General features: G+C 70.6%; 98 protein-coding genes and 6 pseudogenes (2 of these 104 running past the window's edge). 40 read left to right on the forward strand and 64 right to left on the reverse strand.

Annotated features, from left to right (window positions below; genetic code table 11):
- The 7 genes from AB0I51_RS23695 to AB0I51_RS23725 form a co-directional block, all read right to left on the reverse strand.
- Positions 1-738, reverse strand: partial view of an ABC transporter ATP-binding protein gene (locus AB0I51_RS23695; protein ID WP_362978141.1) — the beginning only. Its footprint begins 993 nt before the window's first position; only the first 738 of its 1,731 coding nucleotides appear in the window; it begins with the start codon at positions 736-738; the stop codon falls past the left edge of the window.
- Complete coding sequence (locus AB0I51_RS23700) at positions 738-1,625, reverse strand: ABC transporter permease (protein ID WP_362978143.1); 888 nt, start codon at positions 1,623-1,625, stop codon at positions 738-740. Before AB0I51_RS23700 ends, AB0I51_RS23695 begins: the two co-directional genes overlap by 1 nt.
- Positions 1,622-2,578 (reverse strand): ABC transporter permease, encoded by a 957-nt coding sequence (locus AB0I51_RS23705; protein WP_362978145.1) that lies wholly within the window; start codon positions 2,576-2,578, stop codon positions 1,622-1,624. The genes AB0I51_RS23700 and AB0I51_RS23705 overlap by 4 nt, the downstream gene beginning before the upstream one ends.
- Before the next feature lie 2 nt (positions 2,579-2,580).
- Complete coding sequence (locus AB0I51_RS23710; protein WP_362978147.1) at positions 2,581-4,164, reverse strand: ABC transporter substrate-binding protein; 1,584 nt, start codon at positions 4,162-4,164, stop codon at positions 2,581-2,583.
- A 163-nt stretch (positions 4,165-4,327) separates the two neighbouring features.
- Entirely contained in the window at positions 4,328-5,044 is a 717-nt protein-coding gene (locus AB0I51_RS23715) for an ABC transporter permease (RefSeq protein WP_362978149.1), read from the reverse strand.
- A 200-nt stretch (positions 5,045-5,244) separates the two neighbouring features.
- Positions 5,245-6,045: a methyltransferase domain-containing protein gene (locus tag AB0I51_RS23720; protein ID WP_362978348.1), complete on the reverse strand. Its 801-nt coding sequence runs from the start codon at positions 6,043-6,045 to the stop codon at positions 5,245-5,247.
- A 5-nt stretch (positions 6,046-6,050) separates the two neighbouring features.
- On the reverse strand, positions 6,051-7,085 hold the full coding sequence (locus AB0I51_RS23725) for an ABC transporter substrate-binding protein (protein ID WP_362978151.1): 1,035 nt from the start codon (positions 7,083-7,085) through the stop codon (positions 6,051-6,053).
- A 157-nt stretch (positions 7,086-7,242) separates the two neighbouring features.
- On the opposite strand from AB0I51_RS23725, the gene AB0I51_RS23730 reads away from it, so the two are divergent.
- The gene (locus AB0I51_RS23730; RefSeq protein WP_362978153.1) at positions 7,243-8,001 is read left to right on the forward strand and encodes an ABC transporter ATP-binding protein; all 759 of its coding nucleotides are present in this window, start codon (positions 7,243-7,245) and stop codon (positions 7,999-8,001) included.
- Positions 8,002-8,192: 191 nt separating this feature from the next.
- Positions 8,193-10,721 carry a beta-L-arabinofuranosidase domain-containing protein gene (locus AB0I51_RS23735; protein WP_362978155.1) on the forward strand — a complete coding sequence of 843 codons (2,529 nt, stop codon included), beginning with the start codon at positions 8,193-8,195 and terminating at the stop codon, positions 10,719-10,721.
- A 5-nt stretch (positions 10,722-10,726) separates the two neighbouring features.
- On the opposite strand, the gene AB0I51_RS23740 is transcribed toward AB0I51_RS23735, so the two are convergent.
- Complete coding sequence (locus AB0I51_RS23740; protein ID WP_362978157.1) at positions 10,727-11,209, reverse strand: VOC family protein; 483 nt, start codon at positions 11,207-11,209, stop codon at positions 10,727-10,729.
- A 133-nt stretch (positions 11,210-11,342) separates the two neighbouring features.
- On the opposite strand from AB0I51_RS23740, the gene AB0I51_RS23745 reads away from it, so the two are divergent.
- The 3 genes from AB0I51_RS23745 (at position 11,343) to AB0I51_RS23755 (ending at position 13,932) form a co-directional block, all read left to right on the forward strand.
- Positions 11,343-12,551 carry an epoxide hydrolase family protein gene (locus AB0I51_RS23745; protein WP_362978159.1) on the forward strand — a complete coding sequence of 403 codons (1,209 nt, stop codon included), beginning with the start codon at positions 11,343-11,345 and terminating at the stop codon, positions 12,549-12,551.
- A gap of 123 nt (positions 12,552-12,674) precedes the next feature.
- On the forward strand, positions 12,675-13,328 hold the full coding sequence (locus AB0I51_RS23750) for an ATP-dependent Clp protease proteolytic subunit (RefSeq protein ID WP_362978161.1): 654 nt from the start codon (positions 12,675-12,677) through the stop codon (positions 13,326-13,328).
- A gap of 1 nt (position 13,329) precedes the next feature.
- Positions 13,330-13,932, forward strand: coding sequence for an ATP-dependent Clp protease proteolytic subunit (locus AB0I51_RS23755; protein ID WP_362978163.1), 603 nt, complete (start codon positions 13,330-13,332; stop codon positions 13,930-13,932).
- 10 nt (positions 13,933-13,942) lie between these two features.
- Here the strand turns inward: AB0I51_RS23755 and AB0I51_RS23760 are convergent, their stop codons facing one another.
- Positions 13,943-14,332, reverse strand: coding sequence for a helix-turn-helix transcriptional regulator (locus AB0I51_RS23760; RefSeq protein ID WP_362978165.1), 390 nt, complete (start codon positions 14,330-14,332; stop codon positions 13,943-13,945).
- An 87-nt stretch (positions 14,333-14,419) separates the two neighbouring features.
- Between AB0I51_RS23760 and AB0I51_RS23765 the strand changes: the two genes are divergently transcribed.
- Positions 14,420-15,193, forward strand: coding sequence for a class I SAM-dependent methyltransferase (locus AB0I51_RS23765; RefSeq protein ID WP_362978167.1), 774 nt, complete (start codon positions 14,420-14,422; stop codon positions 15,191-15,193).
- Between the two features lie 129 nt (positions 15,194-15,322).
- Here the strand turns inward: AB0I51_RS23765 and AB0I51_RS23770 are convergent, their stop codons facing one another.
- Both AB0I51_RS23770 and AB0I51_RS23775 read right to left on the reverse strand, forming a co-directional pair.
- Positions 15,323-15,784, reverse strand: coding sequence for an ATP-binding protein (locus AB0I51_RS23770; RefSeq protein WP_362978169.1), 462 nt, complete (start codon positions 15,782-15,784; stop codon positions 15,323-15,325).
- Positions 15,785-15,864: 80 nt separating this feature from the next.
- A complete protein-coding gene (locus AB0I51_RS23775; protein ID WP_362978171.1) occupies positions 15,865-17,118 on the reverse strand; it encodes a DUF6777 domain-containing protein in 1,254 nt (417 codons plus the stop codon).
- Positions 17,119-17,280: 162 nt separating this feature from the next.
- On the opposite strand from AB0I51_RS23775, the gene AB0I51_RS23780 reads away from it, so the two are divergent.
- Positions 17,281-18,570, forward strand: coding sequence for a streptophobe family protein (locus tag AB0I51_RS23780; RefSeq protein WP_362978173.1), 1,290 nt, complete (start codon positions 17,281-17,283; stop codon positions 18,568-18,570).
- 31 nt (positions 18,571-18,601) lie between these two features.
- Positions 18,602-19,021 carry a nuclear transport factor 2 family protein gene (locus tag AB0I51_RS23785; RefSeq protein ID WP_362978175.1) on the forward strand — a complete coding sequence of 140 codons (420 nt, stop codon included), beginning with the start codon at positions 18,602-18,604 and terminating at the stop codon, positions 19,019-19,021.
- A 60-nt stretch (positions 19,022-19,081) separates the two neighbouring features.
- Here the strand turns inward: AB0I51_RS23785 and AB0I51_RS23790 are convergent, their stop codons facing one another.
- The 4 genes from AB0I51_RS23790 to AB0I51_RS23805 form a co-directional block, all read right to left on the reverse strand.
- A complete protein-coding gene (locus tag AB0I51_RS23790; protein WP_362978177.1) occupies positions 19,082-20,032 on the reverse strand; it encodes a serine/threonine-protein kinase in 951 nt (316 codons plus the stop codon).
- A complete protein-coding gene (locus tag AB0I51_RS23795) occupies positions 20,022-20,570 on the reverse strand; it encodes a hypothetical protein (RefSeq protein WP_362978179.1) in 549 nt (182 codons plus the stop codon). Before AB0I51_RS23795 ends, AB0I51_RS23790 begins: the two co-directional genes overlap by 11 nt.
- A 10-nt stretch (positions 20,571-20,580) precedes the next feature.
- Positions 20,581-22,920: an FHA domain-containing protein gene (locus AB0I51_RS23800; protein ID WP_362978181.1), complete on the reverse strand. Its 2,340-nt coding sequence runs from the start codon at positions 22,918-22,920 to the stop codon at positions 20,581-20,583.
- A 72-nt stretch (positions 22,921-22,992) separates the two neighbouring features.
- A complete protein-coding gene (locus AB0I51_RS23805; RefSeq protein ID WP_362978183.1) occupies positions 22,993-23,403 on the reverse strand; it encodes a hypothetical protein in 411 nt (136 codons plus the stop codon).
- A 370-nt stretch (positions 23,404-23,773) separates the two neighbouring features.
- On the opposite strand from AB0I51_RS23805, the gene AB0I51_RS23810 reads away from it, so the two are divergent.
- Positions 23,774-24,157, forward strand: a complete 384-nt coding sequence (locus AB0I51_RS23810; protein WP_362978185.1) for a nuclear transport factor 2 family protein — start codon at positions 23,774-23,776, stop codon at positions 24,155-24,157.
- 75 nt (positions 24,158-24,232) lie between these two features.
- Positions 24,233-24,571, forward strand: a pseudogene (locus AB0I51_RS23815) (DUF1905 domain-containing protein).
- Here the strand turns inward: AB0I51_RS23815 and AB0I51_RS23820 are convergent.
- Entirely contained in the window at positions 24,510-25,439 is a 930-nt protein-coding gene (locus tag AB0I51_RS23820) for an AraC family transcriptional regulator (RefSeq protein ID WP_362978187.1), read from the reverse strand. The pseudogene AB0I51_RS23815 and the gene AB0I51_RS23820 overlap by 62 nt on opposite strands.
- A 104-nt stretch (positions 25,440-25,543) precedes the next feature.
- On the opposite strand from AB0I51_RS23820, the gene AB0I51_RS23825 reads away from it, so the two are divergent.
- On the forward strand, positions 25,544-26,530 hold the full coding sequence (locus AB0I51_RS23825; RefSeq protein WP_362978189.1) for an oxidoreductase: 987 nt from the start codon (positions 25,544-25,546) through the stop codon (positions 26,528-26,530).
- On the opposite strand, the gene mgrA is transcribed toward AB0I51_RS23825, so the two are convergent.
- Positions 26,520-27,512 (reverse strand): L-glyceraldehyde 3-phosphate reductase, encoded by a 993-nt coding sequence (gene mgrA / locus AB0I51_RS23830; RefSeq protein ID WP_362978191.1) that lies wholly within the window; start codon positions 27,510-27,512, stop codon positions 26,520-26,522. The genes AB0I51_RS23825 and mgrA overlap by 11 nt on opposite strands.
- 125 nt (positions 27,513-27,637) lie before the next feature.
- Here mgrA and AB0I51_RS23835 point away from each other — a divergent pair, with 125 nt between their 5' ends.
- Positions 27,638-28,528 (forward strand): LysR substrate-binding domain-containing protein, encoded by an 891-nt coding sequence (locus AB0I51_RS23835; protein ID WP_362978193.1) that lies wholly within the window; start codon positions 27,638-27,640, stop codon positions 28,526-28,528.
- Between the two features lie 27 nt (positions 28,529-28,555).
- On the forward strand, positions 28,556-29,071 hold the full coding sequence (locus AB0I51_RS23840; protein WP_362978195.1) for a DUF664 domain-containing protein: 516 nt from the start codon (positions 28,556-28,558) through the stop codon (positions 29,069-29,071).
- On the opposite strand, the gene AB0I51_RS23845 is transcribed toward AB0I51_RS23840, so the two are convergent.
- From AB0I51_RS23845 to AB0I51_RS23860, 4 genes are all read right to left on the reverse strand, one after another.
- Positions 29,053-30,123 (reverse strand): adenosine deaminase, encoded by a 1,071-nt coding sequence (locus AB0I51_RS23845; RefSeq protein ID WP_362978197.1) that lies wholly within the window; start codon positions 30,121-30,123, stop codon positions 29,053-29,055. The two genes, AB0I51_RS23840 and AB0I51_RS23845, sit on opposite strands and share 19 nt — an antisense overlap.
- Positions 30,124-30,174: 51 nt before the next feature.
- The gene (locus AB0I51_RS23850; protein WP_362978199.1) at positions 30,175-30,570 is read right to left on the reverse strand and encodes a VOC family protein; all 396 of its coding nucleotides are present in this window, start codon (positions 30,568-30,570) and stop codon (positions 30,175-30,177) included.
- 103 nt (positions 30,571-30,673) lie between these two features.
- Positions 30,674-31,606 (reverse strand): M48 family metalloprotease, encoded by a 933-nt coding sequence (locus tag AB0I51_RS23855; protein ID WP_362978201.1) that lies wholly within the window; start codon positions 31,604-31,606, stop codon positions 30,674-30,676.
- A gap of 50 nt (positions 31,607-31,656) precedes the next feature.
- Positions 31,657-32,028, reverse strand: coding sequence for a BlaI/MecI/CopY family transcriptional regulator (locus AB0I51_RS23860; protein ID WP_093630913.1), 372 nt, complete (start codon positions 32,026-32,028; stop codon positions 31,657-31,659).
- A gap of 223 nt (positions 32,029-32,251) precedes the next feature.
- Between AB0I51_RS23860 and AB0I51_RS23865 the strand changes: the two are divergent.
- Both AB0I51_RS23865 and AB0I51_RS23870 read left to right on the forward strand, forming a co-directional pair.
- A pseudogene (locus tag AB0I51_RS23865) lies at positions 32,252-32,961 on the forward strand (dienelactone hydrolase family protein).
- A gap of 122 nt (positions 32,962-33,083) precedes the next feature.
- Positions 33,084-33,545 carry a pyridoxamine 5'-phosphate oxidase family protein gene (locus tag AB0I51_RS23870; RefSeq protein WP_362978202.1) on the forward strand — a complete coding sequence of 154 codons (462 nt, stop codon included), beginning with the start codon at positions 33,084-33,086 and terminating at the stop codon, positions 33,543-33,545.
- Between the two features lie 16 nt (positions 33,546-33,561).
- Here AB0I51_RS23870 and AB0I51_RS23875 read toward each other — a convergent pair whose 3' ends face one another.
- The 9 genes from AB0I51_RS23875 to AB0I51_RS23915 all read right to left on the reverse strand — a co-directional run bounded on the left by AB0I51_RS23875 (position 33,562) and on the right by AB0I51_RS23915 (position 41,768).
- Positions 33,562-34,467: an aldo/keto reductase gene (locus tag AB0I51_RS23875; RefSeq protein WP_362978204.1), complete on the reverse strand. Its 906-nt coding sequence runs from the start codon at positions 34,465-34,467 to the stop codon at positions 33,562-33,564.
- A gap of 42 nt (positions 34,468-34,509) precedes the next feature.
- Positions 34,510-35,874 carry an RICIN domain-containing protein gene (locus tag AB0I51_RS23880; RefSeq protein ID WP_362978206.1) on the reverse strand — a complete coding sequence of 455 codons (1,365 nt, stop codon included), beginning with the start codon at positions 35,872-35,874 and terminating at the stop codon, positions 34,510-34,512.
- A 135-nt stretch (positions 35,875-36,009) separates the two neighbouring features.
- Complete coding sequence (locus AB0I51_RS23885; RefSeq protein ID WP_362978208.1) at positions 36,010-37,065, reverse strand: NAD-dependent epimerase/dehydratase family protein; 1,056 nt, start codon at positions 37,063-37,065, stop codon at positions 36,010-36,012.
- 84 nt (positions 37,066-37,149) lie between these two features.
- Positions 37,150-37,782 (reverse strand): SRPBCC family protein, encoded by a 633-nt coding sequence (locus tag AB0I51_RS23890; RefSeq protein ID WP_362978210.1) that lies wholly within the window; start codon positions 37,780-37,782, stop codon positions 37,150-37,152.
- Positions 37,779-38,153, reverse strand: coding sequence for a metalloregulator ArsR/SmtB family transcription factor (locus AB0I51_RS23895; protein WP_362978212.1), 375 nt, complete (start codon positions 38,151-38,153; stop codon positions 37,779-37,781). The genes AB0I51_RS23890 and AB0I51_RS23895 overlap by 4 nt, the downstream gene beginning before the upstream one ends.
- Before the next feature lie 55 nt (positions 38,154-38,208).
- Positions 38,209-39,588: an aldehyde dehydrogenase family protein gene (locus tag AB0I51_RS23900; protein ID WP_362978214.1), complete on the reverse strand. Its 1,380-nt coding sequence runs from the start codon at positions 39,586-39,588 to the stop codon at positions 38,209-38,211.
- A 37-nt stretch (positions 39,589-39,625) separates the two neighbouring features.
- Positions 39,626-40,843: a sigma-70 family RNA polymerase sigma factor gene (locus AB0I51_RS23905; RefSeq protein ID WP_362978216.1), complete on the reverse strand. Its 1,218-nt coding sequence runs from the start codon at positions 40,841-40,843 to the stop codon at positions 39,626-39,628.
- The gene (locus AB0I51_RS23910) at positions 40,843-41,199 is read right to left on the reverse strand and encodes a YciI family protein (RefSeq protein ID WP_362978218.1); all 357 of its coding nucleotides are present in this window, start codon (positions 41,197-41,199) and stop codon (positions 40,843-40,845) included. Before AB0I51_RS23910 ends, AB0I51_RS23905 begins: the two co-directional genes overlap by 1 nt.
- Before the next feature lie 92 nt (positions 41,200-41,291).
- Positions 41,292-41,768 (reverse strand): MarR family transcriptional regulator, encoded by a 477-nt coding sequence (locus tag AB0I51_RS23915; protein WP_362978220.1) that lies wholly within the window; start codon positions 41,766-41,768, stop codon positions 41,292-41,294.
- Positions 41,769-41,879: 111 nt separating this feature from the next.
- Here AB0I51_RS23915 and AB0I51_RS23920 point away from each other — a divergent pair, with 111 nt between their 5' ends.
- From AB0I51_RS23920 to AB0I51_RS23935, 4 genes and pseudogenes are all read left to right on the forward strand, one after another.
- Positions 41,880-42,962 (forward strand): substrate-binding domain-containing protein, encoded by a 1,083-nt coding sequence (locus AB0I51_RS23920; RefSeq protein WP_362978222.1) that lies wholly within the window; start codon positions 41,880-41,882, stop codon positions 42,960-42,962.
- 213 nt (positions 42,963-43,175) lie between these two features.
- Positions 43,176-44,873 carry a hypothetical protein gene (locus AB0I51_RS23925; protein ID WP_362978224.1) on the forward strand — a complete coding sequence of 566 codons (1,698 nt, stop codon included), beginning with the start codon at positions 43,176-43,178 and terminating at the stop codon, positions 44,871-44,873.
- A 91-nt stretch (positions 44,874-44,964) separates the two neighbouring features.
- Positions 44,965-45,994: pseudogene (locus tag AB0I51_RS23930) on the forward strand (acyl-CoA dehydrogenase family protein).
- An 88-nt stretch (positions 45,995-46,082) separates the two neighbouring features.
- Positions 46,083-47,303: a GNAT family N-acetyltransferase gene (locus tag AB0I51_RS23935; protein ID WP_362978226.1), complete on the forward strand. Its 1,221-nt coding sequence runs from the start codon at positions 46,083-46,085 to the stop codon at positions 47,301-47,303.
- Positions 47,304-47,310: 7 nt separating this feature from the next.
- Here the strand turns inward: AB0I51_RS23935 and AB0I51_RS23940 are convergent, their stop codons facing one another.
- The 5 genes from AB0I51_RS23940 to AB0I51_RS23960 form a co-directional block, all read right to left on the reverse strand.
- Positions 47,311-48,453 (reverse strand): LLM class flavin-dependent oxidoreductase, encoded by a 1,143-nt coding sequence (locus AB0I51_RS23940; protein WP_362978228.1) that lies wholly within the window; start codon positions 48,451-48,453, stop codon positions 47,311-47,313.
- Between the two features lie 35 nt (positions 48,454-48,488).
- Positions 48,489-49,697 (reverse strand): SfnB family sulfur acquisition oxidoreductase, encoded by a 1,209-nt coding sequence (locus AB0I51_RS23945; RefSeq protein ID WP_362978230.1) that lies wholly within the window; start codon positions 49,695-49,697, stop codon positions 48,489-48,491.
- Positions 49,698-49,702: 5 nt separating this feature from the next.
- On the reverse strand, positions 49,703-50,257 hold the full coding sequence (gene ssuE / locus AB0I51_RS23950; RefSeq protein WP_362978232.1) for an NADPH-dependent FMN reductase: 555 nt from the start codon (positions 50,255-50,257) through the stop codon (positions 49,703-49,705).
- Between the two features lie 31 nt (positions 50,258-50,288).
- The gene (gene sfnG, locus AB0I51_RS23955; protein ID WP_362978234.1) at positions 50,289-51,410 is read right to left on the reverse strand and encodes a dimethylsulfone monooxygenase SfnG; all 1,122 of its coding nucleotides are present in this window, start codon (positions 51,408-51,410) and stop codon (positions 50,289-50,291) included.
- Positions 51,411-51,528: 118 nt separating this feature from the next.
- Positions 51,529-51,612 carry a putative leader peptide gene (locus AB0I51_RS23960; protein WP_350966533.1) on the reverse strand — a complete coding sequence of 28 codons (84 nt, stop codon included), beginning with the start codon at positions 51,610-51,612 and terminating at the stop codon, positions 51,529-51,531.
- A 137-nt stretch (positions 51,613-51,749) separates the two neighbouring features.
- Between AB0I51_RS23960 and AB0I51_RS23965 the strand changes: the two genes are divergently transcribed.
- Positions 51,750-52,661, forward strand: coding sequence for a LysR family transcriptional regulator (locus tag AB0I51_RS23965; RefSeq protein ID WP_362978236.1), 912 nt, complete (start codon positions 51,750-51,752; stop codon positions 52,659-52,661).
- Positions 52,662-52,679: 18 nt separating this feature from the next.
- Here AB0I51_RS23965 and AB0I51_RS23970 read toward each other — a convergent pair whose 3' ends face one another.
- Positions 52,680-52,868, reverse strand: a complete 189-nt coding sequence (locus AB0I51_RS23970) for a hypothetical protein (RefSeq protein ID WP_362978238.1) — start codon at positions 52,866-52,868, stop codon at positions 52,680-52,682.
- Positions 52,869-53,123: 255 nt separating this feature from the next.
- Between AB0I51_RS23970 and AB0I51_RS23975 the strand changes: the two genes are divergently transcribed.
- Positions 53,124-54,653: an SDR family oxidoreductase gene (locus AB0I51_RS23975; protein ID WP_362978240.1), complete on the forward strand. Its 1,530-nt coding sequence runs from the start codon at positions 53,124-53,126 to the stop codon at positions 54,651-54,653.
- Positions 54,654-54,727: 74 nt separating this feature from the next.
- Positions 54,728-56,101: a deoxyribodipyrimidine photo-lyase gene (locus AB0I51_RS23980; RefSeq protein WP_362978242.1), complete on the forward strand. Its 1,374-nt coding sequence runs from the start codon at positions 54,728-54,730 to the stop codon at positions 56,099-56,101.
- Between the two features lie 24 nt (positions 56,102-56,125).
- Here the strand turns inward: AB0I51_RS23980 and AB0I51_RS23985 are convergent, their stop codons facing one another.
- Positions 56,126-57,103, reverse strand: coding sequence for a MerR family transcriptional regulator (locus tag AB0I51_RS23985; RefSeq protein WP_362978350.1), 978 nt, complete (start codon positions 57,101-57,103; stop codon positions 56,126-56,128).
- A gap of 239 nt (positions 57,104-57,342) precedes the next feature.
- On the opposite strand from AB0I51_RS23985, the gene AB0I51_RS23990 reads away from it, so the two are divergent.
- Both AB0I51_RS23990 and AB0I51_RS23995 read left to right on the forward strand, forming a co-directional pair.
- The gene (locus AB0I51_RS23990; RefSeq protein WP_362978244.1) at positions 57,343-57,909 is read left to right on the forward strand and encodes a sigma-70 family RNA polymerase sigma factor; all 567 of its coding nucleotides are present in this window, start codon (positions 57,343-57,345) and stop codon (positions 57,907-57,909) included.
- A gap of 181 nt (positions 57,910-58,090) precedes the next feature.
- Positions 58,091-58,531, forward strand: a complete 441-nt coding sequence (locus tag AB0I51_RS23995; protein ID WP_362978246.1) for an SPW repeat protein — start codon at positions 58,091-58,093, stop codon at positions 58,529-58,531.
- 42 nt (positions 58,532-58,573) lie between these two features.
- On the opposite strand, the gene AB0I51_RS24000 is transcribed toward AB0I51_RS23995, so the two are convergent.
- Entirely contained in the window at positions 58,574-59,344 is a 771-nt protein-coding gene (locus AB0I51_RS24000) for a metalloregulator ArsR/SmtB family transcription factor (RefSeq protein ID WP_362978248.1), read from the reverse strand.
- 93 nt (positions 59,345-59,437) lie between these two features.
- Positions 59,438-60,250, reverse strand: coding sequence for a phosphotransferase (locus tag AB0I51_RS24005; RefSeq protein WP_362978250.1), 813 nt, complete (start codon positions 60,248-60,250; stop codon positions 59,438-59,440).
- Between AB0I51_RS24005 and AB0I51_RS24010 the strand changes: the two are divergent.
- Positions 60,225-60,765 (forward strand): annotated as a pseudogene (locus tag AB0I51_RS24010) (hypothetical protein). The gene AB0I51_RS24005 and the pseudogene AB0I51_RS24010 overlap by 26 nt on opposite strands.
- On the opposite strand, the gene AB0I51_RS24015 reads toward AB0I51_RS24010, so the two are convergent.
- Positions 60,762-62,210: an APC family permease gene (locus tag AB0I51_RS24015; protein WP_362978252.1), complete on the reverse strand. Its 1,449-nt coding sequence runs from the start codon at positions 62,208-62,210 to the stop codon at positions 60,762-60,764. The pseudogene AB0I51_RS24010 and the gene AB0I51_RS24015 overlap by 4 nt on opposite strands.
- Before the next feature lie 141 nt (positions 62,211-62,351).
- Here AB0I51_RS24015 and AB0I51_RS24020 point away from each other — a divergent pair, with 141 nt between their 5' ends.
- Entirely contained in the window at positions 62,352-63,536 is a 1,185-nt protein-coding gene (locus AB0I51_RS24020) for an ROK family protein (RefSeq protein ID WP_362978352.1), read from the forward strand.
- A 136-nt stretch (positions 63,537-63,672) separates the two neighbouring features.
- On the forward strand, positions 63,673-66,393 hold the full coding sequence (locus tag AB0I51_RS24025; protein WP_362978354.1) for a sugar-binding domain-containing protein: 2,721 nt from the start codon (positions 63,673-63,675) through the stop codon (positions 66,391-66,393).
- A 51-nt stretch (positions 66,394-66,444) separates the two neighbouring features.
- On the opposite strand, the gene AB0I51_RS24030 is transcribed toward AB0I51_RS24025, so the two are convergent.
- Positions 66,445-67,866: a hydrolase gene (locus AB0I51_RS24030; RefSeq protein ID WP_362978254.1), complete on the reverse strand. Its 1,422-nt coding sequence runs from the start codon at positions 67,864-67,866 to the stop codon at positions 66,445-66,447.
- Positions 67,867-68,095: 229 nt separating this feature from the next.
- Between AB0I51_RS24030 and AB0I51_RS24035 the strand changes: the two genes are divergently transcribed.
- Positions 68,096-68,359, forward strand: coding sequence for a GlsB/YeaQ/YmgE family stress response membrane protein (locus tag AB0I51_RS24035; RefSeq protein ID WP_262060379.1), 264 nt, complete (start codon positions 68,096-68,098; stop codon positions 68,357-68,359).
- A 101-nt stretch (positions 68,360-68,460) separates the two neighbouring features.
- Positions 68,461-69,342 carry a GNAT family N-acetyltransferase gene (locus AB0I51_RS24040; RefSeq protein WP_362978256.1) on the forward strand — a complete coding sequence of 294 codons (882 nt, stop codon included), beginning with the start codon at positions 68,461-68,463 and terminating at the stop codon, positions 69,340-69,342.
- Between the two features lie 22 nt (positions 69,343-69,364).
- On the opposite strand, the gene AB0I51_RS24045 is transcribed toward AB0I51_RS24040, so the two are convergent.
- The 3 genes from AB0I51_RS24045 to AB0I51_RS24055 all read right to left on the reverse strand — a co-directional run bounded on the left by AB0I51_RS24045 (position 69,365) and on the right by AB0I51_RS24055 (position 72,112).
- Positions 69,365-70,294, reverse strand: coding sequence for an NAD(P)-dependent oxidoreductase (locus AB0I51_RS24045; RefSeq protein WP_362978258.1), 930 nt, complete (start codon positions 70,292-70,294; stop codon positions 69,365-69,367).
- Between the two features lie 57 nt (positions 70,295-70,351).
- The gene (locus AB0I51_RS24050; protein ID WP_362978260.1) at positions 70,352-71,128 is read right to left on the reverse strand and encodes a GNAT family N-acetyltransferase; all 777 of its coding nucleotides are present in this window, start codon (positions 71,126-71,128) and stop codon (positions 70,352-70,354) included.
- Positions 71,129-71,212: 84 nt separating this feature from the next.
- A complete protein-coding gene (locus tag AB0I51_RS24055) occupies positions 71,213-72,112 on the reverse strand; it encodes an SDR family oxidoreductase (protein WP_362978262.1) in 900 nt (299 codons plus the stop codon).
- 177 nt (positions 72,113-72,289) lie between these two features.
- Here AB0I51_RS24055 and AB0I51_RS24060 point away from each other — a divergent pair, with 177 nt between their 5' ends.
- Both AB0I51_RS24060 and AB0I51_RS24065 read left to right on the forward strand, forming a co-directional pair.
- Positions 72,290-73,219, forward strand: coding sequence for a LysR family transcriptional regulator (locus AB0I51_RS24060; RefSeq protein ID WP_362978264.1), 930 nt, complete (start codon positions 72,290-72,292; stop codon positions 73,217-73,219).
- Between the two features lie 25 nt (positions 73,220-73,244).
- Positions 73,245-73,763 carry a GNAT family protein gene (locus tag AB0I51_RS24065; protein ID WP_362978266.1) on the forward strand — a complete coding sequence of 173 codons (519 nt, stop codon included), beginning with the start codon at positions 73,245-73,247 and terminating at the stop codon, positions 73,761-73,763.
- An 81-nt stretch (positions 73,764-73,844) separates the two neighbouring features.
- Here AB0I51_RS24065 and AB0I51_RS24070 read toward each other — a convergent pair whose 3' ends face one another.
- On the reverse strand, positions 73,845-74,495 hold the full coding sequence (locus tag AB0I51_RS24070) for a chaplin (RefSeq protein ID WP_362978268.1): 651 nt from the start codon (positions 74,493-74,495) through the stop codon (positions 73,845-73,847).
- A 332-nt stretch (positions 74,496-74,827) separates the two neighbouring features.
- Between AB0I51_RS24070 and AB0I51_RS24075 the strand changes: the two genes are divergently transcribed.
- Positions 74,828-76,435 carry an alpha/beta hydrolase gene (locus AB0I51_RS24075; protein WP_362978270.1) on the forward strand — a complete coding sequence of 536 codons (1,608 nt, stop codon included), beginning with the start codon at positions 74,828-74,830 and terminating at the stop codon, positions 76,433-76,435.
- Here AB0I51_RS24075 and AB0I51_RS24080 read toward each other — a convergent pair.
- The 3 genes and pseudogenes from AB0I51_RS24080 to AB0I51_RS24090 form a co-directional block, all read right to left on the reverse strand.
- Positions 76,424-77,029, reverse strand: a pseudogene (locus AB0I51_RS24080) (asparagine synthase C-terminal domain-containing protein); the annotation flags it as partial. The gene AB0I51_RS24075 and the pseudogene AB0I51_RS24080 sit on opposite strands and share 12 nt — an antisense overlap.
- Before the next feature lie 92 nt (positions 77,030-77,121).
- Positions 77,122-78,384, reverse strand: coding sequence for an arginine deiminase (locus AB0I51_RS24085; RefSeq protein WP_362978272.1), 1,263 nt, complete (start codon positions 78,382-78,384; stop codon positions 77,122-77,124).
- A 34-nt stretch (positions 78,385-78,418) separates the two neighbouring features.
- Positions 78,419-79,846 carry a basic amino acid/polyamine antiporter gene (locus AB0I51_RS24090; protein WP_362978274.1) on the reverse strand — a complete coding sequence of 476 codons (1,428 nt, stop codon included), beginning with the start codon at positions 79,844-79,846 and terminating at the stop codon, positions 78,419-78,421.
- 87 nt (positions 79,847-79,933) lie between these two features.
- On the opposite strand from AB0I51_RS24090, the gene AB0I51_RS24095 reads away from it, so the two are divergent.
- Positions 79,934-81,034: a chemotaxis protein gene (locus AB0I51_RS24095; RefSeq protein WP_362978276.1), complete on the forward strand. Its 1,101-nt coding sequence runs from the start codon at positions 79,934-79,936 to the stop codon at positions 81,032-81,034.
- Positions 81,035-81,115: 81 nt separating this feature from the next.
- Positions 81,116-82,141: a Gfo/Idh/MocA family oxidoreductase gene (locus AB0I51_RS24100; protein ID WP_362978278.1), complete on the forward strand. Its 1,026-nt coding sequence runs from the start codon at positions 81,116-81,118 to the stop codon at positions 82,139-82,141.
- On the opposite strand, the gene AB0I51_RS24105 is transcribed toward AB0I51_RS24100, so the two are convergent.
- From AB0I51_RS24105 to AB0I51_RS24115, 3 genes are all read right to left on the reverse strand, one after another.
- Positions 82,131-84,155: a phosphocholine-specific phospholipase C gene (locus tag AB0I51_RS24105; RefSeq protein ID WP_362978280.1), complete on the reverse strand. Its 2,025-nt coding sequence runs from the start codon at positions 84,153-84,155 to the stop codon at positions 82,131-82,133. The genes AB0I51_RS24100 and AB0I51_RS24105 overlap by 11 nt on opposite strands.
- A 139-nt stretch (positions 84,156-84,294) precedes the next feature.
- Positions 84,295-84,708, reverse strand: a complete 414-nt coding sequence (locus tag AB0I51_RS24110; RefSeq protein ID WP_362978282.1) for an SsgA family sporulation/cell division regulator — start codon at positions 84,706-84,708, stop codon at positions 84,295-84,297.
- A gap of 110 nt (positions 84,709-84,818) precedes the next feature.
- Positions 84,819-85,769, reverse strand: coding sequence for a LysR family transcriptional regulator (locus tag AB0I51_RS24115; RefSeq protein WP_362978284.1), 951 nt, complete (start codon positions 85,767-85,769; stop codon positions 84,819-84,821).
- Positions 85,770-85,841: 72 nt separating this feature from the next.
- Between AB0I51_RS24115 and AB0I51_RS24120 the strand changes: the two genes are divergently transcribed.
- The gene (locus tag AB0I51_RS24120; RefSeq protein ID WP_362978286.1) at positions 85,842-86,729 is read left to right on the forward strand and encodes an SDR family NAD(P)-dependent oxidoreductase; all 888 of its coding nucleotides are present in this window, start codon (positions 85,842-85,844) and stop codon (positions 86,727-86,729) included.
- 292 nt (positions 86,730-87,021) lie between these two features.
- On the opposite strand, the gene AB0I51_RS24125 is transcribed toward AB0I51_RS24120, so the two are convergent.
- Entirely contained in the window at positions 87,022-89,301 is a 2,280-nt protein-coding gene (locus AB0I51_RS24125; RefSeq protein ID WP_362978288.1) for a M4 family metallopeptidase, read from the reverse strand.
- 538 nt (positions 89,302-89,839) lie between these two features.
- Between AB0I51_RS24125 and AB0I51_RS24130 the strand changes: the two genes are divergently transcribed.
- On the forward strand, positions 89,840-91,267 hold the full coding sequence (locus tag AB0I51_RS24130; RefSeq protein WP_362978290.1) for a SpoIIE family protein phosphatase: 1,428 nt from the start codon (positions 89,840-89,842) through the stop codon (positions 91,265-91,267).
- 14 nt (positions 91,268-91,281) lie between these two features.
- On the opposite strand, the gene AB0I51_RS24135 is transcribed toward AB0I51_RS24130, so the two are convergent.
- Positions 91,282-92,790, reverse strand: coding sequence for a hypothetical protein (locus AB0I51_RS24135; RefSeq protein ID WP_362978292.1), 1,509 nt, complete (start codon positions 92,788-92,790; stop codon positions 91,282-91,284).
- Positions 92,791-93,033: 243 nt separating this feature from the next.
- On the opposite strand from AB0I51_RS24135, the gene AB0I51_RS24140 reads away from it, so the two are divergent.
- Together AB0I51_RS24140 and AB0I51_RS24145 are read left to right on the forward strand one after the other, a co-directional pair.
- Complete coding sequence (locus tag AB0I51_RS24140) at positions 93,034-94,176, forward strand: aminoglycoside phosphotransferase family protein (protein WP_362978294.1); 1,143 nt, start codon at positions 93,034-93,036, stop codon at positions 94,174-94,176.
- Between the two features lie 278 nt (positions 94,177-94,454).
- Positions 94,455-96,425 carry a peptidoglycan recognition family protein gene (locus AB0I51_RS24145; protein WP_362978296.1) on the forward strand — a complete coding sequence of 657 codons (1,971 nt, stop codon included), beginning with the start codon at positions 94,455-94,457 and terminating at the stop codon, positions 96,423-96,425.
- Positions 96,426-96,432: 7 nt separating this feature from the next.
- Here AB0I51_RS24145 and AB0I51_RS24150 read toward each other — a convergent pair whose 3' ends face one another.
- The 8 genes and pseudogenes from AB0I51_RS24150 to AB0I51_RS24185 form a co-directional block, all read right to left on the reverse strand.
- Positions 96,433-96,930: a hypothetical protein gene (locus AB0I51_RS24150; RefSeq protein ID WP_362978298.1), complete on the reverse strand. Its 498-nt coding sequence runs from the start codon at positions 96,928-96,930 to the stop codon at positions 96,433-96,435.
- 128 nt (positions 96,931-97,058) lie between these two features.
- A complete protein-coding gene (locus tag AB0I51_RS24155; RefSeq protein WP_362978300.1) occupies positions 97,059-99,971 on the reverse strand; it encodes an AAA family ATPase in 2,913 nt (970 codons plus the stop codon).
- Positions 99,972-100,126: 155 nt separating this feature from the next.
- Positions 100,127-101,043: pseudogene (locus AB0I51_RS24160) on the reverse strand (universal stress protein).
- Between the two features lie 137 nt (positions 101,044-101,180).
- Positions 101,181-101,423 carry a DUF397 domain-containing protein gene (locus AB0I51_RS24165; protein ID WP_019069076.1) on the reverse strand — a complete coding sequence of 81 codons (243 nt, stop codon included), beginning with the start codon at positions 101,421-101,423 and terminating at the stop codon, positions 101,181-101,183.
- Between the two features lie 82 nt (positions 101,424-101,505).
- Positions 101,506-102,672, reverse strand: coding sequence for a thiolase domain-containing protein (locus AB0I51_RS24170; RefSeq protein WP_362978302.1), 1,167 nt, complete (start codon positions 102,670-102,672; stop codon positions 101,506-101,508).
- A complete protein-coding gene (locus AB0I51_RS24175; RefSeq protein WP_362978304.1) occupies positions 102,669-103,715 on the reverse strand; it encodes a thiolase domain-containing protein in 1,047 nt (348 codons plus the stop codon). The genes AB0I51_RS24170 and AB0I51_RS24175 overlap by 4 nt, the downstream gene beginning before the upstream one ends.
- 17 nt (positions 103,716-103,732) lie before the next feature.
- Entirely contained in the window at positions 103,733-104,677 is a 945-nt protein-coding gene (locus AB0I51_RS24180) for an OB-fold domain-containing protein (protein WP_362978306.1), read from the reverse strand.
- 139 nt (positions 104,678-104,816) lie between these two features.
- Positions 104,817-105,617 (reverse strand): crotonase/enoyl-CoA hydratase family protein, encoded by an 801-nt coding sequence (locus AB0I51_RS24185; RefSeq protein WP_362978308.1) that lies wholly within the window; start codon positions 105,615-105,617, stop codon positions 104,817-104,819.
- A gap of 167 nt (positions 105,618-105,784) precedes the next feature.
- Here AB0I51_RS24185 and AB0I51_RS24190 point away from each other — a divergent pair, with 167 nt between their 5' ends.
- Positions 105,785-107,404, forward strand: a complete 1,620-nt coding sequence (locus AB0I51_RS24190; RefSeq protein WP_362978310.1) for an acyl-CoA synthetase — start codon at positions 105,785-105,787, stop codon at positions 107,402-107,404.
- A 95-nt stretch (positions 107,405-107,499) separates the two neighbouring features.
- The gene (locus AB0I51_RS24195) at positions 107,500-109,470 is read left to right on the forward strand and encodes a sulfatase (protein ID WP_362978356.1); all 1,971 of its coding nucleotides are present in this window, start codon (positions 107,500-107,502) and stop codon (positions 109,468-109,470) included.
- Here AB0I51_RS24195 and AB0I51_RS24200 read toward each other — a convergent pair.
- The 3 genes from AB0I51_RS24200 to AB0I51_RS24210 form a co-directional block, all read right to left on the reverse strand.
- On the reverse strand, positions 109,448-111,142 hold the full coding sequence (locus tag AB0I51_RS24200; protein WP_362978312.1) for an alpha/beta hydrolase: 1,695 nt from the start codon (positions 111,140-111,142) through the stop codon (positions 109,448-109,450). The two genes, AB0I51_RS24195 and AB0I51_RS24200, sit on opposite strands and share 23 nt — an antisense overlap.
- Positions 111,143-111,188: 46 nt before the next feature.
- Positions 111,189-112,685 (reverse strand): acyl-CoA synthetase, encoded by a 1,497-nt coding sequence (locus AB0I51_RS24205; RefSeq protein ID WP_362978314.1) that lies wholly within the window; start codon positions 112,683-112,685, stop codon positions 111,189-111,191.
- A gap of 91 nt (positions 112,686-112,776) precedes the next feature.
- Positions 112,777-114,055, reverse strand: partial view of an acyl-CoA synthetase gene (locus AB0I51_RS24210; protein ID WP_362978316.1) — the 3' portion only. Its footprint extends 287 nt past the window's final position; only the last 1,279 of its 1,566 coding nucleotides appear in the window; its start codon lies off the right edge, out of view; its stop codon occupies positions 112,777-112,779.

Consider the following 114,055-nt stretch of genomic DNA (forward strand, 5'->3'; position numbering starts at 1 on the left):
CGCCAACAGGCGGCGGGTGTACGGGTCTTGAGGCTGGGCGAAGAGCTGTCGCGTGGGTGCCGATTCGACCACCCGGCCCGAGCACAGGACGGTCACCTCGTCGGCCATGTGGGCGACGACGCCGAGGTCGTGACTCACCAGCACGGCGGCCAGGCCGAGTTCGTCGCTCAGGGCGGAGATCAGGTCGAGGACGCTGCGCTGGGTGACGACGTCCAGGCCGGTCGTCGGTTCGTCGAGGACCAGGACCTTGGGGCGGGCCGCGATGGCCATGGCGATGGCGACGCGCTGCTGCTGGCCGCCGGAGAGTTCGTGCGGATAGCGCCGGGCCAGGTCGGCGGGGTTCGGCAGCCGGACCTGTTCGAGCAGTTCCACGACGGGGACCTCGCCGCCGGCCTCCGCGATCTGGCGTCCGATGCGCATGGAGGGCGTGAGGGCATGGCCGGCGTTCTGGCCGACCATCGCGACCGTGCCGCCACGCAGCCGCCGCAACTCCCGTGCGGGCAGGGCGAATACGTCGGCGCCGGACACCTGGACCGACCCGCCGGTGATCCGCGACCCGTGGCGCAGATGGCCGAGCAGGGTCGCGGCGACGGTCGACTTGCCACTGCCGGACTCGCCGACGAGAGCGTGGGTCTGCCCCTCGGCGACGTCCAGCGACACCTCGTGCACCACGGGCACGTCCCGGCCGCCCGAACGGTAGGCCACGGACAGGGAGTTGACGGAAACGATCGGGGTCATCAGGAGCCCTCCCTGATCCGGTCGACGCCCCACGCCTTGGACAGGCCGTCGGCCGCGAGGTTGAGCCCGACCACGAGCGTGGCCAGGGCGATGATGGGCGCGATGGTCGCCATGGGGACGACGGTGATGGCGGTGCGGTTCTCGGCGACCATCAGTCCCCAGTCGGGAGTCGGCGGGTCGGCGCCGAAGCCGAGGAAGGACAGCGAGGAGATCAGCAGTACGACCCAGGAGGCCCGCATCGCGAACTCCACGCACACCACGTCCGTGATGTTCGGCAGGATCTCGCGGCGCAGAATCGACCAGGTGCTCTCGCCTCGGGAGCGGGCCGCGGTCACGTAGTCGGTGGGGACCACCGCGAGGGTGGCGCCACGGACGACGCGGACGACCTGCGGGACGTAGACGACCGCGACGGCGAGGACGATGACCGCGGGGCCGGTGCCGAGGGCGGTCACGACGACGAGCAGGGCCAGGACGGCGGGTATGGACAGGATCGCGTCCAGGACCCGGCCCAGTACGTCGTCGAACCAGCCGCCGCGCAGTGCGGCCGCGCAGCCGATGACCGTACCGAGGGCGACGGTCAGCAGGGTGGCGGCGATGGAGACGCCCAGGGCGTACCGGCCGCCGTGGAGGACGCGGGCGAGGACGTCGCGGCCGTACTGGTCGGTACCGGCCCAGTGGCTCCAACTGGAGCCGAGCAGGGCGCGGCCGGCGTCGTTGGCGATGGGGTCGTAGGAGGTGAGGAGGGGTGCCAGCAGGGCGATCAGGACGTGTACGGCGACGATCGCGAGGCCGATGAGCGCCGTTCGGGAACTGGTCAGGGTGCGCCAGGCGCGGACGGTGCGGGCGCCGCGGACGGTGGTCGGCGGGACGGTGTCGAGCGTGGTCATCGGGTCCTCCCTCGGGTGCGGAGCCTGGGGTTGAGGGCCATGGTGGCCAGGTCGGCCGCGAGGTTGCAGACGACGTAGACGACCGCGCTGATCAGGGCGATGGCCTGGATGGTGGGCAGGTCGCGGTTCTGCACCGAGGAGAGCATCAGCTTGCCGATGCCCGGGTAGTTGAAGACGTTCTCCACGACCGCTACCCCGCCGACCAGCCAGGCCACGTTGAGCGCGATGACGTGCAGGGTGGGCAGCAGGGCGCTGGGCAGGGCGTGCCGGGTGACGACCCGCCAGGTTGAGAGGCCCTTGAGGCGGGCGGTGGTGACGTACTCGGTGGCCATCACGTCGATGACCGAGGTGCGGGCCATGCGGACGATGTACGCGGCCATCACCACGGCGAGCGCGAGGGCCGGAAGCCATACGGCGGGCAGGAGTTGGCCGACCGTGGCGTCGGGGCCGTAGAGGACGACCGCCGGGAACCACGGGAGTGCGACCGAGAAGCACAGGACGAGGACGGTCGCGACGACGAACTCGGGGACGCTCATGCCGACGAGGCTGACCGTGGAGATGAGGTGGTCGGGCCAGCGGTCGCGGTACAGGCCCGCGAGGATGCCGAGGACGATCGAGCCGGTGACCGCGAAGAGGACCGTGACGAGGGCGATCAGGGCGGAGTTGGCGAGGTAGGTGCTCACCTCGCTGCCCACGGCCTTGCCGGAGACGAGGGAGGTGCCGAAGTCGCCGTGCAGGGCGCCGCGCACCCAGTCGAAGTACCGCTCCCAGGCGGGCTGGTCGAGCTTGAGCCTGGTGTGCAGGGCGGCCACCGCGTCCGGGGTCGCGTCCTTGCCGAGGATCTGCGTCGCGACGTCGCCGGGAAGGGCCTGGACGGCGAGGAAGACGAGGACCGAGGAGAGGAAGAGGGTGCCGACTGCCGCCGCGATACGGCGGGTCATGAAGGAGAGCATGGTCAGGCTCCCTTCAGGCCGATGCCCAGGTAGTCGAACTCGAAGCCGTGCTCGGCGTATCCGCGTACCTTGCGGGAGATGCCGACGAGCCGGTCGGCGAACATCGGGGTCATGGCCCCGCCCTTCTCGATCACCAACGTCTGTGCCTCGCCGTACAGTTCGCGCCGTTTGGTGTCGTCGAGCTCGGCGCGGGCCCGGTCGAGGACCACGTCGAAGCCCTTGTCGGACCAGGCGGTCTCGTTGTAGGAGGAGCCGCTGCGGAAGATCTGGGTGAAGAGCTGGTCGACGGGGCGGCCCGTGAACCAGTAGGTCGCCATCAGCGGCTTCTTCATCCAGATCTGCGTGTAGTAGGAGTCCGCGGAGGCCGTCTTGACCTTGATGCGGATGCCGGCCCGCTTCGCGGAGTCCTGGTAGGCGAGGGCCATCGGCGTGAACAACGGGTCGTAGGAGGAGGTGTAGAGGTCCATCGCCAGGCCCTCGTGGCCCGCCCGCTTGAGCAGGTACTTCGCCCGCTCCGGGTCGTGCTTGGGGTGTGCGGAGATGTGGGCCGGGTCGCTGGGCGGCACCGGGTTGTCCCAGCCCGCCGTGCCCGCGCCCTGGAGGGCGACCTGCACGACGTGCTCGGGGTCGTAGGCGAGCTTCATCGCCTGGCGGACGCGGATGTCGGTGAAGGGCTTCTCGGTGGTGAGCATCGGGAGGACGTACCACTGGGCGTTCTTCACGCGGGCGATGGTGGCGCGGTCCGAGGCGGCGACCACGCGGGCGGTCGCGAAGTCGAGGTTGGTCTGGGAGAGCAGGTCCACCTGCCCTGCCAGCAAGGCGTTCGAGCGGGCCGACATGTCGGCGACCGAGTAGAAGGCGATCGCGTCGAGGACGGGGCGGCCCGCCCAGTGGTCCGTGTACGCGGTGACGCGGCCGGGGCCCGCCGGGGCGAACGACTCCAGCTTGAAGGGGCCGGTGCCGATGCCGGTGCGGCCGATGGACTTCGCGCTGCCGTCGGGGACGACGTAGCAGTTGTAGTGCGTCAGCAGGCTGGGGAACTCGGCGTTCGGGGTCTTGAGGGGGACGACGAGGGTGTGGGCGTCGGGCGTGCCCAGCTTCGCCGGGTCGATGAGCGGGGCGAGGACCGCGGCCTGCGGGGACGCCGTCGCCTTGTCGAGGATGTGGCGGAGTGTGTAGGCGGCGTCGGCGGAGGTGAAGGCGCGGCCGTTGTGGAAGGCGACGCCCTTGCGGAGGCGGAAGGTCCAGGTGCGGGCCTTGGCGTCGGGTTCCCAGGACTCGGCGAGGTCGGGGGCGAGCTCGCCGTTCGTGCCGATGCGGACGAGCCGGTTGTAGAGGGCGCCCAGGTATTCGTACGCGGACAGTGAGCTGGCGGGGTCGAGGGTCTCGGCGTCGGAGGCGGGCGGCCGGGCGATGCGCAGGGTGCCGCCGCGGTCGGGGGCGCCCTTCGCGGCGGCGGCCGGCAGGACGGGGGCGGCCTCCGCCCCGGCACAGCCGGTCAGCAGCCAGGACCCGCCGAGTGCCGCCGCCGAGGCGAGGCCCGCGGTGAGCACCGAGCGGCGGCCCGGGTGGTGGATGTCGGACATGTACCGACCGTCCTTGTCGCTATTCGTTCAACTATTCGTTCAGTCGAACGATTGAGTGAAGTGCGTGAACGATAACGAGGGGATGGTTTTCCGCCAACCCTTCGGGCCCGAAAGTTAACGTCCGAAACGCACTGGTTACCGGGAGGCGTCGCGCGGAGGTCGCTCAGCCGGTGATCTCGCGGGCCCAGGGCAGCAGTGCCCGCTCCGCGAGGACGACGGCGTAGAAGAGCAGCACGCTCATGGTGCTGAGCAGGGCCATCGCCGCGAATGCGAGGGGTGTGTCCGCGTTGCCGCCGGACGCCACGATGACGTAGCCGAGGCCCTGGTCGCCGCCCGCGAACTCGCCGACGACCGCGCCGACGACGGCCAGGGTCACACCGAGGCGCAGACCGGTGAAGACCTGGGGCAGGGCCCAGGGGATACGGAGCTTGCGGTAGGTCTGCCAGCGGGACGCGGTGAGGGAGCGGGCCAGCTCGGTCAGCTCCAGCGGGACCGAGGTCAGCCCGGCCATGGTCGAGACGACCACCGGGAACCAGGCGAGCAGGGCCACCATGAACACCTTCGGGGCCGTGCCGAAGCCGAGCCAGACCACGAGGAGCGGTGCCACCGCGATCTTCGGTACGGCGTTGACGGCGACCAGCAACGGCATGACGGCGCGCTCCACGCCCCGGGACGCGGTGAGCAGTACGGCGGTCACGAGTCCCGCGCCGACGGCCAGGCCGAAGCCGACGGCCGTCTCGGTGAACGTCTGCCAGGTCTGGCGGAGCAGGTAACCGGGCAGTCGGCCGAAGGCGTCGACGACGTCGGGGGGTGCGGGCAGCAGGAACGGCCGGATGTCGAAGACGACGGTCACCAGCCACCAGCCGGCGAGCGCGCACAAGGCCGCGAGGATCGGCGGACCCGCCGACAGGAGGCGCCTCGCGCCGGGGATCTGCGCTCGCAGGACGCGTCCCGCACCGGGGGGTTGCGCTGCCGGAACGCGTCCCGCACCAGGGGCCTGCCCCACAACCCGTTTCGCGCCGGAGGCCCGCGCCGCCAGGGCGCGCCTCAGGCCGAAGGCCCGTGCTGCCGGAACGCGTTTCACGCCGAGGGCCTGCGGCCGATGGTCGAGTAGGTGAAGTGGCCGCGCACCAGCAGCCTGGGGTCGGTGACCAGCCGGTCCAGTTCGGCGAGTTGGGCCTCCGTCATGCCGGCCGCGAGGAAGTCCTCGCGTGCCTGCGCGATGTTCGCGGCGATCAGCAGCGCGCCCGCGGTGCCGCCCGGCCAGGAGCGGGAGTGGATCACGGTGTCCACGTCGGTCAGGCCCGCCTCCAGCATGGCGGCGGGCACCCGTCCGGCCCAGGTGGGGTCGTTGCCGTGGGCGGGCAGGACGCGTTCGACCAGCAACTCGTGGTAGAGGTCGACCAGTTGTGCGGCCCGCGGAGTGGGGGCCGCGAGGACCAGCTTGCGGAAGGTCGTCTCGAAGTCCTCCAGCACCAGCGCGCCACCGGGGGCGAGGGCAGCCGCGAGCCTCCGGAGCACGGCCTCCCGCCCGGGCAGGTGGAGCAGCACCAGCCGGGCGTGGATCACGTCCCAGGGCCCGTCCGGCACCGGGTCCTTCTCCAGGTCGTGCACCAGCACGTCATACGGCGGACTCGCGGGCAGATGGCGGGTGTTGACGTCGGTGGCCAGCACTCGTCCCGTCGGTCCGGTCGCGCGGGTGAGCCAGTCGGCGATGCTGCCGCCCCCGGCGCCGGTCTCCAGACAGCGCAGGCCGGTCAGGTCACCGAGGGTGGAGAGTCGCGCGGCCGTGAAATCGTCCAGGATGGCAGGGAGTTGGCCGTGCCGGTCGGCGGCCTCGGGATGGTCGTTGTCGAAGACGTACGAGAGCGGGGTCTCCACGGCCGTCAACTCGACTTCATGGCGGCGAAGTCGACGACGTCCTGCGGTGTCATCCCAGGTTGGATGACACCGGCCTTCTCCAGGCTGGTGAGGGCGCCCTGCATCCGCGCCTCGGTGATCACGCCGATGTTCGCGGTGCCCTCGGCCGTCACGGCCGGCGTCATCAGCTTGATCTCCTGGGTGGCCGCCGCGGCGTCCGTCTCCGGGTGCTTGGCGTGCAGCAACTTCCCGGCCTCGTCGGGGTGTTGGATCGTGTACTTCAGTCCCTTGAGCAGCGCGGTGCGGAAGCGCTTGACCAGGTCCGGCTGCTTCGCGGCGATGGAGGCCGTGGTGACCGTCGCGTTGCCGAACAGGTCGGGCAGATAGGTGCTGTAGGGGAACACGACGACGTGCTTGGACCTGGCCTGCACGGTGGCCTTCTCGATGGTGGGGCGGCCGATCAGGAACGTGCTGAGCGCGTCGGCCTTTCCGCTCGCGAGGGCCGGGCCCAACTGGACGGGCTGGACGGCGATCCAGCGGATTCCGGCCGTGTCGATGCCGGCCAGCTTGGCATAGCCGGGGAACAGCAGCTGGTTCACGGAATTGGCGGCGGCGGCGATCTTTTTGCCCGTGAGGTCTTTCGGGGTGCTGATGCCCGAGCCCTGCATCGCCATGATGGAGACAAGGGTGCGCTGGTGGATGGCGAGCACGGCTCGGAAGTCGCGATAGGCCGTGGAGTTCTTGGCTCCGGCGGAAATCATCGCGCCCGTCAGGTCGAGGCTGGTGAACTGGGCCTTTCCTGAGGCGAGGGCCTTGAGGTTCTCTCCTGCGGCCTTTCCGAGTTCGATCTTCACATCGATTCCGGCCTGCCGGAAATAGCCCTTCTGCTCGGCCACCCACGCGAAGGCGTCCCGTCCCGCCGCACCGAATGCGGTGACATACGTGAGCTGATCCTTGGCCGAACTCGTGCTCTTGGAGGGCGAGTTGGAGCCACAGGCAGCGGCGGCCAGCACTGTGGCCACCGCACAGAAAACCGTCGCCGTACGGTGTGAACGGATCATGCGACCTCCCCTGAGCGGGAATGGGTGGGGGGGGACGGCGGAAGTCGGTGGGGGGTTATCGCCGGGGTCGCGATCCGGCAAATCGTACGCGTGCATGTCACAATCCAGCAGAGCGATTTTCGGTATTCCGCGCACGGCGGCCGACGGGAGTCGACGCGTGATCGAACTACGGGGTGTGTCCAAGGAGTTCGCACATCGGCGCGGCCGTGTCGAAGCGCTTCAGGGCATCGATCTGGAGGCCGGTGACGGCGAGTTCGTGGCGGTCGTCGGGCGTTCCGGCTGCGGGAAGTCGACGCTGCTGCGGCTGATCGCCGGGCTGGCGGTGCCGACCCGGGGCGAGGTCCTCATGGGCGGCCGTGCCGTCACCGGGCCGCGCGGCGACTGCGCCGTCCTCTTCCAGCGGCCGGCCCTGCTGCCGTGGCGGTCGGTGCTCGACAATGTGCTGCTGCCTGCGGAGATCTCGGGCGACCGGCGCGACGGCTCACGGAAGCGGGCGCTGGGGCTGATCGAGGCGATGGGGCTCGACGGCTTCCAGCGGCGCCTGCCGCACGAGCTGTCCGGCGGAATGCAGCAGCGGGTGGCGCTGTGCCGGTCGTTGATGCAGCGCCCTCGGGTACTGCTGATGGACGAGCCGTTCTCCGCGCTCGACGCGCTCACCCGGGACGAGTTGTGCGCCGAGTTGCAGCGCACGCACCGCGAGCATCCGTCCACCGTCGTCCTCGTCACCCACTCCGTCGACGAGGCGGTCATGCTGGCCGACCGGGTGGTGGTGCTCACGCCCCGCCCCGGCCGGATCCGTACGGTCCTCGACATCACGCTCCCCCGGCCGCGCACCCGCGCCAGGGCCGAGCAGGCGGAGCAACTGGCCTGGCGAGCAGCCGAGTTGCACGCACTGCTACTGAACAGCGACACCTGACACCCGGCCCCCTTGCCGTCCCCACCATCAACTACCGTCCCTCCACGCCCTGTTGACATCACACAGCGGGCGCCTAGCGTGTCCAGCGCACAGCATGTCGCACGACATCCGGGATTTCGAACCGGAGTGGAGCGGTGGAGGGACACCGCCGCCCCGACTCCCAACTCCTCGACATGCGAAGGACATTGGTGATGACCCCACCCCTGGGCAGACGTCAGTTGCTCGCGGCCGCAGGTGCCACCTCGGCCGCCTTCACCCTCACCGGCACGGACGGCACGGCGCACGCCGCCACCGACCGCGCCGCCGCCGAACCCACCGCGGTCCGCCCCTTCCCGCTCACCGCCGTGACCCTGCTGGACAGCCCCTTCCGGGACAACCAGCGCCGCAACTCGGCCTATCTGCGCTTCGTCGACCTCGACCGGTTGCTGCACACCTTCCGTACCAACGTCCGCCTGCCCAGCACCGCCCAGCCCTGCGGCGGCTGGGAGGGGCCCGACGTGGAACTGCGCGGCCACTCCACCGGCCATCTGCTCTCCGGACTCGCGCTCGCGTACGCCAACACCGGTGACACCGACCTGCGCGACAAGGGCCGGACTCTGGTCGCCGAGCTGGCGAAGTGTCAGGCGGCCTCGCCCACCGCGGGTTTCCGCACCGGCTATCTGTCCGCGTTCCCGGAGAGCTTCTTCGACCGGCTGGAGGCCGGGACCGGGGTGTGGGCGCCGTACTACACGATCCACAAGATCATGGCGGGACTGGTCGAGCAGTACCGGCTGACCGGGAACGAGCAGGCCCTCGACGTGGTGCTCCGGCAGGCGCGCTGGGTCGACGCGCGCACCGCGGGACTGTCGTACGAGCGGATGCAGCGGGTGCTGGAGACCGAGTTCGGCGGGATGAACGACGTGCTCGCCGATCTGCACGCCCTCACCGGCAACGCCACCTGGCTCGATGTCGCCGAACGCTTCACGCACGCCAGGGTCTTCGATCCGCTGGCCCAGGGCGAGGACCGGCTCGCCGGGCTGCACGCCAACACGCAGATCCCGAAGATGGTCGGCGCCCTGCGGCTGTGGGAGGAGGGGCTGCCCGAGCGGTTCCGGACGATCGCCGCGAACTTCTGGGAGATCGTCACCGGCCACCACTCGTACGTCATCGGCGGCAACAGCAACGGCGAGGCCTTCCACGAACCGGACGTGGTGGCAGGGCAGTTGTCGGACAACACCTGCGAGAACTGCAACAGCTACAACATGCTGAAACTGACCCGGCTGCTGCACTTCCACACCCCGGACCGCGTCGACCTGCTCGACTTCTACGAACGGGCCCTGTTCAACCAGCTGTTGGGCGAGCAGGACCCGGACTCCGAGCACGGCTTCAACATCTACTACACCGGCCTGGCGCCGGGGTCGTTCAAGCGCCAGCCGTCCTTCATGGGCGCGGATCCGAACGTGTACTCCACGGACTACGACAACTTCTCCTGCGACCACGGCACCGGCATGGAGACACAGGCCAAGTTCGCCGACACGATCTACACGCACGACGACCGCGGTCTGCTGGTCAACCTGTTCGTGCCGTCCCAGGTCGTCTGGCGCGAGCGGGGCATCACCTGGCGGCAGACCACCGGCTTCCCCGACGGCTCCACCACCACGCTGACGGTCACCGCCGGCCGGTCCGCACACCTGCTGCGCGTCCGCATCCCGTCCTGGGCCTCCGGCGCCCGCGTCGCCCTCAACGGCCGTGCCCTGCCCGACCGTCCGAAGCCCGGCACCTGGCTCACCCTGCAGCGGACCTGGCGCGCAGGCGACAGGGTCGAGGTGTCCCTGCCGATGCGTACGGTCGTGGAGCCGACCCCCGACGACCCCGATGTGCAGGCCGTGCTGCACGGTCCGGTGGTGCTGGCCGGAGCGTTCGGCGACCGGGCCGATCCCTGGCTGTCACGCCTGGACGTCGACTCCGTAAGGCAGGAGTCCTCCGACCCGCTGCGTTTCACCGCCCGCGCGGACGACACGGACGTGACCCTGCTGCCGATCGCCCGTGTCCACCACCAGCACTACTCGGTGTACTGGCTGACCGGCGAACCCCCGCCCCCGCCCCCGGAGTTCGCCGCCTGGCACCGCTTCGACGAGACCTCGGGCACGGCAGCGGCCGACGCGACGGGCAACGGCCGTACGGCCCAACTGGTCGGCGGAGCCGCGTGGTCGGCGGACGGCCGGCTCGGTGGCGCGGTGGCCCTCGACGGCGTCGACGGTCATGTCGCGCTCGCCGAGGACCTGTTGGCGGGTGCATCGGCGTACTCGCTCGCCGCATGGGTCCGGCTGGACGGTCGGCCGGGCACCTGGAGCCGGATTTTCGACCTCGGCACCGGCGTCACCGCCAACATGTTCCTGACCCCGCTCAGCGGTGACGGCACCCTGCGGTACGCGATCACCGCGGGCGGGGCGGGCGCCGAGCAGCGCATCGACGCCGAGCCGCTGCCTACGGACCGCTGGGTTCATGTGGCGGTGGCCTACGGCGACGGGACCGCCGTCCTGTATGTGGACGGCGCGGAAGCCGGCCGGAACACCGCCGTCACCGTGGAGCCGCGCCGCTTCGGCAACCACGTCCGGGCCGGATACGTAGGCCGGTCGCAGTACGCCGACCCGTACCTGAAGGGCTCGGTCGACGACTTCCGGGTCTACGGCAGGGCGCTGGGCGCCGCCGAGGTGGCGGCGCTGGCGCAGCCTGCATAGCCGGGTCACTCCCCCGCGAAGGCCTTCTCCAGGGCGGCGAGGTCGAACTTGCTCATCGCCATGAAGGACTCCGTCGCACGGGCGACCTTCGCGGGGTCCGGGTCGGTGATCATGTCGATCAGCCGGGTGGGGACGACCTGCCAGGACAGACCGTACTTGTCCTTGAGCCAGCCGCAGGGCCCGGGCTCGCCGCCGCCCTCGGTGAGCTTGGCCCAGTAGTAGTCGATGTCCTCCTGGTTCTCGCAGGGGATCTGGAAGGAGACCGCCTCGGTGAACTTGAACATCGGGCCGCCGTTCAGCGCGACGAACTTCTGGCCGAAGGCCGTGAACTCGACGGTGAGCACCGAGCCCGCCGGCTGCGGGGCGCCCTCGCCGTAGTGGCTGATGCGGCCGATGCTCGAGTTCTTGAAGATCGACACGTAGAGGTGGGCGGCTTCCTCGGCCTGGCCGTCGAACCAGAGACACGTGGTGAATCCGTCGGTGGTCATGCGTTCCTCCATGGGCTCCTGGGGCATCGAACACGGTCATCTGTATCGACCGGAGCCCTACGCGAAACTCATCGGTCGGGGCGCCGGACAATTCAGGTGGCCGATCCGCCGCCCGGAACTAGGCTCGGACTCCATGACGTCCTCGCAGGCAGACAGCATCCGCCCGTTCCGCATCGACATCCCCCAGGCCGACCTCGACGACCTGTACGCCCGCCTCGACCGCACCCGCTGGCCCGACGAGCTGCCCGGCACCGGCTGGGCGTACGGCGTGCCGGCCGATTACCTGCGGGAGCTGGTGCGCTACTGGCGGCACGAGTACGACTGGCGGTCGGCCGAGGCCGAGCTGAACGCGTGGCCGCAGTTCACGACCACCATCGACGGGTCGAACGTCCACTTCGCGCACATCCGCTCCCCGCAGCCGGACGCCACCCCGCTGATCATCACGCACGGCTGGCCGGGCTCGATCGTCGAATTCGTCGACATCGTGGGCCTGTTGACCGATCCTGCGGCCCACGGCGGCGACCCGGCCGACGCCTTCCACGTGGTCGTGCCCGGCATCCCGGGCTTCGGCCTCTCCGGGCCCCCTGCCGACACCGGCTGGGAGGCGGGCCGCATCGCCGACGTCTGGGCCGAGCTGATGCGCCGCCTCGGCTACGAGCGGTTCGGCGCGCAGGGCGGCGACTGGGGCGCGGCAATCTCCCGCGAGCTGGGCCGTGCCCACCCCGACCGGGTCATCGGCGTCCACCTCAACCTGCTGCCGGGTGCGCAGGCCCTCACCGAGCCCACCCCCGAGGAGCTGGACGCGCTCGGCCCCGAGGAGCGGGCGGACGCCCTGGAGTCCTGGCGCCGCTGGGTCGAGTGGTCGCGCGAGGGCACGGGGTACGCCGTCCTCCACGCCACCCGCCCGCAGACCCTGGCGTACGCCCTCACGGACTCGCCGGTCGGTCAACTCGCCTGGATCGTCGAGAAGTTCAGGGAGTGGACCGACTCGCAGGAACTGCCCGAGGAGGCCGTGGACCGGGACCGGCTGCTCACCGACGTCATGCTGTACTGGCTGACGGGAACCGCCGGTTCGGCCGCCCGGATCTACTACGAGCGGGCCCACGCCACCGGTGCCCGGGCCGCCGCCCCCACCCTCCCGTCCACCACGCCGACCGCGCTCGCGGTCTTCCCCGCCGAGATCCAGATCCCGCTCCGGCACAAGGCCGAACGGACCGAGAACATCGTCCGCTGGACCAAACTCGACCGGGGCGGCCACTTCGCCGCCATGGAGGAGCCGGACCTGCTGGCCGAGGACGTACGGGCCTTCTTCCGACAGCTGCGCGAGAAGGGTGCCGAGTGAGCGGAAGGGGCGACCGGATGACGTCTCTGCCCACGGCGAATCTGCTACGAGCCTAGAAACCCGCAGTTCGGACGCCTACCGACCGACAGTGGAGACACCACAGAGCCTCGACAAGGAGTGCCGATGTCTTCACTCACGGCCGGCTTCGCGCCGGCCCTCATGCCGCGCGCCGAGGAGGGCGACACCCCGCCCTCCCGCTTCGACGACCATCTGGCCGCGCAGCTCCTCGCCCAGCGGATCGTCCTCCTGGGCACCCAGGTCGACGAGGTCTCCGCGAACCGGGTCTGCGCCCAGCTCCTGATCCTGTCCGCGGAGGACCCGCGCACGGACATCAGCCTGTACGTCAACAGCCCCGGCGGTTCGGTGACGGCGGGCCTCGCGATCTACGACACGATGCAGCTGATCCCGAACGACGTCTCCACGCTGGTGATGGGCTTCGCGGCGAGCATGGGCCAGTTCCTGCTGACCGTCGGCGCACCCGGCAAGCGCTATGCCCTCCCCCACGCGCGGGTCATGATGCACCAGCCCTCGGCGGGCATCGGCGGCACCACCGCCGACATCGAGATCCAGGCGGAGAACCTGGAGCACACGAAGCGGACCATCGAACGCCTCACCGCCCGGCACACCGGCCAGAGCGAGGAGACCGTCTCCCGCGACGGCGACCGCGACCGCTGGTTCACGGCCGAACAGGCCAAGGAGTACGGCATGGTGGACCGGGTCGTCGCCTCCCTGGCCGACGTCCGCCCGGCCGCCTCCAAGCGACGGATGGGGCTCTGACATGGGTTCGTACACGATTCCGAACGTCGTCGAGCGGACCCCGCAGGGCGAGCGCTCCTACGACGTGTTCAGCCGGCTGCTGGCCGAGCGGATCATTTTCCTCGGCACCGAGATCGACGACGGCGTCGCCAATGTCGTCATCGCGCAGCTCCTCCATCTGGAGTCGTCGTCCCCGGAGAGTGAGATCGCGATCTACATCAACTCCCCCGGCGGCTCGTTCACTTCGCTCATGGCGATCTACGACACGATGACGTACGTGCAGGCCCCGATCTCGACGTTCTGCGTCGGCCAGGCCGCCTCCACGGCGGCCGTGCTGCTCGCGGGCGGCGACCCCGGACGCCGGTTCGTGCTGGAGCACGCGCGCGTGCTGCTCGGCCAGCCGGCGAGCGGCGGGCAGCGCGGCATGGTCTCCGATCTCGCGCTCCAGGCGAAGGAGATGGTGCGGATCCGCTCCCAGGTCGAGGAGGTGCTGTCGCGGCACACGCACCACGACATCGCGACACTGCGCGCCGACATGGACCGCGACAAGGTGTTCACCGCGCCGGAGGCCGTGGCGTACGGCCTCGCCGACGAGGTGGTCAGCCGACGCCTCGTCGCGGTCTGACCGACAATCGTCAGGCGGCGACCAGGCACAGCCCGTTGTACGGCGAACTCACCCTGCCCTGACGCCTGTTGCGGTACTGCGTGAACTCGTTCCGGGTCAGCGACAGCAGGTCGCCGAGGTCGAGACCGAGGGCGTGGGCGGCGGCCGCGAGGACCTCCGAGGAGGCCTCCTTGCGACCCCGCTCCACCTCCGAGAGATACGGCATGGAGATCCGGGCGGTGTCGGCCACATCCTTCAACGTGCGCTCCTGGGCGAGGCGTTCACGTCGCAGGACGTCACCGACCAGGTCGCGCCACAGGGGTTCCTTGGGCGCGGGAACCGCCGGCTCCGGCAGGTGGGGGGCCGGCTCGTGCGGGCGCAGGGGGATCACGCGGGCTTGGTTCGGCGCTTGGTTGCTCACCCCCTCAGACTAAAAGCGCTGGACGCCAGGGCAAGGGATCAGCATTCTGCCCTGGGTGGAATCGCCGATCCGAAGGGTGCGGGAACGGTGCTGCGCGACACGTTCGACAGTGCGGCCGAGCGGTACGACCGGGCCCGGCCCCGGTATCCGCGCCCTCTCGTGGCGGAACTGGCCCGGGTGTCGGACCTCGGCCCGGATCGCCGGGTGCTGGAGATCGCTCCCGGGACCGGTCAACTCACCGTCCCGCTGGCCGAGTTCGGCTGCCGGCTGACCGCCGTGGAGCTGGGGCCGTCCCTGGCGGCGGTGGCCCGGCGCAACCTGAGCGCGTTCCCCCGGGTGGACGTGGAGGTGGCGGACTTCGAGCGGTGGGAACTGCCGGACGAGCCCTTCGACCTGGTGGTGACCGCGACGGCGTATCACTGGTTCGATCCCGGGAGGTTCCTGGCGAAGGCGGCGGCCGCCCTACGTCCCGGCGGGCAGCTCGCGGTCGTCACCACCCGCCATGTGGCGGGCGGCACCCAGGAGTTCTTCGACCGGATGCAGCGCTGCTACGAACGCTGGGATCCGAGCACCCGACCCGGCTTCCGCAGTCCCACCGAGGACGAATCCGCCACGCACACCGGGGACTTCGAGCGCTCCGAGCATTTCGAGGGCGTCACGGTGTGGCGCGGTGCGCGGGAGATCACGTACACGACCGACGAGTACCTCGACGTCGTGCTCACCTACTCGGGCCATCTCGCCCTGGACGAGCCCTCGCGCCGGGGCCTCCTGGCCTGCCTCCGGAACCTGCTGGAGACACGGCACGGCGGCCGGGTCACCAAGCGGTACCTCCACGAACTGATCACGGCCACCCGGGCCTGAGGCCTAAGCGCTCCGCCGGAAGTGCCGCGATGCGCCGTCGGACGTCCGCAGCGCCGTCGTAGCTGGTCGCGCAGTTCCCCGCGCCCCTTCAGGGCGCTGCCGAACCGTAGCGGACTTCACCCGACCCGCTTAGCGGTCCTCGCCGCTCAGGCGCAGCACCGCACGCACGCGCTTGCCGACCGGTACCCGTTCGACGGTCACCCGGGCGGCCAGGGCGTGCACGATCTCCAGGCCGTGCCGGCCGATCCGCTCTGGGTCACGGGCGAAGAGCCGGGGCAGGGCGACACTGCTGTCGCAGACGGACACCGTCACCGAGGCGTCGGTGCCCTCCAGTTCCAGGATGTACGGGCCGTTGCTGTGCCGGTCCGCGTTGGTGACCAGCTCGCTCACCACCAACAGCAGTTCGCCTTCGGACCGGTCGTCGATCCTGGCGCACCACTCGGTTCTGAGCTGCTCGAGGAACTGGTGCGTGAAGTGCCGGGCATCGGAGATGCAGCCCGGTTCCCCGGTGTAGTGCGCCGCCCGCCTCAGCGGTTCCACGGGCACGTCGAAACGAGTCGGTATCACTACCCCGTCCCGGTGGTCGATCATGCGTGTCTCTCTCGAAGGCGGGCGCCGGCCTGTTGCTGTCGCACCAGTGCTCGTACCCAGCCCCACGCCGGGCAGTCCCCCTAGAAGAGTGACGGTGAACTCGTCCCCGGGGAAACCGGCGCGCTGAAGCTCGGCACCGAGGCCGACGCGGAGTTCGACGCGGAGTTCGACGCGGATGTCGTCGTCGCACTGGAGGTGACCGATTCGGGCGCGGATGACGAAGCCGACGACTCGGTCGACGGCGACTCGGAGGACGGTGACTCCGAGCTCGGGGACGAGGAGGGGGAGCTCGACGTCGGCGGGCACGGGCTCGTGGACGCACCGGGCGTGCCCGGTGTGCCGGGGGCCGTGGAGGCGCACGGCGACGGGGAGTCGGAGGACGGCGAGGTCGGCGGGGACACGGTCACCGAGGGGCTGGCCGGATTCAGCGGCGGCGGGGTCCGGTGGTCGTGCCGGCCCGTGTCGCCGTGGTGGCGGCCGAACCAGTGCCCGTTGTGGGCGTCGTAGATCACGAAGATGTTGATGACCTGCGGCGCGGGCGTGACCACGACGACGTTCTGCGGCCGGTACGAGGACCAGCTGTCGCCGGTCGGCTTCGGAGTGGTCTGCTGGGCGACGGGCGGCGACAGCGGGTTGCCGCAGGCGCAGCGGACGCGGGGCACGCCGTGGCTGTCGACGAGGACGGCGGTGCCTGCCTGGAGGACGGCCTGGTAGCTGGTGGCGACGCCGTCGCGGTAGCCGTGGTTGGTGACGCGGGTGTCCATGCGCAGCTGTACGGGAGTGAGGGAGCGCAGATAGGCGGGGACTCCGGCGGGCTGGACGCCGACGACCGACGCGAACGCCTTTTCCTTGGCCGGGTTCGCCTGGAGCGCCTTGATCTGCTTCCCCACGTCACAGGTGGCGACGTTCTGGGTGCCGCCGTAGAGGCCGGGTGCGCCGCCGTCGACACCGCGCACGACGTTCGCCGGCTCCGAGGCGGTGGGTGAGGCGGAGACGGGCGGGGCGGAACTCTCGCTCGCCGTGGACTCCGTGAACGGGTCAGGACCGGTCTTCGCCGCGGCCTGCAGAAAGACCTCGCCCTTGCTCGCGGTGTGGGTCGAGCCTCCGTCGGAGCGGGTGAAGACGAGGCCCAGCACCACGGCGGCCACCACGACCGCAGTGAGGATCGCGACGCGTGGCGCCGACTTCCACCACGGGCGGTGCGGTTCCGGCGCCCCGGCGCCACCGCTGCCCGAGGGCTGTGAGGGCGGGCCCGAAGGCGGCTGGGAGGGTCCCGACAGCGGGCCGGAGGGCGGTCCGGTGGGGCGGCCTGAAGACGGAGGTTCGACGCTCACGAGTTCTTCTTCCCGACGCGGTTCTCAGCGGCATTCATGGTGTTCCATCCCGCTTTATCCACAACGATCCCATTGTGTGCTCCGGTACCCGTCCGCCCGCAAGCCGACGCGGACGGCCCTCCCGGCGGGCGCGCTCCCCCGGCGCTGCTTAGCGTGGCAGGCGTGACCCCCCGAACCCCCTCCGACCAGGCAGTCGCCCGCCACGGCTGGGTCCAGGCCCTGAGCACGGTGCTGGCCGGGCTGCTCACCATGGGCGTGGTCGCCGCGCTGGGCCTGTGGGCGGCGGGCGCGACGGACCTCCCCGACGGCGCGTTCCCCCGGGTCGTCACGGCGACCGTGGTGACGGCCGTCGGCGGCACCGTGAAGCTCTCCGGAAACGCGGGCGCGCTCGCCGACACAGAAGCGGGCCTGACGGTCATCCCCCTCTCGGTGACCCTGGCCGGCGCCCTGGCGACCGCGACCGCGTTCCTACGGCCCCTGCGGCACCGTGCCGTCGCGTCGGCCGCGGAGCTGGCGGGCTGGGCCGCCCGGATCGCCGTACTGTGGCTGCTCGGCCTGATCGGGCTGGCCCTCGGCGCGCGCCAGAAGTTCTCGATCTCGCTCGGCAGCGGGACGCTCGGCGACATCGGCGACCTGATCGGTGCCTCGCCCGAGGTCGGCTTCGAGGCGGACGTACCGCAGACGGTGCTGTTCGGTCTGCTGTGGCTGGCCGGGGTACTGGTGCTGGCCCTCCTGGTGTCGCCGGGTGCACCGCTGCCCGCCGGGTTGCTGCGCTTCCACGCGGCCGTCCGCCCGGCAGCGTACGCCGTGGTGACTCTGCTGCTGGCCTACGTCGCGCTCGGCGTCGTCATCGCCCTGCTCACCGCGGTGACACGCGGGAACGTCACCCAGACCTTCGCCCTGATCCTGCTCGGCATGCCGAACCTCGTGTGGCTCACCCTCACGACCGGACTGGGCGCCACCTGGAACGGCCGGGTCCAGGGCCCCTTCGGCCTGCCCATGCCCCACCTGCTGGACGAGGTCCTGCGCACCCCGGACATCTCCACCCTCAACCTGAACTCCCTCGCCGCGTACGACGGCAGGGTGTGGTGGCTGCTGGCGGTGAACGCGGTCCTGCTCCTGTCCGCCGCGTTCCTGATGGCCGTCCGCTCACCGGCCCGCACCCGCGCCTGGCAGCACGCCGTCCACCTGGCGGTCGCCTTCGCCCTCGCGGTCCTCATGATCTGCCTGGTCTGCCGCATCTCCGCCCACTACGGCCTCTCCCTCCTCGGCATCGGCGACGTGGGCGGCGGCCTCTCCGGCGACCTCTTCCTGAAGCCCGAGTTGTGGTCGGCGGTGGGGCTGGCGGCTCTCTGGGGGTTGATCGCGGGCTTCCTGGGCGCCCTGCTGGCAAAGCCGGTACGCCGACACGGCGAGATCGAAATCCCCGAGCAGTCGCAGCGCCCGGCGTGAGAGTGTGCGCCCAGCCGAGGAAAGGGCAGACATGGCGTTGACTCTCGAAGACCGCCTGGACATAACGGAGTTGATCGCGCTGCACGGCCACTTGGTCGACGAGGGCGAACTGGACCGTCTGACCGAGGTGTTCACCCCGGACGTCGAGTACGACCTCACCGACTTCGCCCAGGGCACGGTCACCGGCCTGCCCGAACTCGTGGGCGCGTCCTTGGCGTTGGGGCCCGCGAACCCCGTCGCACATCACGTCACGAACGTGGTGATCGAGGCGTCGGCCCAGGGACGGGTCCGGGTCCGGTCGAAGGGCCTGGGGGTCCGGACGGACGGCTCGTGCGGTTCGGTGACGTACGAGGACACGGTGGTGCGCACGGTGGCCGGGTGGCGGATCTCTCATCGCAGGGTGTCGGCAAGACGGATACCGCTGACGCCGGGCACTGCAGCGCCCCGATAGGGGCGCGGGGAACTGCGCGACCAGCCCCCCCCCCACCGGCCAGCAGCCGACAACGAGACCTCAGCGCCCCCTGAACACAGGCGCAGCCCACGCCGGCACCGCAGCCACCCCCACATCCACCTCGGTCGCCGCATGCCCGGACACCCCGCCCCGCAACTCCGTGACGAACGCCAGACACGACTCGTACCGATCGTCCGGACTCTTCGCCAACGCCTTCGCGAACACGGCGTCGACATGCCCCGGCAGATCAGGTCGGGACTCGGTGACCGCCGGCGGCATGTCGTACTGGTGCGCCCACAGCAGCGCCATGTCGTCGTCCCGCCGGAACGGCGGACGCCCCGCGAGGGTCTCGAAGGCGACGCAGGCAAGCCCGTACACGTCACAGCGCCCGTCGACCGGCCGCCCGGAGATCTGCTCGGGAGCCACGTAGTCGAGCGTGCCGACGAACTGCCCGACCGTTGTGAACCCGGTCAGTGAAAGGGACTTCTTCGTCAGGCCGAAGTCGGTCAGGTACACGTGCTCGGGATGGTCGTCGTCGGTGCCGCGCGCCACGAGGATGTTGCCGGGCTTCACGTCCCGGTGGACCAGCCCGTGTTCGTGGGCGGCGTCCAGCGCGGACGCGACCTGGCCGACGATGCGGGTGGCCGCCGAAAGCCCCAACGGGCCCGCCCTGTCCAGAAGATGGCGCAGGTCGCTGCCGGAGACGTAGCGCATGGCGATGTACAGGACGCCGTCCGTCTCGCCCGCCTCGAAGACGGGCACGATGTGCGGGTGGTCGATCGCGGCAGCGACCCGGGACTCATGCGTGAAGCGTTTGCGGAAGGTGTCGTTGCGGGCGAGTTCCGGGGCGAGCAGTTTGAGGGCGACCGTGCGGTCCAGGCGCAGGTCGTGGGCGCGGTAGACGACCGCCATGCCACCGCGGCCGATCTCGCCCTCGATGCGGTAACCGGCGATCTGCCGGCCGATCAGCTCGGAGGGCCGCCCGGAGAAGAGGCTCGCGTCATGGGCCATCGGGGCTCACAACCTGAGTGGGGGCATGACCGGGGTCGGCCGGTTCGGCACGGGGCCCGTCGTCGGTGGCGTAGGTGCTGAGCCGGGTGCCGTCACCGTAGACCCAGCGCCCGTGGTCGGCGTCGTAGAGCCAGACGGAGGCGCCGTCGACGACCACTCCGATCCGCAGGCCCTTGGTGCGGGCCTCGAAGGACGCGCCGTCGAGGCCGCCGCCCGCGAGTTCCTCCACGGCGCTGCGGTAGCGGGCGAGTGCCTGTTCGGCGCGGGCCAGGAGCGGGCGCGGGTCGGCGGTACGTGCCTGTGGGGCGCCGGCGAAGGGCGGGTCCTGGGAGACGGAGATGAGGTGGCGGCCGTCGACCCAGGCGGACCAGCCGTTGGAGCACAGGGTGTGGGCCCAGTCGCCACGCCGCTCCAGGAGTTGCACGGGGAGCAGTGCGTCGAGCGGCACGGTGGGGCGGGCGGGGTCCGGGGCCTCCCAGGCGGGCATCCCGTGCTCGGGGACGACGTGCGTGGGCCGGAAGCCGGGGGTGGTCGTCATCGCGGCGTCCCTATTTCCGCATCACGGCGGGTTCGTGCCGGCGCAGCAGCCGGGACACCAGGAAGCCGAAGAGCAGCGACAGGACGACCAGCATGCCCATGTTGAGCAGCCATGCCCCGGCCGAGTGCCGGAACAGCGGATCGCCGGTCAGTTCGCCGGGCACGATCCGGGCCAGCCCGATGGTGCCGGCCATGCCGCCGAGCGCCCACCGCGAGGGCACGAGCCAGGAGAGCTGTTCCAGGCCGGGCACGCCGTGCAGTTTCAACAGGGCGCCGCAGAAGACCACTTGGACGATGGCGAGCAGTACGAGCAACGGCATCGTCACTTCCTCCTTGCGTACCAGTGCGGAGACCAGCAGGCCGAGCATCATCGCCGTGAACGCCAACAGGGCCACGGCCACGGTGATTTCGATAAGGGGCGGCATCAACACCCCTTTCCCACGCGGCGCGTTGAGGTCGACACCGAACAGGCCGACCAGGGTGAGCACCACGGCCTGTGCCACGGTGATCGCACCCAGTACGACGACCTTGGAGAGCAGGTACGCCGATCTGGACAGGCCGACGGCTCTTTCGCGACGGTAGATCGCGCGTTCCTTGACGAGTTCGCGCACGGCGTTGGCCGCGCCGGTCAGCACACCGCCGACACAGAGGATGAGCAGCGCGTTCATCGCCGTCTCCCGCGTCAGTGTGCTCCCGGCGAGAGCGCGGGCCATCGCGCCCATCACGAACGGCAGCGCGATCATGATGACGAGGAAGGTCCGGTCGGCGGCGAGGGCGGCGGCGTAACGCCGTACCAGCGTGCCGAGTTGTGCGCTGCGGCTGCGGGGCCGGGGCGGCGGCGCCACGGCGACCGGGCCGGAGCCGAGCAGATGGGGCTGCGCGGTGGAATTGCGGATGTACTGGCGCTGGAAGGGAGACTCCCTGAACTCCCCCGCCCAGTCCCGGTCCTGGTCGCGTTCGAAGGACTCGAAGGCCTCCGGCCAGTGCTCGAAGCCGAAGAACGCGAGGGCGTCGCCGGGCGGCCCGTAGTAGGCGACCCTGCCGCCGGGCGCGAGCACCAGGAGCCGGTCGCACACGTCGAGACTGAGAACGCTGTGGGTGACGACGATGACGGTGCGGCCGTCGTCGGCGAGGCCGCGCAGCATGTGCATCACCGAGCGGTCCATGCCGGGGTCGAGGCCCGAGGTCGGTTCGTCGAGAAAGAGCAGCGAGGGCTTGGTCAGCAGTTCAAGGGCCACGCTGACCCGCTTGCGCTGGCCGCCGGAGAGACTGTGCACGGGCTGCTGGGCCCGCTGCTGGAGGCCCAGTTCGCGTACGACCTCCTCGACCCGGGCCTGCCGTTCGGCCTTTGCCGTGTCCTGCGGGAAGCGCAGTTCGGCCGCGTAGGACAGGGCGCTGTGCACGGTCAGCTGGGCGTGCAGGATGTCGTCCTGCGGGACGAGGCCGATGCGCTGGCGCAGTTCGGCGTAGTCGCGGTAGAGGTCACGGCCGTCGTAGAGGACGGTGCCGCGGTCGGCGGGGCGCTGGCCGGTGAGCGCGTTGAGGAGGGTGGACTTGCCGGCGCCGCTGGGGCCGACGACGGCGAGCAGGCATTTCTCGCCGACCGGGAACGACACCTGGTCCAGGAGGACCTTGCGGCCCCGGTCGACGGCGACCGTGAGGTCCTGGACGTCGAGGGAGACCTCGCCGGTGTCGACGTACTCCTGCAGCTGGTCGCCGACGAGACAGAACGCGGAGTGTCCGATGCCGACGATGTCGCCGGTGCCCATGGGTGCGCGGGCGACGGGCTGGCCGTTGAGGTAGGTGCCGTTGTGGCTGCCGAGGTCGACGATCTCGTACGTGCCGTCCGGCATGGCACGTAGTTCGGCATGGCGGCGGGAGACGATCAGGTCGTCGACGACGAGGTCGTTGTCGGCGGCCCGGCCGATGCGGACGGTGCGGGCGGGCAGCGGCCGTACGGTGGTCGGCTGCCGGAAGGTGCCGGTGAAGGCGGGCATGGACACGGCCGAGGGACGTTCCGGGGCCGGGGCCGGGCGGTGGGCGAGGGTGACGCACGGGCCGTCGGCCGCGCTGCCGAAGCGGATCACGCTGCCGGGGCCGACGCCCCATTGCTGGACGCGGCGGCCGTCGGTGTAGGTGCCGTTCGTGCTGTGTTCGTCCTCCAGCGTCCAGTGGTCGGCGTCGGGCCGCAGTACCGCGTGGTGCCAGGAGACCCGGGCGTCGTCGATGACGATGTCGCTCAGCGGGTCTCGGCCCACGTGGTAGTCGCGGCTGGGGGTCATGACCGTGGAGCCCGACTCCGTCTCCAGAAGGAGTTCGGGCGCCGTCGGCACCATCGACCGCTCTGACATGACGCGAATTCTACCGATTCGGGCACTTGTGCGCCCGGTCAGCGGTCAGGGTTGCGCAACGGGCGACACACGTCAGGCGACAGGGACGACGAGGGCGGGAACGGTCCGCTGCATACGGAGGGCGTCCACCGATTCGGCGAGCAGCTCGTACTCGGTGCTCTCGTCACTGACGGCGATCTGCACCAGCCGGCCGGCCGCCAACTCGTAGGCGACCTGCTCCTGATGGCCGACGTCGCGGGCCCAGGTGCGTAACGCCTTGGGCACGTCGGGCGCCGTGTCGGAGACCGGGACCAGGGCTCCCCTGGGGAAGCGCGGGTTCTCCGGCTGCGGGTCGAGCCGGTCGGCCATCCACACCGCGCGGTCCCGTAACCACCACAGGGCCAGTGCCAGTGTGGGAGCGCGATAGGTGCCCAGGGGCACACCGACGCGCTGTCCGCCGCAGGTGCCGTACGCGGTGACATGGCACAGGAATTCGTCGTGCACGATCACTCCCCCGTCGCGTGTCTCGATTGCCGGTCGGGCCTCGCTTTCCATGCGGCTCTGGCTGGCGGCTCGGGTGGCTCAGGTGGTGCGCACGATGGCGGATTCGCATCGTGAAGTGGTGCCCTAGCAGACGAGTATGTTCACTCCCGAAACACTGTCACCACGACTTTTTGGCCAGTCTCTTGGCATATTCACGGCCCCTTCTGGCCGAAAAGCTTCGGGATCCCTTTTGTGGTGATCTCCGACCGCCATTACCCGAGGGGTAATCGACCCTCCGCGCGACCCCCGGCATGGTGGAACCACCGGGTCGGCACGCACCGAAATCCGGGCCCTGGCCAGTACGAACGACCTCGATGGAGGCTGATTCACCATGTCCGAGAACACCGACCGATACGAGAACGCCGTCGCCCGCTACTTCGAGGCCTGGAACGCGGGCGGGCCGGAGGCGCTGGCGAAGGCAGTGGCCGCCGCCTGGTCCGTCGAGGGTACTTATACCGACCCATTGGCGGCAGTCACCGGCCACACGGAGATCGCCGGACTGATCGCCGGGGCGCATGCACAGTTCCCGGGGTTCGCCTTCCGTCCCCTCGGGGCGGTCGACGGGCACCACGACACCGCCCGCTTCTCCTGGGAGTTGGTGAGCGAAGCCGACGGGTCGGCGCCCGTCGCCGGTTTCGACGTGATCACGCTGGACGCGGACGGCCGTATCCGCTCCGTGCTCGGATTTCTCGACCGGGTGCCCGCCGGGGCCTGAGGGCCGGTGGCCGCGATGAATTTTCCCGCTCGGGGTGGTCTCTTGTACGACAGGCCACCCCGAGCGGAGGACATCATGAACACCGGCACCCCATTGAACGAGGAATTCACCGCCGTACTGATCAAAAGCCCGAACGACGCCGGCTAGACCTATCTCGTCTGGCCCGAGTCCGTCGCGTTCTTCGGCACCCGGGGCCTGGTGAAGGTACGCGGAACGATCGACGGTCATCCTTTCCGCAGCTCCTTCATGGCTCTCGGGGACGGCAACCACAAACTGCCCGTGAAAGCCGATCTCCGCAAGGCCATCGCAAAAGGCGAGGGCGACCGGGTGACCGTACGGCTCGAAGAACGGCTCAGTTCCCGGCCAGGGCCTCTTCGCGGTACCGCCTCGGTGCCACCCCGACCGCGCGCTTGAAGGCGTTGCTGAAGGCGCTCTCGGAGGTGTAGCCGACGGACCGGGCGAGGGCGCCGACCGGGGCGGTGTCGTGGCGGAGGGCCCGGGCGGCCAGGTTCATGCGCCAGTTCAGCAGATACGTCAGGGGCGGCACTCCGGCGGCCTCCTTGAACCGTACGGCGAACGTGGTGCGGGACATCGCCGCCGCCCGAGCCAGCTCCTGCAGCTGCCAGGGGTGGGCCGGATCGCCGTGCATCAGACGCAGGGCGGGGGCCAGCCGTTCGTCGGCGAGGGCGCGCAGCCAGCCGGGCGGCAGCCCGTCCGACTCGGCCAGACACACCCGCAGCACCTGCACGAACATCAGCTGGGCGAGCTGCGCCGACACGAACTCGACGCCCGCCCCGCGGGTCCGCATCTCGGCCGCCAACTGCCCGATGAGCCACCGCAGTACACCGGCCTCGGGCGAGTCGGCCCGGACGTGGACCAGCTCCGGCAGCGCCCGGCGCAGCAGGTCGCCGCGGTCCCGGCTGAGGTCGATGTGCCCGGACACACAGGCGACATCCACCGCCTCGCCCTGACCGAGGCGGCCCATCCGCGTCGCCGGGTCCATGACGACGTCGTCGGAGTCGGTCGGCTCCACACCGGGCCGGCTGCACAGCGTGTACGGCTGACCGCCGTCGGAGATCACGACGTCTCCCTCGGCGAGCCGCAGGGGTTCGCCGCCGCCGTCCCGTACCAGCAGGCAGCTGCCCTGGAGCACGGCGTTCACCTTCAGCCGGTCCCGTCCGCGCAGCTGGATGGCCCAGTCGCCGCCCGCCGTGAACCCGCCGGAGAAGACACTGCGGGCATCGGCGACAGCAAGGGCGTCGGACAGGGGATCCACGGTCACGCCCGAACTATCACGCAAGTAATGCGGATTTTCAAGTATTCATCGTACGGATCGGTCGCCCTACGGTGGTCTCACCAGCTCAAGTTGACGAGGAGAGAGCAGAGATGACCACCACCGCACAGCAGCCCCTGAACTCCGGCTTCGGCGCCGCGTCGACCGCCGAGGAGGTGATCAAGGGCATCGACCTCACCGGCAAGGTCGCGATCGTCACGGGCGGCTACTCCGGCATCGGCCTGGAGACGGCCCGGGTGCTGCGCGCCGCGGGCGCCGAGATCGTCGTACCGGCGAGGGACGTGGAGCGGGCGCGGACGGCACTGCAGGCCGTGCCCGGAGCCGAGGTCGAGTATCTGGACCTGCTGGACCCGGCGTCCATCGACACCTTCGCGGAGAAGTTCCTCGCCTCCGGGCGCCCGCTGCACCTCCTGGTCAACAGCGCCGGGATCATGGCGACCCCGCTGGCCCGGGACGCGCGCGGCTACGAGGCGCAGTTCGCCACCAACCACCTGGGGCACTTCCAGCTGACCACCCGGCTGTGGCCCGCGCTGATCGCGGCCGAGGGCGCACGGGTCGTGGCGCTGTCCTCGCGGGGCATCCGCTTCGCCGGAATCGACTTCGACGACCTGCACTTCGAGCACCGGGCCTACGAGCCGTTCGCGGCCTACGGCCAGTCGAAGACGGCCAACGCCCTGTTCGCCGTGGAGCTGGACCGGCGCGGGCGGGCGCAGGGCATCCGGGCCTTCGCCGTGCACCCGGGTCTCATCATCGACACCGGACTCGTCAAGCACCTCGACACGTCCATACTCCAGGCCGCGGGGGCGCTCGACGGCGAGGGCAGGCCTGTCCGTGATCCCCGGCGCCAGATGAAGACCGTGCAGCAGGGCGCGGCCACCGGCGTCTGGTGCGCGACCAGCCCGCAACTGGCCGGCCTCGGCGGGGTGTACTGCGAGAACGTCGACATCAGCCCGCTGGTGACCGCCGAGAACGAGGCTGCCTGGTACGCCGGTGAGAACACCCCGGGCGTGCTGCCCCGCGCCGTCGACCCAGAGGCGGCGGCGCGCCTCTGGGAGATCAGCGAGCGGCTTACGGCCTGACGATCGCGTCGATACGGGCCAGTTCCTCGGCGTCGAAGTCCAGGTTGCGGGTGGCCGCGACGCTGTCCTCGATCTGCTGCGGGCTGCTCGCACCGACCAGCGCCGAGGTCACCCGCCCGCCGCGCAGCACCCAGGCCAGGGCCAGCTGGGCAAGAGTCTGACCGCGCCCCTTGGCGATGTCGTCGAGCGCGCGCAGCTGCCCCACCAGGTCCTCGGTGACCGCGTCCGAGTTCAGGAACGGGCTGTCGCTCGCCGCCCGGGAACCCTCCGGGATGCCGTCGAGGTAGCGGGAGCTGAGCAGCCCCTGCTCCAGCGGGGAGAAGACGATGGAACCGACCTGGAGCTCGTCGAGCGCGTCGAGCAGGCCCTCGTCCTCCGGGCGGCGGTCGAGCATCGAGTAGCGCGGCTGGTGGATGAGGAGCGGGGTGCCCAGTTCGCCCAGGATGCGGGCGGCCTCCCGGGTCTGCTCCGCCGAGTAGTTGGAGATGCCGACGTAGAGCGCCTTGCCCTGCTGGACCGCCGAGTGCAGGGCGCCCATCGTCTCCTCCAGGGGAGTCTCCGGGTCGGGGCGGTGCGAGTAGAAGATGTCGACGTAGTCCAGGCCCATGCGGCTCAGGCTCTGGTCCAGCGAGGAGAGCAGGTACTTGCGCGAACCCCACTCGCCGTAGGGGCCTGGCCACATCAGATAGCCGGCCTTGGTGGAGATCACCAGCTCGTCGCGGTACGACCCGAAGTCCGCCTTCAGCGCCTCACCGAGGGCGGACTCGGCGGCACCGGGCGGCGGGCCGTAGTTGTTGGCGAGGTCGAAGTGGGTGACGCCGAGGTCGAAGGCGCGGCGCAGGATGGCGCGCTGGGTGTCGACCGGGCGGTCGGGCCCGAAGTTGTGCCACAGGCCGAGCGAGATCGCGGGGAGTTTCAGACCGCTGCGTCCGGTGCGCCGGTAGGGCAGGTCCGCGTAACGGTCGGGGTGTGCGGTGTACAACGCGACTCCAGAGGGGTTGGCACACGGGATACCGGTTCCAGGGAACCGCTCTCCACTCTGTCCGACCTGCGGGCAGTGGTCCAACAGAAGAATCCGATGGAATTCAGCGGCTACGCTTCTCAATCATGGAACTGCGTCATCTCCAGCATTTCATCGCCGTCGCCGAGGACCAGCACTTCACCCGGGCGGCGGAGCGGTTGATGGTGTCCCAGTCCGGGCTGTCGGCGTCGATCCGCGCCCTGGAGCGGGAGTTGCAGACCCCGCTGTTCGTGCGCACCACGCGCCGGGTCACGCTCACGGAGGCCGGCCGGGCACTGCTCGTCGAGGCGGAACGCATCCTGGCGCAGGTGCGGTCGGCGCACGAGGCGGTGGCCGCGGTGCAGGGCGTGCTGCGCGGCACGCTGTCGCTGGGCACCGAGCAGTGCATCGCCGGGGTGCATGCGGCCGGGCTGCTCGCCTCGTTCCGGCGCCGGCATCCCGACGTGGAGATCCGGCTGCGGCAGGCGGGCTCGGGGGCACTGGCGGAGGAGGTCGCGGCCGGACGCCTCGACCTGGCCTTCGCCTACCGCACCCAGGCGGACACCGACCAGCTGCGCTCGGTGTCGCTCACCAGCGAGCCGATGACGGTGCTGTGCCATCCCAGCCACCGGCTCGCGGAGACCGGCGCGGCGGTCACTCCGGACGACCTCGGCGGCGAGGTCTTCGTCGACTTCCACCCGGACTGGGCCTCGCGCCGCACCACCGACGCCGTCTTCGCCGCGGCGGGCGTACGGCGGACGGTCGCGCTGGAGGTCAACGACGTGCACAGCCTCCTCGATCTGATCGACGAGAACCTCGGCATCGCCGTGGTGCCCCAGCACTTCCGTCACAAGCGCGCGCCCCTCACCGCCCTCCCCCTCAAGGGAACGGGCGAGGAGGTGTACGAGACGGTGGCCCTGCTCCCGCCCCCGCAGGCCACCAGTCCGGCGGCCCGCGCCCTGATGACCCTCCTCGAAACCGGCACTCCGGCCGCATGACCGACGGCGATGCGCGAAGGTGGTCGTATGCATGCCAACGACATCCTCATTGACGCCTACGGCCGTATCCGGGAAGAAGTCCACGCCGCCGTCGACGGCCTGACACCCGACCAACTGCACGCGCGCGTGGCCTCCGACGCCAACTCCATCGCCTGGCTGATCTGGCATCTCACCCGCGTCCAGGACGACCATGCAGCCGACGCCGCCGGCCTCGACCAGGTGTGGCTCACCCAGGGCTGGGAGAAGCGCTTCGGCCTCGACCTGCCGGCCCGGGACACGGGATACGGCCACACCTCCACGCAGGTCGGCAAGGTGCGCGTCGAGTCGGCCGGGCAGCTCACCGGGTACTACGACGCGGTGCACGAACAGACGCTGGCGTATCTGCGCGGGCTGGCCCCGGAGGACTACGGGCGGATCGTGGACGAGCGCTGGGACCCGCCGGTCAGCCTGGGCGTACGGCTGGTCAGCGTCCTGTCCGACGACCTGGAGCACGTCGGACAGGCCCAGTACGTGCGGGGGCTGCTTCAGAGCGCGGAGGCGTAGCCCGGCAGGACGACGTCCTCGATGAGGGCCTTGCGCTCGTCGTAGGGGATGAACGCGCTCTTGAGCGCGTTCACCGTGACGGTGCGCAGGTCCTCGGCCGTCCAGCCCGCCTCCTCGACCAGGAGGGACATCTCGCGTGTCATCGTCGTACCGGACACGAGTCGGTTGTCGGTGTTCAGGGTGACGCGGAAGCCGAGGTCCTTCAGGGCGGTGATGGGGTGCTCGGCGATCGAAGTGGCCGCGCCCGTCTGGAGGTTGGAGGTCGGGCACATCTCCAGGGCGATACGGCGGTCCCTGACCCAGCCCGCGAGGCGGCCGAGCTTGCCGTCGACGATGTCCTCGGTGATACGGACGCCGTGCCCGATGCGCTGGGCGCCGCAGACCTGGAGCGCCTGGTGGATGCTGGGCAGGCCGTGCGCCTCACCGGCGTGGATGGTGAACGGGACGCTCTCGCGGCGCAGGTGCTCGAAGGCGGTGAGGTGGTCGGCGGGCGGGAAGCCGTCCTCGGCACCCGCGATGTCGAAGCCGACGACACCGGCGTCCCGGAAGGCCACCGCGAGGTCGGCGGCCTCGGCGACCCGGTCGAACATCCGCATCCCGCACAGCAGCGTCCGCACCTGGACCGGCGTTCCCGCTGCCGCGGCCTTGGCCATGCCGGCCGCGAGCCCCTCCTGCACGGTCTCCACGACCTCGCTGAGCGCGAGCCCGCCGTTGGTGTTCAGCTCGGGGGCGTAGCGCACCTCTCCATAGACGACGCCGTCGGCGGCGAGGTCGAGGACGTACTCCTCGGCGACGCGCAGCAGGCCCTCGCGGTTCTGCAGCACGGCGAGGGTGTGCTCGAAGGTGGCGATGTAGCGCACCAGGTCACCGGAGTTGGCGGCGTCGAAGTACCAGGCGGCGAGCTCGTCCGGGTCGGTGGTGGGCAGGGTGTGCCCGACCGTCTCCGCGAGCTCCACCACGGTGGCGGGACGCAGGCCCCCGTCGAGGTGGTCGTGCAGTACGGCCTTGGGGAGCCGGCGGAGGGTGTCGGCGTCTATGCGCGTAGATGACATGTGCGGTGGTTCCTCGGTCGTTCGGTGAGCGGGGTCGGGCGGTACGGAGGTTCAGGCTGCAGGCTGGAGCAGGTCCCAGCGGTTGCCGTAGAGGTCCTGGAAGACGGCGACCGAACCGTACGGCTCGTGGCGCGGCTCCTCCAGGAAGGTCACGCCCGCGGCGAGCATCCGGGCGTGGTCGCGGGCGAAGTCGTCGGTGTGCAGGAAGAAGCCGACGCGCCCGCCGGTCTGGTCACCGATCCGGCCGCGCTGGTCCTCACCCTTGGCACGGGCGAGCAGCAGGCCCGTGCCGGCTCCGTCCGCGCCGGGGGGTGTCACGACGACCCAGCGGGAGCCGTCGGGGCGGGGCGCGTCCTCGACGAGGCGGAAGCCCAGGGCGTCGGTGTAGAAGCGGATCGCCTCGTCGTAGTCGTCGACGACGAGGGTGACCAGGGCGATACGGCTCATCGGGGACTCTCCGTGCGGTTCCGTTCGGCGGGATGTTGACGGGTGAGGTTATACGTAAAACGTAGCGCGCACCAGTCAAGCACCGAATCCCCGGACCCACCCCTCATCCGGCCTCCTCGCCCTGCGCCACCTCCACCCGGTGGTGGACGTCGATCATCTCGGTGGCGGCGGCGGCGAAGGAGAGCGCCGCACAGGCGATCAGCAGGGCGGCGAGTCCGCAGGCGGCGGTGCGGTGGGTGCCGCGCGGGGCCGCGAGGAGGGCCTTGACGCGGTGCGGGACCGGGCTGGTCGTGGCGCCGGGGACGAAGTCCGGGCGCCGGGAGCTGGCCGACTGTCCGGCGAGGGCCGCGCGGGCGATGGCACGGGCGATCAGGCGCCGGTCGCCCACGACGGTGGCGGCGGCCTCGTCGGCCGCGCGTTCGGCCGCGAGCCGGATCGCGTCGCGGACCGGACCGAGCGCGGGGTGACAGCGGGCGGCTAGTTCGGCGGCGACGAGGAAGTAGTGGTGGCCGCCCGCATTGTGGGCCCGCTCGTGCGCGAACAGCGCCTCACGCTCGGCGGCGTCGAGGCTGCGCAGCATCCCGGTGGTGACGACGATGCGGTGCGGTCGCCCGGGCAGGGCGTAGGCGTCCGGGTGCGGGGAGTCGAGCACGCACAGGTCACCCGCGACCGGCCCGCGACCGGCCCGCGTGCGGGCAACGCGGAAGGCACGCGACTGGTGCAGCGCCCACCGGGTCAGCGTCCAGGCGCACACGGCCAGGGCACCGGCCGACAGCACGGCCGCCGGCGTGACGAGACCGCCGTAGGAGAAGCGCAGTGGGTGGATCAGTTCGCCGAGCGACGCGAACAGCGGCAGCCGGAGCAGACCGGTCAGGACGAACGCGCCGAGTGCGGCGAGGGTGCAGCCTGCCGCGGTCACCGCGGAGCCGGTGAGGAGCCACAGCGCGGTGACCGGCGTGAGCCGCTCCAGGGCGCGCCGGGCCATGGGCCGCAGCGCGAACGGCAGCACGAGCGGGAGGAGCAGGAGGGCAATCATCGGTCACCGGATTTCATTGCATCCAGGATCCCACGCCCCACCGCGCCCAACTACTGTTCACCGGATTCGAGCAGGTCGCGCAGGACGCGTTCGTCGTCGGGGCTGAGCTGGGCGACGAAGCGGGCGAGTACGGTCTCCCGGTCGCCGTCCCGGTCGAGTTCGGTGTGCATACGGCGGGCGGTGAGGCCCTGCGCGTCCTGGACCGGGAAGTAGGCGTAGCCGCGGCCCTGGCGCCTGCGGTCCACCACACCTTTGTCGTGCAGCCGGGTCAGGATCGTCGTCACCGTGGTGCGGGCCAGGCCCGTGCCGAGGCTCAGCTGCACCTCGCCGGGGGTCTGCGGGTCGCCGGCGGCCCAGAGGGCGGCCATGACGGTGGCCTCCAGCTCACCCGCCGGTCGGCGTTCGTCCTTCGCGTCGGCCATGGGAACGATCCTCACCCCGTCCTCGTCTGCGGTCCTGCAGACCGTCTACAGAATTGTAGTCGCCACGATGCCGTGTAGTCATCGCACCCGTGTGCCCCTTCCCGCCTGCCCCTTGCGGAAGGGGCCGGAGCGACCTCCCGTTCCGGGCGTGACAGGCTGTTGATCGTGTCGAGGCCGCACCGGCACTCCCCCATCGAGCAGCGCGGTACAGGAGTTGAGCACCATCTCCTCCGAGCTGCCGAAATCGACCGGCGCCCCGGCCCGTCAGAACGTCACCTTTCCCAGCGCCGGGGCACCGCCCACGGCTGTCTCGCGCTGCCGCCGTCCCGAACCGGGCCGGGTGTGATCGTCATCCAGGAGTGGTGGGGCCTGACCGACCACATCGCCAATGTGGCCGACCGGCTCGCGCAGGAGGGCTTCGTCGCGTTCGCCCCCGACCTGTACGGCGGGAACGTGGCGCACGAGAGCGACGAGGCCCTGCGGATGATGCGGGCACTCCCGGTCGCGCGCGGTGTCGAACTGCTCTCCGGCGCGGTCGGCCACCTGTTGTCCCTCCCCGAGGTCACCTCGGACACGGTCGGCGCGGTCGGCTTCTGCATGGGCGGCGGCTTCGTCCTGTACCTGGCCGCGGCCGGCCCGCGGGTGAGCGCGGCGGTGTCGTTCCACGGCGTGATCCAGGGCGAGTTCCCCGGCTTCTCCGGGCTGAAGGCCCAAATCCTCGGCCACTGCGGCGAGTTGGACGAGAGCATTCCCGCCAAGAGCCTCGACGCCCTGCGCGAGACCGTCGAGCGGCAGTCCGGCATCACCGCGGACCTGCGCCTCTGCCCGGCGAACCACGCCTTCTTCAACGACGGCCGCCCGGTCTACGGCGCCGACTCCGCGGCCCGCGCCTGGGCGAGCACGGTGCCCTTCCTGCACGCGCAACTGGGCTGACACCACGGCGTCCTGCCCGTACGCCCCACTCTGCCGGCGTCACGGCATCGCGGCACCTCGGTCCACGGTCCTACGACCCCGGCCCGAGGTGCCGCGCGGGCGCCGCCGGTAGCGTACCGGGCATGAAGATCACCGTGCCGCCCCGCGGCCCCGAGGAGCGCAGGCGTGACGTACTGGCGCGACTGGAACGGGAGTTGGACTTATGGGTGGCCTCGGCGGACACCGACGGGCTGCCCTGTCTGGTCCCGTTGTGGTTCGTCTGGGACGGGCGGGCCGTCTGGCTGTGCACCCGGCCCACGAACCCCACGGGCCGCAATCTCGACGACGGGCGGCGGACCCGGCTGGCCTTCGCGGACACCCGGGACGTCGTGCTCATCGACGGCGAGACCACGGCCTTCACCACCGAGGACGTCCCGGCCGCCGCTGCTGCAGACGCCTTCGACGCGAAGTACGGCTGGGATCCCCGGGAGGACCGTGTGGCCTACTCCTTCTTCCAGGTAAGGCCGCTGGCCGTCCAGGCGTGGCACGAGGTGCATGAGCTGCCCGAGCGCCATCTGATGCGGGACGGCATCTGGCTGGCGTGAGCGGCCCTGCCCCGGCTCAACCGGCCTTCTTGTGCAGCTCGTTGAGCCCGGCCAATTCGTCGTCGGTCAGACGGATCGCGCCGGCCGCGACGTTCTCGGCGAGGTGGTCGGGGTTGCCCGTGCCGGGGATGGCGAGGACGTGCGGGCCCTGGGCCAGGGTCCAGGCCAGGCGGATCTGGGCGGGGCTGGTGTCGTGGGCGTCCGCGACGGCCAGGACCTCGTCGTCGTGGGCGGTGGTCGCGCTTCTCGCCCCGCCCGCGCCCGCGATGGCGAAGAACGGCACGAAGGCGATGCCCTGCTCGCCGCAGATCCGCACCATGTCGTCGGTCTCGGCCTTGTACGAGTCGAGCGCGAACCGGTTCTGCACGCTCACCACCGGGGCGATCTCCTGCGCCTCGGCGAGGTGCCTGGGCTCGACGTCGGAGAGCCCGAGGTTCCGGACCAGGCCCTCCTCCTGGAGTTCGGCGAGCGCGCCGAAGTGCTCGGCGATCGAGTCCTGCCCCATCCTGCGCAGATAGACCACGTCGAGGTGGTCGCGCCCGAGCTGGCGCAGGTTCTCCTCGACATGGCCGCGCAGGTCGTCCGGGCGTGCCGCGCTGCCCCACTCCCCCGAGTAGGTGCGGAAGGGGCCCACCTTCGCGGCGATCACCAGGTCGTCGGGGTAGGGGGCGAGCGCGGTGTTGATGAGTTCGTTGGCCGATCGCAGCGTCGAGAAGTAGAAGGCGGCCGTGTCGATGTGGTTCACACCGAGCTCGACCGCCTTGCGCAGCACGGCGATCGACCGGTCACGGTCGCTCGGTGTCCCGAGGTTGAAGGCGGCGCTGCCCGTCAGCCGCATCGCGCCGAAGCCGATGCGGCTGACGGTCAGGTCGCCGAGTTTCCAGGTGCCCGCGGCTGCGGCGGTGATCTTCGCGGAGGTCATCAGCGGAGTTTCGCACATACGCGCGGCGCGGCCACCCGCACTTTACGGATATGTGTAGGTGTTCAGGGTGTTGACCGCCGAGGCGGGATCGCCCAGGTCGTAGCGGTCCACGGCGAGGAAGTTGGGCTTCTTGCGGGCGGCCGGCTGACAGAACCGCTGGGCCCGGTCGAGGACCTTGGTGTTGTCGGTCTGCGCCGTCCCGGCGATGGTCGCGTCACGGAAGTGGTTCATGACGAACAGCGGGCGGAACCCCGAATACGTCTGGGTGAGCGGGACGTTGAGGTCGCTGCCGTACCAGCGGCTGTAGCAGGACCAGTCGGAGGTACCGGCGCCGGAGCCCATGGACCAGTAGTTCTCGACGGTCCACTCGCGCTGGTACATCACGCCGAAGCTGGCCCGGGTCAGTCCGGCGGACTCGTCGGAGGCGCGGCTGTGGTCGGTGAAGATCAGCAGCCGGTGGTTGGCGGCGATCAGGTCGGCCATCTTCGGCCAGCCGTTCTGCTTCACGCCGGTCTGGTCGGGGCGGTACAGCACGTCGTACAGGCCGTTGACGCGGGCGAGTTCGCTGCGCAGGACGGTCGGGTCGACGTAGTCCTCCAGGAAGACGGTGACGAACTGGTCGCTGTGCGTCTTGAGGAAGTCCACGATGCGCTGGAGGTCGACGTTGAGGGCGACCGGGCTGCTGACCAGGGTGCAGCTGTCGTGGCAGAGGATCGCACCGTCGGAGGTCTGGTGGATGTCCAGCATGAACCCCCGTACGCCGTCGGAGAGTTGCTGGTTGATGCCCCGGGACTGGTTCGGGAAGAAGTTCACGAAGGGCGGGGCGAAGCCGCCGTCGACTCCGTTGGCGTAGGCGTTGTGCGCCGTGAGGAACGTGACCTGGTCCAGGGTGCGTTGGTCCTGGGCGGGGATCGGCTTGGTGGGCGAGGTGATCGGGGTCAGATACCAGGAGGCGAGGCTGCCGGAGGAGCCGATGGCCAGCTGGGCCGGGTAGTTGGCACCGGAGGGCTTGGCGGCCACGGTCAAGTAGCTTGCGGTGCCCGGGACTTGGAGCGTGTACTGGTCACCGCCGGTCGCAGTGATCTGCCAGTTGGCGTCGGCGCTCGTGCAGGTGACGGTCTTCGCCTGGGCGCCCGAGCGGCCGAGGCAGCTGCCGGCCGTGTCCGTGCTCTCCAGGACGTACGAGGATCCGCTCGCCTTGAGGTTCCACTGCTGGTGGTCCTCGTTGCCCTTGGGGTTGTGCTGCTCCACCGCTCCCCCCTTGTCGGCCGCGTTGAGCCCGGTGGTGGCGCTCTGGACGTAGTAGGTGCCGGGGGCCGGGACCGCGTCGGCGGCGCCTGCCGGCGGAGAGACGAGCGCCGCGGCCAGCGCCGCGGTGACGGCCAGCAGGGCGTGGGGGGTTCGCATGGGTGCCCTTCGGGTTGAGTGTGGTCAGGCTCATGACACCGGAAAGGTGAACGGGCCACACCCAAGCGCCTTTGGTCTCGACCAGTCAAGAGGGAAGAACGGTCCACGGAATGAACGGCGAAGGACCGCAGACGGTCAGCGTGATTTCCTCAACTCCCGCCACGCCAGGTAGTGATCGACGAGAGTCTCCCCCAACGGCCGGTACCGGATGCCCAGTTCCTCCACTCCCCGCCGGTTGTCGACCGTGAACCTGATCCCGAGGTGCTTGCGGATGTAGTCCTGGGTGAGCCCGAACGCGGGGCCCAGGATGCGCACCGGCCAGTGCGGGAGGCCGTGCGCGGGCAGCCGGTAGTTGCGCGGGAAGTGCTGCCGCAGGGCCCGTGACATGTCGAGGAAGGACGCCATCCGGCTCGCGGCGACGATGTAGCGGCCGTGCGCGTCGGGGCGTTCGGCCGCCGCGATGTGCGCGCTCGCCACGTCCCGCACGTCGGCGACGGTGAAGCTGAAGTCGGGTGCCCCGTAGAAGAAGTAGCCCTTGAACAGCTCGTCGAGGAGGAACAGGCTGCCGGAATCCGAGGCCGGGGTGAGTGAAGGCCCCAGGATCAGGCCGGGGTTGACGGAGACCATGCGCCAGCGGTCCTGTGCGTGTGCCGCGTCCCAGGCGGCGCGTTCGGCGACGGTCTTGGCATAGTGGTACGGGTTGTTCTCGACCGTGCTGGTGGTGTTGACGTAGTCCTCGGAGAGGATCTCGTCCTTCATCTCCCGTACGTCGGCGTAGTCCCCGAAGATCGCGCCGACCGTCGAGGTGAACACCAACTTCTCGACGGTGGGCGTGCGTTCGATCCCGGCGAGGACGTTGTGGGTGCCGGTGAGCGCGGGCTCGACGACGTCCTTCCGGCCGTCCTTGATCTTCTCCGGCATCAGGAACGGCGAGGCCACATGGAAGACGAAGCGGCAGCCGTCCATCGCCGCGTCGAAGGAGCCCTCGGCCAGCAGATCGGCCTCGAACAGCTCCAGGGCGCCGGGGAATTGAACCTGCATCGCCCGCAGCGGCGCGACCTTCGCCTCGTTGCCGAGAGACCGCACGGTGGTGTGCACCCGGTAGTCGCGCTCCAGTAGTTGCCGGACCAGATGGCTGCCGACGAATCCGCTGCCGCCGGTCACCAACACCGTCTCGCCGCCGACACTCATCCCTGGCTCCGATCACGCGTGACTTCCAGCGCGCACGCTACAACGGTGATCGGTCCCGGGTCAGCGGTTCGGCCGGTACCACTCTCAACTCCCGCTCCCCGTATAGGCGGCCGTGGTCCGGTCGGCGGACGCGCGGGCCACCGCCTCGTCCTCACCACTCGCGACGTTGGCCGCGTACCAGGCCTCGCTGCTCGAGGTGACGAAGCGGCGGCCCTCCTCGGACGCCAGCCAGGCCATGGCGTCCTCGGGCTTCACGGGACTGGCACCCGACAGGTTGCCGTCGAGCCCCAGGAGGATCGAGTCCCAGCCGACGCCCACCGCGCCGGGCCCGAACTCGGCCCACTTCGTGTCGTCGACATGGGCGATGTGTTCCAGCTCGAAGCGCGTCCCCTCGCCCTCGGGCGTCAACCGCAGCTCGATCCAGCTGACTTCACCGCCGAACTCCCAGGTCGCGAAGAAGCTGTTGGGCGGGTCGCAGCGCTCGACGGTGCCGCCCGCGTTGCCCTGCAACTGGTACTTGCCTCCCAGCCGCAGTTCGCCGGTGACCGGCAGGAACCAGCGCGGGATGCGCTCGGGGTTGGTGCAGGCGTCCCAGACGGCGGCGACCGGTGCGCCGTAGGACTGGGCGATGGTGATCACGCGGGCCTCGCCGGCCCGGAAGTCGCGGCGGCCGACGCGGCGGCTCACGGAGTTGATCTGATGGGTCACGTCGATCACGGGGTGCTCCTCGACTCGTCGGGGCTGTCGTCGGCGGCGCCGCGGAGCCGGCGCTCACGCCTGCCCCGGGCCAACTCGGTTGCCAGGGCGTCCAGATGCGGGGTCCAGAAGCGACGGAACCGGTCGAGCCAGTCGTCGATGTCCCGCAGCGGCTCGGAGTTCACCGCGTACAGGCGGCGGGTGCCGTCCGGCCGTACCGTCGCGAAACCGTTCTCCCGCAGCACCTTCAGATGCCGCGAGACCGCCGGCTGAGATATCCCGAACTCCCGCCGGACGACGTCACTGACCGTGCCGGCGGGCTGCTCACCCTCGGCGAGCAGCTCCAGGATGCGGCGGCGCACGGGGTCCCCGAGCACATCGAAAGCGTGCATGGGCACCAAAGTATCACCGGTCGCTTATATAAGCGACCGGTGATACATGGGCGGATCAGGCCAGCGGTTTCTCCAGCAGCGCCTTGCGGTGGCTGAACGTCTCGATGGAGTAGCGGCCGTGGTAGTTGCCCATGCCGCTCTCGCCGACGCCACCGAAGGGCAGGTCGGAGACGGTGAGATGGGCCAGCGGGAGGCCGTAGCCGATGGCGCCGGAGGAGGTCTCGGCGGCAATCCTGGCGCGGGTGTCGTCGGAGTCGGTGAAGACGTACAGGGCGAGGGGCTTGTCGCGGTCGTTGATGAAGTCGATCGCCCCGTCCAGACCGGGAACGGTGACGATCGGCAGGATCGGTCCGAAGATCTCCTCCGCCATGACGGGCGCCTTGGGATCGACATCGGCGAGGACGGTCGGCGCGATGTACTTGTCGTCGCGGTCACTGCGTCCGCCGACGACGACCCGCCCCGAGTCGAGCAGTCCGGCGAGCCGGTCGAAGTGACGCTCGTTGACGATACGGCCGTACTCGCCGGACGTCTGCGGGTCGGCGCCGTAGACTTTCTCGACCGCGGTCACCAGCAGGGGTTCGAGCGCGGCGGCGGTGTCCGGGTCGGTGAGGACGTAGTCGGGGGCGACGCAGGTCTGGCCGGCGTTGAGGAACTTGCCGCGCGCCAACCGGTCGGCGACGACGGCGAGATCGGCGTCGCGGTCGACGAACGCCGGTGATTTGCCGCCGAGTTCGAGGGCGACCGGGGTCAAGTGCTCGGCGGCGGCGCGCAGGACGATGCGGCCGACGGCACCGTTGCCGGTGTAGAAGATGTGGTCGAAGCGCTCGGCGAGCAGCGCCGTGGTCTCCGGGATGCCGCCCTCCACGACGGCGACCGCGTCGGTGTCCAGGTAGTCGGGCAGCAGCCGGGCGATGGCGGCGGAGGTGGCCGGGGCCATCTCGCTGGGCTTGAGGACCACCGCGTCGCCCGAGGCGAGCGCACCGACGACCGGGGTCAGCAGCAGCTGGACCGGATAGTTCCACGGCGCGATCACGAGGACGACGCCGAGCGGGTCGTACTGCGTCCAGGCGGTCGCGTCCGTGCCGAGGTGGGCCGGTACGGGGGCGGATTCGGGGCGCAGCCACTCGTCGAGGTGGTCGAGGGTGTGGTCGATCTCGCGGATCGTGAAGCCGATCTCGGTGCGCTGGGCCTCGGCGGCGCTCTTGCCGAGGTCGGCACGGAGGGCGGCGGCGAGGTCGTCGCCGTGCTCCGTGAGCAGGTCGCGCAGACGGTGGAGCTGGGCGGTGCGCCACTCGACGGGCTTGGTGCGGCCGGTGCGGAAGGTGGCGCGCAGCCGGGCCACGACGTCGGCGGGCTGCTCGGTGCTGGACTGGTTCACGGTGCCTCGCTGGTGGTGCGTGGATGGGCGGTCTCGACAGTCAGGTGTATATAGCAACCTTTCATGCCCCACCAAAATTCCGGCGCGGAGAAGGTCACTCTCCGCAGCGAGACTTCCACCTCCCCGCGAGTTCCTCGCGTCGGCGTTCCAGGTAACCGCGCTCCGCCGCGCTCTCTGTGCGGGCGGCGGCCGCCTCGTACGCCGCCACCGCCTCCGCGGGGCGGCCCAGGCGGCGCAGCAGATCGGCGCGCACCGCGTGGAGCACGTGGTAGTCGTCGAGGTCCAGCGCGTCCACGAGGTCGAGGGCCCCCTGCGGGCCGTCCACCTCGGCGACGGCGACGGCCCGGTTGAGGGCGACGACCGGGCTCGGGGCGACGGCCATGAGCTGGTCGTAGAGCTGGAGGATCTGTCGCCAGTCCGTCGCGTCCGCGGTCGGCGCGTCGCTGTGCACGGCGTTGATCGCGGCCTGGATCTGGTATGGCCCGGGGTTGTTCAGCCGCAGGCACCTCCGGACGAGTGACTGGCCGTCGGCGATCAGCTCGTGGTCCCACCGGTCGCGGTCCTGCTCGGGCAGCGGCACCAGTTCGCCGTGCGCGCCCTCCCGGGCGGCCCGGCGCGACTCGACGAGCAGCATCAGCGCGAGCAGGCCGGTGACCTCGGGCTCGTCCGGCATCAGCTCGGACAGGAGGTGGCCGAGGCGCAGGGCTTCGGCGCACAGTTCGGGCGAGTCGGTGTAGCCCTCGTTGAAAATCAGGTAGACGACGGCCAGTACGCCCTTGAGCCGGTCGGGGAGGTCGGCGTCGCGGGGCACCCGGTACGGGATCTTCGCGTCGCGGATCTTGGCCTTGGCGCGGACCAGGCGCTGCGCCATCGTCGGTTCCGGCACCAGGAAGGCGCGGGCGATCCGGGCGGTGGTGAGCCCGCCGAGCAGCCGCAGGGTGAGCGCGACCTGTGCCTGGGTGGCGAGCGCGGGGTGGCAGCAGGTGAAGATCAGTCGGAGCCGGTCGTCGCGCACGGGTCCCTCCTCGGCGGGCGCGTCGGACGCGTACAGCAGCGCGGCCTCGCCGTGCCTGGCCTCCCGGGAGGACTCCCGGCGCAGCCGGTCGATCGCGCGGTTGCGCGCGGTCGTGATGATCCACCCGGCCGGGCTCGGCGGCACACCGGTCTCCGGCCATTTCTGTACGGCCGTGGTGAAGGCGTCCTGGACCGCTTCCTCGGCGAGGTCGATGTCGCCGAGGAAGCGCACCAGGACGGAGACCGCGCGCCCGTACTCGGCACGGAAGACGGCCTCCACATCGGGCGCGAACGCCATCAGCCCTCGGACGTGTTCATGAAGGGGCGCACCTCGACGGGCAGGGTGGTGGCCCAGGTCGCCCGCTTCCCCCACTCGAGGGCCGCGTCCAGGTCGGCCGCCTTGATCAGGCAGAGCCCGCCCAGGTACTCCTTGCCCTCGGCGTACGGGCCGTCGGTGATCAGCACGTCGCCGTCCTTGGGGCGCAGCACGGTGGCCGTCTCCGGCCCGTGCAGTCCGCCGGCGAAGACCCAGGCACCGGCGGCCTGGAGTTCGTCGTGGAAGATCTCCAGCTTGCGCTTGATCTCCGCCATCTCCTCGGGCGAGGGCATCTGTCCGTCGGTCGGCGTGATCACACTGAGCAGGTAGTGCTGCATGACGTCCTCCATGGCGTAGGGGGTTCTCGAAGTCCCTGAGGGGGTCTCTCACCTCCTACACGAACGCCATGTTCCCGGATCGACAGCGCGCCTCAGGAAACCGGCAGGATTTTCTCCGCGGGCTCGTCCCCGGTCTCTTCCGCGGGCTCCTGGTCCAGGGCCGCGGTGAGCCGCGCGAGCAGTCGTACGAGGTCGCCGTGGTCGTCGATCGCGTCGAGCAGCCGGGTCTGGTCGGTGAGGAGGCGGTGCGCGGCACGCTGGTGGAGGGTGCGGCCCCGGGCGGTCAGATGGAGCAGGACGCGGCGGCGGTCGGCCCGGTCGGGGCGGCGGTAGACGAGGTTGTCGGCGACCATCCGGTCCACCAGCTTGGTCAGGCTCGGCGCGGGCATCAGGGCCTGGTCGGCGATCTCGGTCATCGGATGCCCCTTGCCGTCCGCGATGATCGACAGGACGCGCCACTGCTCGACCGAGCAGTCCTCCTCGGCCAGTACGACGGCCATGCGCAGGCCCAGTCGCCGCTCGGCGTGACTCAGCAGGTGGGCAAGGCCCGGCGACGGTACGGACGACATTGCCGCTGTCCTTCCGGTAGGTCTACTGTGCGGTTCAGATTACGAGCCTCTGCGAGGGCGCCGGGGCCGGGCCCGGTTTCCGTGCCCTCATGCCCTCACGGAGGTGGTCTGGTGCGTTCCCTGCCGCCCGGGCGGATCAGCGGCCCGGGCAGAACCCTGGTCGTGGCGCTGGTCGTACCCCTGCGAGGTCCGGCGGGCGTCTTCGGCCCGTCCTGCGAACTGGCCGCGCAGCTCGCCGTGGAGGAACTCAACGCCGCAGGCGGGGTGTTGGGCCGCGAGGTCCGGCTGATCGTGGTGGACGGCGGCGGCCCGGCGGAGCAAGTGGCCGCCGAGGTCGAGGTGTTGGTGTCCATGCACGCGGTCGACGCGGTGGTCGGCTGGCACACCTCGGCGGTCCGCAAGGCGCTGGTGCCCCGCATCGCGGGCCGGGTGCCGTACGTCTACACGGCGCAGTACGAGGGCGGCGAGCGCACGCCGGGCGTGTTCCTGACCGGCGAGACCGACGCGGCCCAACTCCTGCCCGCCATGCGCCTGTTGGCGGAGGAGACGGGTGCGCGGCGCTGGTGCACGGTGGGCAACGACTACGTGTGGCCGCGCGTCACCGCGCGGGCCGCGCGCCGCTACGCCCGGGAGTGCGGCGGCCGGGTACGCGAGGAGGTCTTCGTCCCGCTGGGCACGTACGAGTTCGGCCCGGTCCTGCGCCGCGTCGAGCGGTGCGAGGCGGACGCCGTACTGATGCTGCTGGTCGGGGACGACGCGGCGCGCTTCAACAGGGCTTTCGCCGCAGAGGGGTTGCACCAGCGGTGTCTGCGGCTGAGCACACACATGGACGAGAACATCCTGCTGGCGACCGGCGCGGAGGCCACCGAGGGCCTGTGGGCGGCGGCCGGCTACTTCGAGACCCTCGCCACCGCCGAAAGCCTTGATTTCAGCGGGCGTTACGCCGCCCGGTTCGGCGTGGAGGCGCCCGTCGTGGGCAGCCTCGGCGAGTCGTGCTTCGAAGGCGTACGACTGCTGGCGGCACTGGCCGAGCGGGCACGATCGCTCGATGTGGGCGCGATGTGCGCGGTCGGCGGCACGGTTTCCTACGAGGGCCCGAGAGGCGTACTGCGTCTGCACGGCAATCACCTCCGCCAACGGCTGTATCTGGCGCGGGCGGACGCCTTCGACTTCGACATCGTCGCCCAACTCTGACCTCCCCCACCTGCCAGGACCGAGACTACCTTCCCGCAGGAATAGTTTCCACAGGAAGTATCGATTAAATCTACGCGCGTCGCCAAAAGAATTTTGAAAGGCCTCTCATTTAAAGTGTCCGAAACGGTCGGGAAACAATTCGGCGTGACTCTTCCGTCCAACTCCCCCGGGCCGTCCGGGAGGTGACCCACACCCGTGGAAGAGGGAAGTGTCGTGACGGAGATCGTCGACAAAGAGGCGCCGGCAACGGCTGCCGGACGGACCTACAACGACTGGGCGCAGAACGACACGCTGGAGGACTACTCGCTGCGCTACGCGCCGAAGTCCTTCCGGCGCTGGACGCCGTACGTGGTGGCCACCACCGCGCTCGGCGGCATCGCGTACCTCGCCGACTTCGCCATCGGCGGCTCGATCGCGATCTCGAACGGCTTCTCCAGCGCCATGGTGGCGATCCTGGCGGCGGCGGTGACGATCTTCCTCACCGGCATCCCGATCTCGTACTACTCGGCCAAGTACTCGATCGACATGGACCTGTTGACCCGGGGCGCCGGCTTCGGCTACCTCGGCTCGACCCTCACGTCGGTCATCTACGCCAGCTTCACGTTCATCTTCTTCGCCCTGGAGGGCTCGATCATGGCCCAGGCGCTCGACCTGGGCCTCCACATCCCGCTGGCCGTCGGCTACTTGATCTGCTCGCTGATCATCCTGCCACTGGTGATCTACGGCATGACCGCGCTCTCCAAGATGCAGGTGTGGACGCAGCCGGTGTGGCTGGTGCTGATGGTCGCGCCGTTCGTGTCCATCGCCATTCAGGAGCCGGGCAAGTTCTCGCAGTTCACCCACTTCGCGGGCAACTCCCCCACGGGATCGAGCATCAGCATGCTCGGGGTCGGCGCGGGCGCCGGTGTGGCGCTGTCGCTGATCGCGCAGATCGGTGAGCAGGTCGACTATCTGCGCTTCATGCCCGACAAGACCCCGAAGAACGCCAAGAAGTGGTGGGGTGCGGTGCTCTCCGCCGGTCCCGGCTGGGTGATCCTCGGCGCGGCCAAGCAGATGGGCGGCGCGTTCCTGGCCTTCTACATCGCCGGCAGCGTGGGCCTGGCCAAGGCCAACGAGCCCATCCAGCAGTACGTGCACGGCTTCAAGACCTTCGCCGCGCCGGTCGCCCTGGGCCTGGCCACGTTCTTCGTGATCCTCTCCCAGATAAAGATCAACTCGACGAACGCGTACTCCGGTTCGCTCTCCTGGTCGAACTTCTTCTCCCGTCTGACACACCGTCACCCGGGGCGCGTGGTCTACATCTTCCTCAACGTCGGCATCGCCCTGGCCCTGATGGAGGGCGGTGTCTTCGGCTTCCTCAACACGGTCCTCGGTTTCTACTCCAACGTGGCGATCGCCTGGATCGGCGCGGTCGTCGCCGACCTCGTCATCAACAAGCCGCTCAAACTCAGCCCGTCGTACATCGAGTTCAAGCGCGCCCACCTGTACAACTTCAACCCGGTCGGCTTCGGCTCGATGCTCATCGCCTCGGCCGTCTCCATCGCCGCGTACTTCGAGGCGTTCGGCGACTACGGCAAGGCGTACTCCCCGTTCATCGCCCTGTTCCTGGCAATGGTGCTCTCGCCCCTGTTCGCGGTCCTCACCAAGGGCAAGTACTACATCGCCCGCCTCGACGACCTGGAGGAGCCGCTGCTCGGCCCCGACGGACTCCTCTCGGCCGTGGAGCTGACCTGCACGGTCTGCGCGACGGACTTCGAGCGTCCCGACGTGGCGAACTGCCCCTTCCACTCGGGCGCGATCTGCTCCCTGTGCTGCAGCCTGGAGAAGGACTGCCACGACTCCTGCAAGAGCGGCCCCGGCGCCACGGGTCCGGTGGACCTCGCGATGCCCGCCGTACGCTCGGCGGACTGACCGCCGCGCCCCCACCGCTCCGGCCCGCGTCCTGCGACACGGGCCGGAGCGTCGCGCGTGGCCGACCCGGCCGATCGGGAGAATCACCCGCATGACCTCCCACGTTCTCGTCACCCGCGCCCGACGACTGGCGGGCGACCTCCTTCGCCCCGCACGCCGAGCAGGTCGACCAGGAGGGCGTCCCGGCGACACACATCGAGGCGGTCAAACAGTCCGGCCTCCTGGGCGTGAGCGCCCCCGTGGCCTACGGCGGCTCGGCGGCGCCCGGCGCGGTGACGAGGGAGACGGCGGAGATCCTGGCCGGGTCGTGCTGCTCCACATGGTTCGTCCAGACGCAGCACCACACGCCCGTCATGACGCTGGCGAAGAGCGAACTGCCGGTGCGGGAAAGGCTGTTGGGCCCGCTCTCGCGAGGTGAACTGATGTCCGGGGTGGCGTACGCGCATCTGCGGGCGTATCCCCGGATCCCGGTACGGGTGTCGCGGGAGCGGGGCGGCCGGCGGTTCGACGGGACGGTGCCCTGGTACACGGGCTGGGGCCTGAACGACGTGATGCTGCTCGCGGGGGTGACGGACGCGGACGAGGCGTTGTTCGCGTTCACCGAGGCGCGGGAGCAACCCGGCCTGCGCGCCTCGACTCCTGTGCGGCTGGCGGCACTCACCGCGTCCCGGACCGTGTCGCTGGAGCTGGACGGCCTGTGGCTTCCCGAGGAGGCGGTGGCCCTGCGCACGCCGTACGCGGAGTGGGCGAAGGCGGACCGTCCGAAGCCGACGAACGCGTCACCGGCGGTGTTCGGAGTCGCGGCGGCGGCGCTCGCCCTGCTCGACGACGACACCGCCCGTCCGCTCCGCACCCGCCTCGACGAGGTACGTGAACAGGCCTACTCGCTGGCCGAACACCCGGTACCGCACGAGCACTTGGCCGAGCGGCTGGCCCTCAGGACACAGGCGTACGACGTGCTGATGACGGCCACGACGGCGGCCGTGGTGGCCGGAGGCGGCAGATCCCTGTCCTTGACGAGCAGGGCCCAACGCCTCGCGCGCGAGGCCCTGTTCCTGCTGGTCCAGGGCCAGACGTCGGAGTCGAGAGCGGCCCACTTGAAAGCACTGGCCGACGCGTAATTCGCTTGACCCGGTCACGCAGCGACGCTGCACTGTGGCGGGGCATCACGGGACGTGGTGCCGGTACCCCCAGGAGGCAGCGACAGTGGTGGAGATCCGTCCCACGACCGACGAGGACCTCGACGTCTTCGTCGACACCCTCCATGCCGCGTTCGGGCACTTCCGGGAAACGCCGACCGAAGGCGGCGGTCTGTGGTGGTCGGCGCTCGAAATGGACCGCTGTCTGCTCGCCACGACGGCGGACGGACGGCCCGTCGGCACCGCCGGCGCATACTCCTTCGAGCTCACTCTGCCCGGCGAGACCGTCGCCCCGGTCAGCGGGGTGACCGCCGTCGGCGTCCTGCCCTCGCACCGACGCCAGGGTGTGCTCAGCGCGATGATGCGCCACCAGCTCACCGAGCTGCGGGCCCGCGGGGAGTCGCTCTCCGTGCTCCTGGCCTCCGAGGCCCTGATCTACCGCAGGTTCGGCTACGGACCGGCGACCTACACCCAGCGGCTGACGGTGCCGCGCCACCGGGCCGCCCTCGACCTTCCACGGGCGCAAGGCAGTGCCGACGGCTCGGCGTCCGGCTCGGTCGAACTGCTGCGTCGTGCCGAGTGCGGCGAGATCCTGGAGGAGGTCTACGACCGCTACCGCCGCGCACAGCCCGGCGCGCTGTCCCGGCCGCACCGCTGGTGGGCCCTGCGCGCGGGGCAGCCCCCGATCTCTCCGAAGCCTCGCTACGTCGCCGTCCACCGGGACGCCGACGGAGTCCCGGACGGCTACGCCAGCTATGCGCTCGGCGATTCCCGAACCCTGACCGTGGACGAGACCATCACCGCCGACGACGCCGTCTTCACGGCCCTGGCCCGGTTCGTACTCGGCCACGACCTGGTCGGTCAGGTCGTGTTCAAGCAGTTCCCGCCCGGCCACCCGCTGCGCTGGCAGCTCGCGGACTTCCGCGCCGGAGAGGTGAGCGGCGACACCGACTGGCTCTGGGTGCGGCTGCTGGACGTCCCGCGTGCGCTGACCGGGCGCGGCTGGTCCATGGACGGCGAGCTCGTCCTCGACGTCGACGACCCGTTCCTCGACGAGCACGGCCGTTACCTGCTGACCGTCCGGGACGGCAAGGCCGACTGCGTCCTCACGGGCCGGGAACCCGACCTGTCCATGGACGTCACCGACCTGGGCTCGGTCTACCTCGGCGGCACCACTCCGAGCACCCTCGTGCGGGCCGGACGCATCCGGGCCCACAGCCCGGACGCGCCCGCCCTGGCCGACGCGCTCTTCCGGTCCGATCGCTCCCCGCACTGCCTGCACTGGTTCTGATCACGGCTCAGCCGGCGAACGGCACCTGTGCCTCAGCAGGCTGCCGCCCGCCGACCGGGTGCCGCCAGACTCCCTCCGCGGCCAGCCTCGGCAGCACCCCTTCCCCGAACCAGTACGCCTCCTCCAGATGCGGATACCCGGACAGCACGAACTCCTCGATCCCCAGCGCCGCATACTCCTTGATCCGCTCGGCGACCTCCTCGTGGCTGCCGACCAACGCCGTCCCGGCCCCACCCCGGACCAGCCCGATCCCGGCCCACAGGTTGGGGTGGATCTCCAGCCCGTCCCGGCTGCCCCCGTGCAGCGCCAGCATCCGCTGCTGCCCCTCGGACTCGCTCCGGGCAAGCCCGGCCTGTACGGACTTCACGGTCTCGGCGTCGAACCCTTCGAGCAGCCGGTTCGCCTCGGCCCAGGCCTCCGCCGATGTGTCACGGGTGATCACGTGCAGCCGGATACCGAACCGCAGCGTCCGCCCCTCCTTCGCCGCCAGCCCCCTGATCCACGCGGTCTTCTCGGCGACCTGGGCGGGCGGCTCGCCCCAAGTGAGGTACACGTCCGCGTACTTGGCCGCGATCTCCCCCGCGATCGGCGACGATCCCCCGAAGTACACCTCGGGCACCGGCTCCGGCAGCCGGGCCAGCTTCGCGTCCTCGACCCGCAGGTGCTCGCCGGCCAGGTCGACGGTCTTGCCGTCCCACAACTGCCGGACGATCTCCAGGAATTCGCCGGTACGGCGGTAGCGGTCGTCCTTGACGAGGAAGTCGCCGTAGGCCCGCTGCTCGTGGCTCTCGCCGCCGGTGACGACGTTGAGCAACAGCCGTCCGCCGGTCTGCCGCTGGAACGTGGACGCCATCTGCGCGGCGAGCGTCGGGGAGACGAAGCCGGGCCGGAATGCGACCAGGAACTTCAGGCGTTCGGTGTGCCGGCTGACCATCGCGGTGGTCAGCCACGCGTCCTCGCACCAGGCGCCGGTGGGCGTGAGAGCGCCCACGAATCCAAGGTCCTCGGCCGCGCGGGCGATCTGGCTCAGATAGGCGACCGTCGGCGGCCGGTCCCGTCCGGAGGCGGTGGCGGGGGTGCCGTGACCGCCGCCGACGACATAGCGGCTGTCCCCGTTGGTGGGGAGGAACCAGTGGAAGGTGAGGGACACGTGGGGTCTCCGATCCGGACTGTCCTGAAGGGGTGTTAGAGGAGGCCGTGGCGGGGTGGCCTGGTGCCGTTGAGCACGTAGCTGCCGATGTGCTGGATCTTCCAGCGCGCCGGGTCGTGCAGCGTGTGGGTGCGGGCGTCCCGCCAATGCCGGTGCAGGTTCAGGGAGTCGAGTGCCGAGCGGGTGCCCGACACCTCGAACAGGGCGCCCGCCACCTCCACCGCCGTCTGCGCGGCGTGCACCTTGGCCGCCGCCACCGCGATGGAGGCCTCCGCCGCCGAATCGTCGGTCAGGTTGGCGCGGGCATCGTCCACGGCCCGGGCCGCCTGGACCAGCAGGGCCTCGGACGCCCTTACCTGGATGGCGAGTTCACCGAACCGCTGGATCAGCAGCGGGTCCTCGGCAGCGGTCTCCACCCCGCTCTCGAACCACGGGCGGCTCTTCGTCCGTACGAACTCGGCCGCTTCGGCCAGCGCTCTGCCGGCGATTCCGGCGTCGATGGCCGCGTGCAGCAACTGGGCGACGGCACCGTGGAGTTGGGGGCCGTCGAAGGTGAGGTGGTGGGGCAGGACCCGGTCCGCCGGGACGGAGACCGCCTCCAGGCGGACCGTGCCGCTGGCCGTCGTACGCTGTCCCATGCCGTCCCAGTCGTCGACGACCGTGACGCCCTCGGCGTCCCTCGGGACATAGGCGACATGCAGGTTGTCGTTCTCGGTACGGGCGAGCACGGGGATCCAGTCGGCGAAGAGGGCGCCGGTGGAGTAGTGCTTGACGCCGGTCAGTTCGTACGAACCGTCGGGCCGGAGTGCCAGCCGGGTGCGGATGTCCTGGACGTGTTTGGTGCCGGCCTCCGACTGGGCGTTGCCGAAGCGGCGGCCGGCGAGCAGTTCGGTGAAGAAGAACTTCCGCTGGTCCGGGGTGCCCTGACGGCGGATCACATTGACGTAGGCGAAGTGGCTCTGCGGGATCTGGGCGAGGCTGCCGTCGGCGGAGCCGAGCAGCCGGAAGATCTCGGCGAGGCTCTGAGAGCTCACGTCGGCGCCGCCGTACTCGGCGGGTACGGTGACGGCGAGCAGCCCGGAGTCGGAGAGCCGGTCCAACTCGGCGCGCGGGAGCCTGCGTTCGCTGTCGCGGGCGGAGGCCCCGGCGCGGAACTCGTCGGCCAGCGCGGCGGCGAGGACGAGGGCCTCGGTGTCGTCGGCGATCACGTGGGCGGTGGCGCGGGCGGGGTCTTGGGCGGTCATGGTGGTCAGCCCGCCGCCGCCAGGAGCGGGGTGCGGCCCAGGGCGGCCGAGAACTGGTCCACCACCTGGGTGAGGGCCTCGGTGGTCGCCGGGGCGACGGTGAGGGATCCGTCCTCGTGGGCGGTGATGTCCTTGTCGAGGGTGAACCAGCCCTGGACTATGTGCGCGGCACCCATGGAGTTCAGCACCGGGCGGAGCGCGTAGTCGATGGCCAGCACATGTGCGGTGGACCCACCGGTGGCGAGTGGCAGCACCGTCTTGCCGGTGAGGGCGTACTGCGGGAGCAGGTCGAGGAGCGCCTTGAGGACTCCGGAGTAGGAGGCCTTGTAGACGGGGGTGCCGACGACCACTCCGCCGGCGCGGGCGAACAGTTCGGTCGCCTCGACGATCGCCGGGTGGCGGAAGTCCGCGCCGAGCAGGGCCTCGGCGGGGATGGTGCGCACGTCGAGCGGGATCACCTCGTGTCCCTGGGCGATCAGCCGCTTGTCCAGATGGCGCAGGAGCCGGTTGGTGCGCGAGGAGACGGAGGGGCTGCCGGAGACGGACAGGACGGTGGCCATGGGTCCTCTTTCTGGTCTGCTGCGGGGGCGATCAGGCATTCACGGAGACGGATTCGGCCTCGGCGTCGGGGAGTTGGGCCTCCAGTTCGCGAACGAGAGGCAGTACTCGCCTGCCGAAGTACTCGACCTCCTCGTGGTAGTGCAGGAAGCCCAGCAGGAGAAGGTCGACGCCCAGCTTCCGGTAGGCGACGATGCGTTCGGCGATCTGCTCCGGCGTGCCGATGAGCCCCGTACGGAAGCCGTCGTTGTACTGCACCAGGTCCTCGAACGTGGAGTCCTGCCACATGCCCTTGCCGTCGGCCGAGGACTGTCCGGCCTGCTTCACCGCGGCCCCGAAGCCCTCGACGGCCTCGCGGTCGGCTTTGTCGACGATCTCGCGGAGCGTGTCGCGGGCCTCGGCCTCGGTGTCGCGGGCGATGAGGAAGCCGTTGAGGCCGAACTTCGGTGCGGTGCGGCCGACTTGAGCGGCCGAGTGGCGTACGTCGGCGATCTGCTCGATGACGCCGTCGAAGTCCTTGCCGTTGGAGAAGTACCAGTCGGAGACGCGGCCGGCCATCGCGCGGGCGGCCGTGGAGTTGCCACCCTGGAAGATCTCGGGGTGGGGTCGTTCGGGGGTGTCGAGGGGCTTGGGCTTGAGGGAGAAGTCGCGCAACCGGTAGAAGTCACCGGCGAGTTCGGTGTGGTCCTCGGTCCAGATCTGGCGCAGGGCCCGGATGAACTCCTCGGAGCGGCGGTAACGCTCGTCGTGCTCCAGCCAGGGTTCGCCGAGCGCGGTGAACTCGCCCTTGAACCAGCCGGAGACGACGTTGACCGCGAAGCGGCCGTTGGACAAGTGGTCGGCGGTGGCGCCGAGTTTGGCGAGGACGCCCGGGTGCCACAGGCCGGGGTGGACGGCGGCGATGACCTTCAGGCGCTGGGTGGCGAGGAGGAGGGCGAGGCTGAAGCTGGTCGACTCGTGCTGGAACTCGGCGCCGTAGCTCGCCATGTAGCGAACCTGGCTGAGCGCGTACTCGAAGCCGTTGTTCTCGGCGAGGACGGCGAGTTCGCGGTTGTACTCGTAGCCCCAGTCGGTGCGTTGCTCGATCTTGCTGGTGACGAGTCCCCCGCTGACATTGGGGACCCAGTAGGCGAATTTCACGGGCTCTGCGGGCATGGCGAACTCCTGTTGCGAAATACGTTTCCGGGCACGCCGAATCAGGCCGGAGCGAATTCCGGCGAATGTCGGGCGGAGGCGGAAAGAGAGCGGCGGATCGAAAAGGAGAAGAGGGGGATCAGGCCGCGGTGCAACAGGAGGCACTGGAGACGCGCGCGAGGTCGACGTGGCGTCGCCGCGTGAGGTCCAGTCGCATCTTCATGCTGTCGATCGTGGCAGCCGTCCGCGAGGAGCGTCAAGGAAAACCCGACCGGTCTCGTATCGCGGACCATTGAATTTCACGAAGGTGTGACAGGGAAACCCTTGAACAGGCCGGGAAATGGGCCGCATTCTGCGGGCATGCGGACCGAACAGCTGGAATACATCGCGGCCGTGACCCGGCTCGGCTCGCTGCGCCGGGCCGCCGAGGAACTGCGCCTGTCGCAGCCCGCGTTGAGCGAGACCGTGCGGAATCTCGAACGCGAACTCGGGGTCGACCTCCTGGAACGCAAGAGGACCGGCGCGACGATGAGCGCGGCGGGCCGGGAACTGCTGCCGAAGATCGTCGACGTGCTGGACGCGGTGGACCGGCTGCGGGCGGCGGCGGGCGAGCGGCACCGGATCAGTCGCATGGTGCGGGTGGGCACGGTGAACGCGGCGACCGTGCCGCTGCTGCTGCCCGTCGTGGGGGAGTTCCGCGCCTCGCATCCGCTCACCCAGGTCGAGGTGATCGGCGCGCAGCAGGCGGACATCCACCGGGCGCTTGCGGAGGGCGGTTTCGATCTCGGGCTGGTCAACCACCTCGACGGTGACGACATGCCGGCCGACTTCGAGTCCACCGAGCTGCTGTCCGGGCTTCCGGTGGTGTGTGTACGTCCCGAAAGCCGACTGGCGGCCCGGCCGACCGTCACTGTGGACGACCTGCTCACCGAGCCGCTGATCGGTATGCGCTCCGGCTATGTGATGCACCGCTATGTCCACCGGCTGCTTCATGGGCGGGGACCGGCTTTCGCCTACTCGACCGATGGCGCCGAGATGGGCAAACTCATGGTCGCGGAGGGGCTGGGGGCGACGGTCCTGCCCGACTTCAGCGTGATCGGGGACCCGCTGGAACGGCTCGGCGCGATCACCTACCGGCCGATCGCCGGCGACACGGCCCGGGTGCTGCTGATGCTGCGCCGCCGCCGCGCGCAGTCCGTGCCGCAGGCGGCCGGGGATCTGTACGAGGCGTTCGTCCGCCGGGCGCGCGAGCTGGGCGGAACACAGCCCTGAGGCCGGTGCGCCCTGTGGTCAGTCCTCGTCGCCCACCGGGACCACCACGAGGAACGCGTCGGACTTCAGGTCCATGACCACACTGGCGGACTGACCCTCGGCGCGGCGCCGGGCCGCGAACTCCTCGGCGGGCCATGATCCGCGCGGGGCTCCCGCCGGAAACCGCTCCAACACCTTCGCGCCCATGTCCGCAGACACCTCCAGCATCGACCCTCGGTTCCCCACGGGGACCGTCGTACCTGTCCGCCTGCCCGCGATCGACGCTGACATGCCCACCTACTTCGTAGGACCTGACAGGTCTCGGGGCCCGGGACAGCACGTAGCTCCGGGAACGGGCGCCTGTGCCGGTTCGGCGCCATGTGCGCGGCGAACGCGTGATCGTCCGTCGAACCGCGCATCCGGTTCGGCCCCGCACGGGGAAGTGATCACAGGGGGTACACCGACACGAAGGGCCGTGGACCGATGCACGCTGACGAGGCCGTACCGGGCCTGCGCTGCCTGGTGACCGGAGCGACGGGCTACGTGGGCGGCCGGCTGGTTCCGGAACTGCTCGCGGAGGGCCACCGGGTGCGCTGTCTGGCCCGGACCCCCGCCAAGCTGCGCGACCACCCATGGGCGGCCGACGTGGAGGTGGTGAGCGGCGACGTCACGGATGCCGCGTCGGTCGCCGCGGCCCTGCGTGACGTCGACGTCGCCTACTACCTCGTGCACGCGCTGGACACGGGCGACCGCTTCGAGGAGACCGACCGGAAGGCGGCACGGATCTTCGGCGAGCAGGCCAGGGCCGCAGGAGTGCGGCGCCTCGTCTACCTGGGCGGTCTGACCCCGTCGGGCGTACCGGAACGGGAACTCTCGCCGCACCTGCGGTCGAGAAGCGAAGTCGGCCGGATCCTCCTCGACTCGGGCGTGCCCACCACGGTCCTGCGCGCGGCCGTGGTCATCGGCTCGGGCTCGGCCTCCTTCGAGATGCTGCGCTACCTCACCGAGCGGCTGCCGGTGATGATCACTCCGAACTGGGTGCGCACGCGGATCCAGCCGGTGGCGGTGCGGGACGTGCTGCGCGCGCTCGTCGGCAGCGCGCGCATGCCGGCCGACGTCAGCCGCACCTTCGACATCGGCGGTCCGGACGTACTCACCTACCGCGAGATGATGACCAGGTACGCGGCCGTCGCCGGCCTCCCCCGCAGGCTGATCCTCCCCGTCCCGGTGCTCACCCCCCGTCTGTCCAGTCACTGGGTCGGTCTGGTGACGCCCGTACCGGCGTCCATCGCACGGCCGTTGACCGAGTCGCTGCGCCATGAGGTCGTCTGCCGCGAGCACGACATCGCCCGGTACGTGCCCGACCTGCCCGGGCATCCGCTCGGTTTCGACGAGGCTGTACGGCTGGCGCTGCAACGTATCCGCGAGGCCAAGGTCACCACCCGCTGGTCGTCGGCCTCGGTGCCCGGCGCGCCCAGCGATCCCCTGCCCACCGACCCCGACTGGGCCGGCGGCAGTCTCTACACGGACCTGCGGGAGCTGCCGGTGGACGCCTCGCGCGAGGCCCTGTGGCGGGTGGTCGAGGGGATCGGCGGCGAGAACGGCTGGTACTCCTTCCCTCTGGCCTGGGCGGTACGAGGCCGGCTGGACCGGCTGGTGGGCGGTGTCGGGCTGCGGCGGGGCCGACGGGACGCGGCGCGGCTGCGCGTCGGTGACTCGCTGGACTTCTGGCGCGTCGAGGAGATCCGCCCCGGACACCTCCTGCGGTTGCGGGCCGAGATGCGGCTGCCGGGCCTGGCCTGGCTGGAGATGTACGCGGAGACCGACGACGCCGGCCGCACCCGCTACCGGCAGCGGGCCCTGTTCCATCCGCACGGGCTGGCGGGCCACGCCTACTGGTGGAGCGTCTCGCCCTTCCACGCCGTCGTGTTCGGCGGCATGGCACGCAACATCGCGGCGGCCGCGGCCCGGACGCCGACGACACCGGCGGGGGAACCCACTCCGATCGGTTGACGACCGCATCCGCGGGGTCCTCCGCGCCGGAAGCACCTCACCGGCCACTCTTCCCGTCTCCCGGAGTCCGCATCATGAACGTCTCGGTCGTCCTGTTCACCTCCGACCTGCGTCTGCACGACCATCCCGCGCTGCGGGCCGCCACCGAGGCGCGCCAGGTGGTCCCCCTGTTCGTCCGCGACCGCGGTGTGGCGGACGCCGGGTTCGCGGCACCCAACCGGCTGGCGTTCCTCGCCGACTGCCTGCGCGACCTCGACGCCGGACTGCGCGAGCGGGGCGGCCGGCTGGTGGTCCGCTCCGGCGACGTCGTCGACGAGGTGTGCAAGGTGGCCGCCGAGACGGACGCCGACGAGGTCCACCTGGCGGCCGACGTCAGCGGCTACGCCCGGCTGCGCGAACGGCGGCTGCGCCACGCCCTGGAGGCTGAGGGACGCAGGCTGCACGTCCACGAGACGGTGACCACGGCCGTCGCTCCCGGCGCGGTGACCCCGGCGTCCTCGGGCCACTTCGCCGTCTTCACCCCGTACTTCCGCCACTGGTCCGGGCTGCCGCTGCGCGACCCCCTCGCCGCCCCGCGCGCCGTGCGGGTCCCGGACGGCGTCGGCTCCGAGGAACTCCCCACCCGTGCCGGTGTTCCGGGCCTGTCGCCGGACCTGGCGACCGGTGGGGAGAGCACCGGCCGCAAGCAGCTCGCCCGCTGGCTGCGCGACGGTGTCGCCACCTACGAGGACCGCCACGACGACCTGGCCGGGGACGCCACCTCACGCCTCTCGCCCCACCTGCACTTCGGCACCCTGTCCCCCGTGGAACTCGTCCACCGGGCACGGCGAGCGGACGGACCGGGAGCCGAGGCCTTCGTACGGCAGCTCGCCTGGCGGGACTTCCACCGCCAGGTACTGGCGGACCGGCCCGCGGCCGCCACCACCGACTACCGCACGAAACACGACCGTTGGCGCTCCGAGCGCACGGCCAGGGAGGACATCGCGGCCTGGAAGGAAGGTCGTACCGGCTATCCGCTCATCGACGCGGCGATGCGTCAGCTGCGTCACGAGGGCTGGATGCACAACCGGGGACGGCTGCTGACGGCGAGCTTCCTCACCAAGACGCTGTACGTCGACTGGCGTGTCGGCGCCCGGCACTTCCTCGACCTGCTGGTCGACGGCGACGTGGCCAACAACCAGCTCAACTGGCAGTGGATGGCGGGCACCGGCACCGACACCCGCCCCAACCGGGTCCTCAACCCCGTCACGCAGGCCAAGCGGCACGATCCCGACGGCGCGTACGTCCGCCGCTGGGTTCCCGAACTCGCCGGGCTGGAAGGGCCGGCGGTGCACGAGCCCTGGAAACTGCGCGGGCTGGACCGGGCCGTGCTCGACGACTACCCGGACCCGATCGTCGACCTCGCCGAGGGCCTCGCCCGTTTCAGGAAGGGCCGTGCGGGCGAGTGAGGTGGGCTCCGCGGGGCCGGGAGGTCAGGGCCGTTCCCCGGACGCCTCGGCCCCGTGCGCGCCAGTCAGGATCTCGACGGCTTCGTCGAGGGTCGTCGGCCGGGTCATGCCCCGCGCCGAGGAACCGGACCAGCCGGGTCCGCCCAGCACCACCAGGGGCTGCCGGCGTGCGCCCTTCACACCCCACCGGGTGTCGGCGACATGCCGGGCCAGCGCCAGGCTCGCCGTGGAGCGCGCCTGCGCCCACAGGACTACGGCCGACGGCCCCAGCCGCCGTACCGCGGCGGTCAGCGCCTCGGCGGGCACGGCGGCACCGAACATCCTTGTGGGCAGGCCGACTTCGGCCAGTCCGGCGTTGAGGGCCTCGATCGGCAGGGTGTGCTGCTCACCCGGTACGCAGGCCAGGACGACGGGCCCGGCGGGCGAGACGTCCGTCCGCCGCTCCGGAGGCGGGGTGTACCGGCGCAGGGTGGTGGAGACGTGCCAGGAGAGCAGGTGCTCCACCTCGACGTAGCGGTCTCCGGACGACTCCCACTTGCGTCCCACCGCGTGCAGGGTCGGCACCATCACCTCCTGCCAGGCGACGGCGACGCCGTACCGCTCGACGGACAGGGCCAGTTGCTCCTCCACGGCCGGCGCGTCCAGCCGTACGGCGGCGCGGGCCAGGCCGCGGCACTCCTGCCGCACGTCTCCCAGCGGGAGCGCGCCGGCCGCCCGTGAACCACCACGTGCCCGCCCTCCGTCCGGCCGTACGGCCACGCCCGCACCCCTCACAGGTGAACCGGTGGCCTCTTTCGCGGCGCGGGCCGCTTCGGCAGGCGGTACTCCGGACGAGGTGAGCCGGCACATGGCCTCCAGCACCGCCACGTCCTCGGGGGTCCAGCGCCGGTGCCGTCCGTCGGCGCGGACCGCGGGCCCGATGCCGTAGCGGCGGTCCCAGGAGCGCAGGGTGGTGGGCGACACCCCCAGCCGGCGGGCCAGCGCCCCGGTCGTCAGGGGCACCGCGGTCGGCTCGGAGGGGCGGCCGGGCCGGTCGTCCGTGCCGCCGTCGACGTACAGCTCACTCACGCATCGACTATACGACGCAGAATCGACGCAAGTTGAGCCGCATGGCTCCCCGCTCGCACGATGGACACACCGGGGCACATCCCGGCAGACGTCCCGAACCGCCGTGGTGGCAGGTGCTCGCCCGGACCGCGTACGACCGGGGCGGACTCCGTCCGACGTGAGGAGCCGTCGTCATGAGCCCGCAGCACAGTGCCGTCCTGCCGAGCGACGAGGAGCTGGCCCGCGGGCTGGCCGACGGCGACGAGAGCTGCCTGACCGCCGCGTATCAGCGCTGGTCGGCCCTGGTGCACGCCCTCGCCTGGCGCTCGCTGGGCGATGCCCGGGAGGCCGAGGACGTGACCCAGCAGGTGTTCCTCGGTGTGTGGCGCGGCCGACGCACCTTTCGGCCCGAGCGCGGCACCATCGGCGGCTGGATCGTCGGTATCACCAGGCGCAAGATCGCCGACGCGCTGTCCGCCCGGACCCGCCGGGTCGCTCTCGTGACCGCGGCGGGCTCGGCCCTGGCCCTGGCCGATCCGGCCGCCCGGCATCCCGAGGCGGTCCTCGACCGGGTCCTCGTCGGGCGCGAGCTGGCCCGGCTCCCCGGCCCCCAACAGCGGGTACTGCGGCTGGCGTTCTACGAGGACCTCACCCAGACCCAGATCGCGGAGCACACCGGCTGGCCGCTGGGCACGGTCAAGAGCCACTCCCGGCGCGGCCTTCACCAGTTGCGGCGCTGCCTGCGGCAGCAGGACGTCTGAGGGCGCGCGGTCTCCCGCACGACACGCGCGCCCATCAGCCGGACGGGGAGACGGTCACCCCATCCCACCCATCGCCTGACCTCTACACATAAAGCAAAAATAAGAGCAGAATGGATGAAAGCGGCTCTTACCGCACACCGCACCAGACGCGGTCAGGCCAGCAACTCAAAGGAGACGAGTCATGGCCAACGTCTCGCACACCAGAGGTGACATGGCGAGCCACCCTGATGTCTCCGAAATGCAGGCGCGCTACGCCCGCATGCTCGGTGGACGCGATGTGGCGCTCGTGGACGGACCGGTGTTCCTGCTCGGTCTGTACTGCGCCGTATCCCCGTGGATACTCCACTACACGACGAGCCAGCCCGCGCTCGTGCCGCACAACCTGATCATCGGCATCGCGATCGGCCTGCTGGCCCTCGGGTTCACCAGGGCGCCGGAGCGCATGTACGGCCTCAGCTGGGCGATGTGCGCCCTGGGCGTCTGGATGATCGTCTCGCCGTGGATCGTCGGCGACAGCCCCGACAAGGGCGTCATCCTGAACAACGTCATCATCGGCGGACTGGCCGTGCTCCTGGGCATCGTGTGTGCCGCCACGGCGGCGCGGAGCACTCCCAAGCCGTAGGAATCCCCGCCGTCAGGACCCCGAAAGGCAGGCACGCCCCCTTCAGTGGCCGCCCGGCACCAGCCACGGCGACTGCGGGAGGGGGCTGCCGGTTTCGAGGACCGACTTCAGGTTGGACAGTACGGCCGGCCAGCCGCCGGCCACGTCGGACAGCTCACCCTCGTCGGCGAGGTCCTCGTGGGTGACGGTGAGGCGCACGATGTCCTCGTGCCGCCGGATGTCGTAGGTGACGCGGGAGTGCGTGTCCTCCTCGCCCTCGTTCTCCGGTGAGGCCCACGTGGCGACCAGGCGGTTCGGGCGGTCGCTCTCGACCACGGTCCCGACGACGTCGGCGATGCCGGAACCGTCGATGCGCACATGCTCCCAACGGGAACCCTGCCGCCAGTCGGACACATTGCTGTGACCCCAGTAGGCGGCGGTCAGGTCGGCATCCGTGAGGGCGTCCCAGACCTTCTCGGGAGTGCTCGCGATGTAGGTGACGTAGACGAATGTCGGTTTGTCGGTCATGGCTTCCTCGGCTCGTCGCTTCAGGTCTCCGAGCGCGCGCAGGCGCGGGCGCTCGAACTTGTCGATCCACCGCTGCTGTATCTCGTGCAGCGGGACCGGATTGAGGTAGTGCAGCTTCTCCCGCCCGCGCCGCACCGTGCTGACCAGGTTGGCGGCCTCCAGGACGGCCAGATGCTGGGTCACCGACTGTCGGGTCATCTCGATCCGGCCGCACAGCTCGCCGAGCGTCTGCCCGTTGTGCTCGTGCAGCCGGTCCAGCAGCCGCCTTCGGGTCTCGTCGGCCAGCGCCTTGAAGACCGCGTCCATACCTGGGTCATGTTCGGATCGCACACCCAAAGTTATGCAGGCAATTACCTGCATGTCAAGGCGGGCGTCGCCACGGCCCGGGACGTGTTCGTCTCAGGCCAGGAAGGCGCCCAGCTCACGGCGGTGCGCGGCCACCCAGTCGCGCGCGGCCCCGATCTCGTCCACGACACCGCTCGCCAGCAGTCCAGCCATGCCCCGTCCGCCGCGCTCGGCACCGGCCTCGATGCCTCGCCGGCAGCGGTCCTGCCACCACAGGACGGTGTCGATGAGCCGGCCGGTGTCGTCGAGGCCGTACGCCTCGCAGATCAGCGCGATCCGGCGCGCGGTCTCGCGGACGTCGGTGACGGCCGGGCCGAGGTCCAGGTACTGCCAGCAGACATGAGCGACGTCGTGGACGCGCTCGCCGGGGGCGGCGAGATCCCAGTCGACGAAGGCCGTGGGGTGCCACGCGGTGTCGTAGACAGTGTTCTTGGGGGCCAGGTCGTTGTGACACACGACGTCGTGGCCGCCCGCCTCCGGTGTGCCGTGAGTCAGGTCGTGGAAGGCGCGGACGAGCCGTGCGACGCGGACCAGGCTGCCGTCGCCGCGGGCGGCGGAGCATTCCCCGGGGCCGACGGCCGCCCGGCCCTCGATGTACTGGAACACCTCCCGCCCTCGCTCGTCCGTACCCAGAAAGCGAGGCGCCCCTGCCCACCCCCGCCGCTCGAACAGCGCGAGCAACTCGGTGACGTACCGCGACCGTTCGGAGGGGGTGCGGCGTACGGTCGTCCCGACCCGCACGACCTCGTTGACCGCGCCTCCGCCGAGCACCGACTCCTGCACGCGGCCCGCCTCCCCGAATCCGTTCGACCGCACGAGTATCGCTCGGGACGCTGATCCCGTGGATCGCGCGGAGGTACTGCTCATCGGGGGACGCGCCGGGGTCGGGAAGACGACCGCGGGCTGGGAGGTGTCGGCGCGGCCGCGGGCGTCGGGGGTCGCCCATGCGGTGATCGAGGGCGACTTCATGGGGCAGGTGCATCCGGCGCCGGACGGCGATCCGCACCGGGCAGCGATCGGTGAGGCCGACTTGACCGCTGTGTGGGGAAATTACGCCGGGCTTGGGTACCGGGCGACTCGTGTACACGAACACGGCGTGTGTGCTCGACGAGGCGGCGGGGCGGTTCCGTCGGCCGACGGGGGCGGACGTGCGGATCGTACGGGTGCTGCCCACCGCCTCCGACGCCACCGCCGCGGAGCGGCTCAACGGGCGTGAGATCGAGAGTGAGTTGGAGCACAAGTTGGCCAACAGTGCCCGTAAGGCGCGGCTGTTGGACGAGCGGGCGCCCGCGGACACCGTGCGGGTGGTGACCGACGGGCGCTCCGTCGTGGACATCGCGGGTGAGGTGCCGGCCGCCTCGGGATGGCTCAACAGCCGTTAGGCACCGGCGGGTTCCGGCACCGTCTCCGTGAGGTACTCCTCCGTGATCTCCTTCGGACCGAACGGCCACACCTTCTCGAAGCGGGCCCAGGCGACGAACGCGACGCAGCCCAGGGCGAGCCAGGCGAGGGACCACTCGATGGGGTGGCGGCCCGGGGAGTTCTTGTCGGCGTAGCCGTAGATCACGCACCAGCCGACGAAGGCGACGATGCTCGGCACCGGGTAGAGCCACATGCGGTAGGGGCGGCGGAGGGTCGGCTGGCGTTTGCGCAGGACCGTGAGGGCGATGATCTGGGCCAGCGCCTGGACGATGACCATGACCGTGGTCAGGAGCTGGATCAGGGTCGCGAGGTCGGTGTGGCGGCCGATGAGGAAGCCGATCGCGGTGATCACGCCCATGGTGGCCAGGCCGAGCGTCGGGAAGCGGTGCCTGGGGTGGAGCTTGGCGTAGGGGCGGAAGAAGACGCGTTCGCGGGCCGCGTCGTAGGGCACCCGGGAGCCGCCGAGGAGGCCGGTGAAGACCGAGGCGAAGGCCGTGATGAGGATCAGGACGGTGACCGTGTCGGCGGCGCCCTTGCCCCAGGTCTTCTCCAGGACCGCCGAGGCGACGGAGGAGGAGGCGATGTCGTTCGCGTGGGTCATCCGGTGCCAGTCGATGACGCCGAGGGTGCCGATCTGGAGCAGCAGGTAGATCGCCATGATGCCGACGATCGAGAACAGGATGGAGCGCGGCAGGGTGCGGCCGGGGTCCTTGATCTCGGCGCCCATGTAGGCGGTGGTGTTGTAGCCGAGGTAGTCGTAGATGCCGATGGTCAGGCCGCCGGCGAAGCCGAGCCAGAAGTGGTCGCTGCCCAGGTCGAAGGCGTGCGCGGGGTAGGTGAAGGCGAGGTGTCCGCTGAAGTGGGTGGCGGCGGCCAGGATCACCATGGACACGGCTGCGATCATCACGGTCCACATCACGGCGGTGATGCGGGCGATGTTCTCGATGCCGCGCCAGAGGAGGAGGACCACCAGGGCGATGACGCCGAGGCCGATCAGGTCGCCGGAGGTCTTGCCCAGGTCCGGTGCCAGATAGCCGAGGTACTGCACGAAGCCGACCACGCCGGTCGACATGATCAGCGGGATGAAGAGCATCGCCGTCCACACGAACAGGAACGGCATCAGCCGGCCGGTGCGGTACTGGAAGGCCTGGCGGAGATAGACGTAGCTGCCGCCGGAGCCGGGCATCGCGGCGCCCATCTCGGCCCACACCAACCCGTCGGCGAGCGCGAGGATCGCGCCCGCGACGAAGCCGATGACCGCCTGCGGACCGCCGAACGCGGCGACCATCAGCGGGATCGTGACGAACGGCCCGATGCCGCACATCTGGCTCATGTTGATGGCGGTGGCCTGGAAGAGGCCGACGCTACGGACGAAGCCGCTTTCTGGGGGCGGACTACCGGACATGGGGGCTCCTGAGGGGGTGCGTGACTCGGGGAAAGCGGGGTGCGGCGTGCGGGCCGGTATCCGGTGGCTGACTGGGCGATAAAGTTAAGGAGCCTTACTAGACTCGTCAAGAGGGTGTCCCCGATGAGTGAGAATGGTGCGATGCCCGCCAGCGACGCCGTAGAGCAGCAGGAACAGCCCTGGAGCCGGCAGCGGCTGCGGAGCACGAACGAGCGGCTGCTGCTCGACCGGCTGCGCACCGCCGGTGCCGCCTCGCGTGCCCAACTCGCCCGCGAGACAGGGCTGTCGAAGCCGACGGTCTCCAGCGCGCTCGCGGCCCTGGCGGAGGCGGGACTGGTCCACGAGGTCGGCACCCGGGCACCCGAGCGCGGCCGGACCGCCGTGCTCTACGCCCCCGATCCGGCCGCGGGCTACGCGCTCGGGATCGACGTCGGGCGCAGCTGGCTGCGGGTCGCGGTGGCCAATCTGGACGGCGAGGTGGTGGCCCGGGCCGACGTCCGCAACCGGGCCCGCAGCTCGGGCGCCATGGCCGAGCTGGTGGTCGCCACCGCGCACCAGGTCGTCGCGAACTCCGAGGTCGCACCGGCCTCGGTGGTGCACGCCGTGGTGGGCACGCCGGGCGTGTACGACGAGCAGCGTCGGCGGGTGCGCTACGCGATGCATCTGCCGGGGTGGGGTCGGGCCGGGCTGTTCGACCGGATGCGGGAGGAGCTGGGCGTCCCGCTGGAGGTGCACAACGACGCCAATCTCGCGGCGCTGGGCGAGTACACCTATGGCGTCGGCGCGGGCAGCCGGTTGTTCGCGTACATCATGATCGGCACCGGTCTCGGCATGGGCGTGGTCAGCGAGGGGCGGCTGTTCACCGGGGCGCACGGCGGGGCCGGGGAGATCGGGTTCCTGCCGTGGCCCGGGCAGCAGAAGCCGGAGACGCTGGAGGACGCCGTGTCCGGGGTGGCCGTCGTCGAGGCGGCCCGTGTGTTCGGCATGAGCGGGCAGCAGCTCACCGCGAAGGCCGTGTTCGACGCGGCCCGCCAGGGGGATCCCGCCGCGGTCAAGGCGGTCGAGCTGGAGGGCGAGCGGATCGCGCACACGGTGGCCGCCGCCGCGGCCGTGCTCGATCCGGACCTGGTCGTCCTGGGCGGCGGGGTCGGGCACAGCGTGGATCTGCTGCTGCGTCCGGTGCGGGAGAACCTGCGCGCACTCACCCCGCTGCGGCCGAAGATCGTGCCGGGCGCGCTGGGCGAGGACGCGGTCCTGCTGGGCGCGGTGGCCACCGCTCTGGGCACCGCGCGGGACCTCGTCTTCGAGCGTCACTCGGCGTCCTGAGCCCCTCGCCCACCAGCAGCGCTCGACATCCTGAACAACTCACCCACGCGCAACGGTGATTGACACACCCCATCGTCCGGCCTACCTTCTGTCGCAGTTAGTAAAGTTTCCTAACTTGACGAGGCTGGAGTCCCCCGTGTTCCACCGCCCCGCCGTCCACCCCCTCCTCAGGGGCCGTCTCATCACGGCCGCGATCGCCCTCGGCCTGCTGGGCACCCTCACCACCAGCGCCTGGGCGGGAGCCCGGGAGCCGTCCCCGCAGCAGCGCGCACAGGCCCGGGTGACCGCCGTACGCCCGACGGCCGGGGCCGCCACCCCGCTGTCCGGCTACGCGATCCAGTCGTCCGCCAAGGTCACCGACTCCCCCGCGGCCGTCTCCTCCCCCGGCTATCGGGCGAGGGGCTGGTACCCGGCGGGCGCGCGCTCGACGGTCCTCGCGGCACTGGTCGCCGACGGCGTGTACGCCGACCCCTTCTACTCGACCAACCAGCAGAAGATCCCGAAGGCCGACTTCCAGGTGCCGTGGTGGTACCGCAGCGACTTCACGGTCCCGGACGTCTCGAAGCGCACCTATCTCGACTTCAGCGGGGTGATCTCGGCGGCCGACGTCTACGTCGACGGCAAGCAGATCGCCAAGGCCGCCGACGTCAACGGCGCCTACACACGACACGAGTTGGACGTCACCTCGCTCGTGCGCTCCGGCACGAACACGGTCGCCTTCCGCATCCGGCCGAACAATCCGAACAAGAACCTCACCATGGGCTGGATCGACTGGCTCCAGCCACCGCCCGACCAGAACATGGGCATCGTCCGTGACGTCCTCGTCCGCCGCGGCGGCCCGGTCGCCCTGCGCGACGCACATGTGGTGACCAAGCTGGCCGTCCCGTCGCTCGCCACCGCCGACCTGACGGTCAAGGCGCAGGCGCGCAACGAAACGAACGCTCCCGTCACGGCGCAGGTCAGCGGCAGCATCGGCAGTCGGACCTTCGGCACGCCCGTCTCCCTCACCGCGCACGAGACGAAGACCGTCACCTTCGCCGTCCACCTGAACTCCCCGAAGGTGTGGTGGCCCGCGGGCATGGGCGGCCAGCCGCTCTACGGCCTCGACCTCATCGCCTCCGTCGACGGCGCCCCCTCCGACACCGCGCACCAGACCTTCGGCATCCGCGACGTCCGGGCCCCGCTGAACTCGGACGGCGCCCGCCAGTACCGGATCAACGGCCGCAAGTTGCTGATCAAGGGCGGCGGTTGGTCGCCGGACGAGTTCCTGCGCTGGGACCGGACCTATGTCGAGGACCGCCTGAAGTATGCCCTCGACCTGGGCCTGAACACCGTCCGCCTGGAAGGGCACATCGAGCCGGACGAGTTCTTCGACCTGGCCGACCGTTACGGCATCCTGACCCTCCCCGGCTGGGAGTGCTGCGACAAGTGGGAGGGCCAGGTCAACGGGGACGAGACCGGCGACAAGTGGACCGCAGCCGACTATCCGGTCGCCAGGGCGTCGATGGCCGCCGAGGCCGCCCGGCTGCGCGACCACCCCAGCGTGATCTCCTTCCTCATTGGCAGCGACTTCGCCCCCGACGCGAGGATCGAGAAGACCTACCTCGACGCGCTGAAGGCCGCCGGATGGAACACCCCGGTGGTCGCCGCAGCATCCGACAACTCCTCGCCGGTCAGCGGCAGTTCGGGCATGAAGATGACCGGCCCGTACGACTGGATCCCGCCGAACTACTGGTACGCAAAGCGCGAGGGCGGCGCCACCGGCTTCAACTCCGAGACCAGCGCGGGCCCCGACATCCCCACCCTCGACACCCTGCGCCGCATGATGACCCCGGCCGAACTGGCCACCCTCTGGAAGGACGCGGGCGCCAAGCAGTACCACCGCTCCCCGTCACCGGTCTTCAACACCCTCAAGCTCTACGACAACGCCCTCAGCGGCCGCTACGGACCGCCGACGGGCCTCACCGACTACGTGCGCAAGGCCCAGCTCGCCCAGTACGAGAACGTGCGCGCCCAGTTCGAGGCGTACGAGCGCAACGCCACCGAGGCCTCGAAACCGGCGACCGGAGTCGTCTACTGGATGTTCAACAGCGGATGGACCTCCCTGCACTGGCAGTTGATGGACCGTTACCTCGACCAGGGCGGCGCCTACTTCGGCGCGAAGAAGGCGAACGAACCGCTGCACATCCAGTACTCCTACGACAACCGCTCGGTCGTCGTGGTGAACAACCGCAATGCGTCCGCACGCCAACTCACCGCGCGGGCAACACTGTTCAACACCGACGGCACGCAGCAGTACGACAGGCAGGTGGCCGGAGTGACGGTCTCCGGCGGTGGCGCCCACAGCACCGCGCTCACCCTGCCCTCGTCGGTGGCCGGGCTGTCGACGACGTACCTGGTGCGGCTGACGCTCACGGACGCGTCCGGCAAGGAGGTGAGCCGGAACGTGTACTGGCTCTCCGCGAAGCCCGACACGCTCGACTGGGCGCACACCGACTGGTACTACACGCCGACGACGAGCTACGCCGACCTGAAGGGGCTCAACTCGATGGCGCAGGTGCCGGTTTCGGCGACCGCGTCGACCTCGGCGGGCACGGGCGGCACCTCGACCACGACGGTCACGGTGCGCAGCTCCGGGAAGGGGAAGACACCTTCACTCCTCACCGACGTGCACCTCGTGGACTCGGCGGGCAGGCCGGTGCTGCCGGTCACGTGGTCCGACAACGAAATGAGCCTGTGGCCCGGGGAGTCGAAGACTCTGACGGTGACCTACCGGACGTCCGAACTGCACGGGTCGGCGCCGCGTGTGCGGGTCTCCGGCTGGAACACACCGGAGCGGACGGTCCCGGCGGCGTGAACACCTGAGAACCCGTGGGGCCCGGCCGCCGCCGGGCCCCACCGGTCGTCGTCAGCTCACGTTGAGCGCGGTGTCGTCGATGACGAAGGACGTCTGGAGGGTGGATCCTTCGACGCCGCTGAAACCGATGGTGGCGGTGGTGCCGGCCAGCGAGGAGACGTCGAAGGACTTCAGGACGTATCCGGAGGCCGCGTTCAGGTTCGAGTAGGTGGCCAGGGTGGTGGATCCGGCGGTGACCGTCAGCTTGTCGTAGGCGGTGCTGGTGGTGGTCTCCGCGGTGTCCACGTGCAGATAGAAACTGAGGGTGGCGGAGCAGCCCGACGGGATGGTCACCGACTGGGACAGCGTGTCGGTGTGGGCCGTTCCGTAGCCGTCGAGCCAGGCCTTGTAGGAACCGGTGCGGGCGGCCTCGCTGCTGGAGTTGGTGATGACGCCGCTGCTGGCGGTCCAGGTGGTGTTCCCGGACTCGAAGCCCGGGTTGCCGAGCAGCTGGGCGGCGGTGCAGGTGCCGCCACCCCCTCCGCCGCCGGTGCTGCCGTCGCCGGCCAGCCACGCGGTGGCGTTGAGGGCGAGGGCGGCGTTGGTGGCGCCGGTGTCGTTCCAGCCGTCGTAGAGCGTGTTGCCCGACTGGCCGGTGCCGTCGTCGATCGGCGAGCTGTCGCCCCAGAAGGCCACGCGACCGCTGCCGAAGGTACTGGTCGCGAAGAACGCGCCGGTGTTGCCGGAGTAACCGCTGCGGTACACAAGGCCCTTGACGTTCGCGTTGTCGGCGGGCTTGAGAGTGGCCGTGGTGCCGTCGGCGATCAGGCTCTTGGTGACCGTGCCGAAGGCGCCGTTCAGGACCGCGTTGCTGCTGTCGCTGATCGCCGCGGGATAGCCGGAGCTGATGTCGAGGGTGTCGATGGAGAAGCCGAACGGGTCGGTCGAGTCGACGCTGTTGTTCGTCATCAGGTCGTTGAGGATCTCGACCGCGTCGTAGCCGTCGCTGTTGCGGTCGGCTCCGGTGTGGTCGGAGATCATGAACAGGCCGCCGCCGTTCTTGACGAACGTCATGATGGCGGTCTTCTCGGCCGTCGTGAACAGCGTGTTCGGCTCGGGCAGGACCAGTGTGTCGAAGTTCGACAGGTCGGTCGCCGAGGAACCGCCGTACGTGAGCGCGCTGGTGGCGGTCTTCAGGCTGTAGCTGCCGGTCTTCTGCAGGGCGACGCCCCACGAGGAGAGCGCTCCGGTCCAGTCCGTCTCGGCGGACGGGGAGGAGTCCTGGGCCAGCGGGTCGGGCTTGCTGGTGGAGATGATCCAGTCCGCGTTGCCCGCCTCTTCGGCGTGGCCGTCGTCGAACAGGACGCGGTGCGTGGTGGCCGCGTGCGCGGGCGTGGCCGTGGTGGTGACCTGGAGGGCCGCCCCCGTGACGAAAAGTCCCAGGCCGGCGAGGGCGGTGGTGAGTCTGCGGCGGGATCTTCTGGATCCAAGCATCCGGCGAACCTCCGTGAGGGGATGGGAAAGGTGCGGTGCGGGCGCCTGATCTGCGCGCGTAGAACGGTAGTTGGGGAGTTCTACACGCGTTGAACGATTGAAAGGTACATGGCATGAAGGGGTGGTGAACAGAAAGTCGCGGCAATAACAGTCGGCAGAACTCGGCGGAGTGGCTCAGCCCGCAGCGGGCAGAAGGTGAGAGCGAGGACAACGACAAAGAGGGGCGGAGATGGAGATCTCGGGCATCATCAGTGCCATCATCATCGGCATCATCATTGGCGTGCTGGGACGGCTCGTCGTCCCCGGGCGCCAGCACGTCGGCGTTCTGTTGACGATCGTGGTCGGCATCGTGGCGGCGCTCCTCGGCGCGGCGATCGCTTCGGGCCTGGGGGTCGCCGACACCAAGGGCATCGACTGGATCGAGTGGCTCATCCAGATCGGCCTGGCGGCCGTCGGCATCGCCGCACTGGACCGGACAAGGGTGCGCCGCTGAGCGGGGGACGGGAATTGCGTTGCGGGTGAGACCGGGCGGCGGCAAGCTACTGCGAGCCCGCCGCCAGGTCCCGTGCTTCGCGTATCCTTCCCGGAGAACCCTTGTCACCACGCGTCATCCCGCTCGTCGATCCGGAGTCCGGTCCGTCGAGCCGTCGTCTCGTCTGGCTCGCCCAGGACGGCGACGGTGTGCCCGTCGGGTCGGCTTCGCTGCGCCTGTTCCTCAAGGAGGGGCAGGCGCATCTCGCTGAACTGGAGCTCTCGGTGCACGCCGCCGAGCGCCGGCAGGGCATCGGCACCCGGCTGTTGGAGGCGGCGACAGCCGCCGCCCGCGCGGAGGGCCGACGCTCGATCGTCACCCAGGCCCAACAGGGCTCGCCCGCCGACGAGTTCCTGCCCGCCCGCGGCTTCCGTCCGGTACTGACCCTGACGTACGCCCGGCTGTCGCTGGCCGACGCGGATCTCACGGCGATCGGCGCACATGCCCAACGCCCGCACCCCGGTTATGAGTTGACGGAATGGAACGGCACGGTTCCGGCCGGACTCGCCCACTCCTACGCCGAGTCCCGCAGCGCGATGGACGACATGCCGATGCAGGACACCGACTACGGCACCGTCGCATGGGATGTCGAGCGACTGGTCGCGGCGGCCGAGGCGGTCGCACGACGAGGAGAACTACTGCACACCGTCGCTGCCGTGGACACCACCGACAGGCGCGTCGTCGGTTTCTCCGAACTGGTCGTGCCGGGCGACGGGCGCGGCGACGCGCAGCACTACGGTACGGCCGTACTGCCGGCCCATCGTGGCCGCGGTCTCGCCCACTGGATGAAGGCCGCCTCGATCCAACGGGCGCGCCGACTCCACCCGCTGCTGGCCGGGTTGCTCACGGACACGGCGGACGACAACGCGCCGATGCGGGCGGTGAACGACGCGCTCGGCTATGTGCCGACGCATCGGGCGGTGGAGTACCAGCTCGACCTGTAGGCATCGCCATGGCCCGTACCGATCAGCGCGCCGCGCGCAGCGCGGCGAGACCGTCCTGACTGGACGCGTACGCGGGCGTCCAGCCGAGTTCGCGTTCGGCCTTCGCGCTGGACACGCGCCGGCTGCTCGTCATCATCGTGTGGGCGTAGCCCATCGGACGGACCGTCCACAGCGGCAGTGCGATCGGCTTCGGCAGCCCGAACTCCCGGGCCACGCACAGGACATGGGCGCGGAATCCGAGCGGGGTGCGGTCGGTGACGTTGTACGCCTGCCCGGGCCGCCCGTGTTCGACGGCGGCGGCCACCGCGCGGGCCGCGTCGGTGAGTTCGACCCAGGGCAGGACCCGGCCGTGGTCGTCGGGGGCGGGCAGTCGACGCCTGCGCAGCATGGGGAGGACGGCGTCGGTGCCGCCGGGGCCGTAGAAGAGGCCGAAGCGCAGGGCAATGCCCTCCAACCCCTTTGCCGTGAAGGTGAGTTGCTCCTTGGTGCGCATGCCCTCGATGTGCTTCTCCAGTTCCGGCGTGGTGCCGCGCGGGCCGAAGGGGTCGTCCTCGGTGAGCGGGCGGGGGCCGAAGTCCCCGTAGCCGTAGCCGAAGACCATGGATTCGGCGATGAACCGGCGGGCGCCGGTGGCCCGGGCGGCCTCGATGAGGTAGGCGGTGCCTTCGGTGCGCAGGGCGTTCGTGGCGTGCAGGTCGCGGTGGCGCAGGGGTGCCTTGCGCAGGGCGGTCGCGGCGTGGACGACCGTGTCGAAGTGGTGTCCGTCGACCGCGCGGAGCAGTCCGTCGCGGTCCATGAGGTCGGCGCGGATGCCGTTGCCGGGTCCCCGGCCGAGGCCGGTGACCTTGTGGCCGGCGTCGGTGAGGGCCTTGGTGATGTGGCCGCCGAGCACGCCGCTCGCACCGGCGAGGAGGATGCTCCGCCCGTTCTGACTGCTCGGATCCGTCGTCATGCCGGTGCGACGGATCGGGTCGGCGCGGATGTGACATCGCGCCACCGAGCTGTGGTTCTACGGCTCGTACAGGTACGGCGTGGTGGTCGTGAGCGGGGCGAGACCGAGGCGTTCGAGGATGGGGCGGCTCTGGTCGGAGGCGTCGACCTGGATGTAGCGGTAGCCGCGGTCGGCCGCGATGCCGGCGCGGTGGGCGACCAGGGCGCGGTAGATGCCGCGACCCCGCCAGCTCTCCACCGTGCCGCCGCCCCACAGGCCGGCGAACCGGGTGCCGGGGACGAGCTCCATCCGCGCCGCGCTCACCGGTTCGTCTCCGGCGAGGGCGACGACGGCGACGACCGTGTCCGGGTCTGCGGCGAGCCGGGCGAGCAGGCTGGAGCGCAGCCGGGAGCTGTCCGTGCCGAAGGCCTTCTCGTGGACGTCCGCCACGAGGTCGACGCCCGCACGGTCGGTCGCGGGCAACAGGCGGATGCCGTCCGGCAGTTCGGGGTCGAGGGCGAGTGCCGCGATCTCGCCGATCATCAGGGTCTCCTGCGGTTCGGGGGTGAATCCGGCCGCCGTCAGCCGCTGTCCGAGATCCGTCGGCAGATCGTGGCCGTAGAGCTTCCACTCGAAGTCGCGGCCGAGTGCGGTGAAGTACGCGACCTGTTCGGCGATCGCCGCGTCGGCGTCGGTCTCGTCCAGGTCCGTCCACAGGACGCCGTTCCAGCCGTCCGCGTCGGCGACCTGGCGCACCACTCCCCCGGTCCGCTCCACCCGGGCACCGGTCCCGTCGGGTCGGGCGCGTTCGCGCAGGTCGCGGTCGTGGAGGGCGAGCACCTCGGCGTGATCCATGCGTCCACTTCAACATCCGGGGGCGGAACCGGCAACGGGATTACGCACCCGGGGCGTGACGCCGCTGCCGGCGATCCTTCTTCCCTACTCCATATCGAAGTAGTGGCCCGCTTCGAGGTCGGCGAGCAACCCGGCCTCCACCGGCTGCCACCCCGTCTGCTTCTGTGTCAGCGTGCTCGACGCAGGGCAGTCCAGCGAGGCCACCAGGCCCAGGAAACCGAAGTGTCCGACCGCGTCCTCCGGCGTCACGCTTCCCGTCGGGACGTCGAGACGGGCGGCGATGATCTCCGCGATCTCCCGGAGCGGCAGCCCCTCGTCGCCGACCGCGTGGTACTGCGCGCCCGCCGGGGCCGACTCCAGGGCCCAGCGGTACAGCCGGGCGGCGTCGAGGCGATGCACGGCAGGCCACCGGTTGGTGCCGTCGCCGACGTACGCCGACAGGCCCTTCTGGCGGGCGACGGCGATCAGCCCGGCGACGAATCCCTTGTCGCCCGTACCGTGCACTGACCGGGGCAGCCGTACGACCGAGGACCGTATCCCGCGCTCCGCGAGCGCCACCGCCGCGATCTCGGACGGCTGCCGTATCGCCGAGAAGGACTCCGGGTCGACCCGGTCCTCCTCCGTGGCCACTCGCCCCTGGTCGAGCCCGGGGGTGCCCGAGGTCACCACGAAGGGCTTGTCGGTGCCGGCGAGCGCCTCGCCGATCGCCTCGATCGCGCGCAGGTCGGTTGCGCAGTTGGCGGCGAAGTCGGTGAAGTCGTGGATGAACGCCAGATGGCAGACCCCGTCCGCCGCCCCGGCGCCGCGGCGCAGGCTGTCGAGGTCGTCGAGCGAACCCCGGTGCGCGGCGGCGCCCGCGGCCGTCAGCGCCTCGGCGGACGCGTCGGAGCGGGCCAGACCGGTGACCGTGTGTCCTGCGTCGAGCAGTTCACGGACCACGGCGGAGCCGATGAATCCGGTCGCGCCGGTGACGAATACACGCATGCTGCGTTCCTTCGGTGGGTGGGTGTCGAACTGGGTCGTGCTGTGCTTCCATCGTGGTCGGGACACTGGTTCCGGGTCCAAAGCCTGTTTCGCATGAGGCAATGCGGATAAGGCATCACAGCAGATGAGAAGCCCTTTCGGCGCGATGTCCGGTGCGTCACGCAGTACGCTTGGAGCATGACGGACCTGCCTTCCGCGCCCGACCTCGAACTGCGTCTCGTGCGGTACTTCATCGCCGTCGCCGAGCAACGCCACTTCGGGCGCGCCGCCGAGGCCCTGCACATCACCCAGCCCTCCCTGAGCCGTCAAGTCCGGCGCCTGGAGGAGCAGTTGGGCGCCAGGCTGCTGGACCGCACCCCGCAGGGCACTCGGCTCACGGAGGCCGGGGAGGTCTTTCTGCCGCGCGCCAAGGGGCTGTTGCGTGCCACCGCCCAGGCCGCCGCCGAGACCCGCGCCGCCGCGGAGCCCAGCCGTCTCACCGTCGGATACATGGCGAATCTGTTCGTGACCCCGGCGGTGCGCGAGGTGCGGCGCCGGCATCCGGACGCCGATGTGCACGTCGTGCATCTGGCCTACGACGACGTACGCGCCGCGCTGTTCGAGCGGCGGGTGGACGCGGTGGTGGCCCGACTGCCTTTCTCCACCGACGAGTTGGAGGTCACGATCCTCTACGACGAGCCACGCGTCCTGCTCGTGCCGCTCGATCACCGGCTGGCCGGCAAGGAGTACGTGACGGTGGACGACATCGCCGACGAGCCCGTGCCGCAGGTCCCCGGCGCGGACCCGGCGTGGGCCGCCTTCTGGCGTATCGATCCCCGGCCCGACGGCCGGCCTGCGCCCGGGGGTCCGGTGATCCGGGCCCTGGAGGACAAGTTCGAGTTCGTCGCCGACGGACGGGCCGTGGCCATCGTGGCCGGTGTCCGCCCCGGGCAGACGATCCGCCCCGACATCGTCGCGATCCCCCTGCACGGCGTCGAGCCGAGTCATGTCGCCCTCGCGACCCGGTCCGGCGAGCACAACCGGCTGCTGTCCGCCTTCCGGAAGGCGGCCCACGCACTCCTCAGGGCTCCGGCCGATTCCGGGGAACACCCTGACACGGCCCACTAGTCGGGGTCCCCTACGCTTGTCCGGCATGACCGCGGACAACATCGCACTGCGACCGGTGGACGAAGTCGGCCTGGCCGTCATGGAGCGCTTCCTCAGCGACCCGGGGGCCGCGTCGGAGTTCCAGTGGTACGGCTGGAGCGATGTCCGGCGCTGGCGTCGGCAGTGGTCGGAGGACCGCCTGCTCGGCGCCGACCGTTCCTGTCTGATGGTGGTCCGGGGTGGCGAGCGGGTGGGGTTCGTCGCCTGGCGGAAGGTCACCTCGACGCCGACCTGCCACTACTGGAACATGGGTATCACCCTGCTGCCCGAGGCGCGCGGACAGGGCGTCGGGACCGAGGCGCAACGGCAGTTGGTGCGCTATCTGTTCGCGCACACTCTGGTGATGCGCGTCGAGGCGGACACGGAGGCGGAGAACATCGCCGAGCAACGCGCCCTGGAGAAGGCCGGGTTCACCCGGGAGGGCGTTCTGCGCAGCGTCGCGTACCGGGACGGGCAGTGGCGGGACGGGGTGCGGTACAGCATCCTGCGCGGCGAACTCCCCTGATCCAGCAAGGCGGTTCGAACGGCGGAGGCCCCACCGGCCGCCTGCCCGGTGGGGTCTTCCGTTCTGGCGCGAGTGCTCGGGTCAGCGGCCCGCCCTGGGGCGGAAGCGCCGGTACAGGGCGGCGCCGCCCAGGACGAGGGCCGCGCTCGCGGCGGCGGCCGGGATCGTGCCGTCGGTGCCCGTGTGGGCCAGCGAGGCCGCGGCGGCTGGCGGGACGGGGTGTCTCCGTGCCTCCGAAGCCGGTGCCGGGTGCGGCTTCGGAGGCACCGGGGTCGGTGCCGGTGGCTCGGGTGTCGGCCGCGCCGGGTGCTGGGGATGGTCACCGGAGGTGTTCACGGACCGGTTGCCCCCGACGGGATTGGCGACGCCCACGACATTCACGGAATTGCCGGTGACATTCACCGGGAGACGGATCGGGAGCTGTACTCCGTTTCCGGTCACCACACCGGGCGCATCCTTTCCGTCGCCGTGCGCCGAGGCTCCTCCGCGCGGTCCGGCGGGACTCTTCGCGCCGCCGCCTTCATTGGCGCAGCTGTTGCCCGCGGCCGGATTGAGCAGCCCCACCACGTTCACGGTGTTCCCGCACACGTTCACCGGTACATGCACCGGGAGCTGGATCGTGTTGCCGGAGACCACCCCCGCCGAACCGGCTGCCGAGCCGTCGGCGGCGGAGTCGGCGAACGCCGGCAGCGCGGCGGCCATCGCACCGGACGCGGCGGCTACGGCGATCATCCCGTTTCGGGTAACCCGTTTCATAGGCTCCCTGCCTTCCAGACTTGGTCGCGGGCGGTCACCCGCACCGAATAAAACGTGGGCGCACCATCCGAGTTATGGCTTATCGGCCTTTCACTCCATCGAGCGTCACGGTTATCGAACTACTCGTAACAAAGCCCTGCCAATACCCCGGGCCAATCGGAAAACCATTAGTCGGAAAACCCCTTATGCCTATTGAAGGGGTGCAGAATACGGCACCGGTCACCGTTCCGCCCGCCGGGAGGCGGGCTCCGTGAGGCCCGCTTATCGTGATCGAGGGCGCTGGTCACAGCGCGTCCTTGGAGGCATTGATGCTGGCCAGGCTGTCATCGCGGCCCGCGTTCCGGCGCTGCGCGTTCACCGGGGTCCTCACGCTGGCACTGCTCGGTGCGGGGCTGCCCACGCTCGCCACCGCCGACCACGGGCCGCGGCCCGACCTGTCCCGGTTCTACCGGCAGAAGGTGAAGTGGACCGCGTGCAAGGACCTGGACGCGCCCAAGGATCTGCAGTGCGGCAAGGTCACCGTTCCGCTCGACTACGCGAAGCCCCGCGCGGCGACGCTCGATCTCGCGCTGGCCCGCTACCGGGCGACCGGGAAGTCGAGGGGTTCGGTACTGCTGAACTTCGGTGGTCCCGGCGGTGCCGGCGTCAGTGAACTCGCCTCGGACGGCAAGGAGTTCATGGATCTGACGAACGGCTACGACGTCGTCACCTTCGATCCGCGCGGTGTCGGCCAGTCCTCGCCCGTGAGTTGTGGCGCGGGCGCCGACCAGGGCTCGGCCGCGACGGACGAGGATCCGGCGGACCTCGACAGCAGCGATCCGAAGGTCGTCCTCAAGCAGTTGCGGAAGGCGGCGGCCGTCTGCGCCAGGTACTCCGGCCCGGTCCTGCCCCACATAGGCACGGTCAACGCCTCCCGGGACCTGGACGTGATGCGCCAGGCCCTCAGCGACAAGAAGCTCAACTACCTCGGCTTCTCCTACGGAACGCGGCTCGGCGCGGTCTACGCGGCCCAATTCCCCAAGAAGGTGGGCCGGTTGGTGCTCGACGGCGTCGACACCCTCACCGAGCCGCTGTCCGAGCAGGGCATGGCGGGCGCCGAAGGGCAGCAGACCGCGCTGGAGGACTTCCTCAACTGGTGTGTGCAGGACATCGCCTGTCCGTTCGGCACGGACGCGCGTTCGGCGCCGGACCGGGTCGTAGGGCTCGTCGACTCGCTCGACCGGGATCCGGTGCAGACGGACTTCGGCGACACCTTCTCCGGGCAGGACCTGGTGGGCGCCATCGGTCAGGCGCTGTACAGCAAGCAGTTGTGGCCGACGCTGGAGCGCGCCATCGCCTCACTGATGGAGGACGGCGACACGCGCGCCGTGATGGCCTTCTCGTCCGGCGGGTCCGGGCTTCCCGGCCTGCGGAGCGGCGGCGAGGAGTCGGGCGGCGGCCTCGTCGACGCGCAGGACGTCCCGCTCGACAACCTCCCGTCCGCGCTGATGGCCATCAACTGCGCCGACGACCCCGACCGCCCCACCGCCGCACGGATCACCAAGGACCTGGCCGGGCTGCGCGCCGAGTACCGTGCCGCGTCACCGGTCTTCGGCCGCTACCGGCTCACCGAGGTGCTGATGTGCTATGGCCGCCCCAAGGGCACCGACTACATCCGGGACGACGTCAAGAACGTCGACACGTCGAAGATGCTGCTCGTCGGCACCCGGGGCGACCCGGCGACGCCGTACCGCTGGACCGTGGAGACCGCGCACAGGCTCGGCTCCTCGGCCGTGGTGCTCGACAACAAGGGTGAGGGCCACACCGGTTACGCGTCTTCCAAGTGTGTGCACACCAAGGTCAACGACTTCCTGCTGTACGGCTCGCTGCCGCCCAGCGGGAGTTCCTGCCCGCCGGACACCACCTCAGGAGAGTGAGATCTCGGGTGTGTAGAGGTCCAGCCAGAGCGCCAGGTCGAGGGCGCGTTCCAGACCGCGCCGGCCCGCCTGGGTGCTGATGGGGGCGTCGCGGTGGGCGACCTGGCGGAGCCTGTCGCGGTCCACGAGGTCGAAGACCGGGTGGGAGGGGCGGGCGAGCAGGTCCTTGGCGTGGTCCTGGAGGGCGACCGCGTACTTGGGGTCCTGGGTGGACGGGTACGGGCTCTTGACCCGGTCGTACACGGACTTCGGGAGGACGTCCGCGGTGGCCTCCCTGAGCAGGGTCTTCTCCCGGCCGTCGTAGGACTTGAGGGACCAGGGCGTGTTGTGGACGTACTCGACGAGCCTGTGGTCGCAGAACGGCACCCGGACCTCCAGGCCGACGGCCATGCTCGCGCGGTCCTTGCGGTCGAGCAGGACGCGGACGAAGCGGGTCAGGTGGAGGTGGCAGATGCGCCGCATGCCGTACTCGAAGTCGCTTTCGCCGTCGAGGCGTTGGACACCGGAGATGGCGGCGCGGTAGCCGTCGGCGATGTACGACTCCGTGTCCAGTGCCTCGGTCAGGTCGGTGCGCAGCACGTCGGTGTCGTCCCCGAGATCCGCCGGTCGGCGTCCCACCGGGCGGTGCTCGTCAGGAACCGGCCACGGGCAAAGAGTTCACCAACATCCCTGGCTCGCCCGGCACTTCAGAACTCCACCGGGTCCCGCACGATCGGGCAGGTCATGCAGTGACCGCCGCCCCGGCCGCGCCCCAACTCGGCGCCGACGATGGTGATGACCTCGACGCCGGCCTTGCGCAGCAGGGTGTTGGTCTGGGTGTTGCGGTCGTAGGTGAAGACCACGCCCGGTTCCAGCGCGACCGCGTTGTTGCCGCTGTCCCACTGCTGGCGCTCGGAGGCATAGATGTCGCCGCCCGTCTCGACAACCCGCAGCTCGGGCAGTCCGAGCGCCTTGGCGACGACGTCGGTGAAGGGGGTCCGGCCCTCGTCGACGATGTCGATGCCGGGGCCCCTGTCGCCGGGGCGCAGGGAGAAGGTGTGGACGGCGTCCATGATCGCCGGGTACAGGGTCACCAGGTCGCGGTCGGCGAAGGTGAAGACGGTGTCGAGATGCATCGCGGAACGCAGCTTCGGCATACCGGCGACGACGACGTGCTCGGCGGCGCCCAAATCGAAGAGGGCCTTGGCGACTTGGGTGATGGCCTGGCGCGAGGTGCGCTCACTCATGCCCATCAGGACCACGCCATTGCCTACGGGCATGATGTCGCCGCCCTCGAACGTGGCCTGCCCCCAGTCGAGTTCGGGGTCGCCCCACCAGACGAGGGAGCCCGCGAAGTCCGGGTGGAAGGTGTAGATCGCCTTCATCAGGAGGGTCTCGTCGTGCCGGGCGGGCCAGTAGAGCGGGTTGAGGGTGAGGCCGCCGTAGAGCCAGCAGGTCGTGTCACGGGTGTAGAGGGTGTTGGGCAGCGGCGGCATCAGGTATTCGCGGACACCGGTGGACTCACGGGCGAGGGCGACGTAGTCGGAGCGGTAGTCGTCCGGGAGGTCGGTGGTGGCGAGGCCGCCGATCAAGTACTTGGCGAGTTCGGCCGGTTCGAGGCTCTCCAGGTAGGCGCGGGTCGCGTCGATGAGGCCGAGGCCGACCTCGTTGGCGACGATCTTCCGGTCCAGGAGCCAGTCCTTGGCGGCGGGGATCGTCATGGTCTGGGCGAGCAGTTCGTGCAACTCGACGACGTCGACGCCGCGTTCGCGGAGTTTGTTCACGAAGTCCGCGTGGTCGCGCTGGGCGTTCTCGACCCACATCACGTCGTCGAAGAGCAGGTCGTCGGAGTTGGTCGGGGTGAGCCTGCGATGGGCCAGGCCCGGTGCGCAGACCAGCACCTTGCGCAGTCGGCCGACCTCGGAGTGGACGCCGTACTCATGTCGGTCCACGGTGTCTGGGCTGGTCACGGTGCACACACCTTTCCGGAGGTCGCAGACGGGGTCAGAGGCTGATCCAGCCCGCCGCCGGGGCGATAACGCCGACGACGGCACCCGCGACCGAGACGGCGGGGATCACCGGTTCACGGGCGGAGAAGGGCGAACGCCCTTGTTCCCTGCGGGCCTTGACGAACAGGAAGGTGGCGGGCGCGTAGATGATGAACGAGACGAGGAGGTACTTGAAGCCGGCCGCGTAGATGAGGAACGCGGTGTAGACGGTGCCGAGCCCGGCGACCGTCAACTCGCGTCGCCCTGAGCGAGTTCGCGCGAGGGCGATCCGTACGGCGAAACCCGCCGCCAGCAGGAACGGGATCAGTGTCAGCGAACTGGTCAGGTCCAGCGCGAAGTTGCAGGCGTCGTCGGAGAAGTAGGTGACGACCAGGACGACTTGGCCGAGCAGGGTGGTCATCACCAGTGCGGGCACGGGCACGTCGGCCGCCCTGGACTTCTTCAGGAAGCGCGGCATGTCGTCGTTCTTGGCAGCGACGAACAGCACCTCGGCGGCCATCAACGTCCAGGCGAGATAGGCGCCCAGCACGGAGACGATCAGTCCGACACTGACGAAGACCCTTCCCCAGGTGCCCACCGCGTGCTCCAGCACGCCCGCCGTGGAGGGCTGCCGCAGTTCGGCGATCTCGCCCATCGGCATCAGACCGTACGACACGACCGTGACCGACGCGAAGACGGCGAAGACGCTGAGGAAGCCCAGGACGGTGGCGCGGCCGACGTCCTCGCGGCGTCTGGCGTGCCGGGAGTAGACGCTCGCGCCCTCGACACCCAGGACCACGAGGACGGTGGCCAGCATGGTGCCCTTGACCTGCTGGAACAGGGAGCCCGCACAGTCGGCGCCGCCGAAGTTCTCGGCGAAGACATGGGGTTTGAGGTAGAAGAGCGCGAGGACGACGAAGACGAGGATCGGCACGACCTTCGCGACGGTGACGATCCGGTTGATGGCCACCGCCTCCTTCACCCCGCGGCTGATCAGCAGGAAGAAGAGCCACAGTCCGACCGAGGAGAGGACCACCGCGAGGACGGTGTCGCCCTCGCCGAGCGAGGGCGCGATCGTGCCGATCGTCGACATGATCAGCACCCAGTACGTCACATTGCCGACGCAGGCGCCGGCCCAGTAGCCGAACGCGGCGAAGAAGCCGAGGTATTCGCCGGAACCGGCCTTCGCGTAGGCGTAGACACCGGCGTCGAGGTCGGGTCTGCGGACGGCGAGGGTCTGGAAGACGAAGGCCAGCATCAGCATCCCGGTGCCGGCGACGGCCCAGGCGATCAGGGCGCCGGCCACGCCGGTCTCCTGCGCGAATCTGCGCAGGAGCGAGAACACCCCGGCCCCGACCATGGAGCCGACCACCATGGTGGTCGGCGTCGGCAGGCGCAGCTTGGCGGCCGTGGTCCGGGTGTCAACAGTGGCGGCTTGCGTCACCCAAGGGACGTTAGCAACGAATTGCCCCAATTGCCTGGCAGGCTTCCCCCATATGCCCCATCCGTCATTCGGCCCTATCGTGCTGTTATGGAGCACGCACTGAGTCCCGCCACCCTCACCGAACTGCGGCGCCCGCGCCCCTACCCCGCGGTCTCCGTGCTCACGCCGACACATCGTCGCGAGCCCGACAACGCACAGGATCCGGTCCGGCTGCGCAATGTGCTGGCCGAGGCCAAGAAGCAGCTGGAGGCCGATCCCGCGGTCCCCCGGGACCGGCGCATCGACGTCGTCCGGCATCTCGACCAGGCCCTCGCCGAGATCGATCTCGCGCACGCCGAAGACGGTCTGGTGATCTTCGCCGCGCCGGGCGAGCACCAGGTGTGGTCCCTCGCCAGGTCCGTGCCCGAGCGTGTGGTGCTCTCCGACACGTTCCTCACCCGCAATCTCGTCTCCGCGCAGGCCTCAGAGCGGCCGTTCTGGGTGCTCTCCGTCTCCGCCGACCGCGTCACGCTGTGGAACGGCGGTGTCGACCGGGTCGCCGAGGACCACACCGGCGGCTTCCCGCTGACCCGCGACCACCGGGACAACTTCGACGCCGAGCGCCAGGAGCGGATCGGCGACATCCCGAGCACCTTCCGCGACGAGGACACCCGGCACTTCCTGCGCGAGGCCGACACCGCGATGGGCCGGATCCTGCGCGCGAACCGGCGCCCGCTCTACATCACCGGGGAGCAGGCGGCCCTGTCGGCGCTGGACGAGGTCGGCAGCGCCACGAAGGGCGCGACGCACATCGCGCACGGCGGCCTCGCACACGGCACGCCCGACGCGGTGTGGCAGGCCGTACGGCCACTGGTCGACGCGGAGGCGCGCAGGAACGCCGTCACGGTGACCCGGGAGCTCGAATCGGCGCGCGGGCGCAAGGAGTTCGCGGCCGGCGTCGACGAGGTCTGGCAGAACGCCCGCGAGGGCAGGGTCCGGCTGCTGGCCGTCGAGGAGAACTACCGCGTCACGGTCCGCGACGACCACGGCGACCACCTGGTACCGGCCGACAGCGGCGACCTCGACGCCCGCGAGGACATCGTGGACGAGATCGTCGAACAGTGCCTGGAGACGGGTGCCGAGGTCCGCTTCGTCCCCGATGGCAGTCTGACCGACGCGGACGGCATCGCGGGCGTGCTGCGCTACTGAGCTCGCCCCTCCACCCCCGAGACCGCCTCTCCCCTGCGGCGTACGCTACGGCGTGATCGTCGACGTAGAGGGAGAGCACACGTGGGTGACCTGCTGGGCGTGGCCGTGCTGGGTGCGGGACACATGGGAGCCGACCACATACGACGCCTCGACCAGGTGGTGGGCGGAGCCAGGGTCGCCGCGGTGGCCGACCCGGACACCGAGCGCGCCAAGGAGGCGGCGGCAGCTCTGGACGCGGTCGCGGTGCACGAGGACGCCGTGGCCGCGCTCGACGCCCCCGGGGTCGAGGCGGTGCTCATCGCCTCGCCGGGCCCCGCTCACGAGGAGGCACTGCTCGCGGCCTTCGCGCGCGGGCTGCCGGTGCTGTGCGAGAAGCCCATGGTGCCCGACTCCACCGGGGCACTCCGGGTGGTGGAGGCGGAGGCGCGACTCGGGCGGCGGCTGGCGCAGATCGGGTTCATGCGACGCTACGACGCCGAATACCAGCGCCTCAAGTCCCTGCTGGACAGCGGGCAGTTGGGGCGCCCGCTGATGCTGCACTGCACCCACCGCAATGTGTCGTCGCCGCCCTGCTTCACCTCCGCGATGCTCATCGACAGCTCTGTCTCGCACGAGATCGACGCGGCCCGCTGGCTGCTCGGGCAGGAACTCACGGCGGTGACGGTGCTCAGTCCGCGCCCGTCGGCGAACGCCCCGGAGGGGCTGGTCGACCCGCAGCTCGTGCTCTTCGAGACCGACGGCGGTGCCCTGGTCGACGTCGAGGTCTTCGTCAACTCCGGCTTCGGCTACCAGGTGCGCTGCGAGGCCGTGTGCGAGGCGGGCAGCGCCCGGATCGGCGAGGACCACACGATGGTCGTCACCACGCACGGCAGCGCGCACGAGGACGTGCCACTGGACTATCTCGTGCGGTTCGCGGACGCCTACGACCGCGAGGTGCAGTCCTGGGTGGACGCCACCCGGCAGGGCCGGGTCACCGGCGCGAGCGTCTGGGACGGCTACGCGTCCTCCGTGGTCGCCGAGGCCGGGGTCCGGGCGCTGGAGAGCGGCGGCCGGGTGACCGTCGAACTCGCCCCGCGCCCGGACCTGTACGCCGACGTCAGCCGCTGACGCTCGCCGCGCCCGACTCCAGGTGACCGGTGAACCGGCGCGACCAGGTCGCGTCGGAGTCGACGGTGACCGTGAAGTCGTACCAACCGCCTTGGTAGGCAACGGCGTTGAAGAAGTCCTCCGTCGACGCGCCCGCCGCGACCGCGTAGGTCCACGGCCCGTCGCCACGGTAGTGGTTGGAGGTAATGGTGAACTTTACGGACGCCGCGGACGAGTTGGCCATGTCGAAGTAGATCGCGAGCTTGCCGGTACCCGACTCGACCGCGTAACGGATGCTCACCTCGACGGACTTGCCCGGCTTCGTGGCGTCGCCCTGGAAGCGGCGCAGGAAGCGGTTGGGGCCGACCATGGAGAGGTCGTACTTGCCGTTGCCGTAGCCCGTACCGATGTTGAAGAAGTCGGAGGCGGTGCCGCCGGGGTCGATCGTGTACTGCCAGGGCGTGGTGTCGCGGTAGGCATTGGGGTGGATGGAGAGATGGGCGGCGCTCCTGGCGGCGCCGCCCTGGTTGGCCATGGCGAACCAGGCGAGGATCTTGCCGCCCGACCCGAATTCCAGGTGGTCCAGGTATCCGTTGGGCTGGTACGGCAGCGCGCGGGCGGGCCGGGTGCCGGTCTCCTGCGCCGGCAGGGCGTTGTTCGTCGGGACCGGGTTGGGCAGCGGGCCGCAGGTGGAGATGCCGATGACACTGGTCGCGGGGAGCGCGACAGAGCCGTGGACCGGGTTGGCGAAGTCGAAGACGCCGGTCAGGTCGCCGCTCACCTTGCGGCGCCAGGTGCTGATGTTGGGGCAGGCGGCCGGCTTGCCGAGGGACGTGGTCCAGGTCTCCAGGAAGCGCAGCACCGAGGTGTGCTCGAAGACCTCGGAGGAGACCCAACCGCCGCGCGTCCAGGGCGAGATGACGATCATCGGGACGCGGAAGCCGAAGCCGTACGGGACGCCGTTGAGGAACTCGCCGTCGGTACCGGCGGGCGGGACGGGTGGTGGGACGTGGTCGAAGTAGCCGTCGTTCTCGTCGTAGTTGAGGAACAGGACGGTCGAGTCGAAGACGTCCGGATCGGCGGCGAGGGCCTGGTAGACGAGGCTGATGAAGTGGGCACCGTCGCCGGGCGGGGCGTAGGGGTGCTCGGAGAAGGCCTGGTTGGGGACGACCCAGGAGACCTGCGGGAGGGTGCCCGCGAGGACGTCGGCCTTGACGGCGGCGGCGATGTCGTCGGGGGTCGAGCCGGTGACGGCCGGGACGGAGGCCATGCCGCGGTCGTAAAGGGCGCTGCCCGCCTTGGAGTTGGCGAAGTTCTTGAAGTAGGCGCAGGCGTTGTCGCCGAAGTTGTCCGCCGCGTTCTGGTAGACCTTCCAGCTCACTCCGGCGTTCTGCAGCGCCTCGGCGTAGGTCTGCCAGGTCAGCCCCGACTCGTCACCGCCGTCGTAGCTGGAGGAGTCGACCTTGCCGCTCCACAGATAGGTGCGGTTGGGGCCGGTCGCGCTCAGGGTGGAGCAGAAGTAGGCGTCGCAGACGGTGTAGTTGTCGGCGAGCGCGTAGTGGAAGGGGATGTCGGCGCGGTCGAGATACCCGAGCGAGCGGACGTTGCCCACGCCCGAGACCCAGTTGTCGAGGCGGCCCTTGTTCCACGCGGAGTGCTGGGAGGACCAGGAGTGCGGGAGGTCGCCGTTGCACTGGGCGAGGGTCTCGCCGTCGTGGCCGCCCGAGGCCGGGGTGGCGCTCAGCTTCCACGGGTACTGACGGCCGCCGCCGTTGGGCTGGTCGAAGACCGGGTAGCCGCCGCCGAGGGTGATACCGCTGCGGTCGTCGAAGCCGCGGACGCCCTTCAGGCGCCCGAAGTAGTGGTCGAAGCTGCGGTTCTCCTGCATGAGGATCACCACGTGCTTCACGTCCGAGATCGTGCCGGTCGCCGCCTGCTGGGCCGCGATCGCGGGCCGTATGCCGGTGCCCGTCACCATGCCCGCCGCCACGGTGGCGCCGAGTCCCACGAAGCCTCTTCGGCTGATCGGTGTCATGCGCTCCGCCCTCGTCACAGGCGTGCCCGAGCGGCACACCGCGCGCAAGGGTGCACCGGGTGATCGCCAAGGTCCATACCTGAACGGTGAGATGGAGGTGAACAAAGGTCAAAGCCGTCGCCCTGGACCGGAGTTGCCCTCAGACGCTCCCGAACAGGGCGCTCAGCCCCCGGTCGACGACCGCGTCCATGTCCTCCTGCCCGGTGGCCACCACGTCGTACGTCCGCAGCAGGAAGCGGCGCAGGGCCGGGGTGTGGAAGTGGAGCAGGGCGAGCCCGAACGGCGAGTGGAACTCGAGCACCATACGGGCCAGGCCGCACGGCCACAGGTGCACGTCCCCGCTCCCGGACGGCCGCCGCAGCCCCTCCTCCAGCAGCGCCCGGGCGAAGGTCCACGTGACACCGTCGCCGTCGAGAGACACCTCGGGCGGGAAGTCGAGGTGCACGGCAAGGGGGTCCGAGGAGAGGTAGCGAAGCGTGGCCGACACGGGAATCTCGGTGTCGTCCGCCGTGATCAGCCGGGCTCGGGTGGGCTGTTCGAGGGTGATGTCCATGGTCGGTCTCCGCTACGGGTGAGAGGTCGGCCGGATTGCCGTGTGCCTGTACGACCTCGCAGGTGCCGTTTGCATTACGCGGAACCCCGAACGAGTTCATGTGACCTGCATCACATCATCGCTGCACCGCCCTCTCCGGAGGCCGCGTCGCCGCCGTCGAGCGCGGCGACACGCAGGGCGGCCGCCACCCGAGCGACCGCCTCGCCGGGCGCCCCCGGAAGCCGCGCCAGCATCAGTCGCCGCTGCTCCTGGGGCCCGCCCCGTACCGGCAGGACCCGTACCCCCGCCGGGACGGCCGGAGCAAGGGAGGCGGAGACCGTGGTCAACCCGCAGCCCGCTGCGACGAGTTGGAGTTTGGCCAGCCAGTCCCGGGCGGTGTGGGCGATCTCGGGGCGTTCGTCGAGGCCGGGCCATACGCCCATGAGGCGGTCCTCGCCGGACGAGGAGCCGGCGATCCAGCGTTGGCCGCGCAGGTCGGCCACGTCGGCGAACTCGGCGCGGGCCAGCGGATGGGTGGCGGGCACCGCGAGGTACAGCGGGCGCTCGGCGAGGGTGCGCAGCACCAGCGGGGGCGATTCGGTGTCCGGCGGGCGGAACGGCGGCGCCGACGCCAGCAGGGCCAGGTCGAGGCTGCCGGCCCGCAGGGCGCGTACCAGCGCTGGTGTGCCGCCCTCCCGGCTGACGACATTCAGGTCCGGGTCGCTGCGGCGCAGGGCTAGCAGGGCCCGTGGCAGCAGGGCCGCTCCGGCGCTGGGCAGCCAGCCGAGGCGGACGGTCGCGGCCTCGCTGGGCAGCCCGGAGAGTTCGCGGGCGGTGGCGTCGATCTCGTCGAGTACGACCGTCGCCCTGCGCATGACGATGCGGCCGGCCGGGGTCAGCCGTACGCCGTCGCGGCGCCGTTCCAGCAGCTCCGCGCCCGCGGCCCGTTCGAGCGCGGCGATCTGCCGGGACACCGCCGACTGGGTGTAGCCCAGCGACACGGCGGCGGCCGTGAAGGTCCCCTGCTCGGCGACCGCGCGGAAGACGCGCAGCGCGGTGAGTGACACATCCGTGAAGTCCATGACGATTACGCATACTAGTGGTGCATAACTCTCGTTGGACGCATGGCCGTGATCGTTCCTACCGTGGCAGACATGAACGCTCCGCGCATCGCCCTCGTCACGGGCGCCAACCAGGGACTCGGCCGCGCCCTCGTCGAGGGGCTGGCAGCCCGCAGGGGCCCCGACGACACTGTCCTGCTCACCGGCCGCGACGAGCGGCGGGTCGCCGACGCGGCCCGCGAGGTGGCCGCCCTGCCCGGCAGCCGCAGCCGGGTCGAGGGCCGGGTCCTCGACGTCACCGACACCGACGCCATCGCCCGCCTCGCCGACGAGCTCCGACAGCGCCACGGCGGAGTCGACATCGTGATCTCCAACGCCGTGACCCGGATGCTCCCCGGGGAGTCGCAGTACGAGCGCGCCGACGAGTTCGTCGACGTGTCCAACACCGCCACCCACGCGATGCTGCGTTCCTTCGGTCCGGTCCTGCGCCCGGGCGGCCGGTTCCTCGTCGTGGCCAGCAGCCTCGGCACCCTCGGCCATCTCGACCCCGCGCTGCACGGCCTGTTCGACGGCGCGAGCCTGGACCAGGTCGAGTACGCCGTCGAGTCCTGGCGCAGCGCCGTCCACCACCGGACCACGGCCGAGGCGGGCTGGCCGCTGTGGCTGAACGTGCCCTCGAAGGTGGCCCAGGTCGCCGCCGTCCGCGCGGTCGCCGCGGAACGCCGTCAGGACGACCTGGCGAGCGACACCCTGATCGCCTCCGTGTGCCCCGGCATGGTCGACACGGCCACCTCCCGCCCCTGGTTCGAGGACTTCAGCCAGGCCAAGTCCCCGGCCGAGGCCGCTGTCGCCGTGCTCGACCTCGTCTTCGCCGAGCGGGTCGATCCCGCGCTCTACGGCGAGTTGGTGCGCTTCGGCGCGGCCCTGGACTGGCGCTCCGGCAAACCGCTGGCCGAGCAGGACCTGAAGCTCACCCCCTGACCACGGCGCGGCACGCAAGCACGGCACGGACGTCGTGGACGGGGTCGCTGCCGGGCCGCGTCCCAGCTGTCGGGGTGACCGGTGACGCTGTGCGGGGAGGTGCGGTGGACGAGGACCGGGCGGAGCGCCCTGTATCTCCTGCAGCGGTGGCGGCCACGGTCGGCACGCTGTTGACGCCCGAGATCAAATAGCCCCCGGGCACAACTGCTCCGGCCGCGCCCGCCCTCCGGTGTGAGCCGGAGTACGGGCGCGGCCGGGACCGTCATGGACGGTCAGTCACGCGGGCTGCGGGTCAGGGGGTCAGCTGCCACTGCTCGATGTAGCCGACGTCGATCGCCGCGTGGTCCTGCACCCTCAACTTCCAGGTGCCGTTGACCGGTTGGGCCGAGGCGTCGACGGTGAAGGTCTGGTCGACGTTGTCGGCGGAGCCGCCGGAGCGGTTCAGCAGGGAGTAGACGGTTCCGTCCGGGCCCACGAGATCGACGGTCAGGTCGCCCCGGTAGGTGTGGACGATCTTGACGTAGACCTGAGTGGTGGCCGAGGCGTTGCCGTCGCGGCCGGTGACCGTGATCGGGGACTCCACGGCGGCGGCGTTGTCGGGGATGTCCACCCGGGTGCTGCTGGCGTAGATGTTCGCCACCCGCCAGGTGAAGGAGGTGGTGGCGGTCGCGCCCGTGTCGTCGGTGACGGTCACCGTGACGTCACTGCTCCCGAGGGTGGTCGGGACGCCGGAGATCAGGCCGGTGCTGCTGATGGAGAGCCCGTCCGGCAGACCGGTGGCCGAATAGGTGAGGCCCGCACCGGAGTTGGTGGTGTAGGCGTCCGTCTGGAGGGAGACGGACTGTCCGACTCCGCTGATCTGTGCGGAGATCGGGGCCACGTTGACGCCGAGCGCGATCCGGCTGCCGACGTCGATCGCCGCCCACGCGTCGGCCACGGCGAGGTACGTCGGGCTGTACGCGCCGAAGAGGTCCGCCGCCGCCTGGAGCGTCGCGGTGCGGGCACCGGCGTAGTTGGTGGACGAGGTCATGTACGTGGTGAGCGCCCGGTACCAGATCTTCTGGGCGTTGTCGATGCCGATGCCGGCGACGGGCACGCCGTCGTAGGTGGGGCTGTCGTAGGACACCCCGTTGACGGTCTTCGCACCGCTGCCCTCGGACAGCAGGTAGAAGAGGTGGTTCGCCGGGCCGGAGGAGTAGTGGACGTCGACGCTGCCGAGCGTCGAGCTCCAGTAGTCGCGGGACGCGCCGTCCTTGGAGGGCTTGTCCATGTAACGCAGCGGTGTGCCGTTGCCGTTGATGTCGATCTTCTCGCCGACCAGGTAGTCGGGGACGTCGGCGGGCAGGTTCTCGTGGAACTCCACCGCAGCGGCGAAGATGTCGGAGGTGGCCTCGTTGAGGCCGCCCGACTCGCCGGAGTAGGTGAGGCCGGCGGTCGCCGCGGTCACGCCGTGGCTCATCTCGTGCGCGGCCACGTCCAGCGCCGTCAGCGGGTGGGTGTTGCCCGAGCCGTCGCCGTAGGTCATGCAGAAGCAGGTGTCGGACCAGAAGGCGTTGACGTAGTTGTTGCCGTAGTGGGCCCGGCTGTAGGCGGCCACACCGTCGTTGCGTATGCCGTTGCGGCCGAAGACGTCCTTGTAGTAGTCCCACGTGGCCGCGGCGCCGAACGCGATGTCCACGCCCGCGGTCTGCCGGTTGGCCGCGGTCCCGTCGCCCCAGACATCGTTGTCATCTGTAAACAGAGTGCCTGTGCCCGAGGTGCCCTGGTTCAGGTCGTAGGTCTTGTGTCCGGCACGGTCGCCGTCGAGGAGTTGGTACGTCGACGTCGCCGGGTCGAGCGTGGTGCCGAGCGGGACCGTTCCGTTGAACTGGCCGGTGCCGGTGCCGGTTTCGATGCCCTGGTACTGGAAGACGGGCTTGCCCGAGTCGGCGTCGGTGATCACGTGGAGTTCGCTGGGGGTGCCGTCGTCCTGGAAGCCGCCGACCACCGCCTCCCAGGCGAGGACGGGCCTGGCTCCGGCGGCCCAGACGACCAGGCGCGGGGCGCCGTCGAGCTTGGCCTGCTCACCACCCGCCTTGGTCGCGGTCGCGAGCGCCTTGGTCTTCACCGTCGCCGACGACACGTTCGGGGTGATGTCCGCCAGGGCCAGGCCGGCCTTCGTGGCCTTCGTCACCGTGAGGCGGCCGCTCCTGGCATGGACGACCAGGTCGCCGCCGAGGACGGGCAGTCCGGCGTACGTCCGCTCGTAGCGGGTGTGGGTGGTGCCGTCGACGTCCTGCGTGACGTCCTTGACGACCAGTTTCTCCTTGGCCCCGAGGCCGAGGTTCTTCGCCGTACTCCCGACGGCCGCACCCGCGCTCTTGAGGAGGGCGGCGTGCTTCGCCGGTGTCAGCGCGGCCGGGGCGACTCCGGCCCGGGGGGTGGCCAGGATCTTCGCCGGGGCGTGGCGGCCGCCGGGAACGGCGGAGGCGGTGCCGGTCTGCATTCCGGCGGCCAGCAGGGTGCCGACTGCGGTGAGCACCAGAGCGGCGGTGTATCTGGGGTGGTGCGGATAACGGTCATGCCGGGTCAAGGCGTTCTCCTTATGTGGGGTGGTCGGACTCGGTGGAGTCCTGGAGAGCGGGTCGGGCCGGGGTACGGCCGTCCGGCGGCGCGCGGGTGCGAGGAGGAAGGGTGAGGAAGAAGTGAACGCTCGGTGAGCGTGATGCACAGCAGAGTGGCATCACACCCACAGAATTGTCATGGCTACAACAAAGCAACGGCTCAAAATGACCGTTGCGTACTGCGGATCACTCACCTGAGCGACACTTTTCGGCCTGTCGCCGGACGGCCGTGCCATGCAGGAACACAAGACCGTCGAACAGGTGGTTGAATGTCGACTCCAGCGGGTGATCCATCCCCCAACTCGCGTACCGCGTATGCGACTTGCCCCACCGGGACAGCTACGCCACCAACACGGCACAATCCGTCCGTGAAGACGCTGGCATATGCCAGAAGCACCACCGGATCGGGTGTTGCCAAATCCCTTACAGGGCGTCGCGGGCTGTGCGACAGTCGTAACCGGTCCCTCCATCCGCCTTGGTCGAACCGTCCCCGCATCGGAGTGCGTCATGCCGTCCCATCTCTCTGCGGACCGCCCAGCCGCCCAGCCGCCCGCGCGCGGCTCGGTCGACGCGCTGATATCGCAGGCACGGCGGCTCATGGGCGACGTGGACGCCGTACGGCGGGACGCGCAGCGGGACGGTTCGGATCCCCGGGAGCGGTGGCAGCGGGCGCTGTGCGATCTGGCACTGCATCAACTCAACGACATCGACGAGCACTTGGCCCAGCTGCGGGACGGCCCGCCGCCCGTGCCGACGGCCGTCGAGGCGCCGCTCGCACCGACTGCCGTACCGGAAGCGACCCGAGACGACTCGCTGCTCAGCCGGGTCGGCAGTGCCGAGTGGAATCTGCTGACGGACGAGGTGAGTTGGTCGGGGGAGCTGTACCAGATCCTCGGCCGCGATCCGGCCGCTCCCCCGCTCACCCTCGACGAACTGCCGTCCCTGGTCCTCGACGAGGACCGGCCGAGCCTGACGGCGATGGTCACGGACTGCCTGGTCGACGCCAAGCCCATCGACGGCGAGTTCCGCGTCGTACGGCCCGACGGCGCCGTACGGACCGTGCACATGATGGGCGAGCCCGTGCTCGACGCCGACGGTGGCACCGCCTCGATGTGGGCCGTGCTGCGGGACGTCAGCGAACTGCGCCGCAGCCAGCGGACGGTGAGCGAGACCCGTGACTCGCTGCAGCGCCACCGGCACCACGCGCAGACCGAGCGCCGGCTCGCGGTCGAGCTGCAGGAGGCCGTGCTGCCGCCGTGGCGCGGTTCCCTGCGGCTCCCGCACCAGGGACCGGAGACGCTGGACCTGGCCGCCCGCTATCTGCCCTCCTCGACGAACGCGCTGATCGGCGGCGACTGGTACGACGCGCTCCAACTCTCCGACGGCGCCACCCTGTTGAGCGTCGGCGACCTCACAGGACACGGTGTCGCGGTCACCTCGGGCATGGCGATGCTGCTCGGCGCCCTGCGCGGCATGGCGATAGCGGGCACCGAGCCCGGCCAACTGATGTCCTGGCTCAACCAGTTACTGGACGCCACCGTCCAACCGGCCCTGGGCAGCGCGGTGTGCTGCCGATACCGGCCCGAGACCCGCACCCTGACCTGGGCGCAGGCAGGACACCCCGCCCCGCTGCTGTTCCGCGACGGGACGGGGCGCATGCTGAACGCACCGGACGGCGTCCTGCTCGGCGCCACCTCGGGAGCTTCCTACGGACAGGCCGAGGAGACCCTCGAAGCGGGCGACGTACTCCTGCTGCACACGGACGGACTGGTGACCGGGCACGACAGGCCGGAGGCCGTGGACCGACTCCTCGACCTGGCCCCGCGGTTCGGCGAGGCGCGCACCGCACAGGACTGCGTACGCATGGTCGTCGAGGAGTTCGGCGACTCCGCGCGCGAGGACGACGCCTGCGTGCTGGTCGCCAGGACCACCTAGGCCATTTGGATCACTTACGCCTGGGCACTGTTGGCGTTCCTGGTCCTCGCGCTCCTGGACTGTGTTCTGGGCAGGGCGAGTTTGATCTCCTCCCGCAGCTCGTGGATCCTCGGGTAGTTGGAGTACTGGGCGGTGAGCCGGTACATCTCGCGCAGCCGGTCCCAGGTGCGGTGGGAGGAGTTCGATCCCATCGAGGCCAGGGCCAACCGTGCGTACCTGTCGGCCTGTTCGGGGTCGTCGGCGATGAAGCAGGCGGAGGCCATCGACAGGAAGTCGAAGATCTTCGACCGCTGCCGTCCGTCGACCCGCAGTGCCAGGGCCTTCTCCGCGAAGTGCTGGGCGTGCACGGCCGCTCCCGGCTCGTGCTCGGCCAGGGTGCGGTAGGCCAGGGCCTGCATGCCGTAGAGGTCCTCCTCCTTGAACGTCTGCATCCAGCTCGGGGACGGTACGTCGCCGCGGTCGGAGACGAAGAGGTCCTCCGCCTGGCCGAGGGTGCGGCGCATGGCCTGGCCCTTGCCCATCGACGCCTGCGCCCAGGCCTCGACGGTGTAGAGCATCGCCCGGGTCCGCGGCAGCACCTCGTCGCCGGAACCGGTCTTGGCGAGTTTCATGAGGTCCAGCGCGTCGTCGGGCCGGCCGAGGTGCACCATCTGGCGCGCCGCCCGGGAGAGCGCCTCCCCGGCGCGGGGCCGGTCGCCGCCCTCACGGGCCGCGTGGGCGGCGATGACGAAGTACTTCTGGGCCGTGGGCTCCAGGCCGACGTCGTGCGACATCCAGCCCGCGAGTACGGCGAGGTTGGCGGCGACGCCCCACAGGCGCCGCTGCAGATCGGCGGGGTGCCGGTAGGCCAGCATGCCGCCCACCTCGTTGAGCTGTCCCACCACAGCCTTGCGTTGCAGCCCGCCGCCGCGGGCCGCGTCCCAGGCCCGGAACACCTGGACGGACTCCTCCAGTTCCTCGATCTCCTGCGACCCGATGGGGGCGGCCTCATAGCGGTCGAACCCAGCAGGGTCGGCGTGCAGGGGATCGTCGAACCGGGGAGCGTCGGCGGAGAGAGTCGGATCGGAGTGCAGCCATGCGTACATGGCGCTGCTGAGTGCGGAGCCTGCGGCGAGCGCGGCGCCCGCGCCCACCAAGCCGCGTCGGTTGAGCATGAGGTCCATTCCCGTGAATTCGGTGAGGACCGCAGCTGTCCGTTCGGGCGCCCACGGCACACCGTCGGGATGTTCCGCACTCCCGTCGTCGGGCCGTTTCCCCGTACGCCCGTGCCGGACCAGACCGAGGTCCTCGATGGTCACGACACGGCCGAGACGCTCGGTGAACAGGGCCGCCAGCACCCGCGGCACCGGATCGCGCGGGATCTCTCCCGTGTCGATCCAACGCCGTACCCGCGAGGTGTCGGTCGAGAGCTGGGGGTGGCCCATGGCCGCCGCCTGCCGGTTGACCAGCCGCGCGAGTTCGCCCTTGGACCAGCCGGCGAGGCCGAACAGGTCCGAGAGACGGGAGTTGGGTTGTCCGTTCACGTCAAGCCCCCAGGTTCTCGGCTGACTTGAACATAGCCCGGTGCGCCTTGCCGGGCGACTATTCGCCAGGGTTCGCCAGGGTGCGCCAGATGGTGTGCCACTGCGCATCTGGTGTCAGGTAGGAACGCGCCACCCCGACCCGGTCACCGAGGGACATTCCCCAGGATGCACCTGCGGGACCGGGCCGGGTAGCGCGCTTGCTTGGACAGGCACTGCAGGCACACGAAGGGATCTGTCTCTCCCATGTACACAGCATCGTCCTCCGTGTCCGCCCCGCCCCGGTCGCTGCACCCCCGCCCGGGCGCCGGCGGCCCCTACCTCGACCCGGCACGCCCGGCGGCCGGCCCCGTTCTCGGTGCGGGCAGGCCGCGGCGCGTTCCGGCGCTCGGCACCCAACCGCTCAGCGGGAGACTCGACTTGTCCGGCCCTCAGGGCGCCCAGCTGCGTACGGCGATCGCGTCGGTGCACCGGATCTGTCCGGAGTTCACTCCGGTGCAGGTGCTACGCCGCAACGGGCGCTCCGTGCTCCTGGTCGGAACGACCGGACGCAGCACGGCCGTAGCGAAGTGTTTACTGGACCACTCGCCCGCGTGGGCCGAGCGGGTCCGGCACGAGATAGCGGCGTACCGCTCGTTCGTCCGGCACCGTCCGCCGGTGCGGGTGCCGCGGCTGATCGCGGCGGATCCGGACAACTGCACGCTCGTCATCGAGCGGATGCCGGGCCGGGTGGCGGCGCTGCACCGGCACCCGGCGGAGGCCCCGCCGCGGGCGGACATCAGGGCGGCGCTCGGCGCGATCTGCCGGCTCAACGCGTGGCGGCCCCCGGCGGGCACCTTCGACGCTCCGTTGGACTACGCGGCCCGGATCTCCCGCTATCACGAGCTGGGGCTGCTCACCGACCGGGACATGGGAGACCTGCAGAAGCTGCTGCACGGCATCGCGCACTCGGCGGGCCGGCAGGGCATGGGCCAGTTCTGCCACGGCGACGCCCTGCTGTCCAACATCCTCCTCTCACCGGCCGGTCCAGTGCTGGTGGACTGGGAGCACGCGGGCTGGTACCTGCCGGGCTACGACCTCGCCACGCTGTGGGCGGTCCTCGGGGACGCGCCCGCGGCCCGGCGGCAGATCAGTCAGATCGCGCAGTCGGCGGGGCCGGCGTCGCGTGACGCCTTCCTGGTGAACCTGATGCTGGTGCTGACCCGGGAGATCCGCACCTACGAGATGGCCGTGCAGCGTTCGATGTACGACACGACCCCGGCGGCACCGGGAGCTGCCCACCCGGGTGCTGCGCCGTCCGGCGAGGAACAACGGCTGCTGCTGAGGCGGCTGCACGACGACTGCCAGATGGCCCGACGGGCCGTGCGTGCGGCGGTCGGCACTCGCTGACGGGGATGACGGTCCGCGGTGCGCCCTGCAGCGGCGCACCGCGGACCTTCGTGTGTCCCGGCCACCTGTGCCTCCGCCACGCACGACTCACCCATTGGTGTAGTCCACTGACGCCCCGCAGGCCCGAAAGCCGCCGCCACGAAACTCCTCGTATCCCCTGATGACAAGGGAAATCACCTCCCTCTGGGCATGATTGACGGATCGTCGGCCAGCCGGTACCACTGACGCACGCCCGGCCCCGAACGGATCGTCATACCCCACCGTCCCAGGAGGCTGCATTGCGAGGATCCTCGACCGACCCCACCCGCACTCCCGGGCACAGACGCGCGCGCAAAGCCGCCGGCGCGCTCGCCACCGCCGCCCTGCTGCTGCCCCTGCTGGGCGCGGCCCCCGCCGAGAACGCCACCGGCTCCGCCGCCTCCACCCTCCAGCGGGCGTTCGCCTCGGCGTCCGCCGAGTACCACGTGCCGCAGACCGTGCTGCTGGCCGTCTCCTACCTCCAGTCCCGCTGGGACACGCACGGTGGAGCACCGAGCGTGACCGGCGGCTACGGCCCGATGCACCTCACGGACGCGCACACCGCGCTCGCCACGACGGAGCACCTCGGCGAAGGCACCGAGGACCCGCGCGGTGACAGCGCCCGCGCGGCCCTGCACCCCACCGCGCAGCTCCCGGCGAACTCCCAACTCCCCGCTCGGCTCAGGACGTTGACGAAGGCGGCCGAGCTGACCGGGCTTCCGGCCGCCGCCCTCCGTAGCGACGGGACCGCGAATGTGGCGGGTGGCGCCGCGCTGCTGGCCGACGCCCAGCGGGGCCTGGGCGAGCCGCTGAGCGCGGACCCCGCCGAGTGGTACGGCGCGATCGCGCGCTTCTCCGGCGCGGACGACACCGCGACGGCCGCCGCCTATGCCAACGATGTCTACGACGTCATCCACACCGGCGAGCAGCGCACCACGGACGCCGGGCAGCAGGTCGCTCTGGCCGCGCAGCCCGAACTCGCCCCCGACACCGCGCAGTTGGCGGAAACCGGACTGCGCACCGTCTCCCCCGACGGCACGGAGTGCCCGAAGAAGGTGTCCTGCGAGTGGATCCCGGCGCCGTACTCCCAGTTCGGGGACAACGACTACGGCAACCACGACCTGGGCGACCGGCCCGCGTCGCAGAGCATCAAGTACATCGTCATCCACGACACCGAAGGCCAGTGGGACGGGGTCCTCAACCTGGTCCAGGACCCCACCTATGTGTCGTGGAACTACACGATCCGCTCCAGTGACGGTCTCATCGCCCAGCATGTGAAGGCCAAGGACGTGGCCTGGCACGCGGGCAACTGGTACATCAACGCCAAGTCGATCGGCATCGAGCACGAGGGCTTCCTCGCCGCGCCGGACGCCTGGTACACGGAGGCGATGTACCGCTCGTCGGCCCGTCTGGTGAAGTACCTGACGAAGAAGTACGGCATCCCGCTGGACCGGCAGCACATCCTCGGCCACGACAATGTACCCGGGCCGACCACGTCCACGGTCCCCGGGATGCACACGGATCCGGGCCCGTACTGGGACTGGGCCCACTACTTCGCCCTGCTGGGCCACCCCTTCGAGCAGACCGGGAAGAAGAGCGGCGGCATGGTGACGATCCGCCCCGACTACACCACCAACCAGCCGGTGTACACGGGCTGCGTCACAGCCGGCCAGCCGTGCGCGGTGCACGGTTCGAGCGAGGTCCGGCTGTACTCGGGGCCCGGCGAGACCTACCCCCTGATCAAGGACATCGGCCGCGGGACGACCCCGACCACGGGGGTCAACGACCTCTCCTCCCGGGTCTCCACCGGACAGCAGTACGCGGTGGCGGATCGTTCCGGCGACTGGACCGCGGTCTGGTACCTGGGCCAGGAGGCCTGGTTCAAGAACCCGAAGAAGCATCCGACGGCGATCGGGGCGGCCGGCTGGGTGATCACTCCGAAGGACGGTCTGGACAGCGTCCCCGTGTACGGCCGCGCCTACCCGGAGGCCTCGGCCTATCCGGCGGGAGTGCCCGTCCAGGCGGTGTCCCCGCTGCCGTACACCCTGCTCAAGGGCCAGAAGTACGTGGTCGGCGGCAAGGTGCCCGGCGAGTACTACTACGCGGTCACCTTCACCACCGACTCGCACAAGGTCGTCGTAGGAAAGGATCTCTACTACGAGATCCAGTACGGGCACCGGGTGGAGTTCGTACGGGCCGCCGATGTGACGCTGGAGCGGTCGGGCCGGTAGCCGGGCCTCAGCCCTGCTGGAACAGTTCCGCCGGGAGCGGTTTCAGCAGGGCGTAGAGGTCGTCCGTGATGGGGCGGTCCCAGGCGGCGATGGTGACCAGGACGTTGTCGCTGCGGTCGAACTGGACGCAGGAGATCCGGCTCTCGGAGAGCTTGAGGCGGCGCACGATCAGCAGGTTGTCGCCCTGCATCACCGGCATGTCCTCGGTGTCCACGACGGTCACCTCCTCATCGTTCTCCAGCGCGAGGAGCAGTTGCGCGACCTCGAAGGGGACCTCGTCCTCGGCGACGTCACGGGCCGGGGAGCCCTCCGGGAGGTTGCCGATGACCATCGCGGGGCCCCGGCCGCCGAACAGGTCGTACCGCAGGAACACGCCCTGGCAGGTGCCGTCGGGGGCGGGCAGCAGACCGGCGCCGAGGTTGCCGGGCCAGTCGCCCGGGTCCATGGCCAGCACATCGAATTCGGGGCCGGCGGGGGTGGCGCTGCGGCGGCGGAGGAACGACATGAAGACATGGTACGGGGTGCCGTTCGGCGATGGGGCCGTGGCCAGGTGCGGGTTCGTTGTCGGGTGCGGCTTGGCGGGTCTGGGCGCGCCCACGCGGCGGAGCCGCATATCGATACAGCCCCGCGCTCCTAAAGAACTCGGCCCTCCGTGGGCTTGATCAGTGCCGTTACCAGGCCTGTGCGGTCCGTTCCCAACTTTTGGTACGCCGCTGAGAGCAGGCGTACTGCCGCCTGTTCGTCCGTGTCCAGTTCTACGGCGATCTCGTGGTCGGTTCTGCCGTGCGCGGCCAGGGTCGCCGCTGTCCGCTCGTCGGTGGTGAGGGTGTCCGTCTCGGTGCTGTGGAGGCGGCGGGGGCGCAGGCCGGCGGCGGCGAGTTCGGCTCGGGTGGTGTCGGCGAGGCCGTCGGCGCCGCACTGGACGGCCGTGTCGAGGCCCCGGTAGAGGTAGTCGGCGGCTTCCCTGGAGCGGCCGGTGCGGCGGAGTTCGGTGCCGAGGGCGACCAGCGCGCACGCCAACTCGTAGGCGGCCGGGGAGCGTTCGAGGTGGGAGACGGACTCCTCCAGCAGCTTGGCGCGGTCCGAACCGGAGGAGACCTCGGCGGCGACGCGCAGGGCCTGGCCGATGGCGGACGGGGTGCCGAACTGGCGGGCGCGGGCGACCGCCTCGTGGGCGGTGGCGACAGCGCGTTCGGGGGTCTCGTGGCGCTCGGCGCGGGCCAGGTGGAGCTGCCACGGGCACCAGGCGGGGTTGCGGATGCCGCGTGGGTCGAGGCGGCGGCCGGCGGCTGCCAGCTCCTCGGCCGCGTCCTTGGTGAGGCCGCGGGCCAGCAGCAGTTCGCCGTACACGGTCTGGGCGTCGGGAAAGACGACGGCGGCCGGGAAGGGCTCCGCGAAGGCGTGGTCCTCGGCGAGCTGTGCGGCCTCCGCGACCCGGCCGCGGGCGAGCAGGACCTCGATGAGGATGCCGGTGCCGTACCAGTAGACGGGGGTGCCGGGTCCGACCCGTTCGGCGAGGCGCAGGCCCGCGCGGGCGAAGTCCTCGGCCTCGGCGAGCCGGCCGCGCCGGTAGCGGAGGTAGCCGAGGAGGGTGTAGCCGAAGGCCAGGTGGGCGCCGCGCCAGCCCTGTTGCTCGAAGTCGGCGATGCCGGTGGCGAACAGTTCCTCCGCGCGGCCCGGCCGGTCGCAGTACATGTGGGCGAGGGCCACCAGCACCGGTACTTCGAAGCCGCGGTCGGCCTCCGCCCAGCCGAGGCCGCCGTTGAGCGCGCGCTCGGCATGGTGGAGGGCCACATGCGCGGGTTCGCCACGGAGGACGGCGTCCCAGGTGCGCAGGCCGATGATGTACCGCTCGGTGAGGTCGCGGCCCTTGAGGCGGTCGGCGAGTTTGGTGAGGCGGCGGGAGCGCGAGGGGTGGTCGGGTTCGTCGGCGCGGAAGGCGTCCCACATGAACTGCTCGGAGAGCATGCGGAGTTTGACCCGGGCGTCGTCGGTGACGCGGATCTCGCGGGCGAGGGTGTCGGAGGCCTCGGCAAGGCGGTCGCTGTGGGCGAGGACCTGGGAGAGGCGGTAGACGATGTTCTGCCGCAGGCCCGCGTCGCTGATCGGCTCTTCGAGGGCGGCCCGGAGATGGTTGACGGTGGTCGCCGGTTCGGTGAGCAGGGAGGCACTGCCCAGTTCGTAGAGGACGGCGGCCCGGTCGTCGAAGGGCGGGGGCTCGCGCAGGGCGCGGGCGAGGTAGCTGCAGGCCGCGTCGGGGGCGCCCGCGCGCAGGGTTTCGCCCGCTGCCGCGCGGAGTTGCTGGACGACCCAGTTGTCGCCGTCGGGGTGGGTCTCCATGAGGTGGCGGGCGGCGGCGGAGGGGCCCTGGCCGTCGTTGATGACGCACCACGCGGCCTGGCCGTGCAGGGCCACGCGGACGCCGGAGGGGATGGCCCGGTAGACGGCGGTGGCGATGAGCGGGTGGACGAATTCGAGGGTGCCCGCGGCGGTCGGCGTACTGGTGAGGATGCGGGCCCCGCGCAGCGCCTCGGCGGCGTCGGCGGCTTCCTCGTGGCCGAGCCCGGCGACGGCGGCGGCGAGCGCCGGACGGGTCTCGGTGCCGAGCACCGCGCAGGCCCAGGCGAAGCGGACAGTGGAGGCGCCGAGGCGTTCGAGGCGGGTGAGGAGGCCGCTGCCCTTGACGGCGGCGGCGAGATCGCGCAGCAGGTAGGCCCCGGACTCGGTGGGGGTCAGGCCCCGGTCGTAGATCTTGGCGGTGAGTTCCACGGTCTCGAACGGGTTCCCGGCGGTGACCGCCCAGCACTCCTGGCAGAACGCGTCGTCGGCATGCTCGCCGAGCGTCTCGCGCACCAGGCCGGCGACGGCGTCGGCGCTGAGCGGTTCCAGGTCGAGGGGACGACCGCCGGCCCGGCCGGGCAGTCCCCTGAACGACTCGGCGTGGTCCGGGAGTTCGTCGGGGCGGTAGGCGACGACGACCAGGAGCGGGAGTTGTTCGGCGCGGGGCGCGAACGCGGCCAGCCAGCCCAGGGATTCGGGGTCGGCCCAGTGCGCGTCGTCGAGGACGAGGACCATCGGGGCGCGTTTCACCGCGAGGTGGGTGAGCACCCAGTCGAGGCCGTCGCGCAGGCCCTGCTGGTCGGGCGGGGAGCCTTCGGTGGGGGCGCGCAGACCGAGGGCCGGGCCGACGATGTCGTACCAACTCCCCAGCGCGGCGCGGAGATCGGCGTCGGCGGAGCCGGCGAACTGCGGTTGCAGCAGCTGGCGGGCGACGTGGAAGGCGACGCGCTGTTCCTGGTCGCCGCCTCGCGCGGACAGCACGGTGCAGCCCTGTGCGGCGGCGCGGCGGCGCACCTCGGTGAGGAGGGTCGTCTTGCCGATGCCGGCCCGTCCCGAGAAGGCGAGCAGGGCGCCACGGGGCCGGTGTCCCGGCTCGGCGCCGTCCGTGCGCAGGCCGGTGAGCTCGCCCAACGCGTCGTCCACGGCGAGGAGTTCACCCTCCCGTTCGAAGAGCGTCCTGTTGCCGCGTGCGCTCCGCTGTCCCATCCCATACCCCCTGCCACGGCGGGCGCGTCCGCGCGGGGAGCGAACGCATACCGTGAGCTACAGAGACCTCAGCGTACGCTTTCCGAAGGCGCGGCGACCTGTTAGTCGACGAAGGCGTACTGGTCAGTTTTCCGCGTGCGCGGTCCGGAGCGATCTCACTCCTCCAAGGCCTGCGGTGGCACGACCGCGACCGGGCTCGCCGCGTGCAGCAGGACGGCCTGGGTGACCGAGCCGATCAGCCGGGCCGGGGCCGGCAGTCGTCGGCGGTGACGGCCCACGACGGCGAGCTCCGCGTCCTTGGAGGCGGCGACGAGATGGCCGGCGGCGGCACCCGGTGCGACGTACGGCTCGACGCGGACGTCCGGATGGTCCTTGCGGTGCGGGCGAGTAGGGCCTCGGTGAGGACGCGGGTCTCGTTCTCGACGGCGTACTGGTCGATGACCGGCGGGACGAGTTCACCGGCGGCCACCCAGATCTGCGGCGGCCACGGATAGGCGGCGACGACCTGGAGGAGGGCTTCGCGCCGGGCGGCCTCGGCGAAGGCGAAGGCAAGGGTGGTGTCGTCGGGGCCGTCCACGTGCAGGCCGACGACCACCCGGGATCCGGGTTCTGCGGGGGTCTCGCCGTGGACCTCGCGTCCGGGCCGGGGCACCACGACGACGGGGCAGCCCGCGTCGCGGCCGGCGGCCATGCCGTTGGAGCCGAGCAGCAGGCCGGCGAAGCCGCCGCGGCCACGGGAGCCGAGCACCAACAGCTGTGCCGTGGCGGCCAGTTCGGGCAGTACGGCACCCGCCGCGCCCTACAGCCCGAGGTACTCCGTGACCGGCCGGTCGGGGCGCCCGTCGAGGTACCCACGGATCTGGCCGCGCACCTCGTCCTCGTCCGGGGCGGGCGGTCCGGCGGCCAGGACTCCGGGCGGCGTCCACGCGGCGGCGTACTGCCACACATGGACGACCCTCAGCGGCACCCCGCGTCCACGCGCGGCGTCGAGGGCCCAGTCCAGGGCGCGCAGGCCGCCGTCCGAACCGTCGACCGCCGCGATGACCGGCAGGCTGCTCTTGGGGGTGCTCATGGGGCTCCTGACCTCCGGAGTGAAGGGACCTTCCCCTCCGGGGCCAGCCCGGCTCAGCCGCCGGCTCCGGAAGGGCACTCAAGGTCGCGTGTCCGGAAGAACAGGTGGGACACCCTCCGGATCAGGTGAAACGCCCTTCAGGTCAGGTCGAACTCCCCTTCCCGCGCCCCCGACACGAACGCGCCCCATTCCGCGGGCGTGAAGATCAAGGAAGGGCTTTCCGGGCGGCCGCTGTTGCGCATCGCGATGAATCCCTCGACAAAGGCGATCTGGACATCCCCCAGTCCACGGCTCCCTGAATGCCACTCGGCGTCACTGAGGTCCAGCTCCGGCTTGTCCCAGCCCGCAAGCGGGTGCTGCTGGATGGTGCTCTCGGCCACGTCCGTGCTCCTCCCGGTTCGTCGTCCGCGGCCAGCCTAGCGATCGGTTTCTGATGCCAACAGGCCACGTGAGGGGGACCTTTCAGGAGGCGGGGGGTTCGCTGCCCACGAGCCACATCGAGAAGAACTGGGATCCGCCGCCGTAGGCGTGCCCGAGAACCCGCCGGGCCCCTTCCACCTGGTGTTCTCCGGCCTGGCCGCGCACCTGGAGGGCGGCCTCCGCGAAGCGGATCATGCCGGAGGCGCCGATCGGATTGGTCGAGAGCACCCCTCCTGACATGTTCACGGGAAGGTCGCCGTCCAGCTCGGTCACCCCCGACTCGGTGAGTTTCCAGCCCTCGCCCTCGTCGGCGAATCCGAGGTTCTCCAGCCACATGGGCTCGTACCACGAGAAAGGCACATACATCTCGACGGCGTCGATGTCCCGGCGCGGGTCGGCGATCCCCGCCTGCCGGTACACATCGGCCGCGCAGTCCTTGCCGGCCTGCGGCGACACACAGTCCTTTCCGGCGAACAGTGTGGGCTCGCTGCGCATGGCGCCGCCGTGCATCCAGGCCGCCGGGCGTGGGGCACGGGCCGCACCCGCCCGGTCGGTGAGGACCATCGCGCAGGCGCCGTCCGAGGAGGGGCAGGTCTCCGAGTAGCGGATCGGGTCCCACAGCATCGGCGAGGCCTGGACCTTCTCCAGGGTGATGTCGTGCTCGTGGAGATGGGCGTACGGGTTCTTCAGGGCGTTGCGCCGGTCCTTGTACGCCACCAGGGAGCCGACCGTGTCGGGCGCTCCGGTGCGCCGCATGTAGGCGCGCACATGCGGGGCGAAGAACCCTCCGGCACCCGCCAGCAGGGGCTGCTGGAAGGGGATCGGCAGGGACAGTCCCCACATGGCGTTCGACTCGGACTGCTTCTCGAAGGCAAGGGTGAGGACGGTGCCGTGCACCCGGGCCGCGACGAGGTTGGCGGCGACCAGGGCCGTCGACCCGCCCACCGAGCCGGCGGTGTGCACCCGCAGCATGGGCTTGCCCACGGCGCCCAGCGCGTCGGCGAGATACAGCTCGGGCATCATGACGCCCTCGAAGAAGTCCGGCGCCTTCCCGATCACGACGGCGTCGATGTCGGCCCACGTCAACTCGGCGTCGTCCAGGGCGCGTCGGGCCGCTTCCCGGACGAGCCCGGCGATCGACACGTCCCGGCGCGCGGCGACGTGCTTGGTCTGGCCGATGCCTACGACGGCCACGGGCTCCTTGCTCATCGCGGATCCCCTTCGAGTACGGCGACCAGGTTCTGCTGCAGACAGGGGCCGGAGGTGGCGTGGGCGAGGGCCCGGTCGGACTCGCCCCGGTGGATGCGGGCTGCGGCCTCACCGATGCGGATCAGCCCAGCGGCCATGACGGGATTCGCGGCGAGGGCTCCCCCGGACGGGTTGACGCGCACGTCGTCGCCGAGGCGCAGCGCCTTGCGCAGGACAACCTCCTGGGCGGTGAACGGCGCGTGCAACTCGGCGGTGTCCACGGGCCGTTCGAAGGCCCCGGCCTTCTCGGCGGCCAACCGGGTGGACGGCGAGTCGGTCAACTCCCGTACGCCCAGGCCGTGTGCCTCGATCCGGTGGTCGATACCCCTGATCCAGGCGGGCCGTTCGCACAGTTCGCGGGCCCGGTCCCCGGCCGCGAGGATCACGGCGGCGGCTCCGTCGCCGATCGGCGGGCAGTCGCCGGTGCGCAGCGGCCGTACGACGTAGTCCCCTTGCGGGACCGAACCCCGCACCTGGGCATGGGAGTTGGCGCTCGCGTCGGTCCGGCTGCGGGCCGCGACGGCGGCGAGCGCGGGTTCGTCGGTGTCGCCCGCGTCGATGAGGGCCTGCGCCTGGAGGGCGGCCAGGGCGATCGAGTCCGGCCAGAGAGGGGCGACGTAGTACGGGTCGAGCTGCCGGGTCAGGACGTCGCGTACGGAGCCGGGGGACGACTTGCCGTACGAGTAGACGAGCGCGGTGTCGGCGTCACCGGTCAGGAGTTTGGTCCAGGCCTCGTAGAGCGCCCAGGCGCCGTCCATCTCGACGTGCGACTCGGAGATCGGCGGCCAGGCACCGACGCCGTCGAGGGCGAGGGTGAAGGAGAAGGCCCGGCCGGCGAGGTAGTCGCTGGAGCCGGAGCAGGTGAAGTCGATGTCGGCGGTCTTGAGGCCGGTCTGTTCCAGTACGCCGTGCAGGACCGGCATGAGCATCTCCACCTCGGAGAGCTCGTCGGTGGTGCGCCGGTGGTCGGTCTGCGCGAAGGCGACGACGGCGATCTCACGCATCGCGGCAGCTCCATGCATCACAGCAGCTCCTTGTAGGCGTCGTAGTCCGCGTCGGGCTCGCCGGTCGGCCGGTAGTGGTCCGGATAGCGACCGCCCTCGCTCCACACCGCCTCGACGCGCAGTCCCATGCGCACCTGGTCGTACGGGATGCCGCCGATCCGTCCGTGCAGCGCGAGGTCGGCTCCGTCGAGGGCGATGTGCGCGTAGACGTACGGCACCTCGATGTCGAGGTTCTTCGCCTTGATGTTGACGATGCAGAACGTGGTGACAGTGCCGCGCGGCCCCACTTCGACATGTTCCGCCGTGGCGACACCACAGGTGGGACACGCACCCCTCGGCGGGACGTACACCTTGCGGCAGGAGGGGCAGCGTTCGCCGACGGTGCGCCGTTCGGAGAGCGCGTGGATGTAGTCGGTCTGGGCGCGGCCGGGCGAGTAGACGTAGTCGAGGCGGGCGGGAGCCACGATGCCGGTGACCATGTTCTCGAACTCGCCGGTGTGGTCGGCTGGTTGACGCGTCTCGTCGCCGTCGTACGGCTCGAAGCAGGCGATGTCCGTGATGGCGCCGGTACGTTCCTCGGCCCAGCGCACGCGGACACGCATGCCGGTGCGTACGGCGTCGGGGCCGGGGGCGTCGAGGGCGTGCAGGAGGGCGGTGTCGGCGCCGTCGAGACGGACCAGGACCCAGGCGAACGGGGTGTCGAGGGGCTGACCGCGGCGGGGTTCGTGGTTCCAGGCCCAAGTGGTGACCGTGCCGGTGGGGGCGACCTCGACCAGGTCGCGGATCTCCTCGGCGGTGACGGGGTCGTACTCGACGGGCGGCACAAGGGTCCGACCGTCGCCGGTCTTCACCCCGAGCACCACGCGCTCACGCAGCCCGGTCAGGAAGGCGCTCTGAACGGGGCCGAGGGAGCGGGTGAACGGGAATTCAAGGACCAGGGGCGCTTTGAGCACTTCGGGCACAGCATCTCCTAGGACTGAAAAGTTCGGGCCACGCATCCCCACCCAGGGGCGCGGGGCTGTGTCGTATGTGCGGCTCCGCCGCGTGGGCGCGCCCAGCCACAACGAACCCGCAGACACAAACCGGCCTCTTGGCGGAGCACTACGCCCGCTTGTAAACAGGCGCCCGCTTCTCCGCAAAGGCACGCGCCCCCTCCTTCGCATCGGCGGTGTCGAAGATCGGCCACCCGCGCTTGAGTTCGGCGGCCAGCCCGTCCGTCTCGGTCAGCTCCGCGGTCTCGTACACCGACGCCTTGACCGCCTCGACCGCCAACGGCCCGCACCCATTGACGAGTTCGGCAATCTCCAAAGCCTTGGCGAGAGCCGTCCCGTCGGGGACGACGTGTCCGATCAGACCGACATCCGCCGCCTCCCGCGCGCTGTACGGGCGTCCGGTGAGCAGCATCTCCAACGCATGGGTGCGGGGAATCTGCCGCTGGAGACGGACAGTCGAGCCGCCGATGGGGAAGAGCCCGCGTTTCACCTCGAAGAGCCCGAACGTCGCCGACTCCCCGGCGACCCTGATGTCCGTCCCCTGGAGAATCTCCGTGCCGCCGGCCACGCAGTACCCCTCGACGGCCGCGATCACCGGCTTGCGGGGCCGGTGATGCCGCAGCATCGCCTTCCAGTGCAGGTCGGGGTCGGCGGTAAGCCGCTCGCGGTACTGCTGGCCCTCCATGCCTTTTCCGGCAAGGGCCTTGAGGTCCATGCCCGCGCAGAACGCGCCACCCGCACCGGTCAGCACGATCGACCGGATCTCGTCGTCCGCGTCGGCCTCGATCCAGCCGTCGTACAGGCCGACCAGCATCGGCAGCGAGAGCGCGTTCTTGGCCTCGGGCCTGTTGAGCGTGAGCACCAGTGTGGCGCCTTCGCGCCGCACGGCCAGGTGTTCCGTACCGCCCATTGCCGTCCTCCCGTCGCCGTACCGCCTCCGGAACGAGAACAGGTTGCAGGAGGCGCCCTGCCAGTACAAGAGGTTTCTGACACTCAGTCAGATTTCTTCTGCGCGGACCCTTCACAGTTGCCGCGCCCTTTGCTCTGATGACCGGCGAACCGACGTCAGGAGGAGTGGTGGAGTACAACATTGCCGACCTGTTCGAGTCGGTCGTCGACGTGGTCCCGGACCGCGAGGCGCTCGTGTACATCGACCACCCGGGCACGGGCGCGGAACGCCGCCTGTCCTACGCGGAGTTGGACGCGGCGGCGAACCGCATCGCCCACCATCTGATCGATGCCGGGATCCGTCCGGGTGAGCACCTGGGGCTCCATCTCTACAACGGCGTCGAGTACCTGCAGACGGTGCTGGGCTGCCTGAAGGCGCGGGTCGTGCCGGTCAATGTCAACTACCGTTATGTCGAAGAGGAGTTGGTGTACCTCTACCGGGACGCCGATCTCGTCGCGCTGGTATTCGACACGGAGTTCACCGCGCGGGTGGCCGCCGCGCTGCCACGCGCGGAGAAGCTTCGGCACCTGGTACGGGTGGGGGCACCGGCCCAAGGCGCCCCGGAGGTAGCGGCCGTGGCCTTCACGGACGCGGAGGCCACCGGGTCTCCCGGGCGGGGATTCCCGGACCGTTCGGGCGACGACCAGTTCATCATCTACACCGGCGGCACGACCGGCATGCCCAAGGGCGTGATGTGGCGCCAGGAGGACCTGTTCTTCTCGGGGCTCGGCGGTGGCGCGCCGACCGGCGAACCCGTGAAGACACCCGAGGAGTTGGCCGAGCGGGTGGCGGCCCGCGGGGCGGGGATCACGTTCTTCCCCACTCCCCCGCTGATGCACGGCACCTCCACCCTCACCGCGTTCATCGGCTTCAACTTCGGCCAACGCATCGTGATCCACCGCAAGTTCGTGCCTGAGGAGGTGCTGCGGACCATCGAGAAGGAGAAGGTCACCAGCATCTCCCTGGTGGGCGACGCGATGCTGCGGCCGCTGATCGACGCCCTCAACGGGCCAATGAAGGGCACGGACTGCTCGTCGGTGTTCAGTGTCTCGTCGTCGGGCGCGATCATGTCGGAGACGGTGCGCCGGCAGTTCCAGGAGCTGCTCCCGAACACGATGCTGCTGAACAACTACGGTTCGTCCGAGTCCGGCTTCAACGGCACGGCGACGGCCGACTCCGGGGCCGGGCAGTCCTTCCGTATCCGGGTCAACTCCCGTACTCAGGTGGTCGATCCGGCCACGCACGAGCCGGTCGCCGTCGGCGAGATCGGCCGGGTCGCGCAGTGCGGCCATGTGCCCCTCGGCTACTACAACGACGAGCGGAAGACCGCCGAGACCTTCTTCGAGAAGGACGGACGGCGGTGGGTCCTGCTCGGCGACATGGCGACCGTGGACGAGGAGGGCGTCGTCACGGTGCTCGGCCGTGGCTCGCAGTGCATCAACACCGGTGGGGAGAAGGTGTATCCGGAGGAGGTCGAGCAGGCGCTCAAGTCGCATCCGGACGTCTACGACGCGCTCGTGGCCGGGGTGCCGGACGCGAAGTGGGGCAATCACGTGGCCGCCGTCGTCGAGTTGCGCGCGGGTGCGGTACGGCCGTCGCTGGACGACATCCAGACGCACTGCCGTTCCCAGCTCGCCGGGTACAAGATCCCCCGACAGTTGGTGATCGCGGAGACGATCCAGCGGTCGCCGAGTGGCAAGGCGGACTACCGGTGGGCGCGGGAGGTGGCCGTCTCCGCAGCTCAGTGAGTCAACAGTGGGTCAACAGGCAGGCCGGATTGAACTGGCGGTAGCGTGCGACCGTACTGGTGGTGACGGATCTGGTGGCCCGGGCCAGGTACGCCATGCCATCACCGGGCTCAGCACGGAAGGACGTTCGGGTGCCGCTCTTCACTCGCTCTCACCCATTGGCGCAGCAGAAAGCCACCGGGGAGACCGACTCGACAGCGGCGACGGAGGCCGCCGCACCAGCCGATCCACAGGGCCCACCCGAGCCACACGACTCGGCGGACACGTCCGGGCAACTCGAAGCGGTCGACGCACCCGAGACGGCCGCCGAGTCCACGGGCCCCGCGGAATCCGACGAGCCCTCCGAGCCGGTGGAGCCCACGGCCTCCGAGGCGGAATCCGCCGCCGACTCCGCCGAGCGGTCGTCTCAACTTCCGCCCCGCGCCGGTTGGTTCGGCTGGCGGACTCGTTACCCCCGTACCGCACGTGCCGTGGGGGTGGGCACGACCGTACTGGCCGGTGTGCTGCTCTTCGTCGCGCTGCTCGTGCCCGACCGCCTCGACCGGATCACTCCCCAGTCGTTCTTCCGCTTCCCGGTCGAGGCGATCGTGCTCGCGATCGTCCTGCTCGTGCTGCCCGCGAAGGCACGGCGGATCGTGGCCGTCGTCCTGGGGGCGTTCGTCGGGCTGTCCACGGTCCTGAAGTGCCTCGACATGGGCTTCTACCAGACCCTGGCCCGGCCGTTCGACCTGGTCTTCGACTGGGTCCTGCTGAGCGACGCGGCGGACTTCCTGAAGGACTCGGTCGGCCGCTCGGGCGAGGTGCTCGCGATCGTCGGGGTGATCGTGGCGCTGATCGCCGTGCTGGCGGGGAGCGCGCTGGCGATGGTGCGGCTGTCGGACGTGATGGCCAGGCACCGCCCCATGGCGGTACGCACCACACTCGTCCTCGGTGTCGTGTGGATCATGTGCTTCACGCTGAGCTTCCAGGTGGGCGGCGTCACGCTCGCCACGAAGGGCTACAGCACGTTCCTCGCCAACCGGGTGCAGTACGTCCGCGAGGGGCTGGGCGACGCCGACGTCTTCAAGAAGCAGCTCAACGTCGACGCCTTCGCCAAGACCCCGCCGAACCAGCTGCTGACCGGCCTGCGCGGCAAGGACGTGCTGTTCACCTTCATCGAGAGCTACGGCCGGGTCGCGATCGACGATCCGACGATGGCACCGGAGATGGACGCGACGCTGAAGGCGGGAGACGCCCGGCTCAAGGCGGCCGGCTTCGCCTCGCGCAGCGGCTGGCTCAGGTCGCCCGTCACGGGCGCCGGCAGCTGGCTCGCCCACTCGACGTTCCTGTCCGGCCTGTGGGTCAAGAACCAGCAGCGGTACCGCACCGTGACCACCAGCACCCGCGCGACCCTGACCAGCTACTTCCAGAAGACCGGTGCCTGGCGCACGGTCGGCATCGTCCCCGGTGTGCGCAAGGCCTGGCCCGAAGGCAAGTACTTCGGCCTCGACAACATCTACGACTCCACCCACCTCGGATACAACGGCCCGTACTTCAGCTGGACGCCGGTACCGGACCAGTTCAGCCTGCAGTCCTTCGAGGATCTGGAGTACGGCAAGAAGAACCGCGACCCGATCATGGCGGAGATCATCCTCGCCTCCAGCCACAACCCCTGGTCCCCCATCGCCCACACGATCCCCTGGAACCAGCTCGGGGACGGCACGATCTTCAACCAGATCAAGAAGGAGGGCACCAACCCGACGGAGGTCTGGAAGAGCGCCAAGCGCGTGCGCACCGAGTACCGCAAGGCCATCCAGTACTCCGTGGACAGCCTGACCCAGTGGATGCAGCGCTACGGCAACAAGAACACCGTCCTCGTCTTCCTCGGCGACCACCAGCCCGTCCCGACAGTCACCGGAGGCACCTCCGACCGGGATGTGCCGATCACGATCGTCGCGCACGACCCGAAGGTGCTGGACAAGATCTCCAGCTGGAACTGGACGGACGGGCTCAAGCCGGCGGACAACGCACCGGTGTTGAGCATGGACAAGTTCCGGGACCGCTTCATGACGACATTCGCGAAGTGACGGTCGCCGTCCGGTCGTCGCCCGCCTCCCCGCTTCGCTCCGCGAGGAACTGCTCCACCACCGCCAGGAATTCCGCCGGCCGGTTCTCGTGCACGAGATGTCCGGCGTCGACGGTCACCAGGCGGGCGTCGGGGATCCGTTCGGCGACCGCAACGACCCGGTCCTGAGGAACCCCGCTGGTGGGACCACCCGCGATCACCAGCGTGGGCACGGTGATCCGCCCCATGTGGTCCCACCACATGGGGTCGGGGTGGTTCGCCCGGCCGTCGGTTGCCTCGATCATGGCCCAGTCGAACGGCAGCTTCCCCGCGGGGCGTTCGGTGGGCGGCCTCGGCGGATCGAAGGGGATCGGCGCCGGCACATCCTCCAGGACCAGTCGCCGTACGACGTCGGGCGCCTCCTGCGCGAGCAGGTACGCGACGATGCCGCCCAGCGAATGGCCGATGACGTCGGCCCGTTCGATCCCGAGGACGGTGAGGAGCGCGCGGATGTCGTCCCGCATCGCCTCGTACGCGTACACGTCGGCCGTGGCTCCCGGCGCGGTGCCGGGCCAGTCGCTGCCTCCGTGGCCGCGCAGGTCGGGGGCGTACACGCGGCGCGGGTCGGGTCCGGCGGCGAGCCGTTCTGCGATCCGCGTCCAGTCGGTGCCGTCGGCGCCCCGGCTGTGGAGCAGGAGGACGGGCGGCTCCTCCTCGGGGCCCCAGGCGCGAAGGGCGAGGTCGATGCCGTTCGCCTTGACGGTACGGATCTCGGTGTCCATGCCGGGAACGTAACCGCTGCGGCACCGGTCCCGCCCCTGCTCTGCCGAGGGCAGAACCGCACCGTCCGCGTCGAGAAACGCGACGACACGGCGCACGAACCACTCCGGATCGTCCAACCACGGATAGTGACCGGCGCCCGGCTGCACCACCGAGGTGGCGTTCCGGAACACATCGGCGCTGCGACGGGCGAGCTCGGGCCGTGGACCGCCGTCGAGTTCACCCGCGAGAACCAGCACAGGTGCGGGCAGCCGGCCGAGGGCGGCCCGCAGGACCGGTGGGTCGAAGGCGCCCTCGGAGAAGTACCGGTCGGCGGCTTCGTCGTTGGTCTGTTCGTCTTCGAGCGCGGAGTTCTGTTCGGCGACGGCATCCCAACGGCCGTAGAAGAAGGGCTCGAAGACGGGGTCGAAGTCGGCGGTGCCCGCGAGCCACGCCTCGAATGCCGGGAACGCCTCCTCGAACCACGGTTCGCCCTTCCGCAGCCGGGCGGCGGCGAGCCGTGCCTCGGGCGTGGCCGGCATGCCCAGCGCCCAGGGGGTGGCGGTGATCAGTGCCAGGCGTGTCACCCGCCCGGGGTGGCGGGCCGCGTACAACATCGCGAGACTGCCGCCCGCCGAGTGCGCGAGCAGATCCAGGTGGTCCAGACCCATGTGGGCTCGCAACACCTCGACGTCGTCGACCAGTCGGTCGCAGCGGTACGTCTCCTCGTCGGCCGGCGCCGCGGAGTCACCGGTGCCCCGCAGATCCAGCAGGATCAGCCGTCGGTGCGCGGTCAGTCCTCCCAGGTCGCCGAGGTAGGCGGAGGCCCGCATGGGCCCACCGGGCAGGACGATCAGCGGCTTGCCCTCACCCCGTACGTGGTAGGCGAGTTCGGTGCCGTCGGTGGCGGTGAAGGTGCCGGTCACGGTCTGCATGACGGTAGATCCTCACGGCCGACCGGGCGTGGGCGCAAGACGAGGCTCAGCCGTCGAACCGCTCCCGCAACTCCCGCTTGAGGATCTTTCCGCTGGCGTTCCGCGGCAGCTTCTCCACGAACACGACCCGTTTCGGTGCCTTGAAGTGGGCGAGCTTCTCGCGGGCGTGGTCGATGAGTTGGGCCTCGGTGACCTCGCCGCACGGGACGACGACCGCGGTGACGGCCTCGATCCAGCGGTCGTCGGGGAGGCCGATCACGGCGACCTCGGCGACGCCCTCGTGGGTGTAGAGCGCGTCCTCGACCTGGCGTGAAGCGACCAGTACGCCACCGGAGTTGATGACGTCCTTCACGCGGTCGACGACGGTGAAGAAGCCGTGCGCGTCCCGTACGGCGAGGTCGCCGGAGTGGAACCAGCCGTCGCGGAAGGCGGCAGCCGTCTCCTCGGGCTTGTCCCAGTATCCCTCGCACAACTGCGGTGAGCGGTAGACGACTTCGCCCTGTGTGCCGTCGGGTACGTCCTTGCCGTCCTCGTCGACCACACGCGCGTCCACGAAGAGGACCGGACGTCCGCAGGAGTCCAGCCGGCCCTTGTGCTCGTCGGGGCCCAGGACGGTGGCCAGCGGGCCGATCTCGCTCTGTCCGAAGCAGTTGTAGAAGGCCAGCTCGGGAAGGCGCTCGCGCAACCGTTCCAGGACGGGTACCGGCATGATCGACGCACCGTAGTACGCCTTGCGCAGGCCGCTCAGGTCGCGGGTCGCGAAGTCAGGGCGGTTCGCCAGGCCGATCCACACGGTGGGCGGGGCGAACAGACTGTCCACCCGCCCGGCCTCGATCAGGTCCAGGAGCCGGTCGCCGTCGGGCGCGTCGAGGATGAGGTTGGTGGCGCCGACCGCCAGGTACGGCAGCAGGAACACGTGCAGCTGCGCCGAGTGGTACAGCGGCAGCGCGTGCACGGGCCGGTCCCCGGCGCTCAGGTCCAGGGCGGTGATCGCGCTCAAGTACTCATGCACCAGGGCCCGGTGGGTCATCATCGCGCCCTTGGGGAGCGCGGTCGTGCCCGAGGTGTAGAGCAGCTGCACCAGGTCCTCGGTGCGCGGCTCGGGACCGTCGTACGGCGGCGCGGACACGAGCCGCTCCAGCAGCGAGCCGTCCGCGTCCCGCAGCGGCAACGTCCTCACGTCGTCGGGCAGTTGACCGGCGAGGTCGGGATCGGTGAGCACCAGCGCGCTGCCGGACTGGCCGACGATGTACGCGAGGTCCTCGCCGGTGAGGTTCTGGTTGACCGGCACGTGCACGAGGCCCGCGCGGGCGCAGGCCAGGAAGCCGATCAGGTAGGCGTCCGAGTTGTGGCCGTAGGAGCCGACCCGGTCGCCCGGTGCGAGGCCCTGGTCGAGGAGCACGCTCGCCGCGCCGGAGACGGCGTCGTCGAGTTCCTGGTACGTCCAGGAGCGCTCGCCGTAGTCCACCGCCACGCGGGCGGGAGTGCGCCGGGCACTGCGTCGCAGTACCCCGTCAACAGTGCTGCCGTGTCCGGGCGTCATGACACATGATCCTCGGGCCGGCGCCCGGGCGGGTCAAGCCGGGTGGCCGAGGTGGGCCCGGCCCACATGTGCCGGGCCCGTACAGGCGCACTCACATGGGCCGTGCATGCCCCTCCCAGTACGGGTCCCGCAGCCGCCGCTTGTACAGCTTGCCGTTGGGGTCGCGGGGCATCTCGGTGATGAAGTCGATGCTCTTGGGCCGCTTGTAGCCGGCGAGTTGCTCGGCGCAGTGGTCGAGGAGCGCGGCGGCGAGGTCCGGGTCCGGCTCGTACCCCGAGGACGGTTCGACGACGGCCTTGACCTCCTCGCCCCAGTCGTCGTGCGGAATGCCGAAGGCGGCGGCGTCGGCGACGGCGGGGTGGGCGAGGAGCGCTGACTCGATCTCGGCCGGGTAGATGTTGACGCCGCCGGAGATGATCATGTCGATCTTGCGGTCGCGGAGGAAGAGGTAGCCGTCCTCGTCGAGGAAGCCGAGGTCGCCGACGGTGAAGAAGTCGCCGATCCGGTTGTTCCTCGTCTTGGCCTCGTCCTTGTGGTAGGCGAAGCCGCCGGTGCTCATCTTCATGTAGACGGTGCCGAGTTCACCGGGCGGGAGCCGGTTGCCGTCGTCGTCGAAGACCGCGAGTTCGCTGATGGGCCAGGCCTTGCCGACCGTGCCGGGCTTCTTCAGCCAGTCCTCCGCGGTTGCGAAGGCACCGCCGCCCTCGCTGGCCGCGTAGTACTCCTCCACACAGTCGCCCCACCACTCGATCATGGCCCGCTTCACATGGTCGGGGCACGGGGCGGCGCCATGGATGGCGTGCCGCATGGACGAGACGTCGTAGCGCGCCCGTACGTCCTCGGGGAGGGCGAGGAGGCGGTGGAACTGGGTCGGAACCATGTGGGTGTGGGTGCACTTCTCGCGGTCGATGAGGCGGAGCATCTCCTCCGGGGTCCACTTGTCCATCAGGACCAGGCGGTGCCCGATGTGCAGGCTGGCGCCCGCGAACTGGAGGACGGCCGTGTGGTACAGCGGCGAGCAGACCAGGTGCACGTTGCCGTCGAACGGCCTGATGCCGAAGATGCCGAGGAAACCGCCGAGGTACGCCGACTCGGGTGGCTTGCCCGGCAGGGGGCGGCGGATGCCGCGGGGGCGGCCGGTGGTGCCGGAGGTGTAGTTCATGACCCAGCCGAGCGTGCGGTCCGCGGGCGCCGACTCCGGTTGTCCTTCGAGGAGTTCGGGGTACGGCCGGAAGCCCTCGACCGTGCCGACCGCGTACCGGTGGGTGGCGGGGAGGCCGGCCTCGTCGGCGGCCTGGCGGACGGGCTCGGCGAACCGCTCGTGCGCGATGAGCACCTTGGCGCCGGAGTCGGCGACGATCCAGGCGATC

The organism is Streptomyces sp. NPDC050549 (assembly GCF_040655035.1).
Classification (GTDB): Bacteria; Actinomycetota; Actinomycetes; order Streptomycetales; family Streptomycetaceae; genus Streptomyces.

Coding starts and splice junctions, on each gene's coding strand:
- AB0I51_RS23980 (WP_362978242.1), top strand. CDS start 54,728: ATGAACGTCTCGGTCGTCCTGTTCACCTCCGACCTGCGTCTGCACGAC.
- AB0I51_RS23705 (WP_362978145.1), bottom strand. CDS start 2,578: ATGCTCTCCTTCATGACCCGCCGTATCGCGGCGGCAGTCGGCACCCTC.
- AB0I51_RS23740 (WP_362978157.1), bottom strand. CDS start 11,209: ATGACCACCGACGGATTCACCACGTGTCTCTGGTTCGACGGCCAGGCC.
- AB0I51_RS24020 (WP_362978352.1), top strand. CDS start 62,352: ATGCCCGCCAGCGACGCCGTAGAGCAGCAGGAACAGCCCTGGAGCCGG.
- AB0I51_RS23965 (WP_362978236.1), top strand. CDS start 51,750: ATGCGGACCGAACAGCTGGAATACATCGCGGCCGTGACCCGGCTCGGC.
- AB0I51_RS23800 (WP_362978181.1), bottom strand. CDS start 22,920: ATGTCAGAGCGGTCGATGGTGCCGACGGCGCCCGAACTCCTTCTGGAG.
- AB0I51_RS24000 (WP_362978248.1), bottom strand. CDS start 59,344: ATGGACGCGGTCTTCAAGGCGCTGGCCGACGAGACCCGAAGGCGGCTG.
- AB0I51_RS23735 (WP_362978155.1), top strand. CDS start 8,193: ATGACCCCACCCCTGGGCAGACGTCAGTTGCTCGCGGCCGCAGGTGCC.
- AB0I51_RS23945 (WP_362978230.1), bottom strand. CDS start 49,697: ATGACCGCCCAAGACCCCGCCCGCGCCACCGCCCACGTGATCGCCGAC.
- AB0I51_RS23700 (WP_362978143.1), bottom strand. CDS start 1,625: ATGACCACGCTCGACACCGTCCCGCCGACCACCGTCCGCGGCGCCCGC.
- AB0I51_RS24200 (WP_362978312.1), bottom strand. CDS start 111,142: ATGCAGACCGTGACCGGCACCTTCACCGCCACCGACGGCACCGAACTC.
- AB0I51_RS24155 (WP_362978300.1), bottom strand. CDS start 99,971: ATGGGACAGCGGAGCGCACGCGGCAACAGGACGCTCTTCGAACGGGAG.
- AB0I51_RS23755 (WP_362978163.1), top strand. CDS start 13,330: ATGGGTTCGTACACGATTCCGAACGTCGTCGAGCGGACCCCGCAGGGC.
- ssuE (WP_362978232.1), bottom strand. CDS start 50,257: ATGGCCACCGTCCTGTCCGTCTCCGGCAGCCCCTCCGTCTCCTCGCGC.
- AB0I51_RS23795 (WP_362978179.1), bottom strand. CDS start 20,570: ATGACGACCACCCCCGGCTTCCGGCCCACGCACGTCGTCCCCGAGCAC.
- AB0I51_RS24130 (WP_362978290.1), top strand. CDS start 89,840: ATGCCGTCCCATCTCTCTGCGGACCGCCCAGCCGCCCAGCCGCCCGCG.
- AB0I51_RS24045 (WP_362978258.1), bottom strand. CDS start 70,294: ATGACGACGGATCCGAGCAGTCAGAACGGGCGGAGCATCCTCCTCGCC.
- AB0I51_RS24110 (WP_362978282.1), bottom strand. CDS start 84,708: ATGGACATCACCCTCGAACAGCCCACCCGAGCCCGGCTGATCACGGCG.
- AB0I51_RS23770 (WP_362978169.1), bottom strand. CDS start 15,784: ATGATCGACCACCGGGACGGGGTAGTGATACCGACTCGTTTCGACGTG.
- AB0I51_RS24115 (WP_362978284.1), bottom strand. CDS start 85,769: ATGGACTTCACGGATGTGTCACTCACCGCGCTGCGCGTCTTCCGCGCG.
- AB0I51_RS23745 (WP_362978159.1), top strand. CDS start 11,343: ATGACGTCCTCGCAGGCAGACAGCATCCGCCCGTTCCGCATCGACATC.
- AB0I51_RS23840 (WP_362978195.1), top strand. CDS start 28,556: ATGCATGCCAACGACATCCTCATTGACGCCTACGGCCGTATCCGGGAA.
- AB0I51_RS24075 (WP_362978270.1), top strand. CDS start 74,828: ATGCTGGCCAGGCTGTCATCGCGGCCCGCGTTCCGGCGCTGCGCGTTC.
- AB0I51_RS24140 (WP_362978294.1), top strand. CDS start 93,034: ATGTACACAGCATCGTCCTCCGTGTCCGCCCCGCCCCGGTCGCTGCAC.
- AB0I51_RS23960 (WP_350966533.1), bottom strand. CDS start 51,612: ATGAAGATGCGACTGGACCTCACGCGGCGACGCCACGTCGACCTCGCG.
- AB0I51_RS24055 (WP_362978262.1), bottom strand. CDS start 72,112: ATGCGTGTATTCGTCACCGGCGCGACCGGATTCATCGGCTCCGCCGTG.
- AB0I51_RS23845 (WP_362978197.1), bottom strand. CDS start 30,123: ATGTCATCTACGCGCATAGACGCCGACACCCTCCGCCGGCTCCCCAAG.
- AB0I51_RS24060 (WP_362978264.1), top strand. CDS start 72,290: ATGACGGACCTGCCTTCCGCGCCCGACCTCGAACTGCGTCTCGTGCGG.
- AB0I51_RS24120 (WP_362978286.1), top strand. CDS start 85,842: ATGAACGCTCCGCGCATCGCCCTCGTCACGGGCGCCAACCAGGGACTC.
- AB0I51_RS23915 (WP_362978220.1), bottom strand. CDS start 41,768: ATGTCGTCCGTACCGTCGCCGGGCCTTGCCCACCTGCTGAGTCACGCC.
- AB0I51_RS23870 (WP_362978202.1), top strand. CDS start 33,084: ATGAAGATCACCGTGCCGCCCCGCGGCCCCGAGGAGCGCAGGCGTGAC.
- AB0I51_RS23990 (WP_362978244.1), top strand. CDS start 57,343: ATGAGCCCGCAGCACAGTGCCGTCCTGCCGAGCGACGAGGAGCTGGCC.
- AB0I51_RS23710 (WP_362978147.1), bottom strand. CDS start 4,164: ATGTCCGACATCCACCACCCGGGCCGCCGCTCGGTGCTCACCGCGGGC.
- AB0I51_RS23810 (WP_362978185.1), top strand. CDS start 23,774: ATGTCCGAGAACACCGACCGATACGAGAACGCCGTCGCCCGCTACTTC.
- AB0I51_RS24030 (WP_362978254.1), bottom strand. CDS start 67,866: ATGCTTGGATCCAGAAGATCCCGCCGCAGACTCACCACCGCCCTCGCC.
- AB0I51_RS24150 (WP_362978298.1), bottom strand. CDS start 96,930: ATGTCGTTCCTCCGCCGCCGCAGCGCCACCCCCGCCGGCCCCGAATTC.
- AB0I51_RS24205 (WP_362978314.1), bottom strand. CDS start 112,685: ATGACGCCCGGACACGGCAGCACTGTTGACGGGGTACTGCGACGCAGT.
- AB0I51_RS23905 (WP_362978216.1), bottom strand. CDS start 40,843: ATGGCGTTCGCGCCCGATGTGGAGGCCGTCTTCCGTGCCGAGTACGGG.
- AB0I51_RS23785 (WP_362978175.1), top strand. CDS start 18,602: ATGGCGTTGACTCTCGAAGACCGCCTGGACATAACGGAGTTGATCGCG.
- AB0I51_RS23835 (WP_362978193.1), top strand. CDS start 27,638: ATGGAACTGCGTCATCTCCAGCATTTCATCGCCGTCGCCGAGGACCAG.
- AB0I51_RS23885 (WP_362978208.1), bottom strand. CDS start 37,065: ATGAGTGTCGGCGGCGAGACGGTGTTGGTGACCGGCGGCAGCGGATTC.
- AB0I51_RS24170 (WP_362978302.1), bottom strand. CDS start 102,672: ATGAGCAAGGAGCCCGTGGCCGTCGTAGGCATCGGCCAGACCAAGCAC.
- AB0I51_RS24035 (WP_262060379.1), top strand. CDS start 68,096: ATGGAGATCTCGGGCATCATCAGTGCCATCATCATCGGCATCATCATT.
- AB0I51_RS23750 (WP_362978161.1), top strand. CDS start 12,675: ATGTCTTCACTCACGGCCGGCTTCGCGCCGGCCCTCATGCCGCGCGCC.
- sfnG (WP_362978234.1), bottom strand. CDS start 51,410: ATGCCCGCAGAGCCCGTGAAATTCGCCTACTGGGTCCCCAATGTCAGC.
- AB0I51_RS24005 (WP_362978250.1), bottom strand. CDS start 60,250: ATGAGCAGTACCTCCGCGCGATCCACGGGATCAGCGTCCCGAGCGATA.
- AB0I51_RS24105 (WP_362978280.1), bottom strand. CDS start 84,155: ATGACACCGATCAGCCGAAGAGGCTTCGTGGGACTCGGCGCCACCGTG.
- AB0I51_RS23825 (WP_362978189.1), top strand. CDS start 25,544: ATGACCACCACCGCACAGCAGCCCCTGAACTCCGGCTTCGGCGCCGCG.
- AB0I51_RS24095 (WP_362978276.1), top strand. CDS start 79,934: ATGGAGCACGCACTGAGTCCCGCCACCCTCACCGAACTGCGGCGCCCG.
- AB0I51_RS24065 (WP_362978266.1), top strand. CDS start 73,245: ATGACCGCGGACAACATCGCACTGCGACCGGTGGACGAAGTCGGCCTG.
- AB0I51_RS23880 (WP_362978206.1), bottom strand. CDS start 35,874: ATGCGAACCCCCCACGCCCTGCTGGCCGTCACCGCGGCGCTGGCCGCG.
- AB0I51_RS24185 (WP_362978308.1), bottom strand. CDS start 105,617: ATGGGCGGTACGGAACACCTGGCCGTGCGGCGCGAAGGCGCCACACTG.
- AB0I51_RS24175 (WP_362978304.1), bottom strand. CDS start 103,715: ATGCGTGAGATCGCCGTCGTCGCCTTCGCGCAGACCGACCACCGGCGC.
- AB0I51_RS23970 (WP_362978238.1), bottom strand. CDS start 52,868: ATGCTGGAGGTGTCTGCGGACATGGGCGCGAAGGTGTTGGAGCGGTTT.
- AB0I51_RS24015 (WP_362978252.1), bottom strand. CDS start 62,210: ATGTCCGGTAGTCCGCCCCCAGAAAGCGGCTTCGTCCGTAGCGTCGGC.
- AB0I51_RS23860 (WP_093630913.1), bottom strand. CDS start 32,028: ATGGCCGACGCGAAGGACGAACGCCGACCGGCGGGTGAGCTGGAGGCC.
- AB0I51_RS23790 (WP_362978177.1), bottom strand. CDS start 20,032: ATGGCCCATGACGCGAGCCTCTTCTCCGGGCGGCCCTCCGAGCTGATC.
- AB0I51_RS23875 (WP_362978204.1), bottom strand. CDS start 34,467: ATGACCTCCGCGAAGATCACCGCCGCAGCCGCGGGCACCTGGAAACTC.
- AB0I51_RS24050 (WP_362978260.1), bottom strand. CDS start 71,128: ATGGATCACGCCGAGGTGCTCGCCCTCCACGACCGCGACCTGCGCGAA.
- AB0I51_RS23975 (WP_362978240.1), top strand. CDS start 53,124: ATGCACGCTGACGAGGCCGTACCGGGCCTGCGCTGCCTGGTGACCGGA.
- AB0I51_RS23725 (WP_362978151.1), bottom strand. CDS start 7,085: ATGATCCGTTCACACCGTACGGCGACGGTTTTCTGTGCGGTGGCCACA.
- AB0I51_RS24070 (WP_362978268.1), bottom strand. CDS start 74,495: ATGATCGCCGTAGCCGCCGCGTCCGGTGCGATGGCCGCCGCGCTGCCG.
- AB0I51_RS23895 (WP_362978212.1), bottom strand. CDS start 38,153: ATGCACGCTTTCGATGTGCTCGGGGACCCCGTGCGCCGCCGCATCCTG.
- AB0I51_RS23850 (WP_362978199.1), bottom strand. CDS start 30,570: ATGAGCCGTATCGCCCTGGTCACCCTCGTCGTCGACGACTACGACGAG.
- AB0I51_RS24195 (WP_362978356.1), top strand. CDS start 107,500: ATGCCATCACCGGGCTCAGCACGGAAGGACGTTCGGGTGCCGCTCTTC.
- AB0I51_RS23855 (WP_362978201.1), bottom strand. CDS start 31,606: ATGATTGCCCTCCTGCTCCTCCCGCTCGTGCTGCCGTTCGCGCTGCGG.
- AB0I51_RS23910 (WP_362978218.1), bottom strand. CDS start 41,199: ATGCAGCACTACCTGCTCAGTGTGATCACGCCGACCGACGGACAGATG.
- AB0I51_RS23995 (WP_362978246.1), top strand. CDS start 58,091: ATGGCCAACGTCTCGCACACCAGAGGTGACATGGCGAGCCACCCTGAT.